The sequence below is a fragment of the Plantactinospora soyae genome, from assembly GCF_014874095.1.
GTDB classification, from domain to species: Bacteria; Actinomycetota; Actinomycetes; order Mycobacteriales; family Micromonosporaceae; genus Plantactinospora; species Plantactinospora soyae.
Map to the genome: position 1 here is coordinate 1,322,290 of NZ_JADBEB010000001.1, position 115,343 is coordinate 1,437,632.

At 69.7% G+C, this 115,343-nt stretch carries 88 protein-coding genes, 1 tRNA gene and 3 pseudogenes (2 of these 92 only partly in view); 38 read left to right on the forward strand and 54 right to left on the reverse strand.

The genetic code is table 11. The features are described from left to right. The 8 genes in view from H4W31_RS05875 to asnB are tightly spaced (at most 48 nt apart) and all read right to left on the reverse strand, a layout consistent with a single transcriptional unit that may run on beyond the window. Positions 1-4,964: the 5' portion of a type I polyketide synthase gene (locus H4W31_RS05875; protein ID WP_192765721.1), read on the reverse strand. Its footprint begins 448 nt before the window's first position; the window shows 4,964 of its 5,412 coding nt (coding positions 1-4,964); its start codon is at positions 4,962-4,964; its stop codon lies beyond the left edge, outside the window. Continuing rightward, positions 4,964-13,396 (reverse strand): non-ribosomal peptide synthetase, encoded by an 8,433-nt coding sequence (locus H4W31_RS05880; RefSeq protein WP_192765722.1) that lies wholly within the window; start codon positions 13,394-13,396, stop codon positions 4,964-4,966. Before H4W31_RS05880 ends, H4W31_RS05875 begins: the two co-directional genes overlap by 1 nt. After that, a complete protein-coding gene (locus H4W31_RS44140; RefSeq protein WP_192765723.1) occupies positions 13,389-17,954 on the reverse strand; it encodes a type I polyketide synthase in 4,566 nt (1,521 codons plus the stop codon). Before H4W31_RS44140 ends, H4W31_RS05880 begins: the two co-directional genes overlap by 8 nt. Positions 17,955-18,000: 46 nt before the next feature. Continuing rightward, positions 18,001-18,738 (reverse strand): aspartyl/asparaginyl beta-hydroxylase domain-containing protein, encoded by a 738-nt coding sequence (locus H4W31_RS05890; RefSeq protein ID WP_192765724.1) that lies wholly within the window; start codon positions 18,736-18,738, stop codon positions 18,001-18,003. A gap of 48 nt (positions 18,739-18,786) precedes the next feature. Then, the gene (locus H4W31_RS05895; protein WP_192765725.1) at positions 18,787-25,347 is read right to left on the reverse strand and encodes a non-ribosomal peptide synthetase; all 6,561 of its coding nucleotides are present in this window, start codon (positions 25,345-25,347) and stop codon (positions 18,787-18,789) included. Continuing rightward, a complete protein-coding gene (locus H4W31_RS05900; RefSeq protein ID WP_192765726.1) occupies positions 25,347-27,095 on the reverse strand; it encodes a non-ribosomal peptide synthetase in 1,749 nt (582 codons plus the stop codon). Before H4W31_RS05900 ends, H4W31_RS05895 begins: the two co-directional genes overlap by 1 nt. Beyond that, positions 27,092-27,856, reverse strand: coding sequence for an aspartate/glutamate racemase family protein (locus H4W31_RS05905; protein ID WP_192765727.1), 765 nt, complete (start codon positions 27,854-27,856; stop codon positions 27,092-27,094). Before H4W31_RS05905 ends, H4W31_RS05900 begins: the two co-directional genes overlap by 4 nt. Continuing rightward, positions 27,844-29,757 (reverse strand): asparagine synthase (glutamine-hydrolyzing), encoded by a 1,914-nt coding sequence (gene asnB / locus H4W31_RS05910; protein ID WP_318783041.1) that lies wholly within the window; start codon positions 29,755-29,757, stop codon positions 27,844-27,846. The genes H4W31_RS05905 and asnB overlap by 13 nt, the downstream gene beginning before the upstream one ends. 172 nt (positions 29,758-29,929) lie before the next feature. Between asnB and H4W31_RS05915 the strand changes: the two genes are divergently transcribed. Next, positions 29,930-30,685: a thioesterase II family protein gene (locus tag H4W31_RS05915; protein WP_192765729.1), complete on the forward strand. Its 756-nt coding sequence runs from the start codon at positions 29,930-29,932 to the stop codon at positions 30,683-30,685. A gap of 68 nt (positions 30,686-30,753) precedes the next feature. On the opposite strand, the gene H4W31_RS05920 is transcribed toward H4W31_RS05915, so the two are convergent. The 4 genes from H4W31_RS05920 to H4W31_RS05935 form a co-directional block, all read right to left on the reverse strand. Continuing rightward, on the reverse strand, positions 30,754-31,566 hold the full coding sequence (locus tag H4W31_RS05920) for an ABC transporter permease (RefSeq protein ID WP_192765730.1): 813 nt from the start codon (positions 31,564-31,566) through the stop codon (positions 30,754-30,756). Between the two features lie 49 nt (positions 31,567-31,615). Next, a complete protein-coding gene (locus H4W31_RS05925; protein ID WP_318783044.1) occupies positions 31,616-32,527 on the reverse strand; it encodes an ABC transporter ATP-binding protein in 912 nt (303 codons plus the stop codon). Positions 32,528-32,947: 420 nt separating this feature from the next. Continuing rightward, positions 32,948-33,436, reverse strand: coding sequence for a GNAT family N-acetyltransferase (locus tag H4W31_RS05930; protein WP_225945406.1), 489 nt, complete (start codon positions 33,434-33,436; stop codon positions 32,948-32,950). Positions 33,437-33,989: 553 nt separating this feature from the next. Then, a tRNA-Thr gene (locus tag H4W31_RS05935) sits at positions 33,990-34,066 on the reverse strand. Between the two features lie 138 nt (positions 34,067-34,204). On the opposite strand from H4W31_RS05935, the gene H4W31_RS05940 reads away from it, so the two are divergent. Beyond that, positions 34,205-35,959, forward strand: a complete 1,755-nt coding sequence (locus H4W31_RS05940; RefSeq protein WP_192765731.1) for a metallophosphoesterase family protein — start codon at positions 34,205-34,207, stop codon at positions 35,957-35,959. 80 nt (positions 35,960-36,039) lie between these two features. Here the strand turns inward: H4W31_RS05940 and H4W31_RS05945 are convergent, their stop codons facing one another. The 3 genes from H4W31_RS05945 to H4W31_RS05955 are packed head-to-tail and all read right to left on the reverse strand — an operon-like array spanning position 36,040 to position 37,136. Then, entirely contained in the window at positions 36,040-36,225 is a 186-nt protein-coding gene (locus H4W31_RS05945) for a DUF397 domain-containing protein (protein ID WP_192765732.1), read from the reverse strand. A 58-nt stretch (positions 36,226-36,283) separates the two neighbouring features. Further along, entirely contained in the window at positions 36,284-36,472 is a 189-nt protein-coding gene (locus H4W31_RS05950; protein WP_192765733.1) for a DUF397 domain-containing protein, read from the reverse strand. After that, on the reverse strand, positions 36,462-37,136 hold the full coding sequence (locus tag H4W31_RS05955) for a DUF5753 domain-containing protein (protein WP_192765734.1): 675 nt from the start codon (positions 37,134-37,136) through the stop codon (positions 36,462-36,464). The genes H4W31_RS05950 and H4W31_RS05955 overlap by 11 nt, the downstream gene beginning before the upstream one ends. An 885-nt stretch (positions 37,137-38,021) precedes the next feature. On the opposite strand from H4W31_RS05955, the gene H4W31_RS05960 reads away from it, so the two are divergent. After that, on the forward strand, positions 38,022-38,174 hold the full coding sequence (locus tag H4W31_RS05960; RefSeq protein WP_192765735.1) for a hypothetical protein: 153 nt from the start codon (positions 38,022-38,024) through the stop codon (positions 38,172-38,174). A gap of 591 nt (positions 38,175-38,765) precedes the next feature. Here H4W31_RS05960 and H4W31_RS05965 read toward each other — a convergent pair. Further along, positions 38,766-39,344, reverse strand: a complete 579-nt coding sequence (locus H4W31_RS05965; protein WP_225946204.1) for a class I SAM-dependent methyltransferase — start codon at positions 39,342-39,344, stop codon at positions 38,766-38,768. Between the two features lie 306 nt (positions 39,345-39,650). Between H4W31_RS05965 and H4W31_RS44145 the strand changes: the two genes are divergently transcribed. Then, positions 39,651-40,244 carry a CPBP family intramembrane glutamic endopeptidase gene (locus tag H4W31_RS44145; protein ID WP_318783046.1) on the forward strand — a complete coding sequence of 198 codons (594 nt, stop codon included), beginning with the start codon at positions 39,651-39,653 and terminating at the stop codon, positions 40,242-40,244. Positions 40,245-40,408: 164 nt separating this feature from the next. Here H4W31_RS44145 and H4W31_RS05975 read toward each other — a convergent pair whose 3' ends face one another. The 6 genes from H4W31_RS05975 to tmk all read right to left on the reverse strand — a co-directional run bounded on the left by H4W31_RS05975 (position 40,409) and on the right by tmk (position 46,575). Continuing rightward, positions 40,409-41,242: a PSP1 domain-containing protein gene (locus tag H4W31_RS05975; protein ID WP_192765736.1), complete on the reverse strand. Its 834-nt coding sequence runs from the start codon at positions 41,240-41,242 to the stop codon at positions 40,409-40,411. Positions 41,243-41,299: 57 nt separating this feature from the next. Next, positions 41,300-41,959 carry a hypothetical protein gene (locus H4W31_RS05980; protein ID WP_192765737.1) on the reverse strand — a complete coding sequence of 220 codons (660 nt, stop codon included), beginning with the start codon at positions 41,957-41,959 and terminating at the stop codon, positions 41,300-41,302. Then, positions 41,959-42,264, reverse strand: a complete 306-nt coding sequence (locus H4W31_RS05985) for a type VII secretion target (protein WP_192765738.1) — start codon at positions 42,262-42,264, stop codon at positions 41,959-41,961. The genes H4W31_RS05980 and H4W31_RS05985 overlap by 1 nt, the downstream gene beginning before the upstream one ends. Then, a complete protein-coding gene (locus H4W31_RS05990; protein ID WP_192765739.1) occupies positions 42,265-42,591 on the reverse strand; it encodes a YbaB/EbfC family nucleoid-associated protein in 327 nt (108 codons plus the stop codon). 283 nt (positions 42,592-42,874) lie between these two features. Further along, positions 42,875-44,248, reverse strand: coding sequence for a DNA polymerase III subunit delta' (locus tag H4W31_RS05995; RefSeq protein WP_192765740.1), 1,374 nt, complete (start codon positions 44,246-44,248; stop codon positions 42,875-42,877). Further along, positions 44,248-46,575: a dTMP kinase gene (gene tmk / locus H4W31_RS06000; protein ID WP_404825695.1), complete on the reverse strand. Its 2,328-nt coding sequence runs from the start codon at positions 46,573-46,575 to the stop codon at positions 44,248-44,250. The genes H4W31_RS05995 and tmk overlap by 1 nt, the downstream gene beginning before the upstream one ends. Positions 46,576-46,902: 327 nt before the next feature. Between tmk and H4W31_RS06005 the strand changes: the two genes are divergently transcribed. Beyond that, positions 46,903-48,123 carry an alanine racemase gene (locus tag H4W31_RS06005; protein ID WP_192765742.1) on the forward strand — a complete coding sequence of 407 codons (1,221 nt, stop codon included), beginning with the start codon at positions 46,903-46,905 and terminating at the stop codon, positions 48,121-48,123. 68 nt (positions 48,124-48,191) lie between these two features. Here H4W31_RS06005 and H4W31_RS06010 read toward each other — a convergent pair whose 3' ends face one another. After that, positions 48,192-48,758, reverse strand: a complete 567-nt coding sequence (locus tag H4W31_RS06010; protein ID WP_192765743.1) for a TetR/AcrR family transcriptional regulator — start codon at positions 48,756-48,758, stop codon at positions 48,192-48,194. 274 nt (positions 48,759-49,032) lie between these two features. Here H4W31_RS06010 and H4W31_RS06015 point away from each other — a divergent pair, with 274 nt between their 5' ends. Beyond that, the gene (locus tag H4W31_RS06015; RefSeq protein WP_192765744.1) at positions 49,033-50,352 is read left to right on the forward strand and encodes a D-arabinono-1,4-lactone oxidase; all 1,320 of its coding nucleotides are present in this window, start codon (positions 49,033-49,035) and stop codon (positions 50,350-50,352) included. Positions 50,353-50,408: 56 nt separating this feature from the next. After that, entirely contained in the window at positions 50,409-51,350 is a 942-nt protein-coding gene (locus H4W31_RS44150) for a GNAT family N-acetyltransferase (RefSeq protein WP_192765745.1), read from the forward strand. A gap of 108 nt (positions 51,351-51,458) precedes the next feature. Here the strand turns inward: H4W31_RS44150 and topA are convergent, their stop codons facing one another. The 6 genes from topA to H4W31_RS06050 form a co-directional block, all read right to left on the reverse strand. Then, the gene (gene topA, locus H4W31_RS06025; RefSeq protein WP_192765746.1) at positions 51,459-54,314 is read right to left on the reverse strand and encodes a type I DNA topoisomerase; all 2,856 of its coding nucleotides are present in this window, start codon (positions 54,312-54,314) and stop codon (positions 51,459-51,461) included. 369 nt (positions 54,315-54,683) lie between these two features. Continuing rightward, positions 54,684-55,322 (reverse strand): hypothetical protein, encoded by a 639-nt coding sequence (locus tag H4W31_RS06030; RefSeq protein WP_318783713.1) that lies wholly within the window; start codon positions 55,320-55,322, stop codon positions 54,684-54,686. 296 nt (positions 55,323-55,618) lie between these two features. Further along, positions 55,619-56,161, reverse strand: coding sequence for a hypothetical protein (locus tag H4W31_RS06035; protein ID WP_192765747.1), 543 nt, complete (start codon positions 56,159-56,161; stop codon positions 55,619-55,621). Positions 56,162-56,339: 178 nt separating this feature from the next. Beyond that, the gene (locus H4W31_RS06040; protein WP_192765748.1) at positions 56,340-58,733 is read right to left on the reverse strand and encodes a sodium-translocating pyrophosphatase; all 2,394 of its coding nucleotides are present in this window, start codon (positions 58,731-58,733) and stop codon (positions 56,340-56,342) included. 454 nt (positions 58,734-59,187) lie between these two features. Then, a complete protein-coding gene (locus H4W31_RS06045) occupies positions 59,188-59,625 on the reverse strand; it encodes an ATP-binding protein (protein ID WP_192765749.1) in 438 nt (145 codons plus the stop codon). 16 nt (positions 59,626-59,641) lie between these two features. Next, the gene (locus H4W31_RS06050; RefSeq protein WP_192765750.1) at positions 59,642-59,998 is read right to left on the reverse strand and encodes an STAS domain-containing protein; all 357 of its coding nucleotides are present in this window, start codon (positions 59,996-59,998) and stop codon (positions 59,642-59,644) included. On the opposite strand from H4W31_RS06050, the gene H4W31_RS06055 reads away from it, so the two are divergent. Both H4W31_RS06055 and H4W31_RS06060 read left to right on the forward strand, forming a co-directional pair. Further along, positions 59,997-62,639 carry a DEAD/DEAH box helicase gene (locus H4W31_RS06055; RefSeq protein ID WP_404825696.1) on the forward strand — a complete coding sequence of 881 codons (2,643 nt, stop codon included), beginning with the start codon at positions 59,997-59,999 and terminating at the stop codon, positions 62,637-62,639. The genes H4W31_RS06050 and H4W31_RS06055 overlap by 2 nt on opposite strands. A 93-nt stretch (positions 62,640-62,732) precedes the next feature. Then, positions 62,733-62,942 carry a hypothetical protein gene (locus H4W31_RS06060; protein ID WP_192765752.1) on the forward strand — a complete coding sequence of 70 codons (210 nt, stop codon included), beginning with the start codon at positions 62,733-62,735 and terminating at the stop codon, positions 62,940-62,942. A gap of 216 nt (positions 62,943-63,158) precedes the next feature. On the opposite strand, the gene H4W31_RS06065 is transcribed toward H4W31_RS06060, so the two are convergent. Then, entirely contained in the window at positions 63,159-63,857 is a 699-nt protein-coding gene (locus H4W31_RS06065) for a GH12 family glycosyl hydrolase domain-containing protein (protein ID WP_318783047.1), read from the reverse strand. A 360-nt stretch (positions 63,858-64,217) separates the two neighbouring features. On the opposite strand from H4W31_RS06065, the gene H4W31_RS06070 reads away from it, so the two are divergent. Together H4W31_RS06070 and H4W31_RS06075 are read left to right on the forward strand one after the other, a co-directional pair. Beyond that, positions 64,218-65,534 (forward strand): LamG domain-containing protein, encoded by a 1,317-nt coding sequence (locus H4W31_RS06070; protein WP_192765754.1) that lies wholly within the window; start codon positions 64,218-64,220, stop codon positions 65,532-65,534. Between the two features lie 43 nt (positions 65,535-65,577). Further along, positions 65,578-66,120, forward strand: a complete 543-nt coding sequence (locus H4W31_RS06075; protein WP_192765755.1) for a TFIIB-type zinc ribbon-containing protein — start codon at positions 65,578-65,580, stop codon at positions 66,118-66,120. A 1-nt stretch (position 66,121) separates the two neighbouring features. Here the strand turns inward: H4W31_RS06075 and H4W31_RS06080 are convergent. Next, positions 66,122-66,413: pseudogene (locus H4W31_RS06080) on the reverse strand (TadA family conjugal transfer-associated ATPase); the annotation flags it as partial. Positions 66,414-66,515: 102 nt separating this feature from the next. On the opposite strand from H4W31_RS06080, the gene H4W31_RS06085 reads away from it, so the two are divergent. Beyond that, positions 66,516-67,376: a hypothetical protein gene (locus H4W31_RS06085; protein WP_192765756.1), complete on the forward strand. Its 861-nt coding sequence runs from the start codon at positions 66,516-66,518 to the stop codon at positions 67,374-67,376. Positions 67,377-67,665: 289 nt separating this feature from the next. Here the strand turns inward: H4W31_RS06085 and H4W31_RS06090 are convergent, their stop codons facing one another. Next, complete coding sequence (locus H4W31_RS06090; protein ID WP_192765757.1) at positions 67,666-67,965, reverse strand: hypothetical protein; 300 nt, start codon at positions 67,963-67,965, stop codon at positions 67,666-67,668. An 85-nt stretch (positions 67,966-68,050) separates the two neighbouring features. Here H4W31_RS06090 and H4W31_RS06095 point away from each other — a divergent pair, with 85 nt between their 5' ends. The 5 genes from H4W31_RS06095 (at position 68,051) to H4W31_RS06115 (ending at position 70,616) form a co-directional block, all read left to right on the forward strand. Then, positions 68,051-68,251 carry a winged helix-turn-helix domain-containing protein gene (locus H4W31_RS06095; protein ID WP_318783714.1) on the forward strand — a complete coding sequence of 67 codons (201 nt, stop codon included), beginning with the start codon at positions 68,051-68,053 and terminating at the stop codon, positions 68,249-68,251. 379 nt (positions 68,252-68,630) lie between these two features. Continuing rightward, the gene (locus H4W31_RS06100; protein ID WP_192765758.1) at positions 68,631-69,119 is read left to right on the forward strand and encodes a hypothetical protein; all 489 of its coding nucleotides are present in this window, start codon (positions 68,631-68,633) and stop codon (positions 69,117-69,119) included. Beyond that, on the forward strand, positions 69,116-69,670 hold the full coding sequence (locus H4W31_RS06105; RefSeq protein ID WP_192765759.1) for a hypothetical protein: 555 nt from the start codon (positions 69,116-69,118) through the stop codon (positions 69,668-69,670). The genes H4W31_RS06100 and H4W31_RS06105 overlap by 4 nt, the downstream gene beginning before the upstream one ends. A gap of 3 nt (positions 69,671-69,673) precedes the next feature. Further along, positions 69,674-70,213, forward strand: a complete 540-nt coding sequence (locus H4W31_RS06110) for a hypothetical protein (protein WP_192765760.1) — start codon at positions 69,674-69,676, stop codon at positions 70,211-70,213. Positions 70,214-70,241: 28 nt separating this feature from the next. Beyond that, a complete protein-coding gene (locus H4W31_RS06115; RefSeq protein ID WP_192765761.1) occupies positions 70,242-70,616 on the forward strand; it encodes a hypothetical protein in 375 nt (124 codons plus the stop codon). Between the two features lie 322 nt (positions 70,617-70,938). Here the strand turns inward: H4W31_RS06115 and H4W31_RS06120 are convergent, their stop codons facing one another. The 6 genes from H4W31_RS06120 to H4W31_RS06145 all read right to left on the reverse strand — a co-directional run bounded on the left by H4W31_RS06120 (position 70,939) and on the right by H4W31_RS06145 (position 74,497). Beyond that, on the reverse strand, positions 70,939-71,580 hold the full coding sequence (locus tag H4W31_RS06120; RefSeq protein WP_192765762.1) for a hypothetical protein: 642 nt from the start codon (positions 71,578-71,580) through the stop codon (positions 70,939-70,941). Between the two features lie 70 nt (positions 71,581-71,650). Continuing rightward, positions 71,651-71,893, reverse strand: coding sequence for a hypothetical protein (locus H4W31_RS06125; protein WP_192765763.1), 243 nt, complete (start codon positions 71,891-71,893; stop codon positions 71,651-71,653). Between the two features lie 14 nt (positions 71,894-71,907). Then, positions 71,908-72,609: a recombinase family protein gene (locus H4W31_RS06130; RefSeq protein WP_192765764.1), complete on the reverse strand. Its 702-nt coding sequence runs from the start codon at positions 72,607-72,609 to the stop codon at positions 71,908-71,910. Positions 72,610-72,722: 113 nt separating this feature from the next. Beyond that, positions 72,723-73,244: a hypothetical protein gene (locus tag H4W31_RS06135; protein WP_192765765.1), complete on the reverse strand. Its 522-nt coding sequence runs from the start codon at positions 73,242-73,244 to the stop codon at positions 72,723-72,725. Between the two features lie 161 nt (positions 73,245-73,405). After that, positions 73,406-73,801, reverse strand: a complete 396-nt coding sequence (locus tag H4W31_RS06140) for a protein kinase family protein (RefSeq protein ID WP_192765766.1) — start codon at positions 73,799-73,801, stop codon at positions 73,406-73,408. A 315-nt stretch (positions 73,802-74,116) separates the two neighbouring features. Further along, entirely contained in the window at positions 74,117-74,497 is a 381-nt protein-coding gene (locus H4W31_RS06145) for a hypothetical protein (protein WP_192765767.1), read from the reverse strand. Between the two features lie 84 nt (positions 74,498-74,581). Here H4W31_RS06145 and H4W31_RS06150 point away from each other — a divergent pair, with 84 nt between their 5' ends. The 3 genes and pseudogenes from H4W31_RS06150 to H4W31_RS06160 all read left to right on the forward strand — a co-directional run bounded on the left by H4W31_RS06150 (position 74,582) and on the right by H4W31_RS06160 (position 76,797). Further along, the gene (locus tag H4W31_RS06150; RefSeq protein ID WP_192765768.1) at positions 74,582-75,100 is read left to right on the forward strand and encodes a MerR family transcriptional regulator; all 519 of its coding nucleotides are present in this window, start codon (positions 74,582-74,584) and stop codon (positions 75,098-75,100) included. Between the two features lie 187 nt (positions 75,101-75,287). Next, positions 75,288-76,551: pseudogene (locus tag H4W31_RS06155) on the forward strand (IS701 family transposase). Positions 76,552-76,599: 48 nt separating this feature from the next. Further along, on the forward strand, positions 76,600-76,797 hold the full coding sequence (locus tag H4W31_RS06160) for a hypothetical protein (protein WP_192765769.1): 198 nt from the start codon (positions 76,600-76,602) through the stop codon (positions 76,795-76,797). A 102-nt stretch (positions 76,798-76,899) separates the two neighbouring features. Here the strand turns inward: H4W31_RS06160 and H4W31_RS06165 are convergent, their stop codons facing one another. Then, positions 76,900-77,394, reverse strand: a complete 495-nt coding sequence (locus H4W31_RS06165; protein ID WP_192765770.1) for a hypothetical protein — start codon at positions 77,392-77,394, stop codon at positions 76,900-76,902. Positions 77,395-78,031: 637 nt separating this feature from the next. Between H4W31_RS06165 and H4W31_RS06170 the strand changes: the two genes are divergently transcribed. Further along, positions 78,032-78,337 carry a hypothetical protein gene (locus tag H4W31_RS06170; RefSeq protein ID WP_192765771.1) on the forward strand — a complete coding sequence of 102 codons (306 nt, stop codon included), beginning with the start codon at positions 78,032-78,034 and terminating at the stop codon, positions 78,335-78,337. A 6-nt stretch (positions 78,338-78,343) separates the two neighbouring features. On the opposite strand, the gene H4W31_RS06175 is transcribed toward H4W31_RS06170, so the two are convergent. Continuing rightward, a complete protein-coding gene (locus H4W31_RS06175; protein WP_225945410.1) occupies positions 78,344-78,550 on the reverse strand; it encodes a hypothetical protein in 207 nt (68 codons plus the stop codon). Positions 78,551-78,683: 133 nt separating this feature from the next. Here H4W31_RS06175 and H4W31_RS06180 point away from each other — a divergent pair, with 133 nt between their 5' ends. Further along, complete coding sequence (locus tag H4W31_RS06180) at positions 78,684-78,953, forward strand: hypothetical protein (RefSeq protein WP_192765772.1); 270 nt, start codon at positions 78,684-78,686, stop codon at positions 78,951-78,953. 370 nt (positions 78,954-79,323) lie between these two features. Then, a pseudogene (locus tag H4W31_RS06185) lies at positions 79,324-79,870 on the forward strand (transposase); the annotation flags it as partial. A 330-nt stretch (positions 79,871-80,200) separates the two neighbouring features. Here the strand turns inward: H4W31_RS06185 and H4W31_RS06190 are convergent. Beyond that, the gene (locus tag H4W31_RS06190; protein ID WP_225947831.1) at positions 80,201-80,410 is read right to left on the reverse strand and encodes a hypothetical protein; all 210 of its coding nucleotides are present in this window, start codon (positions 80,408-80,410) and stop codon (positions 80,201-80,203) included. A gap of 302 nt (positions 80,411-80,712) precedes the next feature. Between H4W31_RS06190 and H4W31_RS06195 the strand changes: the two genes are divergently transcribed. Both H4W31_RS06195 and H4W31_RS44695 read left to right on the forward strand, forming a co-directional pair. After that, positions 80,713-80,922 carry a winged helix-turn-helix domain-containing protein gene (locus H4W31_RS06195; protein ID WP_225945411.1) on the forward strand — a complete coding sequence of 70 codons (210 nt, stop codon included), beginning with the start codon at positions 80,713-80,715 and terminating at the stop codon, positions 80,920-80,922. Next, positions 80,891-81,034, forward strand: coding sequence for a DUF397 domain-containing protein (locus H4W31_RS44695; protein ID WP_192765774.1), 144 nt, complete (start codon positions 80,891-80,893; stop codon positions 81,032-81,034). Before H4W31_RS06195 ends, H4W31_RS44695 begins: the two co-directional genes overlap by 32 nt. 918 nt (positions 81,035-81,952) lie before the next feature. On the opposite strand, the gene H4W31_RS06205 is transcribed toward H4W31_RS44695, so the two are convergent. Next, on the reverse strand, positions 81,953-82,132 hold the full coding sequence (locus H4W31_RS06205; RefSeq protein ID WP_192765775.1) for a hypothetical protein: 180 nt from the start codon (positions 82,130-82,132) through the stop codon (positions 81,953-81,955). A 371-nt stretch (positions 82,133-82,503) separates the two neighbouring features. On the opposite strand from H4W31_RS06205, the gene H4W31_RS06210 reads away from it, so the two are divergent. Beyond that, positions 82,504-83,304, forward strand: a complete 801-nt coding sequence (locus H4W31_RS06210) for a hypothetical protein (protein WP_192765776.1) — start codon at positions 82,504-82,506, stop codon at positions 83,302-83,304. A gap of 244 nt (positions 83,305-83,548) precedes the next feature. Here the strand turns inward: H4W31_RS06210 and H4W31_RS42535 are convergent, their stop codons facing one another. Beyond that, positions 83,549-84,205 (reverse strand): hypothetical protein, encoded by a 657-nt coding sequence (locus tag H4W31_RS42535; RefSeq protein WP_225945412.1) that lies wholly within the window; start codon positions 84,203-84,205, stop codon positions 83,549-83,551. Further along, entirely contained in the window at positions 84,202-84,546 is a 345-nt protein-coding gene (locus H4W31_RS06220; RefSeq protein WP_318783049.1) for a PadR family transcriptional regulator, read from the reverse strand. The genes H4W31_RS42535 and H4W31_RS06220 overlap by 4 nt, the downstream gene beginning before the upstream one ends. A 1,888-nt stretch (positions 84,547-86,434) precedes the next feature. Here H4W31_RS06220 and H4W31_RS06230 point away from each other — a divergent pair. Both H4W31_RS06230 and H4W31_RS06235 read left to right on the forward strand, forming a co-directional pair. After that, positions 86,435-87,490 carry an alpha/beta hydrolase gene (locus H4W31_RS06230; protein ID WP_192765778.1) on the forward strand — a complete coding sequence of 352 codons (1,056 nt, stop codon included), beginning with the start codon at positions 86,435-86,437 and terminating at the stop codon, positions 87,488-87,490. A 468-nt stretch (positions 87,491-87,958) separates the two neighbouring features. Further along, positions 87,959-88,759, forward strand: coding sequence for an HAD family hydrolase (locus H4W31_RS06235; protein WP_192765779.1), 801 nt, complete (start codon positions 87,959-87,961; stop codon positions 88,757-88,759). Positions 88,760-88,829: 70 nt separating this feature from the next. Here H4W31_RS06235 and H4W31_RS06240 read toward each other — a convergent pair whose 3' ends face one another. Next, positions 88,830-89,615, reverse strand: a complete 786-nt coding sequence (locus H4W31_RS06240; RefSeq protein ID WP_192765780.1) for a Fic family protein — start codon at positions 89,613-89,615, stop codon at positions 88,830-88,832. A 211-nt stretch (positions 89,616-89,826) separates the two neighbouring features. Here H4W31_RS06240 and acs point away from each other — a divergent pair, with 211 nt between their 5' ends. Both acs and H4W31_RS06250 read left to right on the forward strand, forming a co-directional pair. Beyond that, the gene (acs, locus tag H4W31_RS06245) at positions 89,827-91,791 is read left to right on the forward strand and encodes an acetate--CoA ligase (RefSeq protein WP_192765781.1); all 1,965 of its coding nucleotides are present in this window, start codon (positions 89,827-89,829) and stop codon (positions 91,789-91,791) included. A gap of 474 nt (positions 91,792-92,265) precedes the next feature. Next, complete coding sequence (locus tag H4W31_RS06250) at positions 92,266-94,599, forward strand: immune inhibitor A domain-containing protein (protein WP_225945413.1); 2,334 nt, start codon at positions 92,266-92,268, stop codon at positions 94,597-94,599. A 144-nt stretch (positions 94,600-94,743) separates the two neighbouring features. On the opposite strand, the gene H4W31_RS06255 is transcribed toward H4W31_RS06250, so the two are convergent. Continuing rightward, positions 94,744-95,913, reverse strand: coding sequence for a C45 family autoproteolytic acyltransferase/hydolase (locus H4W31_RS06255; RefSeq protein ID WP_192765782.1), 1,170 nt, complete (start codon positions 95,911-95,913; stop codon positions 94,744-94,746). A gap of 235 nt (positions 95,914-96,148) precedes the next feature. Here H4W31_RS06255 and H4W31_RS06260 point away from each other — a divergent pair, with 235 nt between their 5' ends. Continuing rightward, the gene (locus H4W31_RS06260; RefSeq protein WP_192765783.1) at positions 96,149-97,093 is read left to right on the forward strand and encodes an alpha/beta fold hydrolase; all 945 of its coding nucleotides are present in this window, start codon (positions 96,149-96,151) and stop codon (positions 97,091-97,093) included. A gap of 13 nt (positions 97,094-97,106) precedes the next feature. Here the strand turns inward: H4W31_RS06260 and H4W31_RS06265 are convergent, their stop codons facing one another. Both H4W31_RS06265 and H4W31_RS06270 read right to left on the reverse strand, forming a co-directional pair. Next, entirely contained in the window at positions 97,107-97,472 is a 366-nt protein-coding gene (locus tag H4W31_RS06265) for a hypothetical protein (protein WP_192771882.1), read from the reverse strand. Further along, positions 97,469-100,438 carry an SseB family protein gene (locus H4W31_RS06270; protein ID WP_192765784.1) on the reverse strand — a complete coding sequence of 990 codons (2,970 nt, stop codon included), beginning with the start codon at positions 100,436-100,438 and terminating at the stop codon, positions 97,469-97,471. The genes H4W31_RS06265 and H4W31_RS06270 overlap by 4 nt, the downstream gene beginning before the upstream one ends. A gap of 184 nt (positions 100,439-100,622) precedes the next feature. Here H4W31_RS06270 and mycP point away from each other — a divergent pair, with 184 nt between their 5' ends. Next, positions 100,623-101,855, forward strand: coding sequence for a type VII secretion-associated serine protease mycosin (mycP, locus tag H4W31_RS06275; protein WP_192765785.1), 1,233 nt, complete (start codon positions 100,623-100,625; stop codon positions 101,853-101,855). A 113-nt stretch (positions 101,856-101,968) separates the two neighbouring features. Here mycP and H4W31_RS06280 read toward each other — a convergent pair whose 3' ends face one another. From H4W31_RS06280 to eccB, 3 genes are all read right to left on the reverse strand, one after another. Then, a complete protein-coding gene (locus H4W31_RS06280) occupies positions 101,969-102,262 on the reverse strand; it encodes a WXG100 family type VII secretion target (RefSeq protein ID WP_192765786.1) in 294 nt (97 codons plus the stop codon). A gap of 22 nt (positions 102,263-102,284) precedes the next feature. Continuing rightward, the gene (locus tag H4W31_RS06285; protein ID WP_192765787.1) at positions 102,285-102,605 is read right to left on the reverse strand and encodes a WXG100 family type VII secretion target; all 321 of its coding nucleotides are present in this window, start codon (positions 102,603-102,605) and stop codon (positions 102,285-102,287) included. 248 nt (positions 102,606-102,853) lie between these two features. Beyond that, positions 102,854-104,254: a type VII secretion protein EccB gene (gene eccB / locus H4W31_RS06290; protein WP_192765788.1), complete on the reverse strand. Its 1,401-nt coding sequence runs from the start codon at positions 104,252-104,254 to the stop codon at positions 102,854-102,856. Between the two features lie 101 nt (positions 104,255-104,355). Here eccB and eccE point away from each other — a divergent pair, with 101 nt between their 5' ends. The 4 genes from eccE (at position 104,356) to H4W31_RS06310 (ending at position 110,026) form a co-directional block, all read left to right on the forward strand. Then, positions 104,356-106,233, forward strand: a complete 1,878-nt coding sequence (eccE, locus tag H4W31_RS06295; protein WP_318783050.1) for a type VII secretion protein EccE — start codon at positions 104,356-104,358, stop codon at positions 106,231-106,233. Positions 106,234-106,320: 87 nt separating this feature from the next. Then, on the forward strand, positions 106,321-107,253 hold the full coding sequence (gene rarD, locus H4W31_RS06300; protein WP_192765789.1) for an EamA family transporter RarD: 933 nt from the start codon (positions 106,321-106,323) through the stop codon (positions 107,251-107,253). A gap of 233 nt (positions 107,254-107,486) precedes the next feature. Next, entirely contained in the window at positions 107,487-109,088 is a 1,602-nt protein-coding gene (locus H4W31_RS06305) for an alkaline phosphatase D family protein (RefSeq protein WP_192765790.1), read from the forward strand. 11 nt (positions 109,089-109,099) lie between these two features. Further along, entirely contained in the window at positions 109,100-110,026 is a 927-nt protein-coding gene (locus H4W31_RS06310; RefSeq protein WP_192765791.1) for a discoidin domain-containing protein, read from the forward strand. Positions 110,027-110,089: 63 nt separating this feature from the next. Here the strand turns inward: H4W31_RS06310 and H4W31_RS06315 are convergent, their stop codons facing one another. Beyond that, positions 110,090-111,292 carry a glycosyltransferase gene (locus tag H4W31_RS06315; protein ID WP_318783051.1) on the reverse strand — a complete coding sequence of 401 codons (1,203 nt, stop codon included), beginning with the start codon at positions 111,290-111,292 and terminating at the stop codon, positions 110,090-110,092. Then, the gene (locus H4W31_RS06320; RefSeq protein ID WP_192765792.1) at positions 111,289-112,371 is read right to left on the reverse strand and encodes a glycosyltransferase family 2 protein; all 1,083 of its coding nucleotides are present in this window, start codon (positions 112,369-112,371) and stop codon (positions 111,289-111,291) included. The genes H4W31_RS06315 and H4W31_RS06320 overlap by 4 nt, the downstream gene beginning before the upstream one ends. Positions 112,372-112,697: 326 nt before the next feature. Between H4W31_RS06320 and H4W31_RS06325 the strand changes: the two genes are divergently transcribed. Then, positions 112,698-114,296, forward strand: a complete 1,599-nt coding sequence (locus H4W31_RS06325; RefSeq protein WP_192765793.1) for a glycosyltransferase family 2 protein — start codon at positions 112,698-112,700, stop codon at positions 114,294-114,296. Positions 114,297-114,333: 37 nt separating this feature from the next. Here the strand turns inward: H4W31_RS06325 and H4W31_RS06330 are convergent, their stop codons facing one another. Further along, entirely contained in the window at positions 114,334-115,050 is a 717-nt protein-coding gene (locus tag H4W31_RS06330) for a TetR/AcrR family transcriptional regulator (RefSeq protein WP_192765794.1), read from the reverse strand. A 92-nt stretch (positions 115,051-115,142) separates the two neighbouring features. Between H4W31_RS06330 and H4W31_RS06335 the strand changes: the two genes are divergently transcribed. Further along, positions 115,143-115,343, forward strand: partial view of an ABC-F family ATP-binding cassette domain-containing protein gene (locus H4W31_RS06335; RefSeq protein WP_192765795.1) — the 5' end (the start) only. The gene runs 1,434 nt beyond the window's last position; the window shows 201 of its 1,635 coding nt (coding positions 1-201); its start codon is at positions 115,143-115,145; its stop codon lies beyond the right edge, outside the window.

A 115,343-nucleotide genomic window follows, 5' to 3' on the forward strand; every position in this document is an offset into this window, starting at 1 on the left:
GCGCCGGTGTTCTCGGCGGCCGACAGCCGCGGGGTGACCAGGATGTGCGGTAGGTGCCGATTGGCCAGGACGATGTCGAAAGCCCGACGGCCCTCGGCCGTACCGATCCCTTCGCGGCCTGCCGGATGGTCCCGCCCGGGTACCGGAACCCGGCCGTGCGATGGTGCCGGCCGCAGCACGAACCCCTTGACCTCGACAGCCACCAGCCCGTCCGGGTCGGTGAAAGTGACGTCGGCGACCACGCTGTCGCCGGTGTCCTCGTGCCGCACCACCCGGGCGTATCCGGCCGCGGGCAGGTCCCGGTACACGACGATCCGGCGGTACGCGGCCGGCAGGTAGTCCGCCTGCCCGGCGGCGGCCGCGCCCGTCGCCACGTCGAACAGCGCCGGGTGCAGCGGATGCGCTTCGAGATCGTCGCCGAATTCGTTGGGCAGTTCGAGCCGGAGCAACGCCTCCCGCTCGCCCTGCCACCGCCCGGTCAGGCATCTCCACCGGGGACCGGTCTGCACCGCGTCCACGCCGGACCCACCCGTCCCGGCGTCCTCGACCGATCGGAGAGATGGCGACAGGGCGGCGACATCCACGGCCGGCTCGACGGTCTCCTCGCCGCGATACGGGCCGATGCGGCCACTCGCGGCCACCCGTTCACCGGCGATCTCCCAGTCGTACGCGCCGTCGGCGGCAGGCCTCAACCGCAGCACGATCGCCGGATCCTCGGTGTCGGAAACCGGCAGCGGACCGGCGAACACGGCGTCCAGGTACACCGGCGCCGGGCCGTGGAGCAGCCGGTGGCCGGCCAGCGCCAGCTCCAGCAGGGCGGTGCCGGGCAGCACGGACTCGTCCCGCAGCCGGTGTTCGCCGGCCAGCCAGCGAGTGTGCCGGCCCCACCGCACCAGCAGGTCGAAGCCGCCCCCGGCGGTCGGCTGGCGGCTGGCGAACAGCGGGTGTTCCAGCCGCGCTCCCTGCGCGCCGTGGCGCACCGCCATGCCGGTCTGCGACCAACGGTCCCAGCCGATGGCCACCGTACGCTCGCCCAGGTGGGCGAAGCTGTCGAGGAACGCGTTCGCGGCGGTGTACGCGGCCTGCCCGACCGCGCCGGTGGTCGCGAGCACCGAGGAGCACAACACCACGTAGTCCGGCTGATCGGCCGCTGTCAGAAGGTGGAGCAGCAGCGTACCGGTCACCTTCGGGGCGAGGACCCGGGCCAGCTGATCGTCGGTGCGCCGGGCGATCACCACGCCGTCGGGTACCCCGGCGGCGTGCACCACCCCGGCGATGCGCCCGAAGCGGGCACGGGCCACGTCGAGCGCGGCGGACAACTCCGCGGCATCGGTGACGTCGGCCTGCACCAGGCAGACGACGGTGCCGGCGGCGGCGAACCGCGCAAGCCTGGAGGCCAGCTCGGGCGGGCAGGACGCCGGGACGGCGCCCGGTGGGCGGACGGTGTGCCACGCCGGCCCGTCCGGCACCGGACCCCGGGTGAGCAGCAGCAGCGTCCGGCCCGGTTGCGTGGCGAGCTGCTCGGCGAGGGCGAGGCCCATCCCGCCCAGTCCACCGGTGATCACGTGCACGCCGCCGGCCGGGATCACCGGCACCGTCCCGGCCGCGTCCCCGGCCCCGGTCTGCCCGGTAGCCAGGGAGGGCCGGCTCGCACGGGGCACCAGGCGACGGCGACCCCGCACGGCCACCAGCGGGTCGGCGCCGCCACGCAGCTCGGCCAGCAACGCCTCGGCCGCCCGGGCGAGCGTGCGCGGAGTCCGATCGGCGAGGTCGAGGTCGACCGCCGCGAGCCGTAGGTTCGGCGACTCGAGAGGCACCACCCGGACCGCTCCCAGTACCGTGGCGGCCTGCGGGGTACGCGGTGGTTGCCCACCGATGCCATGCGCGGACTCGGTGGCCACCACGGTGCGCACCGGCCTGCCGGGCAGGACCTCGGCGATGGCGCGGTGCAGCGACAGCAGGCCACCGACCGCGTTCAGTGCCTCACCGGCGACCTCGGCCACGGCCGGATCCCCTGCCACGGGTAGCGAGGCGAAGCCGGCGGCTCGGCAGTCGATCACTGCGTCCGGCGTCTCCCCCCGCGCGACGAAGCGGGCGAGCAATACCGCGCACCATTGCGAGTCCATCACCGGGGCGTGCGGCTCGACGGTCAGCACGCTGACATCGAGCCGGCGCAACAGGTCGACCACGTGGGGTCCCAGCGCAGGCCGGTCGGACCGCCCGGTGTCCAGGAGCACCAGCACGCGCTCGGGCAAGGCACCCGGACCCGCCGGTGGGGTGGGTGCCCAGTCGACCACATGAAGCCAGCCCGGTACGGCGTCGCCGGATGAGTACGCCGGCACCACGGGTGCCCGGCCCGGACGTGGTTCCCGGGTCGGGCGGAACCAGTGCCGGGTCGGCTCGAAGGGGTACGTGGGCAGCGAGACCCGTCGCCGGCCGGACCGGTCGCCAAGTGCCGTCCACTCCACCTCGACACCCCGCTGCCACAGGCGGGCGAGGCTGGAGTACCGCGCGGGCGGGCCATCCGCGGTCGGCGGGTCGAGTGAGGCCAGCAGCGACAGGTCCGACCGGCCACCACGAGCCCTCCCGGGCAGCGACCGGGCCGGCCCGATCTCGACGAGGGCGTCCGCTTCGATCGCGGCCAGCGCGTCCGAATACCGGACGGTCCGCCGCAGCTGCGCCGCCCAGTAGCTGGGCGAGGCGGCCTCGGCGTCGGAGAGCAGCCGACCGGTGACCGTGGAGATCACGGGGACGGTGGCCGGTCCGGTGGCGACGCCCGCAACCAGCTCCGCGAACCGGTCCGTGATGAGGTCGACGTGCCGGGAGTGGAAGGCGTGCCGGGTAGCCAGTCGTCGGGTCGCCACGCCGCGCCCGGCGAGTTGCTCGGCCAGCCCGTGAACGTCGGCCGGAGCGCCGGCCAGCACGCACCGGTCGGGGGCGTTGACCGCAGCGAGGTCGATCCCGTCCGACATCGCGCCGCTCGTGTCTAGAAACTCGCGCACGGCCGCCTCGGACAGGGGTACCGCCAGCATCGCCCCGGGCGGCAAGGTCGCGGTGAGCCGGCCCCGCTCGGCCACCAGGCGGGCCGCGTCGGGCAGGGTGAAGATCCCGGCCAGGCAGGCGGCGGCGAACTCGCCGATGCTGTGCCCCACCAGTGCGACCGGGCGCACCCCCAGGGCTGTCCACCAGCAGGCGAGTGCGTATTCCAGGGTGAACAGTGCGGGCTGCGCCTGCTCGGTGCGGTCGAAGCCGCCCGCGTGTCCGGGGTCGAGGAGCAGTTTGCGCAGCGGAGCGTCGGTCCACGGGCGTAGCGCCTCGAGGCACCGTTCGACGGCATCGCGGAACAACGGTTCGTCCTGATAGAGGTCCGCGGCCAGCCCGGGATGCCCGTGGCCCTGCCCGGCGAAGGAGAAGGCCACCTCTGGCGGGGCGTCGCCTCGAATCGCTGTGGCATCCCACCGGCCGTCGCCGGCCCGAACCAGGACGGGCCGCCGCCAGGGGTGGCTGCGCCGGCCCACCTGGAGCGTGAATGCCACGTCGCCGAGTGCCGGGCTCTTCGGCGCCTGCAGCGCGCCACGCATCCTGTCGGTCAGCCGGTCGAGTGCCGCCGGTGTCCGTGCCGACAGCGGCAACACCTGCCAGCCGGAGCCGCCAGAGCGCCGGCCCTCGGGCGGCGCCGACGGCGAATCACCCAGGACTACATGGGCATTCGTACCACCCACGCCGAAGGCGCTGACTCCGGCCACCCGGGTGCCGTCCGGTCCCGGCCACTCGGTCGCCTCGGTCAGCACCCGGAACGACGCCTCGCCGACGGTCGGCCGGGGCTGCCGGACGCCGGGCATGCCCACGAGCGTGCGGTGTTGGAGACACAAGACGGTTTTGATCAGTCCGGCCATGCCGGCGCAGGTGTCAAGATGACCGACATTGGACTTGACCGAACCGAGCACCCGCATCGGATTCGGGGCATCCGCGAAGACCTGGCGCAGTGCGGCCAATTCGATCTCGTCGCCGAGCGGGGTGGCCGTGCCGTGCGCCTCCAGGTACGACACCTGTGCCGGACCCACACCCGCCACCGACTGCGCCGCGGCGATCACCCTGGCCTGTCCGGCGGCCGACGGTGCGGTGAACCCGACCTTCCGGCCGCCGTCGTTGTTGATCGCCGAGCCGAGCACCACCGCACGTACCGTGTCGCCGTCGGCCAGCGCGTCGGCCAGACGTTTCAGGACCACGGCCCCGACGCCGCTGCCGAACACGGTGCCGCTGGCGGCCACGTCGAACGGCCGGCAGTGGCCGTCCGGGGAGAGGATGCCGCCGTCGGAGTAGGTATAGCCGAGCCCCTGGAACACCCCGGCCGACACGGCCCCCGCCAGAGCGAGCTCACACTCCCCGCTGAGCACCGCCTCCGCGGCCAGGTGCAGCGCGACCAACGCCGACGAACACGCCGACTGCACGCTCATCGCCGGGCCGGTCAACCCCAGCAGGTACGCGGCCCGAGTGGCGAGATAGTCCTTGTCACTTGACGCCAGCCACTGCACGTCGCCCCGGTCGGTCAGCTCGTCCGCGTGTGGCAGCACCTCGTGAACGAGGTACGAGTTGAACCCCGCTGCCGCGTAGACACCCACGTCGCCGCGGAGCCGTCCGGGCACCTGCCCCGCGTCTTCCAGGGCGGCCACCGCGCATTCCAGGAACACCCGGTGCTGCGGATCCATCAGATGGGCGTCGCGCGGTGGGATGCCGAAGTAGGCCGCGTCGAAGCGGTCCAAGCCGTCGAGCACCCCACCGGCCGGGACGAACCGCTGGTCGTCCAGCCGCTCCGCGGGTACCCCGAGAGCCGCCAACTCCTCACGGGTCCGGACCGTGATACCTTCCCGGCCCGCCACCAGGTTCCGCCAGAACTCGTCCGCGTCGGCTGCTCCGGGGAACCGGCACGCGAGCCCGATGATGGCGACCGTGTCGTCATTCATCAGGCGTCCGAATCCCCGCGGGCCGCGCGCCGCCGTTGACGATGTGCCGCGCGCCGGTCAGGCTGCGGATCGCCCGTGACACCTGTGGACGTCGCCGGTGCCGCCGCGGTGGCCGGGGACGCGTCGAGCAACTCGGCCAGGTGCCGGATGGTCGGCTGGGCGAACATCTCCACCATCGGCAGTTCCCGGCCGAATTCCTCGGCGATGCGCCGCTGTGCCCGCACCAGATGAATCGAGTTCGCGCCGGACTCGAAGAGGTTGGCGTCCACGTCGATGGGAAGTCCGTCCATCACCTCCCGCCACAACGCCGCCAGCCGATCTATCGTGGGTCGTCGCGGCTCGCCGGCCGCGGTGTAAGTCCCGGATACCGGCACTGCGGCGGGTGGTGAGGCGGCCGGCCCGGGCGACTGCGCACGGAGCGCTGCCCGGTCGACCTTGCCGTTGGCCGACAGCGGCAACGCCTCGATCTCCCGGATCTGTTGCGGCACGAGGTAGGCCGGCAGCCTTTCGGCAAGCTCGGCCTGCAAGCGCTCGGGCAATGACCGCCGGGCGGACGCGGGTTGCGCCGGTCGTCCGGCCAGCAGCGTGTACAGCACGGTCTGGTTCTCCTCCAGCCCAAACGCCTCCCGCAGCGGGGGTGCGTAGACGTCACCGATCGGGCACAACGCCACGTCCACCTCGGCCGACCGCTGTCTCAGCAGCTGTGCCATGGCGCCAGCCTCCAGCAGACAGAACCGCTCGCTCAGCGCCCCGTAGACCGGCTCGATCACGGTATTGCGGGCGATCAGGAAGACACCGAACCCGCAGGCTGCCACCAGCGCCCGGTTGGCCTCGCTGAACAGCCTCGGATCGAGGGGGCCACGATCGGTGCCATCGGCGCCGACCGCGACCAGGGAGGCGTCGGACGGGTCCAGGTAGTACGTTCCCGCGGCAAGCCCGCTGACGCCCCCCGGTGCTATCGCGACATACGTCTGTACCGGGTACAACCCGCCCGCCGAGCCGTAGCCGTAGCGCGGCACCCCGTCCTGATCCTGTCGGGTCAGCACCGTCAGCAGCGCCGCAAGCCCGGTGGCGGCCACCGGACCCGCTCCGAATGCGACGGCGGTGCTCCCGCGGGGCGCCGCGCCGGCCGGGTGGCCGGCGTCCACGGACAGCGACGTCCGTGCCGCCGAAGACAGGTCGGTACGTCGGCCCGGCTGGCGCAGCCGCAGGTCCAGGGCGCGGAGCCGGTCGCCGTCGACGGCCGGGCCGCCGGACGCGCGATCGGGGACCACGTACGCGACCAGACGGGCCGCCGGTCCGGTGCCCTCGACCACCGCCGCCGCCTCCCGTACCCCTGCGGCCCGGCTCAGGGCCCCCTCGACCTCGCCGAGCTCGATACGCATTCCGCGCACCTTGACCTGGGAGTCCTCGCGGCCGAGAAACTCCAGGTTGCCGTCGGGCAGCAGCCGGGCGAGATCGCCGGTGCGGTAGAGGCGCTCGCCGGAAGCCGGATGTACCGGAAAGGCGAGCTCGGTGAGTTCCGGCGCGTTGCGGTATTCCATGGCCAGGCCGACCCCGGCGATGTACAACTCCCCCGGCACCCACCAGGGACGGCGGTGGAACTCCGCGTTCAGCACGACCATCCGCTGATTGCGCATTGGCCGCCCGTACGGGATGCTCGGCCGCTCCGGATCGACGTGCTCGATGGGATGCAGCACCGACCAGATCGACGCCTCGGTGGCGCCGCCCAGGCTGATCACCGCGGCCTTCGGGGCCGCCGACCGGATCGTGTCCGGCATCGTCACCGGGATCCAGTCACCGCTGAGCAACACCAGCCGCAGCCGGTCCAGCCGGGTCGCCGGGTTGCCACGGCCGTACGCCAGCAGCATTTCCATGAGCGCCGGCACCGAGTTCCACACCGTGACGTCGTGCTCGTCGATCAGTCGTGACCAGGCCGCCGGATCGCGCTCCTCACCCTGCCCCGCGAGCACGAGGGTGGCACCGGCGGCGAGGGTGCCGAACACGTCCCAGACGGAGAGGTCGAACCCGAGAGCCGACAGACCGAAGACCCGATCGTCGGGACCGAGCCCGAATCGACCGTCGATGTCCGTCACCGTGTTGAGCGCGCCCCGGTGATCGATCAACACCCCCTTGGGCTCGCCGGTGGAGCCGGAGGTGTAAATGACGTACGCGGGATCGCCGGGGGCGGTCGCCACCGGCTGCGACGGGGGCTCGTCGGCTGTCTTGAGGGCGTCGGCGAATCGCACCACCGCCAGCCCGTCCGGTACCCGGGATTCGGGGTCGGTACCGGGCGGCGCCACCACCGCCATGGCCCCGGAGTGTCGCAACGACCGGGCCAGCCGGGGCGCCGGGAGATCGGTGTCCAGCGGGAGATACACGGCGCCGGCCCGCAGCACGCCGATCACGGCGGCCACCTGCTCCCAGCCGCGGTTGGTCAGCACGCCGACGACGTCGCCGGGGCGCACCCCGGCCCGCGCGACCGCGTGGGCCACCCGTGCCGAGGCGTCGGCGAGCTCGCCGTAGTTGACATCGCCGGTTGCGGAGACGACCGCGAGGTGTCCGGGGGTACGCGCCGCCTGCGCCAGGAACGGCTCGTGCAGCAACCCGTCGGGAATCGGCCCGGCGGTGTCGTTGAGCGCGTCGAACGCGGTGGCGTGCGCGGGTGGCAGCAGTTCCCGGCTGGTTTCCCGCCAGGCCGCTTCGTCGGCGGCCAGTTCCTCGAGCAGCCGCACGTACGCGCCGAACATGTCGTCCAGCAGCCCGTCAGGGAACAGGGCATCGACGCTGTCCCAGGTCAGCCGGAGCCGTCCGCCGTCCTCGGCGATCTGATGGTCCAGCCACACCTGTGGGGTCTGCGTGATGGTGTGCACCACGCGCGCGTTCAACTGGTCGAGGATCTCCTCGGCGGCACTCCCGCCGGCGCCGGGCGCGCCCAGTTCGCTCGTGAAAACGACCGGCATGGCGGCGAGCGTGACGCCGCGTCGCCGCGCCAGCTCGCCGGCCACCCACACTCCGCTGACCAGCCGGTGCTCCAGGTCCTCCCACAGCTGCCGACCGACCGCGTGGGCGCGGTCGAGGAAGCTGCCCGCGGTCGCCGAGGCGATCTCCAGAAGCGTCAGCGCGGTGAAGTCGCCCACCAGCTCGGGCAGGTCGGGGTGGTCGCCGTCGCGGTTGAACAGGGTGAGGTTGATGGTGAAACGGTCCCGGGCCGACCAGGTTCCCAGCACGGTGGCGTACGCGGTGAGTGCCAGCACCGACGGCGTGATCTGGGCGGCCGCGGCCCGATCCTGGAGCGCCGCCCAGGTCTTCCGCGACAGGTACGCCTCGCGGCGGCGGAACCGGGTGTGGTCGAGATCCTCGGCGCGGCGGGCCAGCGGGAGTGCCGGCGCCGACGGCAACGTGTCCAGCCGGTCGCGCCAGTACGCGAGGTCGCCCTCGTATCCGGGCCCGGCGCGGCGAGTCTGGTCGGCGAGGACATAGTCGCGGAACGAGAGGGCGAGCGGGCGCCCCTCCCGCCGGCCCTGGTAAACGGCCAGCAGTTCGTGCAGCAGTTGCCGCACACTCCCGCCGTCGGCGATGAGGGTGTCCACGCTCAGGTGCAGGCGCGTCCGGATCGGGTCGAGGCGGCTGGCCCGCAACTCGAACAGCGGCCACCGGTCGGCCGGCAGGACCTGATGCGACATCCGCTCCCGCGATGCGGCCAGCCGTGCATCCCGCTCGTCGGCCGGCAGGTCGGACAGGTCATCGACGGCCACCTGGTAGTCGGGAGTCTCCGGCAGGATCCGCTGCCGGCCCTCGTCGTCGACGACCAGGCGCAGAGCGTCGTGCCGGCGGACGAGTTTCTGCCAGGCCGCCGACAGCCGGTCCGGGTCGAGGTTCGGCCCTTCGAGTTCCAGGTACAGGTGACAGGACACGTCACCGCCGACGGTGCCGCTGCGCCCGATCCAGTAGGCCCGCTGCACATCGGTGAGTGGAAAGGGGTCGTGGCGGTGCGCCGGGTCCGGTCGCAGGATCATGTCGTCGTGGTGGTCACCGGCCGCGGTGGAGCGCCCCGCGTCGACCGCGGCCGCGAGTGCGGCCACCGTCGGTGTGCTCAACAGGATCCGTAGCGGCACCTGCACCCCGAACTCTCGCCGAATCGCTGTGACGACCTGGGTGGCCAGCAGCGAGTGGCCACCGAGCAGGAAGAAGTCATCGGCGGTACCGACCCGGTTGACACGCAGAACCTCGCGCCAGATGGCGCAGACCCGCTCCTCGGTGGCCGTCGCCGGTGGCACGTACCCGACGTCCGCAGCCGCGGACTCCGATACCGGGAGCGCGGACCGGTCGACCTTGCCGTTGGCGGTGACCGGCAGCGCATCGAGCACGACGAACCTGGACGGAATCATGTAGCCGGGCAGCTGAGCGGCAAGCCCGTCGCGCAGCTCCGCCGGCGTCGGCGTTCTCCCGGACGGCTCCGCGACCAGATAGGCGGCCAGCCCGGCCCGCTCGGTGCCCAGCCCGTACGGGGTGACCACGCATTGCGCCACACCGGGCAGTCCGGCAAGGGCCGCTTCCACCTCCCCGGTTTCGATGCGGAAGCCCCGGATCTTCACCTGGTGGTCGTCGCGGGACAGGTATTCCACCCGGCCGTCGGCACGGGTCCGAACCACGTCCCCGGTCCGGTAGATCGTCTCGGCCGGATGACTCGAATCGGCGACGAACCGTTCACGGGTGACTTCCGGCCGGCCGAGGTAGCCGGCGCTCACCCCGGCGCCGCCGATGAGGAGCTCGCCGGGGACCCCGACGGGGACCCGCCGCCCGTACGGGTCGACCACCCGCAGCGTCGTACCGGCGATCGGCCTGCCGATGGTGACCGGCGTGGCGGCCGGGTCCACGACGTCGGTGGTCGACCACACCGTGGTTTCGGTCGGGCCGTACATGTTGTGGAGTGACCCGCGCAGGTGCGGGGCGAGCCGGCCGACCAGGTCGGCGTCCAGCGGCTCTCCGCCGAGCAGCAGCTGGCGCAGGTCGCCGAGTGCGCCGGGCTCCCGTTCGGCGAGCAGGGCGCGGGCCAGTGAGGGGGTGCACTGCAGGTGCGTGACGCTGTGTCGGCGGATCAGTTCGGTCAGCTCCACCGGCGGCGCCACCGTGGGCGCCGCGGACGCGGCGGTCACCGCGGCCGCGTGCAGGGCCGCCAACCGCGGCAGTCCGGCGAGGGCGGCGTCGGCCGGCACCCCGAAGTCGACCAGGCAGGCGATCTCGTCGACGCCCGCCTGTGCGAGCCGCTGGACCAGGGGCAGCCGGTCCTCGGCGGTGCCGATCAGCGACGCGTCCCGCAGGTAGCGGTCACATGCGTGGTCGAGCAACGCCTCCTCGTCCTCGGGCGTGAAGTCGGCCGCTCGTACGTCCACTCCGAGCCGGCGAGCCGTGGATTCGATCAGCCCGACCGAGGACCGCAGATACTGCCGGAACGGCTGCCAGGCCACCGAGCGGACATCCGCTCCATCGGCTCCGATGAAGGTGTGCACCATGAGCGTCACGTGTCCGGTGCCCGGGTGGCCTGCGTCCTGCCAGGCCCTCCGGTAGATGTCGATGCGCTCGGCGAGTTCCTCGACGGTCTGACCGAGCAGGTGGGTGAGAAGGCGGGCGCCGATCTGCCCGGCCCGGCGACAGGTCTCCGGATTGCCGGACGAGGTCAGCCAGTACGGCAGCTCCGCCTGCACCGGCCGGGGCAGCACGCCCACCAGCACCTCTTCGCCGTCCGGGCCGGGAAACGGCAGCTTCTCGCCGCGCCACAGCCGTCGTACCTGGTCGATGCTCTCGGCTGTCCTGCGCTGACGGTCGTGGTAGGCGTCGGGGGCGAGGACGAAATCGTTGGCATGCCAGCCGGAGGCGAACGACAGGCCGACCCGGCCGCCGGAGAGGTTGTCGACCACCGCCCAGTCCTCGGCCACGCGGGCCGGATGGTGCAGCGGGGCGACCACGCTGCCCGCGCGGATGCCGACCCGCCGGGTCGCCTGAGCCACCGCGGCGGCCAGCACCGCCGGTGCGGGAAACGGGCCGCCGAACGCATGGAAATGCCGTTCCGGTAGCCACACCGCGCTGAAGCCGGCCTCGTCGGCGACTCGCGCGCCTTCCATGAGCAGCCGGTACCGGTCGGGGCCGGGGCTGCCTTCGGAAGCGTCGCTGGCGAAGTAGAACAAACTGAACTCGGGGGCCCGCACGGCAGCCGGCTCGGCGGTCGGCGCCGGCTCTCGGAGGGTATCCGGGGCGATCACCACGCGGTGACCACGGCTGAGCGTCCACAGCAGCTCGAGGACGGAGATGTCGAACGAGACGCTGGTGACCGCGAGCCAGGTGACGGGTTCCTCGTCGCGGGCCACGAGGTCCATGGCCGCCAGGAATGCGGTGAGGTTGCGCCGCCGGACCACCACGCCCTTGGGCTGGCCGGTGGAGCCCGAGGTGTAGATGACGTACGCGGCCGAGTCCGGATCGACGGCCGCGTCGGCATCGGTGGTGCCCACAGCGGCCAGGTCACGGTCGAGGTCCACGACCCGGGCCAGCGCGGGTATCCGGTCCCTGGTCGGCGCGTGTACCACCACCGCGGCCGGTCGGGCGTCGCCGACCAGGTACGCCAGTCGCGACGGCGGGTAGTCGGAATCGATCGGGAGGTAGGCCGCGCCGCAGCGCAGGATCGCCAGCATCGTGGCCGGCAGGTCGGCGTCGCGGCGCAAGCAGATTCCCACCCGGTCGCCCGGGCCCACCCCCGCCGCGCGCAGCGTCGCGAGCACCCTTTCGCTGCGTGCCGCCAGCTCGCGGTAGGTCAGTGTGGCACGGCCGGGGGTGACCACGGCCGGCGCGTCCGGACGCTCGGCCACCACCCGGGCGAACGCGGCGACGATGTCCTCCGCGGTGTCCGGCAGCGGGCCGCCGTCCTCGACCGGGGCGAGCGCGGCCGTCTCGGCCTCGCAGAGCACCAACAGGTCGGACAGCCGGCGGCCCGAGTCGGCGGTGCCGTCGCGCAACACCCGCACGAACGCGTCGAGCATCGCCCGCACGGTGCCCTCGTCGAACAGGTCGCGACTGTACTCGCACACCCCGGCGGTCCGATCGCCGTCGAGGGCCAGTTCCAGGCTCAGATCCAGCCGGCACAGTCCGTTGTCGAGGTCCACCGGCTCGGTCGACAGGCCGGGCAGGTCGAGGGTTCCGGCAGGCACGTTGCGGTAGCCGAACTGCACCTGGTAGATCGGGGCATGGCTGGTGTCGCGGTCCGGCCTCAGCCGCTGCACCAGCCGCTCGAACGGGACCGTGGCGTGCGCGAAGGCATCCAGTGCGGTGGTTCGCACCCGGTCCAGCAGCTCCGCGAACGTGGGGTCGCCGGTGAGGTTCGTGCGCAGCGGCAGGCTGTTGATGAACATTCCGGCCACGGATTCGACCTCCGGCCGGTCCCGGCCGGCCGTGGGCACCCCCACCACGACATCCTGTTGACCCGAGTGTCGCATCAGGACCGCTTGCCAGGCCGCGAGCGTCACCATGAACGGAGTGGCCCGCTGGTCGCGGGCGAGCGCGGCGACCGCGTCGGTGAGGTCGGCGTCGAGCGTCAACCGCACCCGGGCACCACGGTGACTGGGCACGGCCGGCCGAAGTCGGTCGGTGGCCAGTGCGAGGAGCGCCGGGGCGCCGGCCATCTGCCGGGTCCAGTATTCGAGGTCGGCATCGAGTGCCTCGTCCGTAAGGGTGCGCCGCTGCCAGGCGGCCCAGTCCGCGTACTGCACCGCCAGGGGACCGAGCACGGTGCCGCCGTCGCGCGCGGCCCGATAGCGGGCCGCAAGCTCGCCCATCATGACCGTACGCGACCAGGCGTCACCCACCAGATGATGGTTGACCACCACCAGGAGAGCGTTCCGGTCGTCCGAACGGATCAGCAGTGCCCGGAACAGCGGGCCGTGCTCGAGATCGAACGCGCTGGCAGCCTCCCGCTCGGCCAGTTCCCGAGCGGCCTCCTCCGGTAGGTCGATCACGCGCAGAACCGGCTCGGTACGCGGGAGCACCCGCAGCCGCGGGGTGCCGTCGGCAGGGTCGACAACACTGCGCAGTGCCTGCTGCCGGTCGACCAACCCGTCGAACGCGGTCTCCAGCGCAGCCACGTCGATCGGTCCGGACAACCGCAGCGCCACGTACTCGTTGAACGTCGCCGCCCCCGGGTACAGCTGCTCGAGGAACCACAGCCGTTCCTGACCGAACGACAGCGGCGGCTCGGCACCGCCCTCACCCGGACGCGGGCCGTCCGGGTGAGATCCGTCAGATTGCCGGTCGCCGGAGGGGCGCAGCGGCCCCGCCGGTATCCGGGCGGCGAACTGGGCCCGCTGCTGCGGAGTGAGCTTGGCCAGTCGGTTCCGCTGGCCCTCCAGGCCGGTACCGGCTGGACGGTCCGTGGGACTAGTCATGACGCTCCAGTTCAGCGATGATCTGCTCTTCGATCTCGGCCGCCACGTCGGCGACCCGGCCACCGTCGAAGAAGACCCGGGCGGGTACATCGACGCGGAACTCCGACCGCAGCCGGGCGGCGATCTGGGCGGCCAGCAGAGAGTGCCCGCCGATTTCCAGGAAGCCGTCCTCGACGCCGACGCGTTCCAGCCCGAACATCTCGGCATACACCTCGGCCACCCGCGCCTCGGTGTCGGTACGCGGGGCCACGTACGGGTTGTCGAGATCGGGGCGGGGCAGGGCGACTGTCGGTGGCGCGGCCACGAGCGGTTGCTCGGTCAGTCGCAGCCGGCCGTCCTCGACGCGGGCGCCGGTCCGAACCACCAGCATCCGGCCCACTGGACCAGCCAGCGTGACCTGCAGCGCCCGCTCCGCCTGCCGCTGGGTGAGCGCACCGTCGAGCAGGTGCCTCTGCAGGTTCCGCAGGTCGGCGGGGACCTCCGCCGTACTCGCCATACCGACCTGCGACCACATGTCCCAGTCGATCGCGAACACCTGCCGTTCGTTGCCCGGGTCCACGGCGGCGGCCTCGGCGACCGCCGCCAGGTAGGCGTTCGCGGCGGCGTAGTCGGCCTGGCCGTAGGTGGGGATGACAGTCGCCAACGACGAGCAGAGCACCACCACACCGGCCTCGTCCGGGCGCAACGCGTCGAGCAGGTGGTTCAGACCACTCGTCTTGGGGGCCAGCACACTCGCCATCTCGGCGTCGGTGCGCAGTTCGATCGAGCCGCCACCGGGCAGGCCGGCCGCGTGCACGACGCCGTCGATGCGGCCGAACCGGGCACGGACCTCGTCCAGGGCACGCCACACTGCCGTCGGGTCGGTGATGTCGGCCTGGACGGTGATGACCTCGGCCCCGGTCTCCCTCAGTGTCCGCAGGGCCACGGCTGCCGGATCCGTATCGGCCGGGCCGGGCGCCGGACGGCGCTGCAGCAGCGCGATCCGGGCCCCGGCGGTGCGGGCGAGGTGGTGAGCCAGCGTGCGGCCGATCCCGCCAAGGCCGCCGGTGATCAGTACGGTGCCGCCGCGCGGCAACCGGGCCAACGCGGAACGGTCCCCCACCGACCGCGTCTGCTGCACCACCCGGGTCAGCATCTCGCCGTTCCGCAGCGCCACCAGCGGCACCTCGGCGCTGAGCGTGACACGCAGCACCGCGTCGACCGCGTCGGCGTCGATGGCCCGGCCCACGGGAAGATCGACCTGAACCGGGTGGAGATTGCGGTATTCCTCCCCCAGCACCATGACCGGGCCGCTCAACAACGCCGCTGCCGGGTCCGGCCGGTCGGCCGGCGTCGCGGCGAACGCGCCGCCCGTCAGCACGCCCAGACGCACATCGTTGACCACGGTCTCCGCGGTCATGGCCCGGACCAGGCGGATCAGCCCGAAGTACGCGTCCGACGGATCCGGCGCCGGGTCGGCGCCGGGCAGACCCCAGGCGTACACGATGGCCGTCGGTGTGCGGACGAGGCCACGGAGATCGGCCAGCAACTTGCTGTACTGCGCCGGGTCGGCCGGATCGATCTCGTACACCCCGCGACGGACCCGGCGGTACTCCTGTCCGGCCCGCACCGAGGTGACCACCTGGCCCAGCGAGGTGAGCCGGTCGACCACCGGCTGCGCACGCTCCGCCGAGTCCATGAAAACCAGCCAGGTGTGTCGGCGGGTGCCGACGACGTCCGGCGACCGCTCCGGCCGCGCCGCCTCGGGCTGCCACACCAGCCGGGCGTACACCGGCTCGTCCGGATCCTCCGCGGTGTCAGCCGGCCCGGCGATCGGTCCGGCGACCGCCTCGCCGGATGGCTCGATCCAGTGTCGGACATGCTCGAAGGGGTACTCCGGCAGCGGCGTCAGCCGGGCGCCGGCGGCGACCGGCTCCCACCGCACGCTGACGCCGTGGGTCCACAGCCCGGCCAGGCAACGCACGCTGCTGCGGGCCTCGTCCGGCTCCGGTTGCCGGTGCCGGCTGGGCAGCGGCGGCGGGGCCAGCCGCACCCGATCACGGTCCTGCCCGCCGACCGCGCGGACCAGATCGGTGAGCACGCTGCCGGGGCCGGACTCCACGAGGACCATACGGTCGTCGAGTTCGGCCGCCGTACGCAGCCCGTCGGCAAAGCGGACCGGCTCGCACAGATGTCGCGCCCAATACTCGGGACTGGTCGCCTGCTGCGCGGTGAGCCAGTCACCGGTCACATTCGACAGCATCGGAATGTTCGGCGCGCTGCGCGGTATCCCGGCGAACAACCGCGTCAGCTCGGCCGCGACCGGTTCGCAGCTCGGGCTGTGGAAGGCGCGGTCGACCGGCAGGCGCAGCGGGCGCAGGCCCCGTTCGGCAAGGTGTCCGGCCGCCCGGTCCAGATCGTCCAGGGCACCGGCGAGCACGGTGGCCGCCGCGCCGTTGACCGCGGCCACCGACAATCCGTGGACGGCGGCCACCTCCCGGGCCGCTTCCTCGCCGAGGCCGACCGCGAGCATCCCGCCGGTCGCCATCCGTTCCATGAGCCGGCCGCGGGTGGCCACCAGCGCGAGCGCGTCCGCCAGCCCGAAGACGCCGGACAGCAGCGCGGCCGAGTACTCGCCGAGGCTGTGCCCGAGCAGCGCGGCCGGACGGACCCCCCAGTGCCCGAGCAGCCGGGCGGTGGCGTAACTCAGAGCAACGACGGCGGGTTGCGCCACCGACGTGCGTGCGCATTCCTCGGCCGAGCGCAGCAGGTCCGGCAGTGGACGGTCAAGGTGTTCCCGCAGGAGTGAGGTGCACTCGTCGAGGGCTTCCCGGAAAACCGGGTGCGCCTCGTACAGAGCCAGGCCGGTACCGGCGGTCAGGGTTCCCTGGCCGGGCAGGAGGAACACCACCGGTGGGTTGCCGTCCAGCGCCCGGGCCGCGACCGAGTCGTCTTTGCTCGGGGCGCGCAGCGCCGCGAGCCCGGTGGCCCGGTCGGCGGCGAGGACGACACGGCGGTGCGGCAGTTCCCGGCGACCGGATCGCAGCGTCCGAGCCACGTCGTCGAGCGGCAGGCCGGGTTCCTCGGCCAGCCGGGCGGCGATACGCCCCCCGAGGGTGTCGAGGGCAGCCGGGGTGCGAGCGGACAGGGGCAGAGCAACCGGCAGTGACGACACCGACGGTGGCGGGACCTCGACGTCGGCGGCCGGCTGCCGGGGCGCCTGCTCGACGATGACGTGGGCGTTGGTGCCACCGATGCCGAAGGCGCTCACGGCGGCGCGCCGTGGTTCGCCGGACACCGGCCACTCGGTCATCCGGGCGGGAACGAAGAACGGGGTGGCATCCAACCCGAGTACCGGATTGGCCGGCTCGGCATGCAGACTCGCGGGGATGCTCCCGTGCCCTACCGTGAGCACAGCCTTGATCAGCCCGGTCACTCCGGCAGCGGTGTCCAGGTGACCGAGGTTGGACTTGACCGAGCCCAGCGCACACCACGGGGCGGCACCCCGGTCCGGGTCGCCGCCCGAGGCGGGCCGGTACGCCTCGGCGAGGGCCGCCACTTCGATCTGATCGCCGATCGCGGTACCGGTACCGTGTCCTTCGACATAGCCGATGGTCTCCGGCCGTACACCGGCCACGGACAGCGCCTCCCGGATCACGGCGGTTTGACCGGCCACTCCGGGCGCGGTGAACCCGGCCCGGGCGGCCGCGTCGTTGTTGACCGCCGACCCGATCACGACCGCATAGATGTGATCCCGGTCGGCCACCGCGTCGGTGAGCCGCTTGAGCACCACCACGCCCGCGCCGTTGCCGAAGACGGTCCCGGCCGCGCCGGCACCGTACGGTTTGCAGTGGCCGTCGGGGGACTCGATGCCGCCGGGCGTGGGCAGGTAGCCGGCCCGCTCGGGCACGGTGACGGCCACGCCGCCTGCCAACGCGAGGTCGCACTCGTGGGTGAGCAGGCTCTGCGCCGCCAGGTGCACCGCCACCAGCGATGTCGAGCAGGCCGTCTGCACGGTAATGGCGGGGCCTCGCAGGTTGAGCTGGTACGCCACCCGGGCGGCGAGTTGGTCGGGCTGGTTGGCCTGGTACATCATCGGGACACCGAGCTTGGCCTGCAGGTCGGTGCGCGGGAGCAGGTTGTGGATGAGGTAGCTGCTGAGCATGGCGCCCGCGTACACGCCGACTGCGCCGGGAGTACGGTCGCTGTCGTAACCGGCGTTCTCCAGAGCCGACCAGGCACATTCGAGGAAGATCCGCTGCTGCGGGTCGATCACCGCCGCCTCGAGCGGGCTGTACCCGAACAGCTGCGCGTCGAAGCCGGCCACGTCGCTGAGCACACCCTTGGCCGCGACGTAGCCCTCGGCATCGGCCAGCGAGTCCGGCACCCCCGTGGCTCGCAATTCCTCCCGGGTGAACCGGCTCACCGCCTCCGTACCGTCCGCGAGCAGATCCCACAGCTCGTCGACGGTGTCCGCGCCCGGAAACCGCCCGGCCATGCCGACGATGGCCACCCGGCCGTCGAGATCATCGTGGTCCTCTTCGACCGGTTCGATGTGCACGGTGCGCTTCTCCTCCACTGCTCGTTCGTCCTCGTGCGGGTATCGCCGACGTGTGAGGACGGACTCAGACGGTCACGAGGTACTGCTGGAATCGGGGCATCAGGAACTCCAGCGCCTGTACCTCGACCGGGGTCAGCTCGGGATGCCAGATGTCCCAGAGCAGCACCGCGCGCTGCTCGGTGCCCCTGTTCCAGGCCTCATGGATGAAGCTGTCGTCGAAGAGGATCACCTTGCCGGGCGCCCACGTGCGCTCGTCGTCGGCGACCTTGATGGAGCAGCCCGGCGGAACCACCAGCGGCAGGTGGGCGGTGAGCAACAGGTTCACCCCGCCGGTGTGCGGAGTGATGTGCACGCCGGGGTTGAGGATGGTGAACATGCCGTCCCGCGGACCGTGCGGAGTGCGCTCGACCGCGGCATGGGTGCCCGGGCAGCGGCTCAGCGCCTCCGCCCGCCAGGCGCCGTTACGGTACAGCTGGTAGGTGTCCCAGCCCTGCCAGCCGAGTTCCTTGGTGTACAGGTCTTCGTAGGGGGCGAACCGGGCCTGCTCGGTGCGCAGGGCAAGGAACTCGTCGCGGATCTGCTCGTACGCCGCCTCCATGTCCGCCACCCACGGGAGCTGCGTGGTGTCGTGCCATGGCAGGGCACTGATGCCCGGGAAGAACAACCGGGTCGGCTCCTGCTCGTCGTGCAGGTAATCGGCCGGTCGTTGGCCTACCAGGATGCGTAGGCACTCTTCGACGCGGTCCAGCCCACCTCCCGGAAAGTTGGCCTTGAGCTGGGCCATTACCCCGTCGACATCCATGCTGATCGTCCTCCTGTTCCCGCGGTTGACGCTTGGTCGGCTTTCGGTTCACTGGCGGCGGCGGGCGTTCGCCTGGATCGCGGCTCGCCGGCGTCGGCCGCGGGCGTCGGCCGCGGCCTCGGGATCATTGCCGTCGCCGGCCGCTTCCGAGGGCGCCACCACCGGGACGGTCCCGGCATCGCCGAGCCCGGCGGCGAATTCGGCAATGGTGGGTCGGGCGAAGATGTCCGCCAGCCGCACCTCCTGCCGCAACCGGACCGCGAGCAGCACCTGCAGGCGCGCGGCCCGTAGCGAGTCGCCGCCGGCATCGAAGAAGTTGGTGCGCCGGCCGACCGCCCGGCCGTCGAGCACGTCCCGCCATGCCTGGGCGACCAGCCGCTCCAACCCTTCCCGGGGCGGCGCTTCGTCGTCGACGGCCACTGCTCCAGGCACCGGTAGTCGAGCCCGGTCGACCTTGTTGCTCCGGGTGCGGGGCAGGGCGTCCAGGAGCACCACCGTGTCCGGCACCGCGGCCGCCGGCAGCTGAGCCGCCAGATGGTCACGCAGCCGCGCCGGCATGTCGCCGGGCGAGGTCCCGTCCGCCAGCACCGCGTAGCCGACCAGCCGGAGCACATCGGTCCCGTGCACAGTCGCGGCGGCCTCGCGGACCATCGGGTGGGCCCCGAGAAGCGCCTCAACCGCACTGAGCTCGACCCGGTTGCCCCGGATCTTCACCTGGCTGTCAGTCCGCCCGGCGAACGCGAGCTCACCGGTGGGCAGGTACGAGCCGAGGTCGCCGGTCCGGTACAGCCGGCCGCCGGAACGCCAGGGATCCGGTGGATAGGCCCGCTCGGTTTCCGCCGGGCGGCGATGGTACGTCCCGGCGAGCAGGTCGCTGCGCAGGTGGATCTCGCCGGTGACCCCGACGGGGCAGGGCCGGCCGTGCCGGTCGAGAACCAGCGCCTGCCGGCCCGGGATCGGCGTCCCGATCGGAACCGATCCGGCGAAGTTCTCGTCATCGGCGATCTCCCGATGGGTGGCGAGGATACATTCGGTCGGGCCGTAGAGATTGTGCAGCCGGGGCCGGGCCCGCCGGTTCCGCCAGCGCCGGACCAGCCCGACCGGCAGTACTTCCCCGGCCAGCAGGACGTGGGCGAGGTCGGGCAGGTCGCCCCCGGTGGCGTCGAGTGCGTCGGTGATCATGGCGAAGAACGCCGGTATCGTCTGCAGCTGGGAGACCCGCTCGGCCCGCAGCCAGGTCACCATGGCCAGGGGATCGCGGCGGATCTCCTCCGGCGGAACGCAGAGCACGGCGCCCGCGGTCAGTGCCGCGAAGACCTCGGTGTACGCGGCGTCGTAGGTGAACGGCGCCCACTGAGCCACCCGGCTGCCAAGCCCGATCCCGAAGCGCTCCCGCTGCCACGCGGCGAACTGCGCGAACGCGGCATGTGACAGCACGATGCCCTTCGGTTCGCCGGTGGAGCCGGAGGTATAGACCAGGCAGAGCGGGTCACCGGGACGGACCGGCGCCGGTTCGGCCGCCGGGGAATCGCCGGCGGCGTCCGGCATCATCACGACGCGCTCCCCGCCGAACCGGGCGGTCTCCGGCTGCCACAACCCCGGGTGCGCGGCCAGTGCCGGCCCGGACGCCAGTACGCAGGCCGGTTCGGCGTCGCGCAGGAGAGTGGTCAGGCGCACGTCCGGGTCGGCCGGGTCGAGCACGGCGAAGGCCGCGCCGGCCCTGGCGATCCCGATGATCGCAGCGGTCTGGGCGGGCCCGGTGGGCAGCAGCACCGACACGAACCGGCCCGCGACCGGGCCCGTCCGGGTGAGCGCCGCAGCAACGCCGTTGCTCCACCGCTCCAGTTCGCCGTAGCCGACCACCGTGCCGGCGTATCGGATCGCGGGCTGTTCCGGCACTGGACCATCGGCTTTCCGGGACACTGCGGCGGCACCGCGCCGCAGGGCCGCGAACACGGTGCCGGCCTGGTCGCGCTCGACGCCCGGCGGCAGCACGGGCTGTGGCGGCGCAACCGGGTCACCGCCGAGGTCGACCCCGTCCAGCAACGCCTCCGGATCAGCGAGAACGGCCGCGAGCAGCTTGTCGAAGTGCGTCCAGAAGCGGGTCGCGAAGTCCGCACTGAACCGGCCGGTCGCGTACTCCAACTGACCGGTCAGCCGGTCCGAGTGCTCGTCCAGGGCGAGGGTGAGCTCGTACTTGGCGGTTGGCAGATCCACCCGCCGGAGCAGGCCGGGGGTCCCACCGAAGTCCAGCCTCTCCGGCGGCGCCTGGCCAAGCACCAGCATGGCCTGCACCAGCGCGGGCCGGGTGAGGTCACGGTCCAGGTTCAGCTCGGTGACCAACCGGTCGAACGGCACGAGGGCGTGGTCGAGGTCGGTCGCCAGCGACTCGGCGAGGGCCGGTATCAGCTCCGCGAAGCGCTGTCCGCCGGTCAGCCGGACGCGCACCGGCAGGGTGTTCATGAGCAGCCCGATCACCGCGTCGACGTCCGGCCGGCCGCGGTTGGCCACCGGCACCCCGACCACCACGTCGTCGCTGCCGGCGTACCGTCCCAGCAGTGTGGCGAACACACCGAGCAGCACGGTGAACGGCGTGGCCCGCAGCCGGGCGGCCACCTCCCGCAGCGACGCGGTCCGGTCGGGTGGCACGTCCACGGCGAGGCTGCTCCCGGCCCAGAGCCGCGCGTCCCCCTCGGGCTGCGGCTCGCGGGGCAGGCCGAGCGTCCCGGAATATCCCGCCAGCCGACGTGTCCAGTAGGCGAGTTCGGCGCCGCGGGCAGCGGCCTGCCTCGTCGCGTTATCTGCCCTGGCGTGCCCGATGAAGTCGAGCTGCGGCGGGGGCAGCGGATCACCGCCGAGCCGCGCCGCGTAGAGCCGGGGCAGCTCCCGTAGGGCAACGCCCACCGACCAGCCGTCGACCGCGATGTGGTGGGCCGCGATCAGCAGGGTCCGGCGGCCGCCCGGCAGGTCGAGCAGGACCACCCGGATCAGCGGTCCGGTGTGCAGGTCGAACGGTCTGGTCGCGGCCGTGGCCACCGCCTCGTCGAGTCGGTCCGGCAGGTCGGCAGGCGTCAACCCGCGCAAATCCACGGACTCCACCGGTACCGGCACGGCGGGCCGGTGCACAAGCACGGGCTCGTCGCCGACGAGCTCACAGCGGGCCGCCAGGACCGGGTGCCGGTCACACAGATCGGCCACCGCCCCGGCGAGCGCCGCCGATTCGATCGGCCCGGTGAGGTCGCAGCGCGCCACGAGGTGGTAGGCGGCCGATTCCGGTACGAGCCGATGCAGCAGCCAGAACTGCCGTTGCTGGTCGGTCAGCGGCACCGGCGCGGCCGGGTCCGAGACGGAATCCGAGGACGCCAGCGGATCCGGGCCGGGTGCGACATTCCCCGCCGTCCGCGAGAGGTCGGCATACCGGGCGAGCGCGGCGACGCTCGGCTCCCGGTAGAAGGCCGCGAGCGACGGCGCGTGCCCGGTTGCCGCGGCGACCTCGGCGAGCAGCCGGGTAGCGGCGATGGAGGTACCGCCCACCGCGAGGAAGTCGTCGGTCACCCCGACCTGTTCGACCGGGATACCGATGGCCCTCGCCCACAGCGCCGCGACCGTCCGCTCGCCGACGGTGCGCGCCGCCACCCGGTCGGTCTGCGCGTCGAGACCTTCGGCCATGCGGGCGAGCGCGGGCCGGTCCACCTTGCCGCTCACGTTCAGCGGCAAGGTGGACCGGAACGTGAGGATCGGCGGCACCACAGCCGCGGCGAGCCGCTCGCCGAGGTGCCGTCGCAGCGCCGGAGCCAGTGTCGAGGGTTTGCCGTCCGGCGCTGCGGACCCGGATGCGTCGTCACGGGGAACCACGAACGCCACCAGCCGGGGCCGGTCCCCGGATCGGTCCACCAGGACGACAGCCTGCCGCACCGCGGGATGCGCGAGCAGCGTGGCCTCGATCTCGCCGAGCTCCACCCGGTGTCCGTTGATCTTCACCTGCTGGTCGATCCGGCCGAGGACGACCAGGCGGCCGTCCGGGAGGTACCGAGCCAGATCGCCGGTGCGATACACGGTGCCGCCGGCGGGGTCGACCGGGTCGGGTACGAACGCGGCCGCGGTCAGGTCGGGTCGCCGCCAGTACCCGGCCGTGACCCCGGCACCACCGATGATGAGCTCGCCGACGGCACCTCGTGGCACCAGTTCGTCATTCGGGCCCAGCAGATAGCAGACCGTGCTGCCGACCGGCCGGCCCACGGTGACCGGCTCGTCGGGATGGACCCGGCCGGCGGTTGACCAGATCGTCGTCTCCGTCGGACCGTAGAGGTTCCAGACCTCCGCGCAGCTGGCGAGTAGCCGGCGGGCCAGGTGCGGTTCGAGGGCCTCGCCGCCGCAGAACGCGCGCAGACCGGCACGGCCTCCGTCGGACCCCGGATCGGCCGCGGCGGGCCAGCCGGCGTCGAGCAGGCCGCGCCACAGCGACGGGGTGGCCTGCATGACCGTGGCACCGCTGTCTCGCAGCAGGGCCGCGAGCGCTGCGGGGTCGCGGCCCACCCCGTCGGGCGCCACGACCACCCGGCCTCCGGCCACGAGCGGCCCGAACAGCTCCAGGATGGAAATATCGAACGTGATCGAGGTGACCGCTACCAGGGTGTCGCTCGCCGACAGGCCGGGCGCCGCCGTGGCGATGCTGTGCAGCAGGTTCGCCACGCCGCTGTGCGGGACGGCCACGCCCTTGGGCCGACCGGTCGAGCCGGAGGTGTACATGAGGTACGCGAGCGCGTCCGGGGCCGGGCCGTCCGGGAACGGCACCGGCGTCAGGTCGTTGCCGCCCGGCGTGGTGAGCGCCTCGATCGGAGCCGTCGCCGGGTGGTGTCCGGCACCGGCCGGCCCATCGTCGGTGATCAGCAACGCCGGGGCGCTGTCGTCGAGGATCTGTCCGGCGCGTCCTGCCGGCAGCGCGTCGTCCAGCGGTACGAGCACCGCCCCGGCCCGCCAGATCCCGATGATCAGAGGGACCAGGCAAGCGGTACGCCGCCCCCGCAGGGCGACACGGTCGCCGGGTCGCACGTCGTAGGTGCCGACGAGCCGGCGCGCCACACGGTCGGCCAGGTCATCGACGTCCGCCCGGGTGAGGACGGTACCGCCGGAGATCACCGCCGGCGCGGTCGGGGCGGCGGCCACGAGCATCCGCAGGGCGGCCGGGACCGCACGGTACGGGGGCTCGGTGGTAGCCGAGCGGTTGAAGTCGACCAGCAACTGCCGCCGCGCGGCCAGCGACAGCACATTGAGGTCGGCCAGCGGCCGTGCCGGGTCGGCGGCCGCCGCAGCCAGCAGGTCACTGAGCGCGTCGAGCAGCTCGGTGGCGGTCTCCCGGGCGAGCAGCCGGGTGCTGTACTCCAGCCGCAGGTCCAGCCCCCCGTCGACGTCCGGGCGGCAGAAGAGCGAGACGTCGTACTTGGCCGTGCCGCTGTGCACAGGCACCGGGCGGCTCACCGTGCCCGGTAGGGTCAGCATCGCCGGCGGCCCGCTGTGGAATACCAGCATCGACTGGAACAGCGGAGTCCGCCCACCCCCGGTACCGAGTTGTTCCACCAGCAGGTCGAACGGAACATCCCGGTGCCGGATGTCGTCGCGCAGCCGGTCGCGTACCGCCCGCAACGCCTGCCGGAACGTGAGTTTTCCCGCGAGGTCCACCCGGTGCGCCACCAGGTTGAGCAGCGGCCCGAGCACGGTGGCCAGCCCGGATCCGCCCCGCACGGCCGCCGGCACCCCGATAACCAGGTCATCCTGGCCGGTGTAGCGCCGCAGCACGGCCGCGAACCCGGTGAGGACGACCGCCGGGAGGGTCGCCAGCTCGCCACGGCCGAGGGCGGTCAGCGCGCCCACCAGCGACGCCGGGAGGCCGGTCGACCTCACCTCCCCGGCCATCCCTGACCCGTCGAAGGCGGGCCGGGCGCCCGCTCCCACTTCGTCCGGCAGCGCCAGCACCGGCAGTGGACCGGATAGCCGCTGGCGCCAGTAGCCGAGGTCTGGTTCGGGGCGATTACGCTCGCTCTCAGCGACGTCGCCGAAGTCCAGAAATGCGTCCGCGCCGACGTTGCCGGCGTCCACCGCGGCTCCTGTCTCCACGGCGTACCGGGCGCTCAGCTGCCGCAGGAACACCCCGAACGCCCACGCGTCGACGATGAGGTGGTGCGCCACGAACAGCACGACGTGCCGGTCCGGGGCGAACCGAAACAGGTGCGTGCGCACCAGCGGCGGTCGATCGAGGTGGAACGGTTCGACCACGGCCTGCCCGAGCGCCTCGGTGAGCCGGTCGGCGCCGGCCCCGATAAGGTCGCTCCGGTACACCACCGGTTCCACCCGATCGGCGAAGTGCTGCCGGCCCTCCCCGTCCAGGCCCTGCCGGATCGCGCAGCGCATCACATCGTGACGAGCCGTGAGGTAAGCCAGCGCACGGACCAGCGCTTCCCCGTCCAGCGGGCCGTCCACCTGGTACGCCGCGGCCTCGTTGTGCAGCGCGGTGCCCGGCACCAGCTGCTCGGCCCGCCAGATCGCAAGCTGGGCGTAGGACAGCGGAGCCGAGGTACGGCGAGTCCGGCCGTTGGCCGTCACGTCATCCATCAGCGTTTCGCTGCCGTCGTCGTGGCGCCGATCGTCGCGGCCTCGACCGTTGTGGCCAGGCCGGCCACCGTCGGGTCGGCCATGAAGGCCCGCAGCGATACCTCGACGCCGAACCGGATGCGTACCCGGTCCAGCAGCCGCGCGGTGCGCAACGAATCCCCGCCGAGCAGCCCGAAGTCGTCATCCCGGCCGACGCGGGGAAGCCCGAGCAGCTCGCCGTAGATCTCTGCGAGCACGGTCTCCGCTCCGGGGCGGGGTGCGACGGTGTCCTCCGTGGCCCGCACCGCGGCCGGTGAGGGGAGCCGGCGGCGGTCGATCTTTCCCGAGAGCGTACGGGGCAGTACCGCCAGGCGCAGATACACCGCCGGACGGCAGGCGATCGGCAGTACGGCCGCCACATGTTCCCGGAGCACCTCGTCGGTGACCCCGTCGGCCACCAGGTAAGCGCACAACACCGGGTCGGCATCGCCGTCGTCGTCGTCGACGAGCGCCACGCAGGCGTCGGTCACTCCCGGGCACCGGCGAAGCACGTCCTCGACCTCGCCGAGCTCCACCCGCACTCCGTTGACCTTCACCTGTTGATCACGCCGACCGAGGATCTCCAGCTCGCCGTCGGGTCGTAGCCGGCCGAGGTCGCCGGTCCGGTAGTGGTGCGGATCGACGAAGCCACCGGTGTACCCGTCGAGGTAGCCTCCCAGCCGGAACGGGGTAGCGATCTCCACCTCGCCGACCCGGTCGGTCGTCGGCCGACCGGACGCCATCAACCGAACCGTCACGCCCGGCATCGGCCGGCCCACCGGTACGACGTCCGCATCCGCATCCGCCTTCGAGAGACGCCGGAACACCTTGGTCATCGTGGTCTCCGACGGCCCGTACAGGTTCACCAGCGGTACGCCGTCACCGGGCCCGCGGCACCACCAGGCCACGTCCGCGGGGCGGACCGCCTCACCCGCGAGCAGAACCGCGCGCAGGTCGGGCAGGCTGCCGGGGCCGAGTTCGACGGCTCGAAGAGTGCGCCACACCGTCGGCACGCAGTGCAGCACCGTGATGCGGTGCTCGCGCAGCCAGGCGGCCAGGGCGGCGCCGACGGGAACGGACTCCGCCGATATCGCGGATCCCCCGGCACACAGCGGCACGAGCGCATCGCGCAGGTAAGCGTCGAACCCCGGGGAAGTCAGCATGGAGACCCGATCCTGGGCGTCCACCGCGAACTCGGCGATCTCCCAGTCCACGAAGTGCGCGACCGCCTCGAGACTGCCCACGATCCCCTTCGGCCGGCCGGTGGTGCCCGAGGTGAAGTAGACATATCCGCGGTCGGCGGGTGCCTCGGCCGTCCACGGCCATGGCCCGGGTGCGACCGCATCGGCGTCGATCGTCCCGTCGTCCCGGCCAGCGGCGGCGAGAGCGGCCCGGCCGGCGGCGTCGGCAACCACAGCGGCCGGTTGTAGCTGGTCGACGAGCGCGGCCAGCCGAGCGGCGGGCTGACTCAGATCGATGGGAGCGAACCGGCGTCCCAGGCCGGCGGCGGCCAGGATCGTGGCGGTGACCAGCGCACGGTCGGCGCAGACAATGGACACCACGCCGTCGGGGTCAGAGCCCGCGCGATCGATCAGTTCCGCTCGGAGGCCGCCCGCCAGTTCGGCCAGGTTCCGGTGGGTCAGCACCCGGTCCGGTGTCACCAGCGCCGGCTGGTCGCCGTGCTGCTGCACTCGCCCCGCCCAGCGGTCGAGGAGGTTCGGGTAGCTCACAGTGCTCCGTTCCTGATCCGGTCCGCGACGATGGCCAGCGGGTCGATCATGGGGAATTCGGCGGCGAGGCCGGCCTCCTCGGCGGCCCGGGCCACGAGATGCAGCTCGGTGCAGGCCGCCACCGCCGCCCGGGCCGGATAGCGGGCCTGCAACCGTCGCAGGAAATCCAGCCCGTCCAGCGGCCAGCCGCCTGTCTTGAGCCGGTAGATCTCCCGATGCAGCGCGTCCTGGTCAGCCGGCTCCAGCCGAACCAATCGGTCACCGCCCGCGCCGAGACGGCTCGGGGCGAAGGTGCCGGCGCTGACCGCGCCACTGGTGCACAGCAGCAGATGCGGTTCCGTCGCCCGGCTGAGTTCATGGTCGATGACGTCAACCAGGGAGACGCAACGCTCGGTCAAATCGGCCGGCAGGTCGGCGAAGACGTGGTGGGCGGTGACGCAGGCGACAACCACGTAGACGGCTCCGGCGTCGACCAGTCGGCGTGCCGCGGTCTCCACCGCCCGGCGCAGCTCGTCGTACGCGCCGTTGTGGATGGCCGCGGTCCGGTCCACCACGGCCGGGTCGGAGTAGAGCAGAATCCGGGGGCCGTCCTGCTCACGGTCCCATAACCCACCGGAGTAGATCCCGCGCAGGAACTCGACCGACGCCAGTGGGCCCATCCCACCGACCACGCCTATCAACGGGTGGATCGGCGCCAGACGTCCGTTCCGGTCGCCGTCCACGACCAGGGCCGCCGTGGACTCGAACCTCAGCCCAGACATGGCAGGTCGAACGCTTCCACAAACACCGCGAAGGTGGCCACGAGCATGAGGTAGTCGACGTCCAGATGCGGATGCACCGACGGCGCTCCGGCGCGCTGCCGGCGCACCATCGCATCCACCGTGTCGGCATTGAAGTAGCCCTGACGGCGAACCACCGACGGAGATAGCAACTCAGCGAACCACTCGGTGCCAGCGGCCAGTAGCTGGCTGCTGGTTGGTCCTCGGAATCCGAACTTCGGTCTGGTGCTGACCTCGGCGGGGACCAGACCAGCGGCCACCCGCCGCAAAACGGCCTTCTCCTGGCCGTTCGCGACGGCGAGCTCGGGCGGAATCCGTACGGCGAGGTCGATCACCTCGGGCGACAGGAACGGCAGCCGTAGCTCCACCCCGTTGGCGAGGGCCATCCGGTCGCCGTGGTCGCCGAGCAGATGGTCGGCCATGCGCAGGTGGAAGTCCAGGTACGCCTGCTGGTGCACCGGATGACGGCCCACCAGCCGTGCCGGGTCCACCAGCCGCTGGCTGGTGACCGCGAAGTCCTCGAACGCGTCGGCCAGGTCCTCGGCGTACAGCTCCCGCCTGAACTCTGCGGCCGGCAGCTGATCCTGTTCATAGCGGAGGTCGAGGCCCCACATGCGCTGGCGGGCCTCGCGCTCCAGGCGTGCGTCCAGCCCGCCGAGCCGGGCGCCGCTCAGCCCGGCGGCCGCCAGCTGGTAGCTGCCGTAGCCGCCGAACAACTCGTCGGCTCCCTCCCCGCTGAGCACGGCCCGGGTGCCGCTGTCGCGCACCGCCGCGGACAACACCATCGAGCAGACGTTGTAGGACTCACGTACGGGGGATTCCGCGTGGCGCACCATCCCGGTGAGGTGTTCGGCGAAGTCGGCGTCGCGCACCGGTACCTCGAGATGATCGGTACCGAGCTTTCCGGCGACCATGCGCTGGAACGGCGCCTCGTCAAAGTCACGATCGGGAAAGGTCACCGAGTAACTGGGCCATCGCCGCTCCGGCCGGGCCGCCCCGAGCAGCGCGCCGATAAGGCTGGAGTCCAATCCCCCACTGAGGTACATACCGACCGGAACGTCAGCTTCCGACCGCAGCCGCACCGACGTGTCCAGGGCCGCGGACACCGGTTCGGCCCACTGGTCCAGCTCCCGGTCGACATCCGTGACCGGGCGCAATTGATCAGCGAGCGGGAAGTCCAGGTCGCGATAGCGCTCCAGGTGGATACCCGCCTCCTCGGCCACCAGCCGCTCCCCCGGCCGCAGCGCGTGGATGCCGGCGAACATGGTCCGCGGGCTGACCAGTCCGGGCAGCGTGAACACCTGATCAAGCCCGCACAGATCCACTTCGCGGCGCACTTCGGGATGACAGAGCAGTGCCTTGATCTCTGACGCGAACAACAGCATTCGGCCCACCGTTGTGTAAAACAGCGGCACGATTCCGGCAGGGTCGCGGGCCAGCAGCAATCGCGCCCGCCGGGCATCGTAGAGCGCAAACGCGAATTGCCCGTCAAGATGCTCGGTCAATTCTGTTCCGTACTCCTGGTACAGCGGCCCGAGCAACTCGGTATCGCAATTTGTGACCAGTCGGTGCCCTTGGCGTTTAAGGTCGATCCGCAGTTTCCGATGATTAAATATCTCACCGTTGCAGACGACCGTCACCGTCCCGTCCTGAGTTGTCCATGGCTGGTGCCCATGCGCCGGATCGTTGATCGCCAGACGGCGAAAGCCCAGCGCGACCGGGCCTTCCACGTGACATCCGCGACCATCCGGTCCACGGTGGGATAACTCCTCCACCATTCTGAGGAGCAATTCTGTATCGACGGACTTCGGCGCGTCGAGCGACCAAGCGCCAACCAGCCCACACATGCGACGTCCCCCATGCCGTTCGCTTGCCGGCCACATAAACCATCAACGGGAGCACCCCGGGCAGGCATTGATCGAACCTTAACAGGGTCCCGGTAGTTCAACAAGAGTCTTTTGAATGCATGCAAATGCCTGACGAAGCTGGTACCCTCACTCCCGGTCGCGAGTGGAAGGGCCGTATACCGTGCATTCAAGTACCGGCTTCGACACTATGGCGAAGTGGATGCCCTGGCACCGCCGACCAGCGACGCTGTCTCTTACGGGACGAATCCCGGTCTACTGCCTGCCGCACGCGGGCGGACCCGCGTCCGCATTCCTGCCATGGACGCGCGCCGACGACCAGGACGGCCTGACCTTCGTCCCGGTCGAGCTGCCCGGCCATGGCACCAGACTTGCCGAAGACCTACTGCTCGACATGGACCAGGTGGTCGATCAGCTACTGGCGGCGCTCGCCACTCGGCCGGCCGACCGCCCGTTCATCCTTCTCGGACACAGCATGGGCGGACAGATCGCGTACGAGACCGTTCGATGCCTGGCGCAGGCCGATGCAGCACCGCTGTGCCTGGTGGTCTCCGGCACCCGGCCACCGGGGTCTCCGCTCGCGCAGCGCATCCACGACCTTCCGCCGGACGAGTTCCTGACCTGGCTCACCCGTATCGGCGGCACGCCCGCCGAGGTGCTGGCCAACCGCGAAATCATGGAGCAGCTCGTGCCCATCCTGCGGGCCGATCTCACGCTGTTCGCCCGCTACACCGACAGTGTCGAGGCCGCCGCCCTGGACTGCCCCGTACTCGCCCTCGGCGGCACGGACGACCCGATGGCCGACCCGTCGTGGATCGCGGGCTGGAAGACCATGACGACCGCGTGGTTCGAGTCGCGCATCTTCCCCGGCGATCACTTCTTCCTCCACGAGCATGCTGTCCACATTCGCGCCGAGATCGCCGCCTTCGCCAATCGCTGCCGGTGATGATCTTGGTCAGGTGCCGGTCGTCGGCGGCGGCGCCGAGCGGCTGATCATGCCCCGCGCATGGGAGCTCAGTCGATGAGCCGACGATTCATGGCCCGGATAGCCAGCCACCAGGCCAGCGCCGACCCGAGCAGCACGACCGCCACATGGCCGAGGTCCGCCGGGCCCAGCTCGCCAAATGCGGCGTTCCGGGTGAGCTGCATGCAGTGGTACACCGGGTTCAGCGCCACGAGCGGGGACGCCCATCCTGGCAACTGATCGACCGGAAAGAACACCCCGGCCGCCAGCACGAGCGGCGTCAGCACCCCCGACACGATCAACCGTAGCCAGTCGAGGGCCGGCACCAGGCAGGAAACCCACATGCCGGCCAGGGCGAAGCCGAATCCGGCGATCAGCTGGATCAGGGGTACCAGCGCCAACTGCGGCCCGACCGGCAGCCCCACCGCGACGGTCACCAGCAGCGGGGCGCAGCTGTACACGCACGATTTGGCCGCGATCCAGCTGGCTTCGGCGGTGACCAGTTCCCAGGGGTCGACCGGCTGGCTGAGCATCGCGTCGTAGATCCGCTGGAACCGCCGCCGGCTGAAGGTCTCGAACATGCCGGTGAAGACCGACGAGAACAACATCGACGTGAGCACCATGCCGATGCCCAGGAACTGCGGGTAGCTGTGCCCGCCGACCGAACCCACCAGCGCTCCGATTCCGACACCGAAGCCGGCCAGGTAGACCAACGGCTCGACCAGCGAGCCGAACGTGACCGCCGGCCAGTACCGCCGGAACAACCACAACTCGCGGAACCACACCGCTCGCAGTGCGGGCCACAGAACAGGCTGCCGCTCCATCGGCGACAGCTCGATCTCGCTCGGCTCGGTCACGGTCACGACGGCGTCCTCCTCGGCGATGGACCACCTCGCGGCCGGGTGGCCCGCATCAGCTGAAAACCTCGCCGGTGAGCGCGACGAAAACATCCTCGAGGGTGGTCTGCCGGAGCACGTCCGGCGCGCCCAGTCGCTGTCGCAGGGACTCGGGCATGGCCTCCGCGCGCAACAGCGACACCGACAGGCCTGTGCGCCGGAACGGCTGGCCGGCCTCGGCCGCGGCGGACTCCACCACCGATCGGCGGCGCGCATCGCCCCGATACTCCGCAGCCTGTTTACCCGCGTGCCGTTCCAGCAGGGCAGCCGGAGCACCCCGCGCAATGACCTTGCCAGCGAAGATCACCGCGACCTCGTCGGCGAGTCGTTCGGCTTCCTCGATGTAGTGGGTGGACATGATGACGGTCGTGCCGCCGGCACGCATGGCGGCGATGACATCCCACAGGCCTTGACGAACCTGAGGGTCCAGGCCGACCGTCGGCTCGTCGAGCAGGAGCAGTCGGGGTGCCGCGATGACCCCACGGGCAAACAGCAGCCGTCGCCGCATCCCGCCGGACAGCTCCGCCACGCGGGTATCCGCGCGTACACCGAGCCCGGCGACGCCCAGCGCACGGGACACCGCCTCGGGTTGCGCCTCACGCGGCACCGTACTGAGCCGGACGAACACCTCGAGGTTCTGCTGGACGGTCAGCTCCTCGTCGAGGCTGTCGTGCTGATGCACCACCCCGGTCATGGCACGGACCCGGCGGCCCTGTTCCGGCAGGCGGTGGCCAAGCACCTCGACGCTGCCCTGGTCAGCCCGGCTCTGTCCGGTCAGCAGACGCATGGTGGTGGACTTACCCGCACCGTTGGGCCCGAGCAGGCCGAAGAACGCCCCACACTGCACGTCGAGACTCAGCCCGTCGACGGCCGTAACACCGCCATAACGCTTGTAAACCCGATCCAGGCGCACCGTCGGGCCGGTCACCGGCCGAATCCAGCGGCCGAAACCCGATGGGTGCTTCCATCACCGACGGCAGTTCGGTGGATCGGGCCCGTCGCGGCCGGACCACGGTCGCCGCAAGCGACCGGTGGATCGTCGGTAATGGACTGCCGGAGCCCGGGACCCATCACGGATGCACCTGGTCCTCCGGTCACAGCGGTCGCACCCACACTTACACCCCCGGGTAACCGCACAACATCGTCAGGTCGTCACAACTCATAGGAGGGCCGGCTGCCATGCATCGTCGCTGACCACGACCGCGCATGCGAGACAGGCACAAAGAGGCCGCGCAGCCAGGGCGAATGTCGCTCGCTTCGGCCGCATCAACCTAACAGGGGACATCGATGCCCAGCAACCGTCAACGGTCAGGACGACTGCGATGATCGAACACGTCGATCGGTCGCCTCAAGGGCGTCCCCGCCAGGCGTAGGTCATGTCAGGTTCGTTCTCCTCGTTACGGCTGCCGTCGTTCTCGTCGACGGGACGAAAACCGTGCCGCTCGTAGAACGCCCGGGCGTCGGTGTTGCGCGTGAACACCCGCAGGCTGAGCCCGCCCGGGCTGGCCTGCTTCACCTGACTCAGCAGCGTTGAGCCGATGCCCTTCCGGCGTGCCTCCGGGCGAAGATAGAGGTGCTCGAGCACGTCGCCCTCGAGTGCGGCAAAGCCGAGGACCTCGCCTGTTTCCAGACTTTCGGCCACCCACGTCACGCAGCTGGGCAGCAGCACGTGGCGGACCCACGCCTTGGTCTGCTCGTCGTCGTACAACCGTGGCAGATAGGGCATCGCCGCCGTGCGGGAAGCCAGGAACACCCGGGTGATGACTTCGGCGTCGCTGTCGTCGGCCAGCCTGACGATGCCCTCGTCTGGTTTCACATCGCCATCGGCCGTTGCCATGCCGGCTATCTTGCACCACCGGTTCGGGAAAGGCGACCTGCGCCACGGTCGGGGCCGCAAGCGCGACCCATCCGCCCAAGCGACATCGAGGCGACGGGGTGGCGCGTGCCCTGCCGTACCACCAGTTTGGTGCGCAACTCGGCGCGCGGCGAATCGATCACTTCGCCGCAGGCGAGGCACATGATCATCCGGGCTGCGAACCGGGCCCCGTTGTCACCACACGACCCACCCGGGCCGAGCCCTGGCGACCCCAGCCCGGCGACCAGGTCGGCCCACACCTGCTCGACGGTTTCAAGCAGGCAGTCCGACTCGCCGGGCCCTACAGTGCCGCCACCCAGCAAACGCGGGTTTGCCCGCACTCGGGTATCCGTTGCAGCACCGAACTGTTGCCGGCTGAACTACCAGCGGCCGACCCCCCACGGTCACGCCTGCCGAACCTGATCGCCCACGGGTGTTTCCGGGGGGTTTTGGGCGGTTTTCGGGGGACGATTCAAGTCCGCATAGATAAACATAAGGCCCTAACCAGCATTTCTGCTGGTCAGGGCCTTACCCCTGGAGCCGCCTGACGGAATCGAACCGTCGACCTACGCATTACGAGTGCGTCGCTCTAGCCGACTGAGCTAAGGCGGCAACGCCGGAAAGTGTACGACACCGACCGCCGGGCCGCCGCAGGGGTTTCGCTATCGGCACCCCCGGCCGACCTCCTCCGCCCGGACGGTCAACTGCCGGGCAGTGCCGCCCCGGGTCGATCCGGCTAGGCTGCCATCGATGACCGATCAACAGGATCGGCGGACCGGCGACCCGGCCTGGACGGGCGAGCCGGCCCCGACGGAGCCCCCGGCACCACCCCGGCCACGCAGTCTCGACCCCCGCGAACTGGGCTTCACCCCACAGCGACCGGTGCCGTGGCTGGCGCCCCTGCTCTTGATCAGCACCGGTCTGCGTACCCTGCTGGCGATGCTGTTCGGCGCGTACCTGGACAAGCGCGAGCTACAGAACTCGCTGCCCAGCGACGTGACCCGACAGGTGGGCCCGGGCGGTGACCTGTGGCTGGACTTCGTCGCCGACCTCGGCGACGGGTTCCACGCCACCTACTCGGTCGCCTACCTGCTGTCCCGGCCCGAACTGGAGGTCGACGGACACCGGCTGCCCCGGGGGCAGATGCTGCTGATGGGCGGCGACCAGGTCTATCCGACGGCCAGCGGCGAGGCGTACGAGAACCGGTGCAAGGGCCCGTACCAGGCCGCCCTGCCGCAGCCGCCGACCGATGGGCCGCCACCAGCCCTCTACGCGGTACCCGGCAACCACGACTGGTACGACGGCCTCACCGCGTTCCTGCGGCTCTTCGCCGCCTCCCGGGACTCCAACATCGGCGGCTGGCGTACCCCGCAGGCCCGCTCGTACTTCGTCGTGGAGTTGCCGGCGGACTGGTGGCTCTACGGGCTCGACGGGCAGTCCGGGGTCTACCTCGACGACCCGCAACTGCGCTACTTCGAGGACGCCGCCAAGCGACTCACCCCCGAGTCCCGGGTCATCATCGCGGTACCGGAGCCGTCCTGGGTGAAGGCCGCCGACCATCCCCAGGCGTACGACACGATCGACTACTTCGTCCGTACGGTGATCGCCCCGACCGGCGCGAAGGTCCGGCTGCTGATCTCCGGCGACATGCACCACTACGCCCGCTACTCCGGCCCGGACCGGGAACTGATCACCTGCGGGGGAGGCGGCGCCTACCTCTACCCCACCCACAAGCTGCGGGAGAGCATCGAGGTCCCGCCGAAGGACACGCTGGTCCGGCGGGCCAGCAACTCGGAGTCGTACGACCTGGCCGCCCGCTATCCGGAGCCCGGCCGATCCCGGCGGTACGGCTGGGGCATCTTCGGCCGGCTGCCGCTGCGCAATCCCGGCTTCGCCACCCTGCTCGGCGCGGTGCACACCCTGCTCCTGCTGGCGATGGTCGGAGTGGCCGCGCCCCGCACCGAGGCCGCCGCCCAGCGGCTGTTCAGCATCCCGCTGGCCATGATGCTGGTCGTCACGCTGCTCGGCGCGGTCTTCTTCGCCAAGCCGCCCAGCGCGAACGGCAAACGCCACGCCCGGCACTGGATCCTGGGCCTCTGTCACGGGTTCGCGCAGATCGGGCTGGCCGCCGGAGGCACCTGGATCTGGTTGCAGCTCTTCTTCCACGAATGGCCGTGGCCGCTGCCGGTGGTCGCGGCGGCGGTGGTCTACGGGCCGCTCGTCGGTCTCGTCGCCAGCCAACTGACCGCCAGCTACCTGCTGATCGCCGGCAGCTTCGGGGTCAACCTGAACGAACTCTTCGCCGGCCAGGGCATCGAGGACGCGAAGTGCTTCCTCCGGCTGCACATCGACGCCGACGGCACACTGACCGGATATCCGGTGGCGGTGGACCGGATCTGCCGCCGCTGGCGCACCGAGCCGGACGGCGCCCCGGACGCCGCCTGGCTGAGCCCGGAGCAGCCGCTGACGTTCCGCCTCGCCGAGCCCCCGTTCAGCATCCGCTGAGCGACTTCACGCCAGCGTGGTCATAGCCGACCGAGATCGCCACGCGAACGGCCCCGCCTCCAAATAGGCGGCGCGGACGGTCAGGCGTTCTTCGCCAGCGTGACGAACGCCTGCCACGCGGCCGGGCCAAACGTGAGAGTTCCGCCGTCGCGGTCCTTGGTGTCCCGGACCAGCACTCGGCCACGGAGATTGTCGGCTACCTCAACGCAGACACCGGTGCCGTTGCTGCGGGTGGACGTCCGCCAGCGGGGCTCACTTGTCTTCATCAAGCATCCTCAAGATCACGTCCCGTGACTGGACTACGGGGAGGGCGGGCCGGGGGGGTCAGCCGTGGGTCTTCGCCAGACTGACGAACGCCCGCCAGGCGGCCGGGCCGAAGGCTAGCGTTCCGCCGTCGCGGTCCTTGGTGTCCCGGACCAGCACCCGACCGGGGAGGTTGTCGGCCACCTCGACGCAGTTGCCAGATGACCCGTTGGACCGGGTACTTTTCCGCCAAACTGGTTCATTGCTCATTGATAATCCTCAACATCATGTCTCGGGTCTGGTCGGCGGTCAGCGCCAGCTCGTTCACTGCCTCCCAGACTAGTTCCAGCTCAAGCACGTCACCAGGAGTGGTTGCCACCCTCCCCTGTAACAGGTCATCAAGGTAGCCGACCCGCCGCCCGTCAGGCATCGCGGCAAGCGCGAGCGGTCCCCCCAGCCCGGCATGGATGCCAGCCGCGTCGGGCACAACCCGAATGCGGACGGTGGGCCGGTGGCTGACATCCACCAGGTGCCCAAGTTGAGCCTTGAGGATTTCGGGCGGCCCGCGGTGCAACGCGGATTCCTCAACCATCACAACCAACTCAACCGGCGGCCTGCGATCCAGTACGGTCGCCTGGCGGTTGCGACGGGTTGCAACTACCTCATCAAGCCGGCCGGTGTTGGATGGCACGGCGGCGAACACAAGCCGCATATATTCCTCGGTCTGGAGGAGGCCAGGAATCAGCGTCGGTTCCCACGCGCGCAGCAGAACCGCGCGACGCTCGTGTTCGACCCACGGGCGTAGCCACGGGCGGAGGTCTTCGTGGGCCACCTTTGCCAGATCTTGAATCTCGCGGCCGGTGCCGAATACCTCGTCAAGGCGCTGCGCTGTGCCTTCCTGCGGTATCAGCTTTCCTGACTCGAAGTACTGCACTGAGGACTACGAGACGCCGATTGCGGAGGCAAGCCTGTCTTGAGACAGCTCCCGCTGCGCACGCAGCTCTCGAATGCGGGCCGGGAGCGACGACGTTTGGTCATTCACGATTATCACCCCGGGTGGTCAACAGGTGGTGCCGTCATCATCAGGCGGTCATCCCGCTTATCTTCCGGTACCACAGGGTCGCGGTCCAGGGTGGAATGCAGACGAAGGAACTCGCCGTTGGCCTACGCCATGCCGGGGACGGAATGGCGGCGCCGTGTCCGCTCCAACCTTCGTTCGGGGGTGGGAACCGTTATGACCGTGGCGGTTCCCACCGCCCCTATCCCCGAGACTGAGAGGTGACCCAATGGGACCAGGAGGGCGACGACACCCCCTGCGACGACACCGACGAGACTGGCGACGACTCTGGCGATACTGCCGATGCGGGTTCCGCTGGGTTTGCCCGGACTCGGCCGATCGCGTGCCGATGCCGTTCGGGCCGTACGTCCGGCCGATGACCGAGACGGAGTACCAGGAGGGCATGCGTGCGTCATCGCCCGTGCCCGAGGTCGTGCGCCTGGACCCGATCGTCCCGCCGCCAGCGGCCACGCGCTGGGCGCGGGAGGGTGGGAACGGCAGGGATCCGCTGTCCGGGCGGCACCAGATCGACCGGGCTGGCGCGTTGACGCGAGCCCAGACCAACCGGGGTCGCTACGGAAAACCGGCACCCCAAGACGCCAAGCGAGCCGGTCGGGTGTAGCCGTGATCGGGCCTCAGGAACGCTGGTACCGACAGGCCCGGCGGCTCGCCCGGAGGCGCCACCCGACCGGCAGGCACACTCCGACGCGGTCGTACGCCTGCGAGACCTGCCAGGATCCCTGGCCCTGCGCGCCAGCCCGCTTGGCCCTCCTGGTCGGCTTCAAGGGCAACCGGGTCGGGCTGATGATGTACCTCGCCGGACACCTCACCCGCGCACTACAGGCGCTGCCCGACACGCATCCTGCGCTGATCGCCGGTCAACTCCTCTACTGGGTACCCCGGCGCCGCCAATGACCTGCCTCATCACCCGACTGGCCCGCCTCGGCGTCCGCCTGCGCTTCCCCTTCGCAGCGGCCCCGGGGCGGGCCGCTGTCTACGCGCAGTCGTCTGTCTGCGCTCAGCCGTCGCGGGGGCGCGAGTCGGGCCCCTTCGTGCCCTGTCAGGGCCGTGACAAGGCCTCAGCATCCACGGCCGGTACGGTCAACCCGATCACTCGCAAGGAGTACCAGAGCGACCAGTACAAGCCCCGAACTGTCCGACACTCCAACGCGGTGCTGCGCGCCTTCTATGAATATTGGACCAAGGAAGGGCAAGGTCCGCTGCGCAATCCGGTCCCTCGTGACCGGCGCGGGAGCAGGCCGAACGCGCACCACAACCCCCTCGAACCGTTCCGGCCGGAGGGGCGGCTGCGCTACAACCCCAAGGTCCCCAAGACGGTGGACCTGGGCCTTCCAGTAATCCGCGGCCGATGAGCCGCCCTTGCTCAGCCGGACGCCGGACCGTTTGGCACCTCACTGCGGAGGTGGCTTCCCTTGAACCGTCAGTTGATCGATCTATCAAGACCAGTACGTTGCCGGAAGGGCTGGTCCAGCGGTGAGGTGATCACTATGACGCAGCGGCTGTCGCTGCGATGGCCGCACACATGCGGTCCGGACGGTCCGGAATCTGTTTCCTCAAGCGCTGAACCTCGGTGAAACCGGCTTTTGCCAGGCGGGCGGAGAACGTATCTACGGGCCAGCGGTATGCCGTGTGAACCTTGTGGTCGAACGCGGCTACGCCGTCGGCACTGTCGAAGAAGCCGATCACCAGCTTCCCGGAGGGAGCTAACATCCGGCGGAACTCGGTAAGTACACCGTCCAGCTCTGGCGGCGGCAGGTGGATGGTCGAATACCAGGAGAGGATGCCCGCCACCGAGTGGTCGGGAAGGTTCAGGTCGGTCATCGATCCGAGTCTGAACTCCGGCCCCGGAAAGTTCGTCTGCGCATGGTCGATGAACTCAGGGACCAGGTCCACGCCGGTCACGTCGGCGCCGAACGAATGCAGGTAGGCGCTCCAGTGCCCGGGGCCGCACCCGAGATCGAGCACCCTACCGTCCAAGCCGACCAGGTGGTCCCGGACGAGGGCCGCGTCGTCCACGTCAGCCTGCGAGTCACCCTTGAACAAGGCGATGTACTGCTCAGACATGTATGAGTAGGCGTCACGGACCGACTGGTTCACCACGGCGAGACTCTAGCGTCAGGCGTCTGGTCCCCAGGCACCCCCCCGGCGAGCGGAACATCAGCACTGACAAAGCCTAGAACCCGAACCGCGAGCAATAACTCTCCGTCATCCCGGGTCCCATCAATCGATGATCTTAGTGGTTCGGAAAAGATCGCGCTGCACCTTGCGCCCGGTGCCCTGATCGTCGCCGCCTACCTGCTCCTCGCCGAGCCGTTCGTCAAAGCGATCAACTACCCGATCTTCCTCGCCTGGGCGATCGCCCTGGTCATCGTGCTCGCACCGCTCCTGTTCGGCCTGTTGTGGTTGGGCCGCAGACGCACCGGCCGCTACACGCTGCGCACAGTGACGCACTACCGGGACAAGCCCATAGGACGCGGGAAGATTGTCGCCACCATCGCCGGCCTCATCGTGTGGATGACGGTAGTGTCGCTCGCGCTCGTCCCACTGGACAACCTCGTCTTCGACAACTTCTTCACCTGGATCCCCTTCGAAGGCGCAGGCGGCAGCGCCACCACCTACATCGACGGGTATTCACACTCCCAACTGGTCGTCACGATGCTGATCTGCCTGCCGCTGACCGGCTTCACCCTCCCCCTCATCGAGGAGTACTACTTCCGCGGATTCCTGCTCCCCCGCATCTCCCACCTGCGCTGGGGAGCACCCGTGCTCTACACGGTTCTGTTCTCGGTCTACCACTTCTGGGCGCCATGGACCGTCCTGTCGAAGATAATCTTCATGCTCCCGGGAGTCTGGCTCGTCTGGCGCAAGCACGACATCCGGATCTCGATCGGTATGCACCCCGGCAGCTGCCTGCTCATGGCCACGATCGGCACCATCGCCATCATCCTGGGCGTCACGCCGTAACACCTACACGACCGAGAGCCACGGGATCTTCATGTCCCGGGTCCACTTCTGATCACACGGCATACCGGTCCACATACGCCTTGCGGCTTCCGCACACTGACGCCTTCGGGCAGAGGTTACGGAAGCCGTCGGCGTTGCGCCGATGTTCGCACCTTATTGCAGTCCTAGCGGCCCTCGTACGCCTGGCGGGATCCGCAGACGTCGGAGAGCGAGCACCGGTTGACGGTCCCGTCGGAGATCTGACGGACGGTCACCGTCTCACTCGGGACGTGCCGGGACACGACTTTCGCCAGGCCATCCGGTGTCTCAACCCGCTGGCCAGGGTTTGGGTAATTGCCGCTGTTGGCGTAGAGCGGATGTTCATATTTGAGGCAGCACATCAGCCGGCCGCAGGCGCCGGAGATGCGCAGCGGGTTCAGCGGCAGATCCTGGTCCTTCGCCATCCGGATCGTCACCGGCTCGAAGTCGTTCAGGAAGGTGGCGCAGCAGAGGTCACGGCCGCAGGAGCCGATGCCGCCCTGAACCCTGGCCGAGTCCCGGGCGGAGAGCTGACGCAGCTCGACCCGGCAGTGCAGGGTGGCGCCCAGGTCGCGGACCAGGGACCGGAAGTCGACCCGGTGCGGCGCGGTGAAGTAGATGGTGGTCCGCGACCCGTTCGTGCTGCCCGGGGTGGGATCCAGCACGTGGTCGACGGCGACCACCTTCATCGGCAGCCCGTGCTCCCGGATCAGCCGCTTCGCGGCCACCTTCGCCTCCGCCTTGCGCTTACGGAGCGTCTCGTCCCGGCGCAGATCCTCCGGGCCGGCCAGCCCCGCCAGTCGGGGGAAGCCGTCGGTCTCCTCGGTCACCCACTGTGCGGCCCAGACGCACTCGGCCACCTCGGTACCGTCGTCGGTGGGCACCAGCACCCGGTCACCGACGGCCGGCCGCAACTCCCCCGGATCAAGGTAGTAGAGGCGGCCGTAACGGTTGAAACTTACCGCGCACAGCATGCCCATGCGATCACCCTACGACGGAACCGACCACACACCGAACCTCGCCGACATGATCGCAGGTCAGAGGGCTATCCGGCCACCGTCCGGCCGGACCGCCGGACCGTCGGGCGGCCGGTACGCGACCTCGTCCAGGTCCGGCGCCCACCGTCCCGGCAACGCCTCCGCCCGGTCGTACGCCTCGGCGACCGTGGCCAGCACCCGGGCCCCGATCTCGGCGGCGGCCAGCTCGACCGGGGCGCCACCACCGGTACGCGCCGTCACCACGGTCACGGCTTCCGCCGAGCCGAGCACGTCACCGAGGGTACGGGCCAGTGCGCTCCTGGTCCGGGCGATCCAGTCGGCGACCTCGTCGGCGTACGCGGCCGTGGCGTCGAGCCGTCCGGTCAGGCTCTCCGCCCCGTCGACCAGGTACGCCCGGAGCGCGTCACGGTGCGCGGCGAACGTCTCCGCCGCCGGGCCCTGCCACGAGCCGCCGTCGGCCAGCGCCGCCCCCACCTCGTCGTACGTCCCGAGATGGGTCCGGGTGGCGGCACCCGTGGCGGCCAGTGGAGCCGACCGCAGGGCGAGCACCGCGTGCACGGCGTCCCCGGGCAGGACCCGGAGCTGGCGGAGCAGGGGCCAGAGTCGGTGTCCATCGGGTGCACCGGCGGCGACGAGGATTCCGTCGACCCGCCCGAGCAGGTCGGCGGCCGGATCGGCGAGCTGGTCGAGGAGGTCCATCACGCCTCCCTCGAGTGCCGGTGGTGGGCCGCGTCGTCGGTGTCCGCGTACTCCTGGGCGGCGACCCGCAGCGCGGCGGCGGTGTCGGTCAGCCGCTCGGCGGTGGCCGTCAGCTCCCGGGCCCGGTTGTCGAGTGCGGTCAGCCACTGCCGGTGCAGAGCCCGGCCGATCTCGCCCAGCCGACCCGGCCCGTCGGCGTGGAAGGCGCTCTCCCCCGGCCCGGAGTACGGCAGTCGGCGGGCGAGGTCGGCGAGGTTCCCGCCCGCGCTGTCGAGCCGACCGGCGAGGTCACGAAGGCCGTCCACTCAGGCCTCCGAGAGCCGGCGGTACTCGCCGAACGTCTCGACGTGCAGCTTCTCCCGGGCCCACTTCGCGGCATCGTCCGCCGCCGTGATGGCGGCCCGGACCGATCTGGCCACGTCCGGCCCACTGCGCAGGTGCAGCGGACCCAGGAAACGTACGTCGCTGACCGCACCGTCGGCGGTCACGACCAGCTCCACCAGCCCGTCCGGCGAACGTACGGTGACCTCGACCCGCCGGATTGCCTCGTCGAACTGGGCCTGCAACGCCTCGATCCGCCGGTACCGTTCGATCGCCTCCTCGACCCAGGCCTGGTCGATCTCCCGCGCCATCGGCAGGTCCTCCCGTTTAGCCCGATGCCCGTCGGCTACCACCCTCGCCGGGCGGGCCGGGCAGCGATCAGCTCACCCAATGTGCCAGCCTCGCTGCGCTACGGCACCGAACCGTACCGGCCGACCCATCCGAAGGGAACCCTTCGCCCCAAGATCTCCCTAATGATGCTGGGCGAGGGTCCAACCATCGATGAATGGCCCTGCTCGGCCGCTGGTGACGCGCGACGGCTCGGCCGCCGGTGACGCGCGGACGGATCGGCAGCCGTTGGTGGCGTGCGGGGGCTCAGCCGCGCCAGAGGGCCAGCATCATCGCCTCGACGGCGATCCGTGGCTTCACGTTGGTCTCGATGGCCGCCCGGCAGCCCAGCACCGCCTCCAGCCGCCGCAGGGTGCCCTCCGCCGTCCACTTTCCGGCTGCGGAGGCGGCCGTCGCGGCGACGTCGGTGTGCACCGGTGCGACCGGGGCCCGCATCGAGAGGGTCAGCACGTCCCGGTAGAAGCCGGCCAGATCCACCAGCGCCCGGTCCAGCGCGTCCCGCTGGGCCCGGGTGGCCCGGGACTTCTGCCGGCGTTCGAGGTCCTTGAGCTGTCCGGCGGAGCCCCGGATCGCCCCCGCCGCGCCGCGCCCGGTCCCACCCGCGCCGAGCGCGGTCTCCAGCGCGGCCCGCTCGGCGGCGTCCGACTCCACGACGGCCGACGCCGCCTCGGCCTCGGCCGCGTCGATCAGCGCGGAGGCGGCGTCGAAGCAGGCACCGATGCCGGAGAGCCGGCGGGGCAGGGCCAGCACCGCCTCCCGGCGCTTGCGGGCGTCCGGGTCCCGGGCCAGCCGGCGGGCCCGCCCGACGTGTCCCTGAGCCGCGGCGGCGGCCCAGGCCGCCACGTCCGGCGCGACGCCGTCACGATCCCGGAGTACGGCCGCGACCGCGTCAGCCGGCGGCTGCCGCAGCGCCACCACCCGACACCGGGACCGGATCGTCACCGAGATGTCGTCCGGATGGGTCGACGGGGTACAGAGCAGGAAGACGGTACGCGGTGGCGGCTCCTCGACCGCCTTGAGCAGCGCGTTGCCGGCGGCCTCGGTGAGCCGGTCGGCATCCTCGATCACCAGTACCTGCCAACGGCCCCCGCTCGGGGTGCTCGCCGCCCGCAGCACCAGGGCCCGCATCTCGCCGACCCCGATCGAGAGCCCCTCCGGAACCACGAACCGCACGTCGGCGTTGGTACCCGCGAGGGTGGTGTGGCAGCCGGCGCACTCGCCGCAGCCGGTACCCCGGACGCATTGCAGGGCCGCCGCGAACGCCCGCGCCGCGACGGACCGACCGGAGCCGGGCGGCCCGGTGAAGATCCAGGCGTGCGTCATCGCGCTTCCGTTGGACGCGCCCGGCTCGCCCCCGCCCGCCGGGTCCAGTTCCCCGGCCGACTCCCCGGCCAACTCCGCGTCCAGCTCTTCGGCCAGTTCCGCGTCCAGTTCCGCGTCCAGTTCCTCGGCGAACTCCTCGTCCAGTTCCCCGTCCGCTGGACGCGTCTGGGCCGGCGCGGTGGCTCGGAGCATCTCCTCGACCGCGGCGGCCCGGATCGCCTCGGCGGCAGTGGCGGCCCGACGGAGGACGTCGACCGCCTCGGGCTGCCCCACCAGTTCGGCGAAGACCTCCGGCATCAGGGGTGCCGTTCGAGCTCGACGCCGCCCGCGCTACCACCCGTCCGCTCCCGGCCGGAGGCGCCATCGACGCTGTCTCCCGGTGCCCGACCGGGCCGGCCCACCAGCCGGGCCTGGGACGTCGGATCGTCGCCGTCGGAACCGGACCGGTCCCCGCCGCCCGGGGCAGGCTGGTCGTGGTGCACCCGACCGGCCTCGGCCGACCTCTCGACCTCGGCCGACCTCGCGGCCCCGGTCGACAGGTCCACGTCGTCGCGCAGTTCCGCCTCGGACAGCTTCGGCTGGGTCGAGGTGTCCGGCGGCCTCGCCGGCTCCGGATGGACGGTCGTCTCCGGATCGGCGAGCATGCCGGTCACCCGGTCGGCCACCGCCGCGGCGATCTCGTCGGCCGGGCGGGAGGCGTCGAGCACCAGATAGCGCTTGGGGTCGGCCGCCGCGAGGTCGAGGAAGGCGTCCCTGACCCGGTCGTGGAAGCTGATCGACTCCGCTTCCAGCCGGTCCGGGTCACCGCCCCGGGAGCCGACCCGGGCCAGCCCGGTCCGGGGCTCGACGTCGAGCAGTACGACCAGATCGGGCTTGAGCCCGCCGGTGGCCCAGGACGACAGCCAGGAGATCTCCTCCACCGGAAGGGTCCGGCCGGCTCCCTGGTAGGCGAGGGACGAGTCGACGTACCGGTCGCTGATCACCACCGCCCCGCGGGCGAGCGCGGGTCGGACGACGGTGGCGACGTGGTGCGCCCGGTCGGCCGCGTACAGCAGCGCTTCCGCCCGAGGGGCCAGCGAGTCCGGCCCGGTCTCCCGGCCGAGCACCAGTCCACGGATCTGCTCGCCCACCCCGGTGGCGCCCGGCTCCCGGGTCGTCAGTACCTCACGCCGGTGCTGCCGGAGGGCCTCGGCCAGCCTGCCGACCTGGGTCGACTTGCCGGCTCCCTCACCGCCCTCGAACACCACGAAGGCGCCGGACGAGGCGAACGGCTCGGCCGGGAAGAGCGGACGGCCCCGGATCGATCCCCAGAGATCGGGAAGTACCGGTACGCCCGGCTTGTCGTCCATCTGGCGGAACGCCTTGATCCCGGTGAAGATCCCGGCGGCACCCGCCACCAGCAGCAGCAACCGGGTGGACGAGACCGAGATGCCCAAGTCGGCGATTCGCAGTTGCCAGGAGCCGCCGACGCCGACCAGCAGGCTGCTCACCGAGATGGCCAGGATCAGCACCAGTCGGGTACCGGTCTGCACGACGGCGAAGACCCGGCCGCGCATCTCGTCGGGGATCTCCCCGCCCAGCAGGGTCGTACCGGCCAGGAAGGCCATCCCGGCACCGGCACCGACCAGCACCGCGCCGAGGATCGCCATGGAGAGGTGGATGGAGCCGGCCAGCACCAGCACGGAGGCGCTGGCCAGCACGATGCTCATGCCGAACCAGCGGCGCCGGGACATCTCCCGGACGATCATCGGCCCCAGCCCGATGCCGAGCGACAGGCCGAGGAAGATCGAGCCGAAGAGCAGGTAGAACGCCGCCTCACCGGCGGCCAGCGACTTGGTGAAGAAGTTCGCCGTACCGATCACCACGCCGCCACCGGCGAACGCGCCGAAGATGCCCAGCACCAGGCCCCGGACCAGCGGGGTCTTGCCGATGAACCGCCAGCCGTCGACGAACTGCCGCAGCATGCTCTGCTCGACCCGTTCGGCCTGCCCGGCGGCCTGTTCGACGCTCTCCCGACGCCCGCGCCGGCCGCTGATCTCCCGGATTCCGAAGAAGACCACCAGGGCGGTGGCGAGCCGGCTCAGTGAGTTGAAGTAGAGCGCCAACTGGGTCGGATCGGCCAGTCCCTGCGGTGGACCGCCGGACGCGGCGCGCACGCTGCGGTCCAGCACCGCGGCGCCGACCGCGGCCAGCACCGGGGTGAGTCCGTAGGTGGTGATCAACGTGAGCTGGTTGGCCACCTCCAGCCGGCTCCGCGGAATCAGGTTCGGAACCGCGGCCTCCTTGGCCGGGATCCAGATCAGCGTGACCGCCTCGATCAGGAAGGTGGCGACCGCCGCCCAGCCGACGACCAGCCCGCCGCCGATGTCCAGCAGGGCGGCGAGCGGGATCGAGGCGAAGAGTACGAACCGCAGCAGGTCACAGATGACCATGGTGATCCGCCGGTCGAACCGGTCGGCCAGTACTCCGGCGACCGGGCCGAGCACCAGGGCCGGAAGCAACCGGACCGCGATCACGCCGCCGAAGGCGAGACCCTTCGCGGTGTCGCCGGTGACCTGGCTGGAGGCGAAGACCGAGGTGGCCAGCAGGCCGAGCCAGTCACCGAACGAGGCGGCCCCGAGCACCAGCCAGAGTCGGCGGAACGGACGGATCCGCAGGACCGACCGCAGGGCCTGGTATCCGGTCCGGTCGACCGGACTCGTCGCGGGCGCGGGCGTGGACGTACCGGACGGTGGCGCTCCGCGCCCCGTGCCACTGTCTTTTTCGTCGATGGCCGTACCCCTCCGCACGCCGCCCGTCACCGGGCTCCCCCCGAGCACTCTAATCGCGGTGACGATCCACCCCGACCCCGACATTCCCCGGAGCCGGAGCCCGGGGGCGGTGTCGAGGGTACGGCGACACGAATACGCGAGATGGTTTCGCATTATCGCCGTGAGGGTTAGCGTGCTCGAATGGCCACCGAACGCGATACCCTGCGCAGACGCCTCGACCGGGCGACCGCGCACCTCGAACCGCCCATCGCCGTGGTGGACCTCGACGCCTTCGACGCCAACGCCGGCGCGCTCATCACCCAGGCCGCCGGCAAGCCGGTCCGGATCGCCAGCAAGTCATTGCGCTGCCGAGCCCTGCTCGGCCGGGCGCTGGCCGAACCCGGCTGGCGCGGGGTGATGACGTACACCCTGGCCGAGGCGATCTGGCTGGTCCGGACCGGTGTCACCGACGACGCGCTGGTCGGCTACCCCACCGCCGAACGGCACGCGCTGGCCGAACTGGCCGCCGACGCGGGCCTGGCCGCCGCGATCTGCCTGATGGTGGACAGCACGGCCCAACTCGACCTGATCGACACGGTGGCCGCTGCCGGTCGACGGGCGGAGATCCGAACCTGCCTCGACCTCGACGCCTCCTGGCGACCGATGGCCGGTGCCTTCGGCGGTCGGCTGCACGTCGGGACGCGCCGGTCACCGGTGCACTCGGCCGGCGCGGCGGGTGCGCTGGCCGCCGCGATCGGGCAGCGGCCGGGCTTCCGGCTGGTTGGCCTGATGTCGTACGAGGCCCAGATCGCCGGGCTCGGTGACGCACCACCCCGACAGGCGGTACGCGGCGCCACCATCCGGCTGCTGCAACGGCACTCGTACCGGGAACTGGTGCACCGGCGCGCGGCGGCGGTCGCGGCGGTACGCGAGCACGCCGACCTGGAGTTCGTCAACGGCGGCGGCACCGGCAGCGTGGCCCTGACCGCGGCCGACCCGGCGGTGACCGAGATCACTGCCGGATCGGGGCTGTACGGGCCGGCGCTGTTCGACGCCTACCGCACCTGGCGTCCGAGGCCGGCGGCGTTCTTCGCGCTGCCCGTGGTGCGCCGGCCCACCGCCAGGATGGCGACCCTGCTCGGCGGCGGTTGGGTCGCCTCCGGACCGGCGGACCCGGCCCGGCTGCCCACCCCCTGGCTGCCCTCCGGCCTGCGACTGACCGGTACGGAGGGCGCGGGCGAGGTGCAGACCCCGGTGACCGGAGTCGCGGCGGAGTCGTTGCGGGTCGGCGACCGGGTCTGGTTCCGGCACGCCAAGGCCGGCGAACTGGCGGAACACGTCGGCGAACTGCACCTGGTCGGAGCGGACCGGGTGGAAGGCACGGTGCCCACCTACCGCGGCGAAGGCCGCGCCTTTCTGTAAGGAAGGGCCCCTTCCTATCGCTTTCGGTAGAAGAAGGGGCCCTTCCTAACACCTCACCCGGGCCGGAGCTAGCCGGCCGAGGGTGCGGCGTCGACGTGTCGGTGCAGGTATTCGCGGATCAGCGCCGTCGCCTCGGTCAGCACCTTCTCGTCGCCCTCCGGATCTCGCCGGAACGCCAGTTTGATCAGCGCGTCGGCGGCCTCCACGGCGATCTCCAGCGCGAACCGCAACCGGGGCGCGTCGGCGGTGCCGAACTGCTCGACGAGTACCCGGGCCAGCTGTTCGGCGATGACCCCGTTGTTGTCCCGGTCCTCGTCGAGCAGGTGGACGTCGACCACATCGCCGAAGTGCAGGGTACGGAAGCCGGGAACCCGGCGGTGCATGGTGATGTACTCGTCGATCGCGGCGTCGACGCCGTCCCACCAGTAGGTCAGGTCGCCCCGGGAGAACCGGTCGCCCAGCCGTTCCAGGTACGCCTCCATGTTGCGCAGAGTCAGTGCCTGCACGATCGCTCGCTTGTCGGGAAAGAACTGGTAGACCGACCCGATGGCAACGCCCGCGCGCTCGGCGAGCAGGGTGGTGGTCAGTCCTTCGTAGCCGACCTCGTCGACTATCTCGGCGCACGCGTCGAGCATGCGCTGGACCCGAGCGACGCTGCGGCCCTGCACCGGGACGCGGCGCAATGGACCGGATGTGGCGGTTGACGTGGACACTCGTCGCCACTCCCTTTCGACGGGATGAAGGTTACTAGGCGTCGCGGATTTCGAAACGCTACCCGTACTAACGAGCCGGGTGGATATGCGGTATTTACTCGCCGTGACGATCCTGATTTACTCGCCCTGGCACACCGTGACGTGAGGGTGATTCACGTTTATCCATCGGTGGCCTGGCCGTTCCAGGGAGGGTCAGATGAACGGGCGTACCGCACCACCCGATGTCACCTCCTGGTCGAACTGGGCCGGCAACCAACGCACCGACGCCACCGCACTCCGTCCGGCGGACCCGGACGAGGTCGCCGGGGCGGTCCGGGCCGCCCGAGCCGCCGGTCGACGGATCAAGCCGGTCGGCAGCGGCCACTCCTTCACCGCCATCGCCCGCGCCGACGACCAGTGGATGGACCTCGGCGCGCTGGCCGGACCGGTACGCGTCGATGCCGACCGCCGACTGGTCACCGTACCCGCCGGGATGTCCCTGCGATCACTCAACGAGTTACTCGCCAGTCACCGGTTGGCGCTGGCCAACCTCGGCGACATCGACGCGCAGACGGTCGCCGGTGCGATCTCCACCGGTACCCACGGCACCGGCGCCGGCTACGGCTGCCTCTCCACCTTCGTCGCCGGGTTGACCCTGGTGACCGGGACCGGGGAACTGATCACCTGCTCCGCGCAGGAGCACCCGGAGGTCTTCGCCGCCGCCCGGGTCGGGCTCGGCGCGCTCGGCGTCCTGGTCGAGGTGACCCTGCGCTGCGTGGACGCCTTCGTGCTGCGCGCGGACGAGCGCCCGGCGCCGCTGGCCGAGGTCCTCGCCGAACTGCCGGACCTGGTCGGCGGGAACGACCACTTCGAGTTCTACTGGTTCCCGTACACCGACCGGGCGCAGGTGAAGATCAATAACCGGGTACCCGCCGACGACCGGCCACTGCCCCGGTTCCGCAGCTGGCTCGACGACGACTTCCTCGCCAACTCCGTCTTCGCCGGTGCCTGCCGGCTCGGCCGGGCCGCCCCGGCACTGGTCCCGACCATCCACGCCGTCTCGGCCCGCGCGCTCACCGCGCGGAGCTACACCGCGAGGTCCGACCGGGTCTTCTGCACGCCGCGCCGGGTCCGGTTCGAGGAGATGGAGTACGGCCTGCCCCGCGCCGCCCTGCCGGAGGCGCTCGCCGGGCTGCGTCGGGTGATCGAGGAACTGCCGTTCCGGGTGCTCTTCCCGGTCGAGGTCAGGTTCACCGCGCCGGACGACATCTGGCTCTCGCACGGCTACCAGCGCGAGTCGGCGTACGTCGCCATCCACCAGTACGCCGGGATGCCCGCCGAGCCGTACTTCCGGGCGTTCGAGCAGGTGGCGATGGGGCTGGCGGGTCGGCCGCATTGGGGCAAACTGCACTACCGGGACGCGGAGTCGCTGCGTCCGGTGTACCCCCGGTTCGCCGACTTCCTCGCGGTCCGGGACCGGCTCGACCCCGACCGGGTATTCGCCAACTCCTACACCGAACAGGTCCTCGGCGACTGACCGGAAGCGACGGAAAACCGCTCGAAGCGGCCGGGCGGTTGCCGTATACAGGCCCGGTGACCCCTTCCTCCGCCGCACGGATGCGGCCGTACTCGGACGCGGACCTGCCGCGCCTACAGGAGACCTTCGCGGCCTGGATCGCCGAGGCCGGGCGGTGCGGGTACGACCACGTCGGCGAACTGCCGCACCGGATCTACGAGAACCTCCGTGGTCGCCGACCGGTCGGTGAACTCGTCCAGATCTGGGAAACCGTCGACTCGGAGATCGTCGGTCTGGCGATCAACCTGCGCTTCGGGGCCTCGTTCGACGTCTTCACCGCGCCCGCGCTGCGCGGCACCGACGCCGAACGGGAGATGCTCCGGGTGGCGTACCGGACGACGGCCCGGTACATGGCCGGTGACGAGCCCGGAGAGTACGTCCTGACCGACGTCTTCGATCGCGACGGAACGCGGATCCGCCTGCTCACCGACCTCGGCTTCGCGAAGTTCCGGACCTGGGACGAGGTGACCGTCCGGGATCTCGCCCAACCGGTCGCCGAAGCGGTGGTGCCCGACGGCTTCGTGCTGCGTACCGCCCGACTCGCCGATGCCGAGCAGCTCGCCGCCGCCCGCAACTCCGCGTTCGAGGCGGACTGGACCGGACCGACGTACCGGGCGGCGGTGATGACGAAGCCCGGGTACGAGCCGGAGCGGGAGATCGTCGCCGAATCCTCCGACGGCCGGATCGCGGCGTTCACCGTCTACTGGGTCGACGGGCGCAACCGGACCGGGCACTTCGAGCCGGTCGGCACACACCGGGACTTCCAGCGGCTCGGCCTGGCCAGCGCGGTGATGCGGGACGCGATGCGCCGGATGCGGGCGGCCGGGACGGCCACCGTCACGGTCAACTACAACGCCGACAACCTGCCGGCCCAGCGGTTGTACGCCTCGCTCGGCTTCACGAAGGAGTACGAGACGTACGGCTTCCGCCGCCATCGCCCCGGCCCAGCGGACGCCTGACCGGCCGGCGGCCAGGGCGGCGGTCACCGCTCGATCCGGCGCGGCCGGCAGACAGTCGCCCGAGTCGGCTCGCCCCGCCTCGGGTCGGTCAGCCGGTCAGCCAGCCAGTCAGTCGGTCGGCTCGGTGGAGGCCGTCGCCTTCTTCGGCGCCGCCTTCTTCGCCGCCGTCTTCTTCGCAGTCGTCTTCTTGGCCGCCGTCTTCTTGGCGGTCGCCCCGGTCTCACCGGCCGCCTTCGTGGCCTTCTTCGCCGGAGCCTTCTTCGCCGCCGCCCGCTTACGCGGTGCCGGACCCTTTGCCCGCTTCTCAGCGAGCATCTCCGACGCCTCCTCCAGGGTCAGCGCCTCGGGAGTCTGGGCGCGGCGCAGCGACGCGTTGGTCTCCCCGTCGGTGACGTACGGCCCGAACCGGCCGTCCTTGATCACCAGCGGCTTCTCGGTCAGCGGATCGGGGCCCATCTCCCGCAGCGGAGGCGCCGCCGCCCGGCGCTGCCGGTTCTTCGGTGCCGCCAGCAGGGCCAGCGCCTCGTCCAGCGTGACCGTGAAGAGTTGCTCCTCCGACTCCAGCGACCGGAAGTCGTCGCCCCGCTTCACGTACGGGCCGTAGCGGCCGTTGGCGGCCAGCACCTCGGCACCGTCCGGCCCGACCCCGACCATCCGGGGCAGGGTCAGCAGGCGCAGCGCCTCCGCCATCGACAACGACTCCGGCGACTGGGAGCGCAACAGTGACGCCTTGCGCTCGCCGCTGGAGACGTACGGGCCGAACCGGCCGGACTTGAGCACGATCGGCTCACCGGTCTCCGGGTGCTCGCCGAGCTTGCGTTCCCCGCCACCGCCGAGGAACAGCTCGTGCACCTTCTCCGGGGTCAGCTCGTCGGGCGCCACACCCTCCGGAATCGGGGCCCGGTCACCGGCGGCGCTGCCGTCGTCACCGGTACCCGCCTCGCCGGCACCGTTCTCGCCGGCATCCCGGGGCTGGCCGCTCGGCTCCGTACCTGGCAGGCCCCGTTGCAGGTACGGCCCGTAGCGGCCGACCCGGACCACGACGTCGCGCCCGTCCTCGTCCTGGAACAGCGGGATCGAGTTGACGCTGCGCGCGTCGATCTCGCTGAGGTTGTCGGTGACCATCTTCTTCAGGCCGCCGGACTTGGCGACCGACTCGTTACCGGCGGAGTCGCTGCCGAAGTAGAAGGAGGTGAGGAAGTCCACCGCCGCGTGGTCACCACCGGCGATCTCGTCCAGCTCGTTCTCCATCGCGGCGGTGAAGTTGTAGTCCACCAGTCGCGGGTAGTGCCGTTCCAGCAGGCCGACCACGGCGAACGCGAGGAAGGACGGGATCAACGCCTGGCCACGCTTGGTGACGTACCCCCGGTCCTGGATCGTCTGCATGATCGAGGCGTACGTCGACGGGCGGCCGATGCCCAGCTCTTCCAGCGCCTTGACCAGCGACGCCTCGGTGTACCGGGACGGCGGCTGGGTGTGGTGCCCGGTCGCGGCGAGTTCGTCGGCGGTCAGCGGCTGGTCCTTGACCAGGTTCGGCAGCCGCCGCTCGGCGTCCTCTGCCTCGGCGTTCTCGTCGTCGGACGACTCCACGTACGCCCGCAGGAAGCCCGGCTCGGTGATCGTCTTGCCGGTCGCGCCGAAGTCGGCCTCCTCGCCGGAGGTGGAGACCGCCCGGATCCGCACCGAGACGCTGGAGCCGACGGCGTCGGTCATCTGGGAGGCGATGGTCCGCCGCCAGATCAGCTCGTAGAGCTTGAACTCCTCGCCGGAAAGCTCCTTCGCCACCTCGCCCGGGGTCCGGAAGTTGTCGCCCGCCGGCCGGATCGCCTCGTGCGCCTCCTGGGCGTTCTTGACCTTGCCGGTGTAGCGGCGTGGCTCCGGCGGCACGTTCCGCTCGCCGTACAGCTCGGCGATCTGCCGACGGGCGGCGCTGATGGCCGTCTCGGACAGGTTCACCGAGTCGGTACGCATATAGGTGATGTAGCCGTTCTCGTACAGCCGCTGTGCGGTACGCATCGTCTGCTGCGAGGAGAACCGCAGCTTGCGAGCCGCCTCCTGCTGGAGTGTGGAGGTGATGAACGGCGCGTACGGCCGGCGCCGGTAGGGCTTCTCGTCCACCCGGGTGACGGTGAACGGCCGCCCGTCGAGCCGGGCGGCCAGGCCCCGGGCGCCGTCGGCGTCGAGATGCGTCACCCCGGCACCGGGCTTCACCCGGCCGGTGGTCGGCTCGAAGTCCTTACCGGTGGCGATCCGGTCCCCGTTCAGCGCCACCAGGGTGGCGTGGAAGGTCCGGGGGCCCTCACCGCCCGCCCTTACCGCCAGGGTGGCCAGGATGTCCCAGTACTCCGCGCTGCGGAACGCCATCCGCTGCCGCTCGCGCTCGACCACGATCCGGGTGGCGACCGACTGGACCCGCCCGGCCGAGAGCCGGGGCATGACCTTCTTCCACAGCACGGGGGAAACCTCGTAGCCGTAGAGCCGGTCCAGGATCCGCCGGGCCTCCTGGGCGTCGACCAGGTCGCGGTCGATCTCGCGCGGGTTGGCCACCGCGGCCTGGATCGCCTGCCGGGTGATCTCGTGGAAGACCATCCGCCGGACCGGGACCTTCGGCTTCAGCGTCTCCACCAGGTGCCAGGCGATCGCCTCGCCCTCGCGGTCCTCGTCCGTGGCGAGGAAGACCTCGTCGACCTCCTTGGCCAGCCGGGTCAGCTTGGTGATCTGCTGCTTCCGGTCCGGCGAGACGACATAGAGCGCGGTGAAGCCGTTGTCGACGTCGACGCCGAGCCGGGCCCACGCCTCACCTTTGTATTTGGCGGGCACGTCGGCGGCGTTGCGGGGCAGGTCACGGACGTGACCCAGGCTGGCTTCGACGACGTACCCCGGGCCGAGATAGCCCGAGATCGTCTTGGCCTTCGCCGGTGACTCGACGATGACCAGACGGGTGCTCCTGGCGTTACTCGGCACGTCTCTCCTGACCTCACTCACGATATTCGCCCCTGCGGACCGCACTGTCCGCTCGGCTCAGCCGGCGGACCCCCGCCGGCCGGTGGCCGGACGTCCAACGTAACGCGCTGCCCGACTCCAGGGTTGCGCGGGCGGCGAAGAGTCCCGCTACGCTGCGGTGACGTCGGGTGCAACAACGCCGGGCGGGCGGTCATGCCGGACGGCGACACCGTACACCCACCGTCGATCGACGCGCGGCCAACCGGACAGATCCAGTCTCCCCCAGTACATCATCAATAGGATGATTCGTACAAATCCGACGACAGCTGTCCGGGATATGACACCGATCGATCCGATGACCGCCCGATCGACCCTCCCGGCCGGCCGTGATCACGCTACGCCACCGGGCCACTGCGCTGGCGGCGCGGCCGGTGGCCGGTCCCCCACCAGCTCCGCGAGTCGGGCCAGCCGGCGCCGCCCGGTGATCCGGTACCCGGGACCGCCGGCTCCCGGATCGAGCAGCACCCCGGGCAGACCGATCGCCGCCAACGCGGCACCGACCGCCTCCCAGCACCCCTCGTCGGCCGGGCCGAGCCGGAGCACGAACCCGAGCTGCTCGGCGCGACCCGCCGCGGCGGCCCAGAGCCGGAGCCGGGGACCGTTGAGGAAGAAGCCCGGCGGCGGGCGCTTCGCGGTTCCCCGCAGCCAACTCGCGCTCAGCGGCGCGAGCCGGGTCGTGTACGACGTACGCACCCCGTGCTGCTCCTCCACCCGACCGATCCAACTCGCGCTCAGGCCGCGTCGGGCCAGTTCCGCGACCAGGACGTGTACCCGCCAGGCGGCGTCGACGACGATCGAGACCCGGGCCGTGCCGCCCATCCGGACCACCTCCCCCGGCCCGGCGAGCAGTCCGGCGAGGTCGCCCGTGGCGGGGTCGTTGGCCTCGACCCCGAAGAGGGAGAGCTGCCGGACAGCCGGCCGGTCCAGCACATGGGTCACCCCGGACACGGCGGCGATGACCGGGCCCACCGATCCCGGATCCGGAACGGCGATCCCGGAGGTCGGCACGGCAGCCGGCACCGGGCTCGGCTCGGCAGTCGACGTGGAAATCGGCTCGGCCGTCGGCGCGGCGGACTCGACCGTCGATGCGGGAGTCGGCTCGGGAGTCGGCTCGGGGGTCGGCTCGGGGGTCGGCTCGGGGGTCGGCTCGGGGGTCGGCTCGGCCTGGGTCGCCAAGGTCGGCGGGGTGGCGAGCGGGACGGCGGAAGCGGGGATCAGTGCGGCCGGGTCGGTGGACTCGGCCGAGGTGGGCGGGGTGGGCGGCGTCAGCGACACTCCGGAACCTCGTCGAAGGCCCGCTTCAACTCCACCGAGTCCAACTCGCTGGTGTCGAGCGAACTGGACTCGTACTCCTGGTTCAGGGTGTCGACCGCGGTCTTGACCCCGTCGTAGAACACGCTGGCCTGCCCGGTACCGAGCCGCTCGATCGCCGTGCCGGCCTTGCCGTACGCGTCCCGGACGGCGGTCAGCGAGGCGAGGAAGCCCTGGGACACCGCCGCACCCTTCTCCGCGTCCGGTACGCCCGCCGCCGCCACCTTCTGTCTGGCGGTCTCGCTGGCCAGCTCCGCCCCGCGGAGCAACCGGACCAGGTTCTCCTTGGCCTGCGCCGGGCTGGTCTGCGCCGTCATCTGCTGCTGGGTGCTCCGGGTCAGCGTCCCGATCTCGGCCCGCCACGGGGCCAGCGCCGCGCAGACCGCGGCCGCCCAGGCCTGCGGGGACGGCCCCCCGGCACAGGCCCCTACGAGCAGGGCGATGGTGCACAGGACCGCCGTGAACCTTCCGGCGCCTGCCGCGCGGGGCGTACGCATGCGTTGCAGCGTACGGGTTCGAACCGACTTCACGAGAAGGGTAATTGGTCGGCCCTCTCCAGAACGGTCCCCTGACCAGCCAGAACGGCCGACGGTGGAGATCTGAGGAACGGTCACCTGGGAAGACGGATCCGGGCCCGACGCCGTAGACGTCGGGCCCGGATCCACTCCACACCGATCAGGCGTTGACGGTCTGCGGCTGCTGGTCCGAGCTGCCGCTGCCGGCACCACCCTGGTTCGGGTCGGAGTCCGACATCGCCACCGGCTTACGCTTGCTGAACACCACCGCCGCGACGATGATCAGGGCCGAGACGACCGCGATCCCGATCCGCAGCGGAGTGTTCTTGTCGTCGCCCACGCTCCAGGCCACCACGGCCGGCGCGATCAGCAGGGACACCAGGTTCATCACCTTGATCAACGGGTTGATCGCCGGGCCGGCGGTGTCCTTGAACGGGTCACCGACCGTGTCGCCGATCACCGTGGCCTCGTGCGCGGCCGAACCCTTGCCGCCGTACGCGCCGTCCTCGACGAGCTTCTTGGCGTTGTCCCAGGCACCGCCCGAGTTGGCCAGGAAGACCGCCATCAGCGTGCCGGTCCCGATGGCACCCGCCAGGTACGCGGCCAGCGCACCCGGGCCGAGCCCGAAGCCGACCGCGATCGGAGCCAGGATGGCGAGCAGACCCGGGGTCATCAGCTCGCGCTGGGCATCCCGGGTGCAGATGTCCACCACCTTGCCGTACTCCGGCCGCTGGGTGCCGTCCATGATCCCGGGCAGCTCGCGGAACTGCCGGCGTACCTCCATCACCACGGCACCGGCCGAGCGGGAGACCGCGTTGATGGCCAGACCGGAGAAGAGGAACACCACCGCGGCACCGATGATCAGGCCGACCAGGTTGCGCGGGTTGGCCACGTTCAGCGCGGCGAGGATCTCGTCGCCCACGTTCTGCACCCCGGCCGTGACGTACGACGCGTCGAGCGTGTCGATGTACGACCCGAACAGCGCGGTCGCCGCCAGTACCGCCGTGGCGATCGCGATGCCCTTGGTGATCGCCTTCGTGGTGTTGCCGACGGCATCCAGCTCGGTGAGCGTGCGCGCACCATGCTCGTCGATGTCGCCGGACATCTCGGCGATGCCCTGTGCGTTGTCGGAGATCGGCCCGAAGGTGTCCATCGCGACGATCACGCCAACGGTGGTGAGCAGGCCGGTACCGGCCAGCGCCACCGCGAACAACGACAGCGTGATGGAGCTGCCGCCGAGCAGGAACGCGCCGAACACCCCGGCGGCGATGAGCAGCGCGGAGTAGACCGCCGACTCCAGGCCGACGCTGATGCCGGCGAGGATCACGGTGGCCGCGCCGGTCTGCGAGGACTTGCCGATGTCCTGGACCGGCCGCCGGTTCGTCTCGGTGAAGTAGCCGGTCAGTGCCTGGATGGCGGCGGCCAGCACGATGCCGATCACCACCGCGCCGATCGCGATGATCCGCGGGTCCATCGGCTCGGCGTCGCCAGCGGCCAGGCCGAGGCTCTCCCGCCAGGTGTCCCCGAGCATCTCGGCCCAGGTGGCCGGCAGATAGACGAAGGACATCACCGCGACGAGAATCGCCGAGACCACGGCCGAGGCGTAGAACGCCCGGTTGATCGCGGTCAGGCCGGACCGGTCCGAGGCGCGCAGCCGGGTGATGAACACCCCGAGGATGGCGATGAGCACGCCGATGGTGGAGACGATCAGCGGGAAGACCAGCCCGTGCTCGCCGAAGGCCGCCCGGCCGAGGATCAGCGCGGCGACCAGGGTCACGGCGTACGACTCGAACAGGTCGGCCGCCATGCCGGCGCAGTCACCGACGTTGTCGCCCACGTTGTCCGCGATGGTCGCCGCGTTGCGCGGGTCGTCCTCCGGGATGCCCTGCTCGACCTTGCCGACCAGGTCGGCGCCGACGTCCGCGGCCTTGGTGAAGATGCCGCCGCCGACCCGCATGAACATCGCGAGCAGCGCGGCTCCGAAGCCGAAGCCCTCCAGTACGGTCGGCGCGTCGCCCTGGTAGATCAGGACGACCGCGGCCGCCCCGATCAGGCCGAGCCCGACCGTGAGGAAGCCGACCACGCCACCGGTACGGAAGGCGATCTGCATCGCCGCCTCCCTACCCCCCTGGCGTTCCCGGGCGGCCGCTGCCACCCGGAGGTTGGCCCGGGTGGCCAGTGCCATACCGGCTCCACCGATGAACGCGCTGAACACGGCGCCCACCACGAAGAAGCCCGAGCGGCCGATCTTCACCAGCGTCTCGCTGCCCTCGGTGTCGTGCACGGGCAGCAGGAACAGCAACACCACGGCGAGCACGACGAATATGCCGAGGGTTCTGAACTGGCGGAGCAGGTAGGCCGAGGCGCCCTCTTGGACGGCACCCGCGATCTCCTGCATTTTGTTGGTGCCCTTACCGGTCGCCAGTACGGCCTTGGTCAGGGCGGCGGCGAAGCCGAGCGCCACGAACGCAATGACCGCCGCCACGACGACGTATGACAGGTTCTGACCAGTAAGGGACAGCCCGCCACTGTCTGGGGCCGCTACTACGGACATCTATGTCCTCCTGTACCGAACACTCGCGCCCGGCCGGCGGACGAACCGGCCAGACGTCTCCACGCGTGGAGCGACAATTAGCAAGCGCGTCGCCGACCCATCGCCGGCGGAACCGACGGCGCTCACCGCCGGAGCAGGAGCGGGACCAGCACACTTGCTGATAACCCCGGGTACTCTAGCGGTCCGTCGTGTTGGAGGTCACACAGAGGACCCGCCCCGTCGCGATGATCTTCATCGCTGTGTTAGCGCCGCGGCTCTGGTATCACGCGAGATCGACTCGGCCGGCACCCCGCCGTCCACTCCACTGGCGACACGTGATCGCCTCACCAGGCGGTGGGTGGGCCGCTCACCAGGCGGCGGGTACGCGGCCCTGCCAGGAGGCGTGCGCGGCTGCCTGGCAGGCGGCGGGTGATCGGTTCGGCGGGCAGGCGGGTGCCCGGCTCGGCTGGCGAAGTTACCGGCCGAGCGGCCAGGCCATCCGTACCTCGGTGCCGACGCCCTCGTCCACCGGCCGCACCTGTAGGTCCTCGACGAAGCCGGCCAACAGGGCGAACCCGACGCCCACCGTCAGCGCCTCGTCGGTCAACGACTCGTCGGCCAGCTCGTCCGGCGGCAGCGCGGCCAGCCCCAACCCGGCCTCGATCGGCGCCCGGTCGATCACCCGGACCGTGTACGTCGGCCCGTCCGACATCTCGACCATGACCAGCTCGGTCAGCCCGTACTGGCGGTGCAGGGCGACCGCGCGGGCACAGGCCTCGCCGATCGCCAGCCGTACCTCGTCGAGCAGTTCCTCGGCGACGCCGGCACGCCGGGCGACCGCGACCCCCACCAGCCGGGCGGTACGGACGTGAACCGGTGCCGGGGTGAACGACAGTCTGACTCTCGACATCACGCCTCGACCGTCGACATCACTCGCCGGAACCGGACGGATCCGCGCTGATCGCGGCGTCGACCGTGGCGTAGATCGGGAAGACCTGGTCGAGGGCGGTGATCCGGAAGATCTTGAGCAGCGGCTCCTTGTCACAGATCAGTCCGAAGCTCCCGTTGACGGGACGCAGCCGCTTCAGCGCTCCCACCAGCACGCCCAACCCGGTCGAGTCGAGGAAATCCACCCGCCCCAGGTCCACGATGATCCGGCGGGCCCCGCCGTCGATCAGTTCGACGAGACGTTCGCGCAGTCGGGGGGCGGTGTAGACGTCCACCTCGCCGCCGACCTCCAACACCGTGTGCTCACCGATGGTGCGGGTCGTCAGCGACAGATCCATCAGTCCTCCTCTGACCGCCAGGAACGCTCCTGGGCATCTAACCATCGACCAGCGGGCCGCGCACCGACGGTGCACCCACCGCTACCCGGCTTTCCGACGCCCGTACGACAGTGCGAGAGTGCAGGGCGTGACGTCGCCGCCAACAGTATCGGCCGGTACCGGCGCCGATCGGCCCCGGGCGGCCGACGGTCCGGACCCGGACGAACTGTTGACCCGGCTGGCCGCCCGCAGCGCCCGCAATTCGGCCGGGGACCCGGTCACGCACGTCGAGCGGCTGCCCGCGCGTACCGGCGTGGTGGCACCATGGCCGGACTGGGTGCCGGCGAAACTGCGCGCGGCCCTCGCCGACCAGGGCGTGGTCGCGCCGTGGCGGCACCAGGCGGAAGCCGCCGAGCACGCGTACGCCGGCCGGCATGTGGTGATCGCCACCGGAACCGCGTCCGGAAAGTCGCTCGCCTACCAACTGCCCGCCCTGGCCACCCTGCTGACCGACCCCCGGGCCACCGCGCTCTACCTGGCGCCGACGAAGGCACTCGCCGCCGACCAGTTGCGGTCCGTGGCCGGCCTCGGCCTCGACGGGGTACGACCGGCGTGTTACGACGGCGACACCCCGCGCGCCGAACGGGACTGGATCCGGCAACACTCCCGGTTCGTGCTGACCAATCCGGACATGCTGCACCACGGCATCCTCCCCGGACACGCGAAGTGGTCCGGCTTCCTGCGCCGATTGGCGTTCGTGGTGGTCGACGAGTGCCACACCTACCGGGGAGTGTTCGGGTCACACGTGGCCCACGTGCTGCGCCGGTTGCGCCGCCAGACCGCGCGCTATCCCCGTACCCCGGGACAGCCGGCACCGGGCCCGACCGCGTCCCCGCTGCGCCTGCCCGCGCCGCGGCCCGGGTCCGGCCCGGCGCAGGGCCCGGTGTTCGTGCTGGCCTCCGCGACGTCCGGTGACCCGGCGACGGTGGCCGAGCGGCTGATCGGCCTGCCGGTCAGCGCGGTCACCGAGGACGCCTCGCCGCGCGGCGGGCTGACCTTCGCGCTCTGGGAGCCGCCGCTGCTCCCGCCGGCCTCGGGTTCGGAGCCGGCCGACCCCGGCACCGGCGTCGACCCGGACGCGGAGTTCAACGCCGCACCGGTACGCCGCTCGGCGTTGCGGGAGACCGCCGACCTGCTCAGCGACACGGTCGCGGCCGGGGTACGGACGTTGGCCTTCGTCCGATCCCGGCGTGGTGCGGAGGTGATCGCCACCACTGCCCGGCGGTCCCTCGACGAGGCGGTGCCGGGGCTGGGCAGCCGGGTCGCCGCCTACCGGGCGGGTTACCTTCGGGAGGAGCGCCGGGCGCTGGAGCAGGGACTGCTCGGCGGCGACCTGCTCGGGCTGGCCTCGACCAGCGCGCTGGAACTCGGCGTCGACCTGGTCGGCCTGGACGCGGTGCTGATCTGCGGCTATCCCGGCACCCGGGCCTCGCTCTGGCAGCAGGCGGGCCGGGCCGGGCGATCCGGCCGGGAGGCGCTCGCCATGCTGGTGGCCCGGGACGATCCACTGGACACCTACCTGGTGCACCATCCCGAGGCGCTGTTCGGCCGACCGGTCGAGGCCGCCGTACTCGACCCGGCCAACCCGTACGTGCTGGGGCCGCAACTGTGCTGCGCGGCGGCCGAGTCCCCGCTGACCGCCGCCGACCTGGAACTCTTCGGCGAGGGCGCCAAGGAGGCGGTGGAGGCGCTGGTGGCCGGGGGCGCGCTCCGGCGCCGCCCCACCGGCTGGTACTGGCGACACAGCGGGCGGCCCGAGGTGGACCTGCGAGGCACCGGCGGTGCGCCGCTGGACGTGGTCGAATCGTCGACCGGGCGGCTGCTCGGCACGGTCGATCCGGCGTCGTCCCACTTCCAGGTCCATCCCGGCGCGGTCTACCTGCACCAGGGCGTGTCGTACGTGGTGGACGACCTGAACCTCGACGACGGGTGCGCGCTGGTGCACGCGGAGGAGCCGGACTGGTCCACCCATCCCCGGGACGTCACCTCGCTCTCCGTCGTCTCGGTCCGGTCCTACCGGGACGCCGGGCCGGTCGGGCTGTTCCTCGGCGAGGTCGACGTGACCAGCCAGGTGGTGTCGTACCAGCGCCGACGGCTCGCCTCCGGCGAGGTGCTGGACACCCGACCGCTGGACCTGCCGGCCCGGGAACTGCGTACGGTCGCGGTCTGGTTCACCGTCTCGCCCCAGGCGCTGGCGGCGGCCGGAGTCGAGGTGGCCGACGTACCGGGTGCGCTGCACGCCGCCGAGCACGCCGCGATCGGGCTGCTGCCGCTGGTCGCCACCTGCGACCGCTGGGACATCGGCGGGCTGTCGACCGCCGCCCATCCGGACACCGAGGCGCCCACGGTCTTCGTCTACGACGGTCACCCGGGTGGTGCGGGGTTCGCCGAGCGGGCGTACCACGCGGCGGCGGCGTGGCTGGGCGCGACCCGGGACGCGATCGCCGAGTGCGGCTGCGAGACCGGCTGCCCGTCCTGCGTCCAGTCCCCGAAGTGCGGAAACGGCAACAACCCGCTGGCCAAGGCGGAGGCGGTCCGGGTCCTCGACGTGGTGCTGACGAACCTCGCGAAGGTCACCCCGACAGAGCCGCCCGGAAACTGATCGCGGATAGTCGGTATTCGCATGTATGGATCTGAGTAGATCCGGTTAAGTTAGTCTGGGAGCGCTTCCACGGATCCGCCTGAGGAGGACGTCGTGGCCGACACCATCGCCGAGACCGTCGAACTGCTGTACACCATCGACCAGGCACACCTCACGGTCGATCAGCAGATCGCTCTCTCCCAGGCGTACGCGGCACTGGCCCAGGCCGAACGCCTGGACCAGATCCACCAGATGTTGCACAGCATCCACCAGGTGCTCAACAGCTGGGTGGTGCGGCGGGCCACCGAGGGCGGCGTCCGCTGAACCGGCCGCGCTGAACCGGCTGCACCGAACCGGCTGCGTGGCCGAACCTCCGGTACCGAAGGTTCCGTTCCTCCGACACCGCCGCAGGTCACGCCGTCGATCGCGCGGGCCTGGCCGGGGCGCGGGGCGGCCGGCACCTACCGGTCCGGCACCTACCGGTCCGGCAGCCCGAGGCCGACGGACCGGTAGGACCCACCTGATCGTGGATGATGCGGATCAGCCGGATACGGAGAAGCTGTTAGTCACGAAGTCCCGGCCGCCGGCCGCCGAGGTGATCTCGTAACCAAGCTGGACGTCACCGATCGTGACGTCGCCGAACCAGCCACGACTGCGGATCCAGGTCGCGATCGCCCGGATGTCGACCGTGCCGGCGTTGGTGTTGCTGGTACGGATGAACGAGTAGACCTGGTTCGAGCCGTTCGAGCCCCGGTAGATGTCCCAGGAGTGGCCGCCGACCGACGCGGTGACCTGGAAACTGCCCAGCGGCCCGACCGGCCCGTACTTGTTCATCCACAGCATGATCTCGTGGGCGTGGTCGGACGACCAGACGTCGTACACGGTGGTGAAGGCGACTCCGCTGGTCGGCACGGTGACGTTGAAGCTGCTCGTGACCGGGCCGAGGGCACTGACCCGTCGCCCGATGTAACGGGTCGCGTTCGGGTACGACTTGATCCCGCCGGTGTTGGGATGGTTGGCCCAGACCCCCCAGTTGCTCGGCGAGTTGGCCCAGATGGTCTGCGAGCCGTAACCCGAGCCCCAGATGTTGTTGTACAGCGTGTAGCCGCCACTGGACCAGGTGCCCCAGCGGTCGCTGGAACTCCAGACGGCCGCCTGGGCGGGGACGGGTGCGGCGGTGACGGCGAGCAGCGCGGCGAGGGCGAGGGCGCCGACCGTCAGACGGGCGGTACGCAGCACGATGACCTCCTTGTCGACCCGGCGGTACGGATGCCGGGATAGCCGGAGCGGCCGGAGCGGGTTCGACGGTCGGGCGAGCGTGCCGGGTCGGCTGACCCGGGCGGGTCGACCCGTCGATCCACTTCGGCCGAGGCGGGGCAGAGGGCGCGCGCGACATGGCCTCATCCGAAAATTTAGTTTTGGTTCCAAACTAAGTCAATAGATGTACACCGATCACATTCGGGCGAAGCCGCGCCCAGTGCGATCGCATTGACATGCCCAAATGGCTGCTCATAGAGTGGGTTCCCCTCACCCTCCGTAACTTTCCGGCTCCGTCTCCCCATCTCCTCCCGTCTCCGTCTCCGAAGGCAGGTCGTCGCTGTGACCACGCCCGTCAGCACGACGGCGGCTCGCCGCCGGCCCGCCCTCCCGTACGCCGCGATCGTCATCCCCCTCGTGCTGGCCGTGACCACCGCCAGCGTGGTGCTGCCGGTGACCGCAACGGCGGCCGTACCCGACGGTCCCGCCGCCGTTGCGGCGGCGCCGCTGCTCGGTGACGACTTCGAGGACGGCGACGCGTCGGGCTGGTCCACCTCGGGCGGACAGTGGTCGGTGGGTTCCGACGACTCACGGGTGTACCGGCAGCGCGGCGGAAGCGGCAGCGCGAGCGCCCGAACCGGCGATCCGACCTGGACGGACTACACGGTCACCGCCCGGATCAAGCCGACGACCCTCCGGCCCGGCCGCTCGACGATCGGGGTGCTCGCCCGACTCCAGTCGAGCACCAGCTACTACTACCTGACGCTGCGGTCGGACAACCAACTCGAACTGAGCAAACTGGTCTCCGGCCGGGTCACCTCGCTCGCCACCGCCCCGGCCACGGTCACCCTCGGCACCTGGCACACGCTGCGGCTGGCCGTAACCGGCAACTCGCTCGTCGGCCAACTCGGCACGGTGTCGGTCAGCGCCACCGACGGTCAGTTCGGCGCGGGACGGATCGGGCTGGTCAGCACCTCCGCCGCCGGCTCGTTCGACGACGTACTGGTGGAGCCGCCCGCGCCGGCACCGGACCGGGAACGACCCAGCACGCCCGGCAGGCCGCAGGTCCTGGAGGTCGTACCGGGGGCGGTGACCATCACCTGGCCGGCGTCGACCGACAACGTCGGGGTGACGCAGTACTACGTCTACCAGGGTGACCAGTTCTACACGCAGTGGATCGCCCGGATCGTCCCGGACAACAGCCCACTGACGCTACCCATCGGCGCCACGGCTGCGAGCAGCCACTTCTCGGTCTCCGCCCGCGACGCGGCCGGCAACACCTCGACGATCTCGTCCCGGATGACCGTCTCGCAACCGCCGAGCTTCCCCCGCAGCGGCGACAACACCGTCCCGCCCACCGCACCGGGACCGCCCACGGTGCTCGGGGTGACCGCCGAGGGCTACCGCCTCGGCTGGGAGCCGGCAACGGACGACCTGGGCGTCGTCGAGTACCACGTCTACCACGTGTTCAACGTGGACGAGATCCGGGTGGAAGCCAAGGTCACCACCAACACCGCCGTCATCGTGCCGCGCGGCGGCTACGAAACGGTGCGGATCGTCGCGTACGACGCCTCGTGGAACTCCAGCAGCAGCGTCACGGTCCAACTTCCCCCACCACCGACCCCGTCCGCCCTGCCGCCAGGGCCGCCGGCCAGGTGAATTCCGCTCGCCCGCCGATCCGTCAGCCGGCTACGGTCACCCGGTGGTCACGTTGTCGCGGCGGTACCGCTACGTCGGTCCGGCCGAGATCCTGGCCGGGATAACCCCCGACGGCGCCGGTACGCCGATCGCCGCAGCACGTGACTTCGCCGGCTGGGTGTCGACCGTACCGGCGCCGGACCTGGCCGAGCCGTTCACCTACGTGGTCGACCTCGACGGCGTACTGCGGTTGGCGCCCCGGCGCAGTGAGCATGTCGCCTGCGCCGAGGGGCGGGACGTGCTCGGCGCCGGAGAGATCGCCTTCGTACGCCAGCCGCCGGAAGAGGCGAGCCTCGGCGGGCTCGACTGGAGGGTCGACGAGGTCAGCAACCAGTCCACCGGCTACTGCCCTGACCTGAACTCGTGGCCGGTGGTGGCCGCCGCTCTCGACCGGGCCGGCCTTGCCCACCCCGACGGCTTCACCGCTGGCCTCGTGTTCCGCCGCTGTCCGGACTGCCACCAGCGCAACGTGGTCAGGGACGACGACTTCGTCTGCGCGCTCTGCGGTGGAGTCCTGCCGGAGCGATGGAACTTCGATTCCGGTTGACCGCGGCCGGCCCCACTCCCCGATCCCGACTCCAGGCCGGCACGACGGTGACGAGCCGCTCCGGACCCGTCGGCAGCAACAGGCAGACCGCCTCCAGCACCCGACCGGAGTCGGTACGGCGTACCTGGAGCAGCACCTGCAACGCGGCGGCCACCTGGGCGTGCAGGGCCGGCCGGGGCAGCTCACCGAGCGACCCGAGCGTCCAACCGCGCCGGTACGTCCACCGGAGCGTTCGCGTGCAGGGTGCCCGCCCCGCCCTCGTGCCCGGTGTTCAACCCACACAGCAGGTCGATGTATCAGGATTTGAATAGCGGGGACTAGGACCCTGGCTCTAGTTGATCACCGTGGGTGTCGACGCGCGGCCGGGTTGTGACCACCGTCTATCCTGGTTGTTCGTGGGCAATATCGAGGTGGACCTGAACAACCCTGCCGGCCGGCTCCTCTGGATGCTCGAAGAGGCCAACAAGCAGCTTGAGCAACCAGCCGTCCGAGTTTGGGCCGACATCTTCGACGTCGACCCAACCGACATGGCTGGACTCATGCGGGGTATCGCTGACGTCGCCGCAACTGCCGCAGACGTCCGTACCCAGATCAACGCCCTGTCGGACGACCCGCAAATCTTCCTCATGCACTACGGGGAGGTCGAGCGCACGGTCGCCAAGTTCCCGTATATGGGCAATAACCATATGAACTGGTTCCTGTCAGACTTCCGAGACACCGGCCGATACTGCCTCATCCACTGCTCCACCCTCCTCACCCGCCGCCAGCCGGAGCCGCGACTGGTCGACGAGACGATTCAGAACCTGGTCAACGAGATCCACTCCATCCTCCGCGCGGTGGAGCACCACGAGAACCTGGACTCCGAGCTGAAGGCGTTTCTCCTGCGACATCTGCTGGTCTTGAAGCGAGCCCTCGAAGACTTTCACCTGTTCGGATCTAAACCCGTCGAGCAGGCACTCGACGAGGCGGTGGGTGCAATCGGCCGCAAGCCCCACCTCGTTGAGCGCATGCGGCAGAACAACTATGTCTCGGCGTTCATAGCGCTGTTGCTGTCCGTGGATGTCGCTCTCGGCATGGCGTCGAACACCAAGGCACTCACGGCCTCCCCCGTGAACCCGCCGAGCCCATCGCCGGCCGTCGCGGAACTGGCTCATCGATGCGAGATCCGGATCATTGACCGGTCGGACGAACGGGAAACGGCCGATGCCTACGACGAATTCGAAGATTGGCCAGCACCGGCAAACGCCGGCTCCTAGACGGACAGAGAAAGCCCGCCCGGCGAACCGGACGGGCTTCCCCTCGATCATTTCTACTTCAGCCGCTTCCGTTTACCGGGCGCATTGGCCAAGATCAGGAAAGCGGCTCCAAGTGGCAAGAAAGACAGCCACCCGAGGCCCGCGTTCAGCCAGACCCCGAACGCCGCGACCAGCGTCAGACACAACCACCACCTCCGGTGTCCGAGTCCCGGCAGGAACGTAATCACCGCGAGTGCGCCAACCGTGCCACCGACCAACAACCAGAACGCGGAGTGCGGGTCCCCCGCGATCACGCAGCAAGCCTGATCATCTTGCGGTACTCGTCGTGGCCCTCCTCGTTCTGCTGGCCGGTCTTCTCGTAGGTGGCCTCCCAGATCTCGCCCTCCCGGAAGCCCTTCTTCTCGCCCCGGTTGACCTCCGAAACCCAGAATGTCGGCGCCTTCCCGAGGAAGCGTGGGTCGAACCAAACCCACTGCCCCGGGTTCTCCCGCGCCGTTGTGCACGCGGCCAACAGTTCGCCGGAGTCGCCCCCGGCGCTGCCCGACCTCCGGATCGGCGGCTGGTAGTCCACCGGCATCAGCTGAACCATCAAAATTCCCTTCGCCTTCGCCCGCGTACCTCGCAGGCGCACGGGAATTAGCGAAGCAACCACATACATCCCCGACTACCAGCGCATCGCGGATGATCTCCGCGAACAGATCAAGGCCGGCAAGTTGAAGCCCGGCGACAAGCTGCCCAGCAAGCGGGAGCTGCGCGAGATCTACGGCACCAGCGCACAGCCGGTAGACGCCGCGCTGTTCATGCTGCGCACCGAGGGCTATGTGGAGGGTCGCCAGGGCAAGGGCACCTTCGTGACCGACAAGCGGCCGTACTAGCGCCGACTACTCCTTGAGCGGCGGCACGCAGGGGATCCTTTTGCTGCTCTCGCCGAAGTCGCTCGGTCAGGCGCCAGTACAGCGACCCGTCGCGCAGTCGGTAGCCGAACCAGCGCGTCGTCGTGGACTACCAGGCGGACTCTCCGACAACTCTGCCGTCACCCCTGCTGCCGCGGGTCCAGTGAGGCACGGGTCCGAGTTAGAGATAGCTATCAGCTCTCTACGGCGGAGACCAACGTATGAATCCGAGGCAGCAAAAGCTCAACCTCATACCCGTACCTCCATGGATCTTCATGGAGGGTGATGCACGCTGAACTCCCAAAGGCCGTTGACTTCTCATGATGGTAGCCCCGTTGACGCCGGCTGAGAGCATGGGCCGGTGGACAACGTCTGGGTCGAGCTGGCGGGGTTTGTGTTTGATGCCGTGTCGGGGCTCGGGGCGATAGCGGCGCTGGTGATTGCGGTCATGGCCTACAAGGTGGCGAAGCGGCAGGGGAAGCAGACCTTTGAGATTGAGGTGCTGCGAGAGCTAGCCTTGATGATCGAGAAGGATCCAAAGATCGGGATGAGGATCGTTGAGAGCGAGCCCGGGGTTCCACCTATCGCGGAGTCGGCTGGTGTTCGGCTCGCCCTGCTGCCGAAGCATGAGCTGCCGTTGTGGCGTGCAGTAATCCGAGGCTCGACTGATCGCGATCCGTATTCACCGTATCTAACAGGGACCAGGAATGCCGCTGTCAACTCTGCGTTGAATCGGTATCTGGGCCCCGGGTGGCTGGCTGAGCAGCGAACCGCCTCGGGAACCGCCGAGCTTATAACGCACTACCTCAACCAAGAGATCCTTGACGCGATCGAACGGAGGTCGCGGTGAGCCTTGATCTGCTCGGGTTGATCATTGATTCTGTGGTAGGGGTGGCAGGCATCGCAGGGCTTTTAGTGGCTGTCCGGGCATATCGAGTTGCGGGCGAGTCGTACAGGGTCTCTAAGGGGCAGGCTCGGAACAATTTTCAGATCGAGATTCTGCGGGAGCTCATCCTGCTGCTCGACGGCGATGCCGAACTGGATACACAATTAGCGGGTGACCATTGGTATGTTTCTCCCAAACTCAGCTCGATCAAGTTGAGGCTGAGTTTGCTGCCCAAAAACGAGCTGCCAGTCTGGCGTGTGGTTTTCTGCGGCGGTCGATATGAACTATCAGGCCCCTATAAATCTCCGACTGATCTGCGTTACTTCGACACCGACTGGCCACGTATGAGGGATATGGTGGTCGACTCCTTCATGAAGGCGTACCACTCGCGCTATGGCTCCGATAAACTGGAGGAGTTCGTTCTGGGTAATCCTGATGGATGGGAAAGTAGCGCTGCTATAGTCCGGACGATTTTGAACAAGGAGATCCTTGATGCGGTTGAGCGACGATCCTAAGACTTGACGGCGGCTGAGACCATCGAGGGTGTGGATCGTGACTGGCTTGATTATGCGACCTTTGGGTTCACCGTCGTGTCTGGGACGGGTGGGCTGGTAGGTCTGTTCCTGGCAGTGAAGGCGTACGGGGTGGCGCATGACTCGTACAAGGTCGCGAGGGGCCAGGCGCGGAAGTCTTTTGAGATAGAGGTCTTGCGAGAACTGGATCGCTTGCTGCCGTTGGACGATAATTCCGTCCATGAAGATCCTCAGGACTGCTCATTCTTAGAAAGAATGATGTCAAGCGAGATCAGGAGCGGGCTGCTTCATATCCCGCCGAGCGAGCTTCCGTTTCTGGCGTACCTGAACAGGGTTGAAGCAAAGTTGATGTTGGTGGTTGATCAGGACGCTGCGGTCAAAGAGCTGGATGAGCTTCTTGTAAACAGAGATCCTCACCTGGCTAATGATTCCGGTCGCGGGATCCTCAAACGGTTCAGATGGGCGCTAGTGGTTGGTCTAGCTCGCAAGGAGATTCATGCAGCGATCAAAGCGCGGATGGAGTGACCTTGACTAGGGGTGGGAACATCTAATCGTGGACAAGGACCTGTTTGGACTGATCTTGGATGCGACGGCGACGAGCGCCGGGGTGTTCGCGATGTTCCTGGCGCTCAGGGCATACGAGATTGCGAAGAGACAAGGCCGACAGAATCTGGAATTGGAGATCCTGAGAGATCTGGCGACGCTGCTGGGAGATCCGGGTACAGAGTTTGACCACACACGAGCGCTGTCTTTGCTGTCGTTCATCGGAATGAGGTATAGGGAAGGTGAGATGTCTGCCTGGAGGAATAAGGTACAGGAGGGCTTCCGGAATGACTCGGGAGTGACCTGCGTCCTGAATAGAAATGAGTGGTACGAGTTGCACTCTGAGTTGATGGCAAGGGTCTGGTCGATAGTGGAGAATAGGTAGCAGGTAGGTCATGACGTACCCCCTCCCACACGCTGCCGCTGCCCCCGGGCTATCTTGTCCTAACTGTACAGTTGCCCCTCTTGCTGTACATCGATGTTCCTCGAACAAAGCCCGCAAGTCTTGTACAGAATCTAACTCTGTAGTTAGGTGCTGTAAGCACTCCAACTCGTTGTCGAGATCACCGGGGATCCCCAGCTCCTCGACTGGCCTTCGAGGCATTTTTTCGTGGTCCTCGGTAGCCTTTCCGGAACACATCAACGGAATCTCGGTAGGCATAGCGACAACTGTATTGCCGTTACGTGGAACGGCCAACCGAGACGATCTAGTTCATGACCCAGCTCGACAGCAGGTTCACGAAGAAGCCAGCAACCGCCCCAAAGACGGCACTCCAAATGGCCAACCGAATCCCCGACCGACGCGACTTCTCCATCTGTTCGTTGTGTACCGCCGTCAGCTTCTCTATCTCTTCCTTCAACTTTCGCTCGGTCTGGGCACCGAGAAGCAGACCTATCTTGCGTGCCTGATCTTCGCTCAGGTCGGCGGCAGCCTGGGCGGCATCGGCCCGGCGCACAAGATCGTGTACCTCAGTCTCGAACGCCTCCGCCTTGGCGCTGATCTGACGCATCTGCGTGACCGTCGAGGCGAGCGTGGCCGCTACGACCCTTATTTCGTCTTCTAGCGACGGCACCCGGACCGGAACGGTGGCCCGAACAGAGCCAACAGCGCTTGCCGCTTTGCTCTCGAATTCGTTGCGATCGCTCTCATGCTCCTTCCGCCGCATCATCAGCAGAACGACGGCACCAACGCCCAATGCGGTCAGGAGCCCGCCGACCAGGATCACAAGCCACGGGCCAGGTCCGGGGTCCGACACAATGTAGTAGGGCTGAATGACCGGTTCCAGTGTGGGAGCGGGAGTGGGAATGGGAGTCAACGAACGAGATAACGGACCGATGAGGTCAAGCACCGACGTAGGTTACGTCCGACGGCCGACTGCCACCAGGCCCTCTCAAATGATCGTCATCAAGCTCGTCTGCTCAGGCCGGCCGGTGCGACTGGCCGGGCGACCATCGCAGGCTCTTTGTCACACCGGGACAGTCACTGTTGAGTCGGTGCTCCTCGTTTAGCAGCTCGATCTCGCTCTCCAACCAGGACAGCGCGTCATCCAGCGTCATGTCGTGGTGCTCCGTACGGCGCCGATACAGCAGATCAGCGACAGTGGCGAACGACTGCGCCGTCAGGTGCTTGATGGGATCGCAGAACTCGCGGGTCTTGGCCACGCCGGCTCGCTCCTTCAGCCCGACGCCGCCCCGATCTCGTCGGCGTTCTTGAGAATCCGATAGACCGTGTTAGCTTGCCAGCGCCCACCGCGCTTGCCCAGAGTCCCCTGGTCGTTGAGGCGCGTTGCGATCGCGTTGTCGTTGACGCCCTCGGCTCGCCAGTCGCGCATCTGGGCAAGGACCCGCTGCTCAGCGTCGTTCTCGACCAGGTGGCCGTCCCCGTCGTGATCCCAGCCGTACGGCTCGCGGGCGTAGACCTGACCGGTCCGTCGCTTGTGCTTGAGCGTGTTGCCGGTCCGCTCCCCGATCAGCTCGCGCTCGAACTCACCCAGCAGGACGCGCAGCCTCGCGAAGAACCGCCCCATCGCCGTGGTCAGGTCGATGTGATCGTCCAGGGACAGCAGCCGCACCGGGTTCCGCCGGCCGTTCGGGATCATGCGGCGGATGAGCGTCATCCCGTCCTCGGACTCGCGGGTGAGCCGGTCGAGGTTGGTCACGATGATGATGTCAGCCCAGGGGTTGTGCTTGGCATCGATCAGGTCGCTGACCCGCCTGCCGTGCTCACGGTCGGCCAGCGCGGTCTTCCCGGAAACGTCGATGTCTTGGATGAACTCGACCAGGTCGTACCCGTAGGCGACGCAGGCCGCGGTGACCCGTGCGCGGTCGTCCTCCGGTCGATTCTTCTGGTCCTCGGTGGATACCCGTGTGTAGCCCACAGCACGGGGGCGAATCATGCCCGAATCGGCTGATACTCTCACAAATGATTATACCAACCGAGCTATTGGTACAACGACGACTAATTGTCGCCCCGAGACGCCGACAGCCGGTCCTACTTGGTCAGCCACTCGAACAGGAAGTTGCCCGCCACGCCCAGCGGCACGGAGCCGGCCAGACCGAGTAGGAAGTACTGGATCTGCTGCTTCCTGCCGGCCTTGGAACTCTGGTCGATGCCAAAACTGATCATCCTGGTCGCCTCATCAAAACCTTCTCCGAGGGTCTTTACCGCCTCACGAACGCCCCGTTTGACCGTCTCGTCCACAAGCTTCTCGACTGTCTCTGCTTTGTCCCTATCCAGGGCGGCAAGCCGTTCATAACGAACAGCGTCGGCTCGGACTCGCTCAAGTGTCGCGTTGCGCATTTGCAGTTCAGCCTCAAGAACCGGCAGCAGCGCTGCAATCTCCTGTAGGTGTCCCTGAACCTCGTCGACACGCGCTGTTAATGGATCGGAACTATCACTAGCCTTTTGGATGCGGCGTATAGCTTGTAGATTTCCAGCCCGAAGCCATACCTGTAGTGGCTGAAGAAGTGGACCTTGCCAACTAACCCTGTACGACAAATCAGCCTCGGACAAGTCACACCGTGGTCCCGACTCTCGGTCCGTCTCATCCTCATCGCCGGCATCGCCTACCATCGCGCCACCTCCGCCCGCGCAGTTCCAATGTATTGGTCGCCTGTGTATCACGGAGAATCGAACGGCAGATACAGCCGTTCGTCCACTCAATGGCAGATGCCCTACTTCAGCCACTCCCAAAGGACGTTGGCGATCAAGCTCAGTGGGATGGCTAGCAGGCCAGCAAGGATGAAGAAGCGAAGCTGCTGCCGGCCGCCAGTCTTCGAGGTCTTCGCCAGTTCCTGGACCACGAGCGCCGTCGCCTCAGTGAGCGCGGTCTTCCGGTTCTCGTCCACGAGCTTCTGCACGGCCTCGGCGTGGTCCTTGTGCAGGGCGGCGTAGCGCTCGGTCTGCTCGGCCTCGGCCCGCAGCTCCTCGAAGGCGGTCTGCCGGACCTTCAGCTCGGCCTCCAGCTCGGGCAGCAGATTGGCAATGTCTCTGAGGTGGCCTTGTACCTTCGCGATGCGTGAGAGTAGCGGGTCGCGAGCGGCCCTTTCTCTGGCGGCGAACACCTCCATTAGCGTTCTTACCTTCTCGGCGTCGCCATCGGTGCGCAATCGCAACGGCCTTGACCGCTGCGGCGGCGGACCGAGATCACCGTCAAAGACCACTGCCTACCTCCGCTCGCGCCGGAGACAGGTGTACCACAGGCGGTCAAGCCACGGTCACGGAGAGCTTGATCAACGCCGAGGGGCCGGCACCGACGTACCGACCCCTGATCTTGATCCAATTGGAGAGAAGGCTCAGATCGCCGTGCGGCTTCTCCAGCTCTGAACGATCCGCCGGAACTCGATTCCCCTGCTCGGAGAAGGTTCAGGCGGAAGGAGCTGGACTCAGGTCAGACTGAGAACCAGCCAAACCACCCCTGTAACCAACAGAGCTGCCGTTCCGCCGACAACCCCGTAGATGATCCTGTTCTTTGCTCTGGCGATGAGGCCCGAGTCTCCATCGGACCGCATGTAGGAGCTGCCGCCCGCAATCACCATCGACACAGCAATGAGGCCGATGGCAGCGGAGACGAGCACCAGTACCAAGTTGGCCTGGAAGAGGCCAGCGTCGACACCGCCGAGGTAGATGATCGCACCGGCGATGAGGTTCGCCAGCACGTTGATGAAGACGTCTCCGATAAAGCCTCGGGCCGCAGCTGCCGCTGGTGGTGGAACCGGCCGATGTTCGTGGCTTGGCCGCTCCACCACCTCGCTCTGCGTCCGCACCACGAGCTGCTGACTCTGTTTACTGCTTCGTCGCAACGACCGCCCAGAGAAGGCGGGAGCGTGGCTTGCAGGCCAAGTTGACCGATGGCGAAGGTGCAACCGATTAGGCCGGGCAGCATCAAGGGCATGATCCACACTCTGCCCGAGGTCGCCTGGATGACCGGCCTGTCGCTGCGGTCGATCCAGAGCGGCTGCCGCCAAGGACGCATCGAGCACATCGCCAGGGGCAACGGCACCATACGCATCCGCCGGGGCATGACCGCGGAGTCCAAGTCGAGAAACTGCTCGCACAGCGGACGGTGCAGGCAACCTCGCCCCCGCAGTCTGAACCAGAGCCCCTCGGCGACCTGGCCGAGGCGATCGCCGCAACCCGGAGACGGCTGGCCCGCTACTCCGGGCGCTCGACTGGCCGGCGGTCCTGACGTGCCCCACTACGCGATGGACGATCCGCGCCTCCAAGAGGAAATCGAGCGGATCGCCGCCGGGACCGCCGCGAACTGGAAGGTCGACGACGAGATGTTGGCCCGCCTGTCCGTGCTGTTGAACCCGCCATCGCCGCCGCATGCACCAAGGGATGCTGACCCCGGCGGGCGACCCGCATGAGTGTCCGATGATTAACGCGAACAAGCTAGTACGGCAGTCGCCGTTCGTGAGGTGACCTCGGGTCCTGCCGGAACAGGTGCGGCCACCGCGTGATCGTCTGTGCGTTGTGGACACAACATTCGATGCCGCGGTGGCCGCAGACCATAGCGTAGACGCTGCCCGGTGGCGGCAGATATCGGACCAGGTGATCGGCTGTTTCGCGGGCCGGTTCGCGCGCGTGGAGCCGCGCCGGGCGGCGGCCGGGTTTCGTCACCGCGCTGCTGACCGATATCGAGATCAAGACGTGCTGGCAGCTGGCGGAGCGGGCCGGCCACGCCCGACCGGACGCGATGCAGCGGCTGCTGTCCCGGGCAAGGTGGGATGCTGACCTGGTCCGTGACGACCTGCGTGCTCTCGTGGTCGACCGGCTCGGTGACCCCGACGGCGTCCTTGTGGTCGACGAGACCGGTGACCTGAAGAAAGGCGTGCACACGGTCGGCGTCCGGCGCCAGTACACCGGCACCGCGGGCCGGATCGAGAATGCCCAGGTCGGCGTGTTCCTCGCCTACGCCGGCCGGCACGGGCACACCCTGATCGACCGACGGGTCTATCTGCCCGAGTCCTGGACCAGTGACCGTGAACGTTGTGAACAGGCGGGTGTCCCCGACAGCGTCGGGTTCGCGACCCGCTCCCAGCTGGCTGACGACATGATCACCGCAGCGGTTAAGGCGCGGGTGCCGGCTCGGTGGGTCGCCGCGGACGAGGCATACGGCAACAACACCGCCCTGCGCGTCCGCCTGCGCGAACATGGTCTCGGTTACGTCCTCGCGGTCTCCCGCGACCACCTTGTGCCCCTCGACGGCGGCAAAACCCGCCGCCGCGCCGACCAGGTGACCGCCGAACTGCCGGCCACGACGTGGACCCGGCGCAGCGCCGGTGACGGGTCGAAAGGGCCCCGCTTCTACGACTGGGCCTGGCTCGCCGACGTGACCACTGACAACGATCCCGACGACGGCGGGCATCACAGTCTGTTGATCCGCCGCAACACCACAACCGGCGAGCTGGCGTTCTACCGCTGCTGGGCGCCCGGCCCGGTCACCCTTGCCCAACTCGTGCGGGTAGCAGGGATCCGCTGGACCGTCGAAGAATCGTTCCAGGCCGCGAAAGGGCAGGTCGGCCTCGACCAGCACCAGGTCCGCCGCTGGCAGTCCTGGCACCGGTTCACCACCCTCGCCCTGGCCGCCCTGGCCATCCTCGCGATCTGCGCCGCCGCAACACCCCAGCCACCCGACCAGTCCGACATGATCCGGCTGACCGTCAACGAGATCCGCCGCCTGATCAACGTCCTGATCAACACGCCGATCCGCAGCATCGCCCACCGTTTGCGCTGGTCACAATGGCGACGGCGACACCAGGCCCGAGCCCGGCGAGCGCACTACGCCCGCCGACTCACCCTCGAACTCCAGCCATGATCACAAACGGCGGCTGCCGTACTAGATGCTCCGGTGAACGATGATCGTGTGCTCATCCCGCTCGCCGAGGTTGCCGGCCGTACCGGCTGGTCGGAACGGTCGCTCCTCGACGACTGTCGCGCGGGTGTCATCGATCATGTCTGCCGCAAGGGCTCATACAGCTTCACGCGCTGCCAACTCGACGCACTGATCGCCCGTTACACGGTTGCCGGCTCCCCCGAGCCGGTAGACCGCAGCCGAGCGTGAGGCGCGTGAGCTGGACGAGGTTATCTCCGGTACATCCGCTCACCTCGACGAGCTACCAGGAGGTACCAGGCAGCTTTCGGGCAGACCCCCTTTGATGATGAATCACAGATGCCCCTCGCTTCTCAAGCCAGAGGTTAGTTCCTCGTCGCCTAGGTGACCCGTCGGGCGGACCACCCCGGGCGGACACAGATTCGATACCGGCATGTCAAACCACTGGGTGGCGACGATCGCGTTGTTCAGCACAATGCGCGCAAGCGACTGCCGCTGCTGCACTGTCTTCAATCGAGTCAACTCCACTGCCGGCAGCAGACCGCGGTTGCGGATCACCAGCGCGATCGCACACCCATCCGGGTCCATATGTTGCAGGAGTTGTTGGGCAGACGCCTGGTGGATGCCGAGGTTGAGCAAACCCACGCCTACAACGTGGGTGGTGAGTGCCGGGTCGGCGGCGATCAGCCCGATGTGGTGTTCCTGGCAGGGAAGGCATTCGTCATACTTGGCCGCGATCGCGTCGAGGAACGGGCGCATGTTCATCGTCTGCATGCGTCCGCTGCTGTCCCTGGCCACGTCGTAATCGGCCGCGTAGATCTGGATCATTTCATGGTCGGCGCCGACTGGTCGCGGATGGTTTGGGTGTGTGTCGGACGATGTTGGCGGCCGAGAGCAGGGCCGGGGGGCGACCTTGTTGTCGTAGAAGTCTGCTGGGAGGCCCGAAGAGGTCATGGATGCATCTTTCCGCTTCCGGCGGAGTCCATCAACGACCTGCGCGCAGTCGCCTACCCGACAACCACGTGACCCGCCCCCCGGCGCTGCCGGTGAAGCCCGTGTGAGGGAACCCGAACCACCACACAAGCGCAGCAACCTCTGGAAGCGGCACCCCAACGGTCTGTACGTGCCAGCCAACCATAAAGCGAGCCCCCCAGAAAACGGACGACCGGAGCGGCACAAAGTTACCGACTGGCTCCAAGGCATCGGGACGATGGTCGCGTCTGTCATCGCCGCCATGGCTCTCCTGGTCAGTGCGCTCGCCATGAACGACCAGCAGCGCATAAATGAGGAAACACGAGATCGAACAACGCGCCGATATGCTTCTAGGGTTACATGGGACACTGAGTTGAAGGACGCCGCCGAGATCTTGCACATTCACAATCGGGCGCCCGCACCCCTTAACTCGGTACAACTGGAGATGCGGGTACTCGATCTAAAGCAACCCGGGTCCCGTGGATCTGGGCCAATGCTCTTGGCACTGCCAGGAATTGTCATTCAGCCATGCTCGACCACAAGCTACAGCATCGACTACAGCGACAAACTAGCATCCCACCTCACAAAGACTGCCGAGCCCGGCGTGATCGATCAGCCCTACATCGCTTCGTTTGTTGCGCTGTATTTCACTGACTTCTATGGAGATTGGCGCTTGCCCTCCGGGGAATCTGCGCAGTACAGCGACATCTCGGCTCTGTGGAAACTAATCTCTGGCGGGACCCTGAAAGAGATACCCAACTCGCATCGAGATCTTCCCGATTGCGGGGAAGGCGGCTGATCCTCGTCACTCACACACATCGGTGTCGCCCCGCCCGTGGCCCTCGCAGCAGTCCGGCCGATGCCCGTGCGCCCGCACCTCAACACCCCGCATCCGCCGATGCTCACCGGTCCGCTCATACAGGCAAGAACGCCACACCACCGTGCCGCCGGCCACCTCCACCTGCTGGCCCGCGCCCGGCCCGCCGACCAGCACCACCATCTCCGTGACCATGTGCCGCAGGGTAGCGGCAACGGGCGACGTTTCAGCAGGTCAGGCCGACAAAACGTGACCCACCTGCACGTCGCACTGTCGGGAACTCGACCAGCAACCCCCGAGTTCGCCCCGTGCCACCGACAATTCCCCGATGGGCAACATCGAATACGCGTACCTGCACCTCTTCCCTCAGGGCACAGGCAGGCACCTCAAATACAAGGGCGAACTAGAAGACATGCGTGGTGTACAGAAGCTTCGCGGCGACAACTTCCTCGCGCTCCTGAATGCCGTCGGCGCCGAGCGGTGGACCGTCTGGAAGCGTGCCGACGACCTTGTTCCGCCAGCGATGTGGGCCCCGATCATTGACCGGCTGATGCCAAGCAGGCCTGAGTCGACCTGGACGTTGATCCTCCGCCGTTAGGTTGCTACACGCCGGTCAAGTAGGTGTTCCCGCCACCGCCACGCCAACTCGACACACCCAGCACCAGCGAGAGCGAGACTCGCACCCTCCATCACCGCGAGCACAAACGCGACGAACCCCGTCCGGTACGAATGCTCGGCCACCCGACTCGGGGACCCGGACGTCAGCGATTCACCACCCTGTCCACTTGAGGCGCCCCGCCTCGGCCAGGAAGGCTGCGGTGGCGTCCTCGTGCTGCTCTGTCATCCATGATGGTCACGTCCACGGGAGTGGTGTACGACTTGCCCGTGCTGGGCGTGTTGCGTAGATGGGAGACGGCCACCGCGCGATCCTTCGAGACGGCTAAGTCAACAACGAAGGAGACAACGCGATGGCCGCATCTGAGAGTGTGAACTCTGCTGACCTGCTACGCGAGCAGGTGGAGTCCGCCTTGCCGGACGTTGCGGACGATGGTGAAGACGTTCGCGCAGGCGTTGATGTCCGCCGAGGCGGACGCGATCTGCGGTGCACCGTACGGACAGCGCAGCGAGGAGCGGGTCAACTCCCGCAACGGCTACCGGGCCCGGGAGTGGGACACCCGCGCCGGCACGATCGACCTGGCTGTTCCGAAGCTACGCACGGGTTCGTACTTCCCGGACTGGCTGCTGACCCACAGACGGCGTGCCGAACAGGCCCTGGTCTCGGTCGTGGCCACGTCGTACCTGCTCGGAGTCTCCACCCGACGGGTCGAAAAACTCGTCGAGCAACTCGGGATCAGACAGCTGCCGAAGTCGCAGGTCTCGGAGATGGCGGCGCATCTCGACGCCCAGGTCGAAGCGTTCCGCAACCGACCCCTCGACACGGGGCCCTACACCTTCGTCTGGATGGACGCGCTGACGACGGGCCAACGATCATCAACATCCTCGACGGGACGGCACGATCGTTGGGAAAGCCACCCCGATGAACAATGGCACGCGGATGGTCGGGTGCGACGATCCCCAGCTGCACGCGACCATCATCGCGGCCCCGGGTCACGGTCGGATCGTGTTCGCCACCAACCGCGCATACAACGTGGCCACCATGTGCGCGTGCTGCAAATACACGATGGACGCTATCGATGGGTACGTGACCAACCGCAACGGCCGGGACGTCGTGGTGTGCATCGACTGGTGCGGCGGACACGACGACGCGTGCGTGACGTTGTGAGCTGAACCCACCGACCCCCGGCCGATCGTGGCACCGGAGGTCGGAGGTAGTGCGGACTAGCGTCATGCCGGACGTCGATACGAATCCCGGAGCAGCACCAGCCCGGCTACCTGTACGAAGACCTCCCGCCGGTCGAGCGCCTTGCCACCCGCGTCGACCACGTAGCCGGTGAGCCACAGCCACCCGTGGTACGTCGGCCGGGGGTCTACCGTCGCCACCCGCAGCATGAATTTCCGCCCGCCGCCGAACTGCACGCTTGCGCCAGCCCCCACGCCGACCACATCGCCCGTTACCGGGGTCCGGTTCACCAGTGCCGGCCCTGGTTGCGCATCTTGACCCGCTGGCACGTCTCACCGCAGCGGCAGACCGTTCGGTTGTGGAGGGTGGACCACACCGGCCCGTGGCGGGTGACGATCCGTGCAGCCTCGTGTCGGAGCCACCTGATCCAGAACATCCGGACCTCCAGCCTACGTTACCTAGTACACGCCGTGTACCCACCGTACCCCGTAACACCCTCCTGGATCACGTTCGTGTTTGCTATTGATCGTGGGAGGGGGCTGCGTTGGCAGAACCGATGTACGTGCAGATCGCTGACGACATTGCGCAGCAGATCGCCGAAGGAAACCTCAAGCCAGGTGAGAAGCTGCCCAGCACGGCGGCTCTACGCGCCAAGTACGAGGTGTCGGAGACAGTCATCCGGTTCGTCATGGTCAGGCTGAAAACCCAGGGCCTGGTGGACGGCCAACCCGGGCGTGGCGTGTTCGTCACGAAGCCTGCGGGCTAGCGCCGAGGTCCGCGACAGCAAGGATCAGGGCGGCCCGGTGCTGGCGTTCGATCCTGCGGCTTGGCGTACGTTCATCGCCTCCACCAGCGGAACAACTCCGCAACGGCCTTGATGATGTTGGGACGGTCCTTAGGATCGGACCCGCGCAAGGCCATTCGCGTGATGATGATCCGGCCAGCGACCGAGGCAGTGAAGGTCACAGCAAGGGCCCAGCCACCATGCGACGCAAGCGGTTCGAGAACTTGTAAAGTTCATCGGTCCCCCTCCCTGATTGGGCGGGGAGTACAGAACCCAGCCCAACCAGTGCGAACACTGGTCTGGCTCAGTCCCTGACTCCGGCAACGGGGATCTCAGTGAATGTCTTAGATCAGCTTGTCCACCCGTGAGTGAACCCGCCAAGCCACCATGCACTTGAATATGCAGGCGAGCGCCCTAAACCAAACCTCCCTCAACAGCGACCCATCATCTCTGTCCTACGCCGGAGGCAGTCAGAGATCATCCACAATCCACACCAATCATGGGGATTGCAGGATGTAGTCGGCCATGTGAGCGGAACGTCTGCAAGAACGGACCGCCCGCCCCGGCAAGGCTCAGCCGGATCGCCAGGTCCGGCGAGCCGTCGACACCAGCTCGTCATGGTTCTCGTCGCGCCTCGCCACACCCTCCTGGTATCGACCCTTCTTCTTGCGTCGCCATTCCTTCACGGCCAGGCCAGGGCACGGTGAGCTAAGTCGCTCTGCTCGCCGTTGAGTGGAGTCTCCCTGATGGCAGCCCTCATGTCGGCGATCCGGGTGACGTTGAATGGGTCCTGCATGTCAGCTCCAATGGATAGGCAGTGCGGCTTGCTCGGTGTGGACGCACGTGGTGAAGTCCGTCGGGTCCATGGCGTGGATCTGGTGCAACCGTTCGGACGCCGTCGGTGCGTGCGGGAACGGTTGGGGATCACCAGCCACACCGCCGAACTCGGACTCATCTGAGCCGGTCGACCAACGAGGCCAGGTACTCGGCGACTTGCTCGTGCTGGTTCATCTCAACCGCGGACTGCGGGGAACTTGTCGCCAAGCTCCTGCCGCTCGGCAGCGGCCTCCACCGCCCGACCCTGCTCGCGCGCCTGGGCCTTAAGCGCCGTCTCCTCCAGCGAGGCGATCTCCCGATATAGATTGCCGAGTGCGCTTTCCCGCTCGTCCGCGTCCGCTCGCTCGTGAGCCATCAGTTCGTCCTTTCATCTCGTGGTTAAGTCCAACCGCAATCAAGTGCCGCATGGGTTTCTGATCGGTATTCGCCCCGGATAGCCGCAAGCACGTCAAGAGTCGTGAGCATTGCCTCCGAGATCTGAAGTCGTGTTTCTACCGGGAATTGAGTTAGCCGGCCACGTCTCCCCATCACCTCTCCCTCTGTTGGCGAACATGTGCCCAGCGTCGACCTCTGATCGATTGGCTGGATTCCGGTGGACCTCAGGTCAGGCCGGATATATACGGCGGGCAGGCCACAGACCCGCAAATAACGCCGTCCCCACTATTTTCACACATGGCCCAGAAAGTCAATGGCGCTCGAAGCCATCCAGGGCTACCGTGTCCGGCCATGACCGTCAGCGATACGGAAGCTCAGGCCCTGGCCGCGATGATGGGCCGACTCGACGTCGTTGAGTCTTGGGCCAAGGAGCAGACAGGGACCCCCGCACCGGGGAGCTCGCTGGCGGGTGACGACCGTAGGACACATCCTCACGAGGTGAGTCACGCAGCCATACAGTCGGTGGGTGCGGGGGTGGACCATCTCCATGCGCTCCGCAGAACGCTCACAGGGAGGGACCCTGCGCACGTCGCTCTACACACCTACGCGCCCTTCACCCTGATCCGAGCTGCACTTGAGAACGCTGCTGCGGCCGTCTGGCTCGTTGCACCAGCCGGACGACCCGAAAGGCTTACCCGTCGCCTCCGCCTTGAGATGAAGAGTCTCCAGGAGATGCAGCGCTTCTTCCGTGTCGCTGACATTCCCGGGTCGGACGAGGTACAACGGAGGCAAGATCGCGTTTTTGGGCTTGCTGATACCACGGGCATAGATCACGCCGAGCTAACGGCACATCTAACGATCACGGAAGTCTTGAAAGAGGCGGAGAAAGTAGCCGGCCTGCGCGACGACAACGGCCAGCATTTGGCCGTGATCTTCTGGCGTATCTGTAGCGCTCTTGCCCACGGAGATAAGTGGGTGCTCCCCCTGCTCGACCTAGAAGTCATGGGGTCGTTTGGCCCTGGCGTCCACAACGTGCGAGTCAGCGCACCCGTCCCGCTCTTCACGGCGGGGGTCCATGCGTCGCTTGCGCTCGTCCACACCGCTCGACAGTTGTACGAACAACGTGCCGCTGCACCCTTCTCGGACGACTAGTCCCCGAGTTACGGTGCGGGCAGTTCGGGCTGCTGAACTGTCGAGCGTCGGCCCTTCCGCTCCCACCTCCGACACCACCAGTCGAGCCGATGCCGTGAGTCCTGCGGGAACACCGTCTGCAACGCGGCAAGACCGACACCCCCGCCAATCGTTGCGGCGATCACCCACCAGGGCGCACCTGCCATGACCAGAGCCCCGGCGCCTCCGCTCGCTGCCAGCAGGCCAAGGGGTGCCGAGCGCGGGTTCATGACCGGGCTCGTCGGATCGACGCGTCACGAAGCTCGGCACGGAGTTGCCAAGCCCGGTCGAACAACCTGATGGCGTACATTAACTGCTGAGTACAGGTTGCACCCGATCTGGCTAGTTCCCACAGTTCGGAACGGAACTCCTCGGCGTAACGTGGGCGATTCGTCTCAGGCAGTATCCGTGTCAGGCCGGCAAGAATTTGAACTGCTGCGCGGTTGGGGCGCCAAATGTCGGTGTTAGCCTTTGCTTTCGGCCAACGTAGGCCCGAGGTCGCCTTTTGCTCATGGATCAGATTTAGAGTGCCGACAAGCTCCCTTGCATACTCCTCAGCCTGCGAAAGCGTAAATTTCGGAGCGCCAATATCTATATGCTGAAGCTCAAGCTCAAGCTTGGCGAGTTCCAGGCCAATAGTCTGGCCGAGGCGGACAGCAGCACCGAATGCAAACCTGGACTCAGCGGTGCTTGGCTCGATGCTCATTAACTGGGCTTCCAAGGCAGTTAGGTCATTGCCGACCCGGTTTAGATGACTAACGAGTGCCTTGCCTACAGCACCTTCAGCGCTGTCGGCGCGAGCAGCCTCGATGGCATGTGCTATCTGAATACTCTGTCCGAGGAGTCGCAGGCTCTTGTCACGACGGAGCACGATCTTGCTCATCGCGCACCGCCGAGGGCGGGATTATCAGTCCAGCCAGCCAAGCCAGCAAGGGGACTGCGCGCGTTGGCCAGGGCGTGACGAGCTTGCTCCGCACCGTCGGGACTCAGTCGGTAGTAGCGCCGGCGAGGCCGGCCCGCCTCGGCAGGGTTGACCTCCTCCCACCGAGACTCCAACCAGCCCAGTCCCTCAAGGCGGGCAAGGATGGGGTGCACCGTGCCGCTGGGCAGGCCGGCAGCTTCGCAGACCTGGAGCCCGTACATCTCGCGGGTGGGGTGCTCAAGAAGGCCACGAAGGACGGCCTGGGTAGGCATCGTCATCCGAAGGCCGCTGGGCTTGACCATAGTGGAACTCTACCAAGCCCCCTAGGTAGAGAACAAGCTATCTCTATTGATCGTTTTCCACCCGCCGGTCCGTCCGGACGTAGGTCATCGTCCAGGTCCCGTCGTCCGCCGGTTGTGGCTCCAACTCGTACAGGTGGTCCGTCTCAGGGGTCATACCCGGCACGTCGTTCCGCTGGGCCAGGATCCACTGCTCCGGCGGTCGCCCGTTGCTCCCGGCGGGCAGATCCCGAACAACTCCGTCAGCCGGGCCGCCTCGGAGGTGCACAATCACGGTCGGCATGTATAGGTCTCGCAACACCTCAGCGGTAGCACATATGCGCTGGTGGGAGGGATTAAAACGGGGGGATGCCTGTTCCCTGAGGGTGAAGCTGTGCAACACTTCGGGGTGCATAGTGCATGCAGGCATGCAGCAGAGGAACCCCCGCCCCTGCTTACTAGGGCGCGAGGCGGAGGAACCCTCTCGCTGGAGTGGGCCCGTCGACCGGTAGGTCAGGCGGGTCCACACCCGTTTCCGGACGTGATCACGCCCAGGAGTGTCGCAACTGCCGTGAGCACCTTAAGGATCAAGAGGCTCACTTCGCCCACCTTCTTCCACCGGGTGCCGGTTTCAGGCGGTGGGCTTGGGATGGGTGCTCCCTGCGCATCAGGCATTCAGACCTCGCGTGATCGAGTCGAGGGGGCGGCTGCCTCCCTCCGGATCGGAGACGGCGAAGTGCCCGCCTTGATCTCGATCAGTAGGTCGTCCTGCTTGGTGCTATCGAGCAGCATAGTCGCCCCGCCGGTCACGCCCGGTCGGTCAGCACCCGAGCGCAGCACCGAGGACCGACTTACCCACTTTGACGGGTTACGCAGAGTCTTTTCCACAGGGGCTTGACCAGCACAGATGTCGAATAGTTGGACGCTCCACTTCGTTATCCACAACTTCACCGAGGTCCCCAGGTCCACCACGACGTTGCCAACTCCAGAAACAGGACCAGCCCGAGACGGTCGCTCGCGGTTGGCGATCTGACCCGCCCAGCGGGTCGGAGGTTGCCAATCCGGACACGGGCCAAATCGATCCCCCGGTCAAATCGGCGACTCGCTCAGCGAACAACTCGGAGCCCTTTCCGGGCCCGGACAACGGGCATCCCACCCAGGTGTCTGATGTGGATCAGCGGCAGCGCCCGCGGGGTCTTGTAGCAGCGTGCTAAGGGTCCGCAGCTAGAGCTTGGCGGCACTGGGATTAGCCCACTAACAAGGGGATCAGTGTGCCCACACAGCTCCAGGCCGGCGCTTGGGTAGCCAGCGCTCTTGCCCTGGGATACTTCATCCTGGTCGGCATCATCGCGGTGCTCGCGTCGGCACACCCCGACCCCAAGCGACGGGTAGACGCGCGAGGGGTCCTGGACCTGTTACTACGGGCCAACCGCCGGAGACGCTGAGCGCTACGCAGAGACGCTGGGACCACCCGGACCCGTGGGACCTACACACCCACATCTCCATACCCCGGACGGGGAACGGACCGGGGTACGCGGTGGCATCACGTCCTCCAGCGGGGGATCCGGCTCCAACGGATGGTCCGGTTACCCGGCACACCTTGGCGGCCGAGCCACCCATCGGAAACGCCCCGAATGCCGAGCTGTGGATAACTGAGCCGGCTGTGGATAACTGCTCCCGGCCGAGTGGATCTGCTAAGCGAACCGTCGCATTGCGGTACCAATCAGGCACTGGTCGCTGCGGCTTCCGCCGTACCCGGGAAGGGGTTTTCCGGGCGCGGGTGCGGGGACGGCGCGCGGACGGCGGGCCCGGCGGGCGTCGGGCGGCGCCGCAAATATCCCCGGGCGCTACGGGTACGCGACCGCATGAACCATCCGCTTCCCGCAGGGAAGCCTTCAGGGGAGGAGCCGTCATGGCGCAGTCCGTGAGCACCGTCGTGCTGGAGCCGGCCGCGCAGGAGGTGGCCCGGATGACCGCGAACCCGCCGTTCCTGTTCCAACTCGGGCCGGAGAAGGGGCGGGCGAAGCTGGCCGAACTACAGTCCGGCAACACACCGAGGCCCGAGGTGGACATCGAGGACATCATGGTGCCGGGTGGCCCGTCCGGTCAGGTTCCCGTCCGGATCGTCCGGCCCAGGGGCGAGGGACCCCGGCACAACGGTGTGGGCGGCGGCAAACTGCTCGATCGGGTCCGGTCCGCCGCACACGAGATGATGCAACCGAAGGGGGTCGGCGGGCTGCTTCCGGCAGTGCTCTACCTGCACGGCGCGGGCTGGGTGTTCGGGGACTCCCACACCCATGACCGGCTCATCCGGGAACTCGCCGTGCAGTCCCACTCGGCCATCGTCTTCCCCGAGTACAGCCGGTCACCGGAGGCGCGGTACCCGACGGCGATCGAGGAGTGCTACGCGGTGGCGCAGTGGATAGCTGCCCAGGGCGGTGACTACGGCCTGGACCCCTCCCGGATGGCCGTCGCCGGCGACTCGGTGGGCGGGAACATGGCCACGGTGCTGACGATGCTGGCCAACCAGCGCAACGGCCCCCGCTTCGCCGAACAGGTCCTGCTCTACCCGGTCACCGACGCCAACTTCGAGACCGGGTCCTATCGGGAGTTCGCCGATGGTTACTACCTCGGCCGGGAGCAGATGATGTGGTTCTGGGACCAGTACCTGCCCGACCGGGCCGAGCGGTCGAACCCGATGGCGTCGCCGTTGCACGCCGGCATCGACCAGTTGAAGGGCCTGCCGCCCACACTGATCACGACCAACGAGGCGGACGTGCTGCGCGACGAGGGCGAGGCGTACGCGTCGAAGCTGCGTCAGGCCGGCGTTCCGGTCACCCTGGTCCGGTACCAGGGGATCATCCACGACATGGCGATGCTCGACTCGCTGGCCGGTACCCAGGCCGCCCGGTCCCTCACCGCCCAGGCCGCGATGACCCTGAACCGGGCCCTGCACCACGGCGGCTGACCCACGATGTGTCCGGCGCCGATCGCTGGAACCGGCGGCGCGGCCGGTGACTTCCCGCCTTGGCAGGGCACGACGGTTGCGTACGACCGGGGGTTGACCAGCGTCGAAGCGGACGTACCGGCGAGTATCCGGAAAAGCGACGACCCCCGTCGGGGGGAGACGGGGGTCGTCTGGGGTTCGGCTCCGGGGGGGTCGAGCCGAACCCGCTCAGCGGTCACGGGGGGTGCGACCGCCGAGGTCTACCGAGCACAGAGGATATGAAAGTGTGTCGTAAATACAAGCATGCCTGAGTCGACCCGTATACGTCGAGTGGCGTTAACTTCCACTCCCTGCGAAAGTTTGCCTTCGCAGTGTGACAGTGATCACCAGGCGGGCTGATCAACCGATCAGTCGGTAACCGGTCGGCAGGTGCCAAAGGTGACCCCGCGCACCCGGTGACCATAGACCATCCGGCTAGACTTTCGCGCCGTGGGCCGAAGCGCCGCTTTTTTCGATCTGGACAAGACCGTCATCGCCAAGTCGAGCGCGTTGGCGTTCGGTCGGCCGTTCTACCGGGACGGGTTGATCACGCGTCGAGACGTGGTCAAATCCGCGTACGCCCAGCTCATGTTCCGGCTGGGCGGCACCGACGAGCAGACGATGGCGCGTACCAGGGACTACCTGGCCGCACTCTGCAAGGGCTGGCCGGTGGACCAGGTCCGCCAGATCGTCGCCGAGACCCTGCACGAGCTGATCAACCCCTACGTGTACGCCGAGGCCGCCGCGCTGATCGAGGAGCACCAGGCCGCCGGGCGGGACGTCGTACTGGTCTCCGCCTCCGGTGAGGAGATGGTCCGGCCGATCGGCGAACTGCTCGGCGTCGCCGACGTCATCGCGACCCGGATGTCGGTGGTGGACGGGCGCTACAGCGGCGAGGTGGAGTTCTACGCCGCCGGGCCCAGCAAGGTCGACGCGGTCGGCGAGCTGGCCCGGGAACGTGGCTACGACCTCGACCAGTCGTACGCGTACTCCGACTCGGTCAGCGATCGTCCCCTGCTGGAGTGTGTCGGGCACCCGAGCGCCGTCAATCCGGACCGGGCACTGCGCAAGTTGGCCGCCGAGAACGGTTGGCCGGTACTGGAGTTCCGGCACCCCGTACCGCTCGGTCGGCGGCTCCGGGAACGTCCTGCCGTACCGGTCGCGGCGGCGGCCATCGGAGTCGGCGTGGGCGTCGCCATCGGCATCGCCTGGTACGGCCGGCACCGCCGGGCCCGCGCCACCACCGCCTGACCCGCTCGGCAAGAGTTAACAAGGGGCCCTTCCTATACAGAAAACGATAAGAAGGGGCCCTTCCTTGCACTCAGGCGAGGGCCTCGTCGCCGATGGTGACCAGTTGGTCGGCGCCGATCTCGACGGCCGTGGCGTAGTGGCGCAGCCAGGAGCGGACCCCGTCGGAGGTGCCGGTGGCGAAGGCGCCGGCCGCGCCGACGTACTCCGGTTCGCGTTCCAGGTGGCCCAGGTCGACCGCGATCAGTCCGCGCGGGTCCAGACCGGTGGCGAGCAGGGTGAGCCGGGCGGCGGCCCGGGCGACCACCCCGGAGGGCCCGGCGAAGGGCCGTAACGCGAGCAGTTCTCCGTGCACCACCGCGGCGAGGATCAGCGGTGACACCGAGGTTCCGCCGACGACCAGGCCGGCCAGGCCGTCCAACCGGGCGCTGAGCGCACGCAGTGCGATCGAATCTCCAGCCGGCGAGTCGACGCCGGGCTCGGGTGCCGGAATCGGACGGCCGAGTTCGTCCTCGGGTACGGTGCCCCGGGCCGCCAGGGTGTGCAGCTTGGCCAGCACCTGGCGGGGCGCCCTGGGCCACAGGTCGGCCAGCCCCGGCAGCGCACCGGCGACCCGCAGGGCGCCCTGTAGCACCGGATCGGTGACGGTGCCGGCCCGGACGGCCTCACGCTCGTGGACGTACCCCTCCAGGGCGGAACTGGCCACCGCGGACCGCAGGCTGACCTCGGCCGCGACCTGGCCACCCTGCCGGCGCAGCGCGCGGTGCCGCAGCGCCTCGTCGACCCGCTCGCGGGCCCGGTCCACGGCGGGTGCGATGTCGGCGAGGCTGAGCAGCGGGGCGAGCGGATCGGTCGGCACTCTGCCACCGTAGTTCCCAGGGTCGGGACTCCCGTCGCCGGCGCGACCCGTTCGGTGCGGGGCCCGCCCGGCCAGGGGACCGGCGAGCGCCGGAAGTCGGCCATTCGGCGCGCGTCGGTGCCGGAGCGCTCCAGATCCCTCGCACCAGCCACGACACGCCGATTAACCTCCTACCGAACACACGTCACGCGACGCCTGAGGAGCCCCCACCATGAGCGAGACTCTGGCAAACCTGTTGCAGGAGACCCGGCAGTTCCCGCCGCCGGCCGACCTTGCCGCCGCCGCCAACGTCACCGCCGCCGCCTACGACGAGGCCGCCGCGGACCGGTTGGCGTTCTGGGCCCGGCAGGCCGGCCGGCTGGACTGGTCGAAGGAGTGGCACCAGATCCTCGACTGGTCCAATCCGCCGTTCGCCAAGTGGTTCGTGGGCGGGCAGCTCAACGTCGCCTACAACTGCCTCGACCGGCACGTTCTCGCCGGGAACGGCGACCGGGTGGCCATCGAGTGGGAGGGCGAGCCCGGCGACAACCGCACCATCACGTACGCCGACCTGCTCGCGATGACCAGCCAGGCGGCCAACGCACTGACCGACCTGGGCGTCGTCGCCGGGGACCGGGTGGCGATCTACCTGCCGATGATTCCGGAGGCGGCGGTCGCGATGCTCGCCTGCGCCCGGATCGGGGCCACCCACAGCGTCGTCTTCGGCGGCTTCTCCGCCGACTCGCTCTCCAACCGGATCGAGGACGCGAGCGCCAAGGTGGTGATCACCGCCGACGGTGGTTACCGGCGGGGCAAGCCGTCGGCGCTCAAGCCGACGGTGGACGAGGCCGTCAGCCGGTGTCCGAGCATCGAACACGTCCTGGTGGTCCGGCGTACCGGTCAGGAGGTCGACTGGACGGACAAGGACCTGTGGTGGCACGAGACGGTGGAGACCGCCTCGGCCGAGCACACCGCCGAGGCCTTCGACGCCGAGCACCCGCTGTTCATCCTCTACACGAGCGGCACCACGGCCAAGCCGAAGGGCATCCTGCACACCTCGGGCGGGTACCTGACCCAGGTCGCGTACACCCACCACGCGGTCTTCGACCTGAAGCCGGAGACGGACGTCTACTGGTGCTCCGCGGACATCGGCTGGGTGACCGGGCACTCGTACATCGTCTACGGCCCGCTCGCCAACGGCGCGACCCAGTTGATGTACGAGGGCACCCCGGACACCCCGCACCGGGGCCGGTTCTGGGAGCTGATCCAGAAGCACAAGGTGAGCATCCTCTACACCGCGCCCACGCTGATCCGCACGATGATGAAGTGGGGCGCGGACATCCCCGAGCAGTACGACCTGTCGTCGCTGCGCCTGCTCGGCAGCGTCGGCGAGCCGATCAACCCCGAGGCGTGGATGTGGTACCGGGAGAACATCGGCCGGGGCGAGTGCCCGGTCGTCGACACCTGGTGGCAGACCGAGACGGGCGCGATGATGATCTCCCCGTTGCCGGGCGTGACGGCCGCCAAGCCGGGCAGCGCGATGCGCCCGTTGCCGGGCATCAGTGCCGACGTGGTCGACGACCAGGCCGAGTCGGTGCCGAACGGTGGCGGCGGCTTCCTGGTGCTCCGTGAGCCGTGGCCGTCGATGCTGCGCACCATCTGGGGTGACGACGAGCGGTTCGTCGACACCTACTGGTCCCGGTTCGAGGGGCTGTACTTCGCCGGGGACGGGGCGAAGAAGGACGACGACGGCGACCTGTGGCTGCTCGGCCGGGTCGACGACGTGATGCTGGTGTCGGGACACAACATCTCGACGACGGAGGTGGAGTCCGCGCTTGTCTCGCATCCGTCGGTTGCCGAGGCCGCCGTGGTCGGCGCGACCGACCCGACCACCGGACAGGCGATCGTCGCGTTCACCATCCCGCGCGGTCACGTCGACACCTCGGGCGAGGCCGGCGAGGCCCTGATCGCCGAGCTACGTGAGCACGTCTCGAAGACGCTCGGCCCGATCGCCAAGCCGCGCCAGATCATGCTGGTCGCGGAGCTGCCGAAGACCCGTTCGGGCAAGATCATGCGTCGACTGCTCCGGGACGTGGCCGAGAACCGCTCCCTCGGCGACGTGACGACGTTGCAGGACTCCTCGGTGATGGAACTGATCTCGGCCGGCATGAACTCGGGCAAGTCCGACGAGGACTGACCGACCGCCTCGACGGCGGGGTGACCCGGGGGCAGACGAAAGCTGACCCGGGTCAGCCGGCGATTCCGCCACCACGAGGATGGGCGGGCCCACTGCGGGCCCGCCCATCGTCGTCACAGAGTGTGGTCGTCCGGACGCACCGTCGCCGGGAGTGGCCGCGTGCGTACGCCGTCGTCGTGCAGGTGGGTGGGCGGGTCAGCGAGCGGGTCCGGTTTCGGACACAGTGCTGTCCGCAACTAGACGTGCGACCTGCCGGCAAGGTTTCGACCGTGGCCGAATCGTGACATGCGCATACCGGAAAATAGATGCCCGTTAGAAAGTTTTCGCCCTGATTAGACGGGGATCGACCGGCCAGGATGGCGTGTCTGGCCCCCGTGACAGCATTCGATACATCTGCAAAGGTGGTGGCGTCTAATGACAGTGCCCGCCATGAGCCGGCCTGTTCTGTAACACTTCCACAAAGGAGGAGGACCTTTGAGGAGACGAGTCACGGCCGGCCTGGCAGGTGCCACAGCCGCGCTGTTGGCCGCCAGTGCGGTCGCCGTGCCGGCGTACGGCGCTCCGGCGCCGGCTCCGGCTTCCGTCGATCGGGAGCCCCAGGGAGCGGCCCACCGGGCCGACAACCTGCCCGACCCATTCGCCGATCAGGAGCGAGAGGTCCGCAAGCAGGCCATCGCCGACCTGATCTCCGGCAAGGCCAAGCTGCAGACCCGGAACGGGTCAAAGGTCATCCAGGTCAAGGCCGACCGGTTCGTCGAGTACCAGCAGCCTGCGAAGGTCGACCCGATCTTCAGCATCCTGGTGGAGTTCGGCAACCAGAAGGACCCACGTACCGGCGGCACCGATGGTCCGCTGCACAACCAGATCCCCCCGCGCGACCGTGTCTACGACGGCAGCGCGACGGACGACAACAGCACGATCTGGCGTTCCGACTTCAGCCGGCAGTCATACATGGACCTCTTCTACAGCACCAAGAAGGAGTCGATGCGGGACTTCTACCTGAAGCAGTCCGGCGGCCGGTACACGGTCGGCGGTGACGTCAGCGACTGGGTCTCGGTCCCGTTCAACGAGGCCCGGTACGGCAGCAACGAGATCGCCGAGCGGGACGGCTACTGGGCCTTCGTCAAGGACACCGCCACCGCCTGGTACGAGTCGCAGGTCGCGGCGGGCAAGAGCAACGCCGAAATCCAGACGTACCTGAAGCAGTTCGACATCTGGGACCGGTCCGACTACGACAACGACGGCGACTTCAACGAGCCGGACGGCTACATCGACCACTTCCAGGCAGTACACGCTGGTGAGGGCGAGGAGGCCGGCGGCGGCGCCCAGGGTGCCGACGCGATCTGGTCGCACCGCTGGTCCGCGTTCACGGACCTGGCGGGTAGCGCCGGACCGGACTTCAACAAGCACGGCGGCGTGCAGATCGGCGACAGCGGGATCTGGATCCGTGACTACACCACGGAGCCGGAGAACGGCGGCCTCGGCGTCTTCGCGCACGAGTACGGCCACGACCTCGGCCTGCCCGACCTGTACGACACCCAGGGTGGCGACAACGGCGTCGGGTTCTGGAGCGCCATGGCCTCCGGTTCGTGGCTGAACCACGGCAAGGAGGACATCGGCTCCACCCCGGGTTACTTCGACCCGTGGTCGAAGCTCTACATGGGCTGGCTGAACTACTCGAGCGTCGACTACGACAGCGGCACCACGTACGCCACCCTCGGGGCGGCCGGTGACACCGACGGTCTCGCCCAGGCGGTCGTGGTGAACCTGCCCGACCAGGAGGTCAGCACCGAACTCAACACTCCGTTCGCGGGACAGTACGAGTGGTGGAGCGGCAGCGCCGACGACCTCACGAGCACGTTGGCCCGGCCCCTCGACCTGACCGGAGCCACCACCGCGTCCATCAACGCGAAGGCCTGGTACAACATCGAGGAGGACTTCGACTACCTCTACGCGGAGGTGTCGACGAACGGCGGTTCCACCTGGACCCCGCTGGACCACCCGCTGATCGACGAGCCCGAGGTCGGCGGTACCCCCGAGAAGGGCATCGACGGCTCCACCGAGGGCGAGTGGATCGACCTCAACTACGACCTGGCGGCGTACGTCGGACAGACCGTCCAGTTCCGCTACCGCTACGCGAGTGACGCCGGAACGAACTTCGAGGGTGCGTTCCTGGACAACGTCTCGCTGGTCAAGAACGGTGCCGCGGTCTGGACCGATGGTGCCGAGACGGTGGACCCGGGTTGGACCGCGGATGGCTTCACCCGGTTCACCGGCAAGATCGTCGAAGAGGTTCCGCAGTTCTACATCGCGGAGTACCGGACCTACTACGGGTACGACAAGACCCTGGAGACCGGCCCCTACAACTTCGGCTGGACGAGCACGCGGCCGGACTTCGTGGAGCGGTTCAAGAACCACCAGGGCCTGCTGGTCTGGTACGTGAACTACGCGTACGACGACAACGACACCATCGACCACCCGGGCTTCGGTCTGAACCTGCCGGTCGACGTTCGGCCGGGTCCGATCACGGTTCCGGGCGTTGGCAACATCACCAACCGGCGGGGCGGTTACGACGCCACGTTCAGCAGGTTCACCAAGCCGGCGCAGACGTTCCACCTGAACGGTGTGCCGACCACGGTGCCGAAGCTGAACCCGGTGACGGTGTTCAACGACTCGCAGGCGGACCGCTACTGGTCCGCGCAGAACCCGATGAACTCGGTCAAGGTCGCCGGCACCGGCACCAAGATCGAGCTTCTGCTGGAGAACCGCCTGATCAGCGACCTGGCAATCATCAAGGTCACCAACTGATCCGGTAGTCGACACGGCCGGGGCCGGAGGCGCATCGCGCTTCCGGCCCCGGTCCGTTCTCAACTCCCGGCCCCCGATGCGCTCCCGGCACCCGGCCAGCTCCCGACACCCGGCCAGCTCCCGGTCGGCGGTGCCGCTCGCCGGTCAGAACGCCAGGTCGAGCCAGCCGTACCGGTGCGCGCAGGGAGGGCCGGCCGCGATGCCGAGCCGCCGGTCGTCCAGATCCAGCAGTACGGAGTAGACCGTCTCGGAGCGCTCCGGCACCGGCATCCGCTCGTCGACGTGCCGACAGATGCTCTGCGGAGAACTGGCGTGGTCCCGGAACAACGCGACGAGGTCATGGTCGCCCAGCTTGCCGACCGCCGCCTTCGCGGTCAGCAGGCGCCGGGCCCGGGCCGACCGGAACAGCGACGAGCCACCCCAGTCCTTGATGGTGTCGTACACCGGCAGCGCCGTCTCCAGATGGTTCGCGTGGGTGATCAACCCGTCCACCGGATGCAGCCAGCCGACGTCACCGGGCACCATTTCGAGGTCGATCAGCTCTCCGCCCGCCTCGGCCGCCTGGCCCAGCAGCAGGTTGATCGAGCTGTTCCGGGTACCCCGGCACACCGCCTTCAGCCCCTCGGCCAGGCTGTCCGCCTCGAGCGCGGCCCGCAGCAGCACGTGGTACGGCACCCCCGGCTCGGCCCCGGCGTCGGGAAGCCCGTCCCGGTCGCAGCCGAGCATGTTCACGCAGACCCCGACGCCGGCCGAGTTCAGCCCGGTCTTGGCGAGCATGCCCGCCTCGGTCAGGGTCAGCACCGTCAGCCCCCGTTCGTCACGGGTGGCGAGCAGCAGCATCACGCCCCGCTGGTCGGGGTGCCAGTCCCAGTTCTGTCCGAGCAGCAGATGCCCGTTCCCGGTGTGCGTACCGAGGACACCGACGGAGGTGCACGCGCCGGCGCCGGCGTCCGGCGGCCGGGCGTCCACCGCACCGCGTACCCGAGGGTTGCCGTAGATCAGTTCGGTACGGGCGTTGAGCGCGTAGATCTCGTCGACCCGGACGTCGGCCCCCTCGGCGACCCCGTCGAGCATCTCGGCGACCCGGGGATGGTGCCGCCGGGTGGACTTCCCGAACGCGAGCCCCGCGGCGCGGACGGCGGCGGTGTCCAGCCCGGCCTCGTCCCGGAACCGGCCCAGGTAGAACTCCAGATTCGCCACGACGAGATCCCGGGCCGCGGCTCCGTATCCGGCGCCGCACTCCGCCGGACTGCCCTGGACCCGGACCAGGGGCACCGGCAGATCCGGATTGTTGATCCGACGTGCGGAAGTCATGCCAGAACGGTAGCCGGGCCGGAGCCGGGCGTCACCGGCGGACCTGATCCACTGGTCAGGAACCTCCGGGCAGCCCCTCACCCGAACCCGGGTGATATCCCGGACGATCCACCGATCCACAGGTCGCGCCGGGTACCCGCACCCGGGATAGCCCTAGGCTGTGCCACATGACGGAGCGAATCGGCCAGTTCAGCGGTCAAGCTCATGACGACGCCGCGCGCAACGTGGTGCCGGCATGAGCGAGCGGAGCGAGGCCGGTAGGAAGTCCGTGGTCGACGAGTCCTGCGTACTGGTGGACGGGCCGTGGACGCACCGGTTCGTTGGGGCCAACGGCAGCAGGTTCCACGTCGTCGAGGCGGGCAGCGGACCGCTGGTGCTGTTCCTGCACGGCTTTCCCGAGTTCTGGTGGGCCTGGCACGAGATGCTGCCGGCCGTGGCCGACGCCGGGTACCGGGCCGTCGCGGTCGACCTGCGGGGCTACGGCGCGAGCGACAAGCCACCCCGGGGGTACGACGGCTACACCCTCGCCGCCGACGTGGCCGGACTGATCCGGGCGCTCGGCGAGCGTTCGGCGGTGCTGGTCGGCGCGGGGGCCGGCGGCATGATCGGCTGGACCGCCGCGGCCTTCCACCCGAGCCTGGTCCGCCGGCTGGTGGTCCTCGCGGCCCCGCACCCGCTGCGCCTGCGTGCCGGGATCTTCGCCGACCCACGCGGCCAGTTCGCGGCGGCGACGCCGACGCTGAAGTTCCAGATCCCCCGGTACGAGCACGTGCTCACCCGGGACGACGCGGCGCTGGTCGGCTACTTCCTGCGCAGGTGGGGCGGCCCCGACTGGGTGGACAGTGCCGGCTTCGACGAGTACGCGGACCGCTGCCGCCAGGCCATGCGGATCCCCCAGGCGGCGTTCTGCGCGATGGAGGGCTACCGGTGGGCGTTCCGTTCGGTGCTCCGCCTGCACGGCTACCGCTTCGTCAAGCTCATGCAGGAGCCACTGGTCACCCCGACCCTGCAACTGCACGGCGAACTGGACCAGGCCTCGCTGCCGCGTACCGCTCAGGGCTCCAGCCGCTACGTACGGGCGCCGTACGAGTGGCGCCTGCTCGACGGGGTCGGGCACTTCCCACACGTCGAGGCGACCGATCTGGTGCTCGGCGAGGTGCTCCGGTGGGCGAAGTCCTGACCCGTCCGGCCGGTCAGGCCCGGTTCTCGCGCAGGTCGGTGACCTCCGCCACCGGCGCCCAGCCCTGGTAGACCCCGAAGTCGAACGCCTCCAGCCCCATCGCCTCGGCGACCGGCCAGCGACCCCCCGTGTACTCGACCCGGAGCCAGTTGTCGTGCCGGGCGAGCACGATGAACGGCTGCCCCTGCCACGAGCACCTGGTCCGGACGTAGACCAGCTCGGCGACCTCGGCCACCGCCACCACCCGGCAGAACCGGCCGGGTCGGATCTCCTCGAAACCCTCACCCGGCTCGGGCTGGTAGAGCCGTACGTCGTCGCCGGCCGGACTGGCTTCGTACTCCTGCCCACGCCACTGGGCGACGTAGCCGTCGCGCATCAGTCCTCCTCGGCCCGACGCCAGACGGGTACGTCGCAGTCCAGGGTCGCCATCAGCCGTTCCGTGCCGTCGACACCGATCCGCCAGAGCTGGGTGTCGTGCGGCAGCCGAACGCTGTCCACCTTGAACTCCGCCACCACGTCGCTGCTCTCCCCCGGCGCGAAGCCGTTGCCCCGGAAGGGCGGTCGTTCGATCACCCAGCCCTCCATCGCCCGCATGGCGGCCTCGTTCTGCCCCCCGTACGGGATGCGGTAGAGGCTGGGCCGGTAGGCGGGCCAGCGGAGCACGTAGATCTCGTCCGCGTCGCGGACGAACGGAGAGCCCGGGTAGCCGAGCCCGAGCGCGCCGTAGAACTTGGCCGGCGTACGCAGATGGGCGACCTCGGACGCGCGGTGCACGAAGCCCGACACCCGGTCGTAGCCCCGGTCGAGGTAGTAGGAGAGCTGACTCGGGGCGATCGTCTTCTGCATCATCGTCGGCCGTCCCGGATCCTCCCGGGCGGGCGCGTACGTCGACCGTGGCGCCTCCTCCTCGGTCGCCGGAGCCGCCTGCTCCCCGGTGTCGGTGTCGTCGCCGAGGCCCACCTCGGCGGCCCAGTTCGCCAGCGCGACGATCTGCCCACCGGGCAGCTTGGCCCCCACCGGTGTGCCCGGGTTCACCGCGAACGACCAGGTGTCGTCGGGCCACCGCCGGATCAACTGGGCGAACTTCACCGCGACCGTCTCGATCGGCGCCGCAAGGTGGTCACCGAGCCGCTCTGGCGAGGTGAACACGACGACGTACGTCTCCCCGTCCAGCGCCTCCGTACGCCACCGGAAGCCGTCGTCGCCGGGGCGGCTGCCGGACGCCGAGCGGACGTCGACCGGCAGCAGCACCCTGGCGAGCAGGAGGGTGGAGAGGAACGTGTCGGTACTGCCGTCGCCGGCCGCGTCGAGCAGGCTCCGCTCCACGTCGTTGGCCGGTACGAAGTCGGGCGGCAGCCGAGGGGGCGGCACCGAATCGGCGGTGGACGCCGGTGGGGCGGGGGCGGGTTCGGCCGGAACCGGCTCGGTCACCGGCTCCGGCTCCGGCGCAATGGCGACCGGAGGATCGAAGACAGCCGGAGGATCGAAGACGACCGGAGGATCGAAGATGGCCGGCTCGGTGGGACCCGAACTGGTGAAGATCGGCTCGGTGGCGTCCGTACCCGTGGCGACCGGCTCGCCGACGCCAGCAGAGGTGGAGATCTGTTCGGTCCCGCCGGAGCCGCCGAAGATCGACTCGGCACGGGACGGCTGGCTGGCGACCGGCCCCGCGACGATCGGCTCGGTCTGCGCCGCCTCGGCGTAGGTCGGACCGCTCGACATCCGCTCGGCGGGAGCCGCCTCGAAGGCGCTCGACATCCGCTCGGCGGGAGCCGCGTCGAAGGCGGTCGTCGTACCCTCGGCGGGAGCCGCGTCGAAGGCGGTCGTCGTACCCTCGGCGGGAGCTGCGTCGAAGGCGGTTGTCGTACTCTCCGACGAGCCGCCGGACCACGATTCGGCGACCGGCTGCCGGGAGACCGGGGTGAACAGGGAGGCCTCGGCGCGTTGGGCCGTCGGTGTCCAGGGTTCAGGTGCCCGGACCTCGGCCGGTGGGGCCTCCGGCGGGCGCGCTACCGGCGCTGGCTCGTCGACCGTCCGGGGCGCGGCCGATCCGGTGATCGGCGCGGTCACCTGCTGGTCCGTCGCCTGGCCGCCCGGCCCGTACCAGGCCGGTGGCGGGCCGGCCGAGACCGTACCGGACAGCACGGTGGATTCGCCGGAACGCGCCGACGCTTCCACCGGAGCCGTCGGGGTGCCGTTCGCGGCCTTCGACCCGCCGAACCGCCCTGGACCGGCGGGAGTCATCCAGCCGGCCGAGGTGTCCTCCGAGATCTGGCTGCCGAAGTCGTTACGCCGGTCGCCCCGGTCCGGCGTGGGGGCGATCACCGGCACGGTGGCGGGTGGGCCGCTCGACGGCGTTGGTTCCGGCTCTACCGCCGGGGCCAGCCGCGCCGGCTCCGCCAGTGACGAGAACCGCGTCGGCTCGGCCGGCGAGGAGAATCCCGTCGGCTCCGCGTGCGGGGAGAACCGCCTCGGCTCGACGCCCGACGAGAACGAGTCGGGTTCGACGACCGACGGGAACGACGCCGACTCGGCGCGCGACGGGAACGGCGTCGGGTCGGCGCGTGACGGGAACGGTGCCGACTCGGCGCGCGACGGGAACGGCGCCGACTCGGCACCCGGGGAGAACTGCGTCGACCCGGCGGCCGGGGAGAACGACGTCGGCTCGTCTGCCGGCGCGAAGGTGGCCGGTTCGGGCGGTGACGAGTACGAGGCCACCGGCTCCCTGGACGGCTCCGCCGGCCGGTACGGCACGCCGGGGGTCCGCGACGGTTCCGCCCTCGGGAACGGGGCGGCCGGCGTCCTCGGCGGCTCCGGCTGCGGGCGCAGCGGTCCCTCCGGCTCCGGTCGCGACGGCACTTCCGGCGCGGGACGCCGGGGCACGGATGCCGTCGCCCGGGCCCGGGCCGCCCGCTCGACCTGCTCCAGCCGGGCCCGGGCGCCCATGCTGCGGCCGGGCAGCCGTACGTCGCCACGGGAGAGCTGGGAGACGAACCAGGCGGGCAGGTAGCCCTCGATCGGCAGCCCGGGATTGACCGCGAGCCACCACTCCGGGTTGGGCCAGCCGGTGGCCAACTCGGAGTACGGCGCCCGTCGGGTGGATCCCGCGTTCTCGGCTAGGCAGGCGTGCAGGGCGGCGGTGGACGTGAATGCCAGCACGTGGGTCCGGCCGCCGGTGGTCCAGGTGCCCCAGCCCATCGGCGCGCGGCCGGCGAGCGCCTCGGCGGAGACCGGCAGTAGAAGATCGGTTCGAGCGAGAATACGAAAATAGAGTTCCTGGTCACCCGCCCGCAGTGCGTCCCGCATCGCGGCCTCGGTCTCGGTGGCCGGCTCCCATTCGGTCACGGCCACCTCCCTTTCGCCGAACAGGCCACAAGCATCGCGTACAACCTACAAGGTAGGTGCAAGATCACAATGGCTGCCTGGCGGTGGATGCCATGGCCGGCGATCCACCGATAGCATCCGGTGGGCGGTCCGTTCCGATTGCGAACCGACCCAATGGCGGACCGACCCGATTCGGAGGCGAGCGATGCCTGGCCGCAGAATACGACTCACGCTGGTTGGCGTCGTCATCGCGGTGGCGGTTCCGCCGTTCGCCGCCGGGCCGGCCCTCGCGGCGGCGCTGCCACCGGCGGCGGCGCGACTCGCGTTGCCCGGCTGTGACAACGACGACCAATTGCCCCGGGCCGTCCCCGCCGTGCCGTGGGCCCAGAAGCGGTACGCCCTGGAACGGCTCGCCCCGTTGGCCACCGGGGCCCAGGTGACGGTCGCGGTGATCGATTCCGGTGTCGACAAGACGCACACCCAGATGAAGGGGCGGGTCCTGCCCGGACGGGACTACCTCGATCCCGGCCTCGACGGGAGCCGGGACTGCGCTCGGCACGGCACCGGTGTGGCGAGCATCATCGCGGCCACCCCGACCCGGGGCGTCGGCTTCCGCGGGGTCGCCCCGCAGGCGAAGATCCTGCCGGTCCGGGTCAGCGAGCAGAAGGTGATCGAAGGCAAGGAATCGGGAAAAACCGCCGGCGTTGTGGCACTGGCCAACTCGATCCGGTGGGCGGTGGACAACGACGCGGACGTGATCAACCTCTCGATCGTCTACTACAAGGACAACCCCGCGTTGAAGAGCGCGATCGCGTACGCCGTCGAGAAGGATGTCGTGGTGGTGGTCGCGGCCGGCAACCAGAACACTGAGGGCAACCCCACCCCGTACCCGGCGTCGTACGACGGGGTGATCGGGGTCGGCTCGGTCGGCGAGGACGGCCAGGTCTCGGCCTTCTCCCAGCGGGGGCCCTGGGTCGACCTGGTCGCCCCGGGCGGCGCGGTGCTGGTGGCGGCGCCGGAGCGGGGGCACGTGGTGGACAACGGCACCAGCTTCGCCGCGCCCTACGTGGCCGGGGCCGCCGCACTGGTCCGGCAGTACTGGCCGGACCTGAACGCCCGTCAGGTGGCCGAGCGCCTCCTCGCGACCACCGACCCCGCGCCGGGCACCGACCGCGACGCCTACGGCGCCGGAATCCTCAACCCGTACCGGGCGGTCACCGAGACCGCGGCGCCGGCCCGGCGGCCCGCGGCGGCCGGGCTTCCGCCGCACGTGATCGATCCGGCGGAGGTGGCGCGAGCGGAGCGCCGTGCGGTGACCCAGGAGCGGGCGCTGTGGGTCGCCGGTCTCGCCGCCGCGGTGGCCGCCGTCGCCCTGCTGCTCGCCGTCGTACTGCCGCGGGGCTCACGCCGCCGCTGGCGCCCCGCCGGCCCGGCGTGACCGCACACGCTCCGGCGTGACCCCGCCCAGCCGGCCCGACAAAAGCAGGAGCCCCGGAGGTGCCACGCGGTAGGCGTGGCAGCCCGGGGCAACCTGGATGATGCGGTACGGCCCTACTGGAACAGGCCGGTGTTCTTCTTTTCCGTGCTCACGTAGTCCGCGGCGGACTCGTCCAGCGCCATCTTGATGTCCCGCAGCATGTTCTGCAGGTCCATCGACGCCTGGCGCCACTTCGCCTGCCGAACCGCGTACGCCTCCTTGGCCTCGCCTTCCCAGGTGGAGACGAGCGGTGCCGCGTCCGACTCCAGCTGGTCCAGCTGCGAGTCGAGCGTGTTCAGCGCCTTTTGGATGTCCGCGCTTGCCTGCTGTAGCGCGGCGAAATTGACGACAAGAAGGCCGTCACCCATCGGATCTTCCCTCCCCAGAGGATCAGAGCGGCAGCGAGAGGCCGCCGGTGTTGGTCGCCGACATCCGGCTGGACGCCTCGCTGTCGGACGCGTCGTACTGCGTGCCAGAGGTACGGATCGCGGTCGCGGTCTCACGCAGCGCCCGGTGGATCGTCTCCTGGTCCTGCCTCCACTGCTGCTTGACCGTCTCGAACGAGCGGCCACCAGCACCCTTCCACGCGCTCTGAAGCACCTCAAGCTCACTCATCAAGCTGGTCAGCATGCTCTGCAGCGACTGGTCGACCTGCTCGAACTTCTGGGCGGTCTGCTGCATCACTGCTGCTTCTGCCTGCGTCTGAGACACCCCGGAAGTCACCCCGCTCCCTCACTCGTTGTAAACCCCGAGACGCCCATTGTGGACTCCCCGGTTGTGGCCGCTCCCTCTGTGGGTCACGGCACAGCATGGCGATTACTCCCGTAGCCGACGGTAGCGGGCCAAGGCAAGGGTTGGATACCCCTCTCGGCCACCCTGTGGACAAACCGGCACCGCCGATGTGGCGGGTCAGCCGCCACCGCCGATTCTCCCCAGGCCCGCTCCTCGCCCACCACCGGTTATCCCGGGGACGCCGGATTGCGCGCCTTCTCGGGGTCCAACGCGGGCCCCTGCGGGATGAGCGTGACCAGGTTCGCCGGCATCCGTACCCGCTTGGCGCTGGCGTACCCCAGATTGCCGAGCACGTCGGCGTTCGTCACCGGATGCCGCCGGCCCTGGTCGGTGATGACCGAGATCGCGCCGCCGGTGGCTCCCGGCGCGGCGGCGGCCTCGACCACGACGCCACGGCCGGCCTCCAGCAACACCTGGTCGGCGAGCGCACCGCCCTGCGACGACCGGGCGGTGGTCGGCGGCGGATCGGCGAGTTTGGACAGATCCGCGCCGACCCTGATGTTCTGCACGCCCCGGTCGTCCGGTGCGTCACCGCAGACCACGCCGCCCTCGGTGCTGGCCATCTTGGGCGTGGTCTCCGGTGCCGCCGCGTCGTCCTGCGGCACCAGGTCGCCCTGCTTCGGCAGCGCTCCGTAGTCGCCCTGGGAGAGCGGGGTCGCGTCATCTTGCTCGATGGCGTTGTCCGTGAGCAGCAGGTTGGCCTGTACCTCGGTGATGTTGTAGAGGCCGTCGCGCTTGGCCACCGCATACTGGCCGCCGCCGCCCTGCCGCTCGACCAGGAAGACCTCACCGATCTTCGCGTCCGGCACCGCGTCGGACGACTTCCCCGCGTCGGCGATCTCGATCCGGCCCAGGTCCGCTCCGGCCGGCAGCGCGTTGAGTAGAGCCGGCGCCACCGACACCTTCCGCACGCCGGCCCAGGCCAGTGCGTCGATCACCAGATCCTGGTCGCGGATCAGGTGCCGGCGGTTGTGCCAGACCAGATAGAGCTGGTTGTCGGGATGAAGGGCCAGCACACCCTCGTCGTTCAGGGGGCGCCCACCCGGTGCCTGCGTCCCGATCAACAGCGTCGACTGCGCCGACTGCGTGCCGTTGCCGGTACCCGGCTCGGAGCAGACCGTCCATCCGGAGCCGATGAGGCGGTTGGTCGGCGGCAACGACTCGGGCAGATCGCGGATGCCCAGCAGCACCCCGCGCGGCTCGCCCTCCAGCGACTTGCGCGACACCGAGACGGTCTTCGGACCGGAGCTGCCGATGATGAGCAGCGCGGAGGCGTAGTTGAGGACCGGGTGCAGCTTGTTCTCGTAATAGACGTACTGCGCGCCCGACTCCTTCTCGACGATGACCACCGACTGGTCTTTCCACTTGGCGGCACCCCCGCCGAGGAACACGCCGACCACCACGGAGCCGCCGATCGCGATCAGCGCGATCAGCACGCTGGCCAGGGTCGCCCCGGCCGCGCGCCGGAACGGCGACTGTGCGGGATCGGTCTCGCGCATCACCAGCGCGCCCACCACTCGCTGCACCATGAACTGGTACGAGTGCAACTGGTCCTGCCGCGATGGCATGCGGGCCCCCTCTCCGGTTGGTCCGGCCCATACGATAGGCCCCTGAGCGAATTGCGGGGGGCGGGCCCACGGGCGACGCCCATCCAGGGGAGGCTATCGCGGTGACGGTAACTGCGGCAGACAACAGGGCCCGGTCCGTCGTGACCGGAGGCAGCCGGATCGACCGGTCGGCACCGGCGCCGCTGCCGGCGTCGTCCACGCCGACGCGTTCCGGCCTGTTCGGCGTACGGGCGGGTCAGATCGTGGCGGCGCAGGTGGCGATCGCGCTGCTGATCGCCGCCTCCGACTACGGCGCACTGGCGGTGGTCGGAGCCGCGCTGGTCGCCGCCGTCCTGGTGCTGCTGACCTGGATCCGGCTGCGCCGACGGTGGCTGTTCGAGTGGATCAGCATCGGTATGCGGTACTCCTCCCGACAGCGGAACCTGCCGCCGTCGGCCGCACCGGAGAAGCTGCTCGACCTGGTCAACCCCGGCGCCACGGTGGTTCCCGCCGATCTGGCCGGCGACGCGGCGTCGATGATCAGCGACGCCTACGGCCTGACCGCGGTGCTGGAACTCGGCGACCAGGTCGGCATGCTCACCGACGCCTCGCAGACGCTGCTCTCCCCGGCCAGCCTGCTTCCGGCGCCGAGCGCGGAGACCCCGCCGATGCGGGTCCAACTGCTCCTGACCGGTGCGCCGGCACCGACGCTGAGCGCGGGCGGCGGCACGCCCGCCACGTCGTACCGGCAGCTCACCGACGGGCGGTTGCTCGGGCACGAGCGGGCGCTGCTCGCCGTACGGGTGCTGCGCGCCGACGGCTGGTCCGACGAGGATCTGCGACGGGCGCTGTCCAGCGCCGTACGCAAGGTGCGCCGCCGTCTCGCCCCGGTACCGACCCGGGCACTCGGCGAACGCGCCGCGCTCGGGGTACTGGCCGAGACGGTGCACCACGACGGTGCGCAGCCGGGCCGGGAGAACTGGCAGGGCGTACAGCTCGGCGGGCTGGTGCAGAGCACCTTCCGGCTGCGTCGCTGGCCGGACCTGCGGACCGAGGCCGGCCGCCGGTTCGTACCCCGGCTGCTCGCCCTGCCGGCCACCGCGACCACGGTCTCGGTCAGCGCCGGGCCGTGGGCGGGCGCCGGCACCGACAACATCCGGGTGGACGTGACGGTACGGCTGGCCGCCGACAGCGCGGCCGCGCTCACCACCGCCGTCCAGGCGCTGCGCCGGATGCTCGCCGCCGAGCACGCCGGCGCCCGACGGCTCGACGGCGAACAGCTCGACGGAATCGCGGCCACCCTGCCGCTGGGAGTGCTGGGGGCCGGGCCGACCGCTCCGGCGCCGGCCACCACCCTGCCAGCGTCCTCTGTGGACGCTCTGGACCTGTCCATCGGCTCGGCCGGGCTGATGATCGGCGCAAACCGGCACGGCTCGGCGGTGGTCGCCCGGCTGTTCCGCGCCGAGACCACCCGGGTGGTCCTGATCGGTGGGGTCCGGGCCGCGCAGCTCATCGCGCTGCGGGCGATGGCGCTCGGCGCCCGGATCGTCGTACAGACCGCCCGACCGCGCGCCTGGGAGCCGTTCGTCCGGGGCGCCAGCGGACCGGGGGCACCGATCGCGGTCATCCCGCCGGGCCGTCCGGTCGGCGGGGCGCCGGGCACCCAGTTGCAGCCGCTGCTGGTGGTGGTCGACGTCGGACCGGTCGCCGCCGACTCTCAGCCCGGTCCGGGCTGGCAGGCCAGCCTGGTGGTCCGGGACGAACTGGCACCGGTCGACGTCGATGCCGTCTCCCGCGCCGACCTGGTGGTGCTGCAACCGCTGCGGCCGCACGAGGCCCAACTCGCCGGCATGGCGCTCGGACTCGGGGACTCCGCAGACTGGTTGACCCGGATCCGGGCCGACATGGTCGGGGTGATCAATCGCCGGGTACTGCGCTGGGCCCTGCTCTCGGCCACGCCGATCGAGACCCAGCTGATCGGTCCGCCGGCCCGGTTCTGAGCGGATCTCGACCGGATGCACCATCGGCCTGGTGACACCGCTCACGAGAAAGGGTTTTGCTCCCGAAAGACCCCTTACGGTTAGGCCATGACCCAGGTACGGCGCGGATACCTCTACGGGCTCGGCGCGTACACGCTGTGGGGTTTCTTTCCGCTGTACATCCGCCTGCTCAAGCCGGCCGGGCCGATCGAGATCCTGGCCCACCGGGTGGTCTGGTCGGTGGTGTTCGTCGCCCTGGTGCTGGCGGTGGCCCGCAACTGGGGTTTCCTGCGGGGACTGCGCCGCCGGCCGGCCGCGCTCGCCGGGGTCGTTCTCGCCGCCACGCTGATCGCGGTCAACTGGGGCACCTACATCTACGGCGTGAACTCGGAACGGGTCGTCGAGACCGCGCTCGGCTACTTCATCAACCCGCTCGTCGTCGTCCTGCTCGGGGTCACCGTGCTGGGTGAACGGCTGCGGGTCGCCCAGTGGGTGGCGCTCGGCATCGGCGGTGTGGCGGTGGCGGTGCTGGCGTTCGACTACGGCCGGCTGCCGTACCTGGCCCTGACCCTGGCACTGAGCTTCGGCGGCTACAGCCTGGTGAAGAAGCGGCTCGGACTACCCGCCGCCGAGGGCATGTTCGTCGAGTCGGCCGTGCTCGCGCTGCCCGCGCTCGGCTACCTCGGCTGGCTCACCTGGCGGTCCGACTCGACCTTCGGCCAGGTCTCCGCCGGGCACACCGCACTGCTGGTGCTGGCCGGTGCGGCCACCGCGATTCCGCTGCTGCTCTTCGCGGGCGCGGCGAACCGGCTTCCGCTGACCGGGCTGGGCATGTTGCAGTACCTGGCACCGATCCTCCAACTCGGCTTCGGCGTACTGGTCTTCCACGAGCCGATGCCGCCGGCCCGGCTGGCCGGGTTCGCGCTGGTCTGGCTGGCCCTGGTGGTGTTCACCGTGGACGGGATCCGGCAGGTCCGCCGGTCCCGCAGCGCGCTGCTGGCCGCCACCGCCGAACCGGCCGCCGCGACCGCCGCCCCCTGAGCGGGTTCGCCACGGCGGCCCACCGCCCCGCCCCGCTCCACTGCTGTCGCTGGACGACGTCCGCGCCCGTCGACCGTCGCCGCTGCTTCCGGGGTTGACCGAAACCGGCACTGAACAAGCTGTACAAACGGATTCCACCGCACGCTCAGCATTTCGCCACCGGTCGGTCATTCACGCACGACTTTATGATCAACGACTTGCAGGCGACATCTGGCGCGGAAGGAAACCTGCCCATGATCAAAGAAGAGGTGCCCCGATCAGCGGCGAGGTTGGCCCGTCGGCGCTTCCTGACTCTCACCGGAGCGGCGACGGCGGTCGCCTTCGCCACCAACCTGCCCGCCGGTTCGACCGCGAACGCCGGTACCGGCTCGTTGTCCGACGACCCGTTCACCCTCGGCGTCGCCTCCGGTGACCCGCTGCCCGAGGCGGTGGTCATCTGGACCCGCCTGGCGCCGCGCCCGTACGAGCCGCTGGGCGGGATGCCGTACCACGCGGTGTCGGTGCAGTGGCAGGTGGCCACCGACGAGCGGTTCCGCCGGATCGTGCGCTCCGGCACCGCGTCGGCCAAGCCGGAGTACAGCTACAGCGTGCACGTGGACGTACGGGGCCTGGAGCCGGGCCGGCACTACTGGTACCGCTTCAAGGTGGGCCGGTACCTGAGCCCGGTCGGCCGGACCCGGACCGCTCCGGCACCGTGGCAGCGGGTCGACCAGCTCTCCTTCGCGGTCGCCTCCTGCCAGTCCTGGCCGGACGGCTACTACACGGCACACCGGCACATCGCCACCGAGGACGTCGACGCCGTGCTGTTCCTCGGCGACTACCTCTACGAGTACGGCATCTCCACGGCCGGTGGGCTGCGCTACGTCACCGAACCGGTGCCGAGCCAGTTCCGTACCGAGGCCGACACCCTGGACCGGTACCGGTTGCAGTACGCGCTCTACAAGTCCGACCCCGACCTGCGGGCGGCGCACCAGAACGCGCCGTGGATCTCGACCTGGGACGACCACGAGGTCCAGGACAACTACGCGAGCCTGACGTCCCGGACCAACGCTCCGGTCGAGGACTTCCTGGTCCGCCGGGCCAGCGCCTACCGGGCGTACTGGGAGCACATGCCGCTGCGTACGCCGGCACCCCGGGGCCCGAACTACATGCTGTACCGGCGGCTGCGGTTCGGCCGGCTGGCCGAGGTGAGCGTGCTGGACACCCGGCAGTACCGCTCCGACCAGGCCGACGGTGACGGCTGGAAGGCCGACTCGGCGGTCCGCCGCGATCCCGCCCGGGTGCTGGCCGGCGCCCAGCAGCGGCAGTGGCTGCTCGACGGCGTACGCGGATCGCACGCGACCTGGAACCTGCTGGCCAACCAGGTGATCATGAGCCGGATGGATCTCGACCCCACGGTCGGGAACCTGTACAACATGGACGCCTGGGACGGCTACGGGGCCGAGCAGCAGCAGGTGCTCGACGGACTGGCCGCGCTGCGCGGGCGCAACCCGGTCGTCCTCACCGGCGACGTGCACGCCGCGTACGCCCTGGAGATGAAGCGCGACTTCGCCGACCCCGCCTCGCAGACCTTCGGGGTGGAACTGGTCGCGACCTCGATCAGCAGCGGCGGGAACGGTCAGGAGGTCTCCGCCAACGGGCAGAAGTTCCTCGACGGCAACCCACACCTGAAGCTGGTCAACGAGCGTCGCGGTTACATCGTCCTGCGGCTGAGCCAGCACGAACTGCGGGCCGACTACCGGGTCGTGCCGTACATCGACCGGGTCGGCGCACCGGTCTCCACCGTCAAGTCGTTCGTCGTCGAGGCCGGCAACCCCGGCCTGAACCCGGGATGAGAGGGGTAGCCATGCGCAGCATTCTCCGGCGCCGCCTGGCCGGGCTGGCCGGGCTGTCGCCCCGGCGCAGAGCCGTTTCCGCCGCCGTCGCGGTGGTCGCCGCCGTCGCACTCGCCGGTACCACAATGGCCGTCTCCGGAGCCGGGCCGGCGGACGCCACCGGGTCCGGTCAGAACACGCGGCTGAGCCTCGGCTCCGACGTGACCCAGGTGGCGGTGAACCCGGTCCCCTGCGCCAATCAGGGCTTCGAGCTGCGGTTCGGCAACGTGGGCAGCTCAGAGGTGTACGCCGACGCGTTCCTGGAGGCACCCGCACCGCTGGTGCTGTCCCGGTACCTGGTCTCCAGCTACCTGCCGGCCGGCTACACGCTCAAGGTGAAGATCACGGTGACGGCACCCCGGGCCACCCCGCCGGGCCGGTACGAGGTCACCGTGCGGGCCGGCGGGGAGCGGCTCTCGGTACCGGTCGAGGTCGTCGCGCCGCCGGTCGACGGGACCGGGAATCTGGCCAGGTACGTACCCGTCTCGGCATCCTCGGAGAACCTGCCCACCTACCCGGCCTGCGGCGCGGTGGACGGCGACCGGGACTCCAACCACTGGGCGTCCACCACCGGCTGGAACGACTCCACCCGGGGCACCTTCCCGGACTGGCTCCAGGTGACGTTCGACCGGCCGCAGACCGTCGGGCGGGTCGACCTGTACACGCTCGACTCCGCCCGCTACCCGGCGACCGGGTACGGCCTGCGGGACTGGGATGTGCAGGTCTCCTCCGGCGGCGGGGCCTGGCAGACCGTCGGGCAGGTACGCGGCAACCTCGTCGGCATGGTCAGCACGACGTTTCCGCCGGTGAGCGTGGATGCGGTCCGGATCGTCACGCTCGCCAGCAACGAGGGAGTCACCTACTCCCGGATCGTGGAGTTGGAGATCTACGCCTCCTGAGCAGTCAGCCCCGGGGTGGGAGCGGCGCGGTGCCGCCTCCACCCCGGGGCTGCGTCGTAGTGGCTACCGCGCGAGCTGATCCACGTCGGCCGGCTGCTGCTCCGGAGCCGGCAGCCCGGCCCGGCCGGCGACGGTCTCGTACAGCGACTCGAGCAGGTGCGTCTGCTTCCGGAGGTCGAAGTTCTCCTCCACGTGCCGCCGCGCCCGGCGACCGAACCGGGTCCGTAGCTCCTCGTCGTCGAGCAGCCGCGCGATGCCGTCGGCAAGCGCTGACCGGTCACCCTCGGCGCCGAGCAGGCCCGTCTCGCCGTGCAGCACCGCCTCGGGAATACCGCTGTGGTACGTCGAGACCGTCGGCAGCCCGAGGCTCGACGCCTCCAGAATCGTCGTCGGCAGCCCCTCGGAGTCCCCGTCCGACGCGGTCTTCGACGGCGAGACGAAGATTCTCGACTCGGCCAGATGCCGAGCCACCGCCGCCGGTTCCTGTGCACCCAGGAACGTCGCGGAAAGACCCAGCGCGGCGGCCCGCTCGCGCATCGGCTGCTCCAGTGGCCCCGAGCCGATCAGGAGCATCCGTGGCCGCCGTCCGCGCAGCATCCCGACGGCTTCGAGCAGGTCGTCGACGCCCTTCTTCTCGACGAACCGACCGACGAAGACGACATCCCACTTCTTCGGTACGGCCGACGGGTCGGCCGGGCCGGCCGCGAGCGGGACGCCGGTGTGGTGCACCAGCACCTTCGCGGGATCGGCACCGAGCGCCACCGCCCGGTCCCGGATGAACCCGGAGACGGCGAGCAGGAGGGTGGCCCGGTCGAACACCTGGCGCAGGTTCCGCCGGTACCGGACGCCGCGTACGCCCGAGGTGTCCGGTTGCCGCGTCACGTCGTACCCGTGCAGGGTGACGAGCAGTGGCACGCCGAGCTGTCGCGCCGTACCGCTGACCAGCCAACCGTCGTTGCCGAAGTGGGCGTGCACCAGCGCCGGACGCAGCCCGGCCAGCAGGTTCCGCAGCCTCGGCGACTCCCCGGTCAGCCGGAGCCGCAGGAACGCCCGCCGGTCCGCCGGGGTGTCGGGATAGGCGACGATGTCGGTGTCGGCGGCGATCGCCGAGGTGACCTTGGTGGCGCCGAGGAAGGTCGGCTGCCACCGGGTCAGCGCGTTGCCCTGGTTCCGGATGAACGTCTCCGAGGCGGCGAGCATCCCACTCCGCCAGATCACGACGCTCGGCTGCGGGTTGGGCTGGTGGGGCGGGGACGACGTACTCACGCGCCGATCTCGCCGACCCGCCCGGCCTCGCCGGAGAGCCGCCGGGCCGACTGGCCGGCCTCGACACGGTGTCGCTCCTGGCCGCCCCGGACGCTGCCGGCCTGGCTGGCGGATGCCGGGCGGGGTGGAGGGGCTGAAGCATTGGCGCCCGGCCGCTTCAGGACCCGGTCCCGCAGGCTGCGCCGCAGTTGCGGCGGGATCAGCCAGATCTGGGCGAACGCCAGGTAGTCGTACACGCCCGGTCGGCCGTGCCGGCGGGCCTCGCGGAGCAGGGTCCGGAACGCCGTCGCGCTCCGGGTCGGCGCCGCCATCGAGCTGATCACGCTCATCGTGAGCGCGGCGTACGCCCGTGGGGTGAGCAGCGGACGGCTCCGCTGGAGCCACTCGAACTGCTCCTCCCAGGACGTGTCGAAGGTGATCCGGGGCCGGTCCTCGTCCTGGTGCCAAAGCACGAGTGGCTCGGCGGCGAAGAGCAGGTCGACGTCGTCGTGGCTCAGCGCCCGCAGGGTCCAGTCGAGTTCCTGTAGCCGGCGCAGCCCGACGGTGAACGGCACCCGGCGGAGCAGCTCGGTCGGGGCCATGATCGTCGAAGTCTGGATGAAGCCGTCGCCGTGGAACAGTCCACGGCGCACGGTGAGGTACTCGCTGAGCGGCTCGCCCGCCGCCGGCAGCCGGCGGGGCATCACGAACTCGGCACGCGGGGTGCGGTTCACCAGCCGACTCGCCACGATCGGCATCCGGACCCGGGCGCTGCGCGCCAGGTCGAGCTGGATCGCGAGCTTCTCGGGAAGCCACTCGTCGTCGTCGTCGAGCAGCGCCGTGAAGGGGGCCCGGGCTTCGCGGACGCCGATGTTGCGGGCGTTCGGCGCTCCGCCGGACTTCGGCAGGGCGACCACCCGCAGCCGGGCGTCGCCGATCGCCGCGAGCGTGTCGCAGGTCGCGTCGTCCGGCCCGTCGACGACGACGATGACCTCAATGTCGTCCAGGGTCTGCGCCAGCACGCTCCGGACCGCCCGGGTCACCAGCACCGGTCGGTTACGGGTGGGAATCACCACGCTGACGCTAGGTGTAGAGGACATGAAGACCCGCTAACTCAGACATGTTGACGAGGGGTGTGTTTCGTGGCGCGATCCGGCGCTACCGGCGAAAACAGTATTGGCTGGGCGCGGTACGCGGGTTAATTCGCAGCGGCGAATGCACGTACATTCGAAAGGCAGGAGCCTGCCGTACGGTGTCCCGCACAGGGACCGACGAACCGCCGCTGAGCTGGGACACCTGTGCCCGGAGTTCGTAATCGGATGATTGCCGTACACTCGCCGAGGATTCGATCGGGGCCCGAGGAATCGAATTGGTGAATTCGAGGAATCGGGCAGGTGAATTTGCGGCGAATGGAGGACAGCGACCAATGGAGACGCCGGATGTCAGCGTGGTGGTGCCGGTCTACAACACCATGCCGTACCTGACCCGGTGCCTGACCTCGCTGGTGGAGCAGACCATCGGAACGGCCCGGATGCAGATCATCGCGGTGGACGACGGCTCGACCGATCGCAGCGGCCGGGAACTGGACCGCTTCGCGGCGCGTTACCCGGACCTGTTCACCGTCGTGCACCAGGCCAACTCGGGTGGCCCGGCCGGCCCGTGCAACCGGGCGCTGGACCTCGCCACCGGCCGGTACGTCTTCTTCGTCGGCTCCGACGACCACCTCGGCCCCCAGGCGCTGCACCGACTGGTCGACGCCGCCGACTCGTACGGCTCGGACGTGGTGCTGGGCAAGGTGGTCGGCGTCAACAGCCGGCACATCTACCAGGACATCTTCGCCCGCAACGAGGTGGAGATCAGCCTCTTCGACTCTCCGCTGCCGCGCTCGCTGGCCAACACCAAGCTGTTCCGGCGGGACATGCTGGAGCGGTACCGCATCCGCTATCCGGAGGACCTGCCGATCGGCAGCGACCTGCCGTTCACCCTGGAGGCCTGCTACCGGGCCCGGCGGATCTCGGTGCTCGCCGACTACGACTTCTACTTCGCCGTACGGCGGTTCAGCGCCACCAACATCACCTACCTCAGCCGGCACGCGCGGCGGCTACGGACCGTCGAGGCCAACGTGGCGTTCGTCGCCGGGCTGATCGAGCCCGGCAAGCAGCGGGACGCGGTGCTGGCGTACCGGTTCGACCACGAGATCGCGGGGCTCGTCGAGGACGACCTCCTCCAGCTCGACCGGGCCACCCAGCAACTCGTGCACGACGGACTCGGTCGGCTGGTGGCCGAGCACCTCAGCGACGACATCGCCGACCGGCTGGGCCCGGAGACCCGGATCCGACTGGCGCTGACCCGGGACGGCACCCTCGACGACCTGCTCGCGGTGATCCGGCAGGACGCCGAGGGCGGCGTGCCCGCCACTGTGGTCGAGGGGTCCCGCCGGTACGCGGCGTACCCGGGATTCCGCGATCCCGAGCGGCACCTGCCGGACGCCTGTTTCGACGTCACCACGGTGCCGGACTGGGCGGCCAAGCTCGACGCCACCGGCCTGGCGTGGGAGGACGACGACCGGGGCGAGCGGGTGCTGACCGTCACCGCGCACACGCCGGTACCGCAGCTCGCGGCCCTCGGCGCCGAGACGTTGACGGTGAGCGCGGAGGAGATCCCGGCCGATACCCGGATCATCGCCACGGGTACGGCCGGCACCACCGTACGGATCAGGTTCAGCGCGGCGGATCTGCTCGCCGGCAGCGACCCGACCGGGCAGCGCCGGATCGTCTCCGCGCAGCTGGGGACGTTCGATCCGGACCGCGCCCTGGGTGCGGCGAGCGCCAACGGCGCGGCCGGTTCCGCCGCACTCCGCGCGCCCCGGCTGGACGGTACGGTGCCGCTGGTACGTCGACGCGGCGCCCGGCTCTACGTGATCACACCGACCCGGGACAGCTCCGGTCGACTCATGATCTCCGTAGTGCCGGTCACCCCGGACCGGGTCACCGCCCGGCTGCGCCAGTTGATCCGCCGCCGCTGACGAACGCGGGGCTCGGGTACGGGCGGCCGGCAAGGGCTCAGGTGCGCGTCGCCAACCCGTCGAGCAGGTACGTCAGTCCCTGCCGGAAGGTGACCTCCCAGTCCCGGTCGTCCAGGTGTCCGGTGTCGACGAGCGTGGGATACCGGTCCTGTTGGGCGGCAAGGTGTTCCCGGGCGGCCTCGCGGGGCGGCTGCGGGGAGTCGGGGCGCTGCCACGACGCCAACGTGACGGCGGACCCGATCACGTAATTGGCCAGGGCGTACGTGGCCGCCCCGAGGTCCGGCTCGACCAGCCCGGACCGCCGGAGCGCCGACTGGAGGAACTCCGTCCGGGTCAGCACGTTCGGACCGAGCATCGGTCGGCCGAGCAGCGCCGCCGACCACGGGTGGCGCAGCATCGCCGCCCGCCAGCCGAGCAGCAGACCCTCGACGTCGACCCGCCAGTCCCGACCCGCCCCGGCCTCGTCGTCCAGCCCGGCCTCGCTGTCCAGCCCAGCCTCGTCGTCCCGCCGGTCGGGTAGCTGTACCTCGCCGAAGATGTGGTCCAGGGCCAGGTCGACGACGTCGTCCTTGGTGGCCACATGCCAGTAGAGCGTGGTGGAACCGGCGTCGAGATGCTCGGCCAGCCGCCGCATGGTCAGCCCGCCGACGCCGCCCTGGTCCAGCAGTTCCACCGCCGCCGCGACGATCCGGTCCCGGCTCAGCGGAGGTCCGCTCCGGGACGGCCGTTGGGGTCGCAGCCACACACCCGTCATGCCCGGAGTCTAGTATGACGATCGATCACTAGAACGTTGTTCTAGTATCTAGACCGTCGGTCCAGAGTTCCGGACACCTCGCTGGAGGAGCCGTGGCGCACATCGAGATCAGGCACCTCGGCTACCGGCTGCCCGACGGGCGCCCGCTGCTCGACGACGTCTCCTTTCGGGTCGGGGACGGCGTCACCGCCGCGCTGGTCGGCCCCAACGGCGCGGGCAAGACCACGCTGCTGCGCCTGGTCGCCGGGGACCTGACCCCGACCACCGGAGAGATAGTCAGCTCGGGTGGCCTC

Excerpts from the sequence above, each read along its gene's own strand:
- H4W31_RS06090 (WP_192765757.1), bottom strand. The coding sequence starts at position 67,965 with ATGGTTCAGCTGATGCCGGTGGACTACCAGCCGCCGATCCGGAGGTCG.
- H4W31_RS05950 (WP_192765733.1), bottom strand. The coding sequence starts at position 36,472 with ATGAGCAATGAACCAGTTTGGCGGAAAAGTACCCGGTCCAACGGGTCA.
- H4W31_RS06205 (WP_192765775.1), bottom strand. The coding sequence starts at position 82,132 with ATGGCTCACGAGCGAGCGGACGCGGACGAGCGGGAAAGCGCACTCGGC.
- H4W31_RS06040 (WP_192765748.1), bottom strand. The coding sequence starts at position 58,733 with ATGTCCGTAGTAGCGGCCCCAGACAGTGGCGGGCTGTCCCTTACTGGT.
- asnB (WP_318783041.1), bottom strand. The coding sequence starts at position 29,757 with ATGTGGCCGGCAAGCGAACGGCATGGGGGACGTCGCATGTGTGGGCTG.
- H4W31_RS05915 (WP_192765729.1), top strand. The coding sequence starts at position 29,930 with ATGGCGAAGTGGATGCCCTGGCACCGCCGACCAGCGACGCTGTCTCTT.
- H4W31_RS05905 (WP_192765727.1), bottom strand. The coding sequence starts at position 27,856 with ATGTCTGGGCTGAGGTTCGAGTCCACGGCGGCCCTGGTCGTGGACGGC.
- H4W31_RS06180 (WP_192765772.1), top strand. The coding sequence starts at position 78,684 with ATGGGCAACATCGAATACGCGTACCTGCACCTCTTCCCTCAGGGCACA.
- H4W31_RS06210 (WP_192765776.1), top strand. The coding sequence starts at position 82,504 with ATGACCGTCAGCGATACGGAAGCTCAGGCCCTGGCCGCGATGATGGGC.
- rarD (WP_192765789.1), top strand. The coding sequence starts at position 106,321 with ATGACCCAGGTACGGCGCGGATACCTCTACGGGCTCGGCGCGTACACG.
- H4W31_RS05995 (WP_192765740.1), bottom strand. The coding sequence starts at position 44,248 with ATGCCGGAGGTCTTCGCCGAACTGGTGGGGCAGCCCGAGGCGGTCGAC.
- H4W31_RS06005 (WP_192765742.1), top strand. The coding sequence starts at position 46,903 with ATGGCCACCGAACGCGATACCCTGCGCAGACGCCTCGACCGGGCGACC.
- H4W31_RS06175 (WP_225945410.1), bottom strand. The coding sequence starts at position 78,550 with ATGGTCACGGAGATGGTGGTGCTGGTCGGCGGGCCGGGCGCGGGCCAG.
- H4W31_RS06170 (WP_192765771.1), top strand. The coding sequence starts at position 78,032 with ATGCTCTTGGCACTGCCAGGAATTGTCATTCAGCCATGCTCGACCACA.
- H4W31_RS06260 (WP_192765783.1), top strand. The coding sequence starts at position 96,149 with ATGAGCGAGCGGAGCGAGGCCGGTAGGAAGTCCGTGGTCGACGAGTCC.
- mycP (WP_192765785.1), top strand. The coding sequence starts at position 100,623 with ATGCCTGGCCGCAGAATACGACTCACGCTGGTTGGCGTCGTCATCGCG.
- H4W31_RS06140 (WP_192765766.1), bottom strand. The coding sequence starts at position 73,801 with ATGGAGGTGTTCGCCGCCAGAGAAAGGGCCGCTCGCGACCCGCTACTC.
- H4W31_RS06050 (WP_192765750.1), bottom strand. The coding sequence starts at position 59,998 with ATGGATCTGTCGCTGACGACCCGCACCATCGGTGAGCACACGGTGTTG.
- H4W31_RS05980 (WP_192765737.1), bottom strand. The coding sequence starts at position 41,959 with ATGGACCTCCTCGACCAGCTCGCCGATCCGGCCGCCGACCTGCTCGGG.
- H4W31_RS06280 (WP_192765786.1), bottom strand. The coding sequence starts at position 102,262 with ATGGGTGACGGCCTTCTTGTCGTCAATTTCGCCGCGCTACAGCAGGCA.
- H4W31_RS06195 (WP_225945411.1), top strand. The coding sequence starts at position 80,713 with ATGTACGTGCAGATCGCTGACGACATTGCGCAGCAGATCGCCGAAGGA.
- H4W31_RS05945 (WP_192765732.1), bottom strand. The coding sequence starts at position 36,225 with ATGAAGACAAGTGAGCCCCGCTGGCGGACGTCCACCCGCAGCAACGGC.
- H4W31_RS06320 (WP_192765792.1), bottom strand. The coding sequence starts at position 112,371 with ATGTCCTCTACACCTAGCGTCAGCGTGGTGATTCCCACCCGTAACCGA.
- H4W31_RS06330 (WP_192765794.1), bottom strand. The coding sequence starts at position 115,050 with ATGACGGGTGTGTGGCTGCGACCCCAACGGCCGTCCCGGAGCGGACCT.
- H4W31_RS06150 (WP_192765768.1), top strand. The coding sequence starts at position 74,582 with ATGGCGAAGGTGCAACCGATTAGGCCGGGCAGCATCAAGGGCATGATC.
- H4W31_RS06325 (WP_192765793.1), top strand. The coding sequence starts at position 112,698 with ATGGAGACGCCGGATGTCAGCGTGGTGGTGCCGGTCTACAACACCATG.
- eccB (WP_192765788.1), bottom strand. The coding sequence starts at position 104,254 with ATGCCATCGCGGCAGGACCAGTTGCACTCGTACCAGTTCATGGTGCAG.
- H4W31_RS05930 (WP_225945406.1), bottom strand. The coding sequence starts at position 33,436 with ATGGCAACGGCCGATGGCGATGTGAAACCAGACGAGGGCATCGTCAGG.
- H4W31_RS06230 (WP_192765778.1), top strand. The coding sequence starts at position 86,435 with ATGGCGCAGTCCGTGAGCACCGTCGTGCTGGAGCCGGCCGCGCAGGAG.
- H4W31_RS05895 (WP_192765725.1), bottom strand. The coding sequence starts at position 25,347 with ATGGATGACGTGACGGCCAACGGCCGGACTCGCCGTACCTCGGCTCCG.
- H4W31_RS06010 (WP_192765743.1), bottom strand. The coding sequence starts at position 48,758 with ATGCTCGACGCGTGCGCCGAGATAGTCGACGAGGTCGGCTACGAAGGA.
- H4W31_RS05940 (WP_192765731.1), top strand. The coding sequence starts at position 34,205 with ATGACCGATCAACAGGATCGGCGGACCGGCGACCCGGCCTGGACGGGC.
- H4W31_RS06165 (WP_192765770.1), bottom strand. The coding sequence starts at position 77,394 with ATGATCCAGATCTACGCGGCCGATTACGACGTGGCCAGGGACAGCAGC.
- H4W31_RS05975 (WP_192765736.1), bottom strand. The coding sequence starts at position 41,242 with ATGGGCATGCTGTGCGCGGTAAGTTTCAACCGTTACGGCCGCCTCTAC.
- H4W31_RS05965 (WP_225946204.1), bottom strand. The coding sequence starts at position 39,344 with ATGTCTGAGCAGTACATCGCCTTGTTCAAGGGTGACTCGCAGGCTGAC.
- acs (WP_192765781.1), top strand. The coding sequence starts at position 89,827 with ATGAGCGAGACTCTGGCAAACCTGTTGCAGGAGACCCGGCAGTTCCCG.
- H4W31_RS06305 (WP_192765790.1), top strand. The coding sequence starts at position 107,487 with ATGATCAAAGAAGAGGTGCCCCGATCAGCGGCGAGGTTGGCCCGTCGG.
- H4W31_RS06255 (WP_192765782.1), bottom strand. The coding sequence starts at position 95,913 with ATGACTTCCGCACGTCGGATCAACAATCCGGATCTGCCGGTGCCCCTG.
- H4W31_RS06220 (WP_318783049.1), bottom strand. The coding sequence starts at position 84,546 with ATGGTCAAGCCCAGCGGCCTTCGGATGACGATGCCTACCCAGGCCGTC.
- H4W31_RS05890 (WP_192765724.1), bottom strand. The coding sequence starts at position 18,738 with ATGGATGTCGACGGGGTAATGGCCCAGCTCAAGGCCAACTTTCCGGGA.
- H4W31_RS05990 (WP_192765739.1), bottom strand. The coding sequence starts at position 42,591 with ATGGCGCGGGAGATCGACCAGGCCTGGGTCGAGGAGGCGATCGAACGG.
- H4W31_RS05880 (WP_192765722.1), bottom strand. The coding sequence starts at position 13,396 with ATGACTAGTCCCACGGACCGTCCAGCCGGTACCGGCCTGGAGGGCCAG.
- H4W31_RS06035 (WP_192765747.1), bottom strand. The coding sequence starts at position 56,161 with ATGCGTACGCCCCGCGCGGCAGGCGCCGGAAGGTTCACGGCGGTCCTG.
- H4W31_RS42535 (WP_225945412.1), bottom strand. The coding sequence starts at position 84,205 with ATGAGCAAGATCGTGCTCCGTCGTGACAAGAGCCTGCGACTCCTCGGA.
- H4W31_RS06310 (WP_192765791.1), top strand. The coding sequence starts at position 109,100 with ATGCGCAGCATTCTCCGGCGCCGCCTGGCCGGGCTGGCCGGGCTGTCG.
- H4W31_RS06015 (WP_192765744.1), top strand. The coding sequence starts at position 49,033 with ATGAACGGGCGTACCGCACCACCCGATGTCACCTCCTGGTCGAACTGG.